Raw genomic sequence first — 113,197 nt, forward strand, 5'->3', positions numbered from 1 at the left:
TGCTGCAGGACATGGCCATCCTCACCGGCGGCCATGTCGTCAGCGATCCCCTCCCCCCCCCCCCCTCCCCCCCCCCTCCCCCCCTCCTCCCCCCCCCCCCCCCCCCCCCCCTCCCCCCCCCCCCCCCCCCCCCCCCCCCACCACGCTGTCGCCCTCGTTCGCGCTCAGGGACGGCCGGCCGTGGCTGGCGTTCGGCACCCCGGGCGGCGACCAGCAGGACCAGTGGAGCCCGAACTTCTTCCTCTCCGTCGTGCACGGCGGGCTGAACCTGCAGGAGGCCATCGACGCCCCCATGTTCCACTCCGAGCACTTCCCCAGCTCGTTCTTCCCGCGCGGCTCGCGCCCCGGCGTCCTGCACGTCGAGGACCGCCTCGACCCGGGCGTCGTCGCGGAGCTGCGGCGGCGCGGGCACGAGGTGGAGGCGCAGGGTCCGTGGGCGCTGGGCCGGCTCAGCGCGGTCGCCCGTGACGGCGCCTTCCTCAAGGCCGCCGCCAACCCGCGGGGCGCGCAGGGTTACGCCGTCGGCCGGTGACGCCGGTCGATGAGCCGAGCGGCGTGACCGTCGCTCGGGGAAGCCGCGCCGAGGGCCGGTTGCCGGGTGATCACCTGACACCGGCACGGTGCGCGCCCCCGTAGAGTGGCGGCCTTCGCCCAGCACGGCGGCGCGCGGGACGCGAGGCCGCCGCCGTGCTCCCGACCCGAGGAGTGACCAACCCAGGTGTGCGCTTTCGCCAAGCCGGTGTCCGCGGCCATGTCGGTGTTCGCCGCCGTCGGCCTCTGGCCCGTGAACGCTCACGCGTCGGCCGCTGTCCTCCGGCTCGATTACGAGAACGGCGCGAGCAGCTCGGGGCAGCCGGCGCTGGGGTTCAACGAGTGCTGCAAGCATTCGATCCAGGTCGACGATCTGCCGCGGACCGGCAAGTACGCGATCCGCAGCATCCTGAAGTACGGCGACGCGGCGGTCGCCGGGGGCAGCCGGGCCGAGAGCCATTCGATGAAGGTCAAGGACAGCCACTTCAGGTCCGGCAGGACCGTCTACTACGGGTTCAGCATCTACCTGGCGAGCAGTTGGCAGAGCGACTCCAGGGAGGACATCCTCTTCCAGTGGAAGCCCTGGCGTGACAAGTGCGAGGCCGACAAAGCCCCCAGCGCCTTCCTCACCGTGCAGCCCTCGGGGAAATGGCGGCTCAGGGTCAACTCCGACGGCAACGCCTGCTCGACCCCGGACTCCGTGAAGAAGGTGAGCTTCGACCTCGCCGAGGTGCGGCCGGGGCAGTGGCACGACTTCGTCTTCAGGTTCGCGTGGAGCCACGGCAGTCAGGGCGCCGTCGACGGCTGGTACCAGACCCACAAGAGCCCCGGCTGGCGCAAGGTCGTGACCGCCACCGGGCCCAACACCTTCAACGACGACGCCACGACCCAGGGCTACCTGAAGTGGGGCATCTACAAGCCGGCCTGGAACAGCGGGCCGACCGACGTCACCAGCCGCACGGTCTTCCACGACAACATCGCCGTGGGCAGGTCCTTCGCCGAGGTCGACCCGGCGAAGGGTTAGCACCCCGGTGACCACGGTCCTGGTCTAGGCGACCGTCGCCTCGATCAGGTCGTCCACCACCTCGGCCAGGTCGTTGCCCCTGGAGTGCACCCGGCGCTGGCGCATGGCTCCCGAGCCCTGGCGCAGCAGCCGGTCCAGACCCTCCTGGACGAACGTCAGGTCGCCCGCCTCCGACAGCGCGGGGCGTACGTGCTCGAGGAGGCGCCCGGCCATCACCGGGGCGGGCACGAGCGTGCCGTGCCGCACGTCCATGCTGTCGCCCAGCAGCCCGTCGCGGGCGGCCCGCCAGTAGGCGGCGCGCAGCACCTCGGCGGGGACCGGCAGCCCTCGGTCGCCGCGCCCGACGGCCTCCAGGGAGGTCACGACCAGGGCGCGGATGAGGCCGATCAGGGTGAGGCTGTCGGCCACGTCGAGGGGCACGTCGGCCACCCTGATCTCCACGGTCGGCAACCGCGGCGACGGTCGGGAGTCCCAGAAGACGGTCCTGGAGTCGAGCAGCACGCCCGACTCCGCCAGCGAGCGCAGCGCGAGCTCGTAGTCGCGGTACGACGGGAAGTAGGGGGGCGCGCCGGAGACCGGCCAGCGGCCCCAGCTGATCACCCGCCAGGACGCGTACCCGGTGTCGCGCCCCACGAAGAACGGCGAGTTGGCGGCCAGCGCGATCAGCGTGGGCAACCACGGCCGCAGGTGGTTGCCGACATAGACGGCGTGCTCCTCGTCGGGGACGTCCACGTGCACGTGCAGGGCGCAGATGCTGATCTCGTCCTGCAGCGCGCGGTAGAGCACCCTGCCCTGGTGGTAACGGTCGTCGTCGGTGAGCGGCGGCTGCATGACGTTCCCCAGGACGGGGATGCCGCTCGCGACGACGGCCAGCCCGCACCTGCGGGCCGCGTCCGCCACTTCCTTGCGCACGGTGCGCAGCCGCGAGCCCAGCTCGCTCAGGTCGGCGGACGGCGGCGTGCGTGCCTCCACCTGGAATCGGGTGATTTCTTGCACCACGTCCAGCACGTCCGTGGCCGCGGCCAGGACTTCGGCCGCTCGGGGAGCCACGTGGCGGGTGCGGGGATCGACGACGAGGTATTCCTCTTCGATCCCGATCAACGGAACCATGCCCACACCTCGTTGGGGAGTCCAAAAGCCTCCGTACGAAGTTGTGCCCGTACCGTGCCCTGGGGGAAACCCGTCCGACAGGTGCTTGTCAGATGGGTCCGTAGAGGGCGTAAGAGGCGCGTGTGGCCATGGCCCAGTAGCGGTCGCCGTAGGACCAGTGCCACCACTCCGTGGGATAGTTGACCAGCCCGACGGGCTCCAGCGCGGCGGCGAGGAGCTTGCGGTGGGCGCGGGCGTCGTCGGAGATGGTGGGGGCGGCGGTGTAGCAGGCGCCGTCGCTCTGCTCGGGGTTGTCGTTGACCTGGGTGCCCATGTCATATTCGGTGCCGTTGGGGGCGCACAGGGTCAGGTCGACGGCGGCGCCTGCGGTGTGGGGGGCGACCTCGACGGGAGACACGTAACGGCTCGCCGCGACATAAGACTCGTCGGGCGACATGTCGGGGAACGCCGCCTCCAGCTCCGCCCGGTATTCGTCGAAGATCCGCCGCTGCGTCGCGATGGGGCGGTAGCCCTCGACGATCAGCAGGTGATAGCCGTCGGGCAGCAGGGCTTCCGCCTTCTCCAGGCGGTCGAGCAGGCCGGATCGCAGGTGGGCGTACGCGCCGTCGGCGTCGGCCATGCGCGTGTCCACGCGCAGCCGCCCGCGTACGTCGGTCAGCGGTTCGCCGCACTCCTGCACCGGGACGGAGGCGACACGGGGGTCCGAGATGAGCACGACATCGTTCGGGGACTGCCACATGGGCAGAAATTCTCACACAGTGTCGGAGAAAACCTGTTCCCGGGCCTGTTCCAGCGCCGCCACCAGGGCGCCGCGCAACACCGGGTTGCCGGCGACCCCGGTGGTGACCACGGTGGGCCGGCTGGGGCACACGCGCGCCACCGCCTCCTGCACCTTGGCGGCCAGCCGCGCGCCGCCCGCCCTGCCGACGTCGCCGCTCAGCACGATCAGCCCGGGGTCGAGCACGACCGTCACGGCGGCCGCGCCCACGGCCAGCCGCCGCGCCACCTCGTCCAGATAGCCCTCGTCGCCGCTGCGCACGAGGTCGGGCACCGTGTTGCCGGTCAGCCCGCGCCGCTCGGCCAGGCCGCGCAGGGCGTCGTGTCCCACCAGGCGCTGGAACGAGCCCGACTGCGGCTGGGAGACGTCGGCGGGCAGCGGCTCGCCCGGCACCGGGAGCCAGCCGATCTCGCCCGCTCCCCCGGTGATGCCGCGGTGCAGCCTGCCGCCCAGCATGACGCCGAGCCCCTGGCCGACGCCCGCCCAGATCACCACGAAGTCGTCGTGCCCGGCGGCCGCTCCGTGCTCGTGCTCGGCGAGGGCGACCAGGTTGACGTCGTTCTCGATCGTCACCGAGGCGCCGAGCGTCTCGCGCAGGCTGGCCAGCACGCCGACGTGCCAGGCCGGCAGGTCGTACGACCAGCGCACGTCCCCGCTGACCGGGTCGACCACGCCTCGGGTGCCGATGACGAAGGAGCGCAACCGTGACAGGTCGATGTTCGCCGCGTCGCAGGCCCGCCGCACGGCCGCGTGCACCGCCTCGACCGGATCCCGGCCGTCCGAGGGGTTGAGTGTGATCTCGACCACGGTCCTGCCTGTGATGTCCGCCACACCGACGCGGAGGCTGTCGGGCAGGACCTCGAGCCCGGCGACGTAGGCGCAGGAGGGCACCACGGCGTAAAGGGCGGCGTGTGGCCCCCTGCCGCCTGCCCGCTCCCCCGTGACCTCGACGAGCCCCCGCTCTTCGAGCCTGACGAGGAGCTGACCTGCGGTGACCTTGGACAGCCCGGTCCGTTCCCCGAGCTGGGCGCGGGTGAGGGGGCCGTCTCCGATGAGCAGTTCGAGCGCCGCCCGGTCGTTCAGCCGGCGCAACAACCGAGGGGTTCCCGGGTCTCGGCTCATCGACGTGGCCCCTCTCGTCACGATCGGCTAACGGGCGTTTTATTAAGGAAAGTTTCTTGTTAGTTTATCAGCATCGTTCGGCATTGACGATCAGCCTGGTGCGGACCGTAGGCCGGCACCCGGGAAGGGAGAACCCTGTGAGGATCGCGAAGATCACAGCCACTACGGTCACCACGGCCGCCCTGGCCCTGGGCCTGGCAGCCTGCGGGTCCGGCGAGACGCCTGAGTCCTCACCGAGCGCGGCCGCCGCGAGCGGGCCCAAGTACGCCGGCAAGACCCTGACCTTCTGGCGCCTGGGCGACACCAACCCCGACGCCCAGAAGTACACCGACGAGCTGGTCGCCGAGTTCGAGAAGCAGACCGGCGCCAAGGTGAAGGTCGAGTGGATTCCATGGGCCCAGGTCAACGACAAGTTCACGGCCGCGGCGGCGGGCGGCGCCGGCCCCGACGTCACCGAGATCGGCAACGACCAGGTCCCGCTCTGGCAGAGCCAGGAGGCGCTGGAGCCGGTCACCGACATCGTGGCCTCGGGCGACCAGGCCCAGATCCCGAAGAACCTGATGGGCCTGGAGACCATCGACGGCGAGACGTACGCCGTGCCGTGGGGCGGCGGCACCCGGGCGGTGCTCTACCGCGCCGACTGGTTCAAGGAGCTCAAGATCGAGGTGCCCAAGACCTGGGACGAGCTCGTCGCCGCCGCCAAGAAGATCCAGGCCGAGAAGGGCTCCGACGTCGACGGCTTCGCCTTCAACGGCGGCTCCGACGCCAACCACCTGCTCGGCGCCCTCTCCTGGACCGCCGGCGGCGAGTACGCCGTCAAGGAGGGGGACAAGTGGGTCGGCAAGCTGACCGAGCCGGGCTTCAAGACCGGCTTCGCGCAGTACACCGGCCTGGTCACCGACGGCCTGTCCAGCAAGTCACGCCTCAACCAGAACACCAGCGAGATCCGCACCCGCTTCGCCAACCACAAGGTCGGCATGTACCTCACCGCCGCGTGGGACCTCGCCGGAATCGAGGAGGACAGCAAGGGCAAGCTCAAGGGCGACAAGCTCGCCTTCTTCGCCCTCCCGTCCCAGTCGGGCGGCGAGGCGCAGGCCTTCCTCGGCGGCAACGACATCGCCGTCTGGGGCACCTCGGAGGAGAAGGACGCGGCCAAGGAGTTCGTGAAGCTGGCATCCGGCAAGGAATGGGGCGTCAAGTACGCCACCGACGGCGGCCTGCTCCCCGTCTATCCCGAGGCCCTCGCCAAGCTGGCCGAAGACCCGGTGCAGGCGCCGTTCGCCGCCGCCTTCGCCAAGGCCAAGGCCTTCCCCGCCGATCCGCAGTGGACCGAGGCCAACGAGACCAAGGCGGTGCTGCAGAACGCCGCCCGCAAGGTCATCGAGGGCAAGGCGTCCGCCGACGAGGCGCTGGCCGCGGCCAACAAGGAACTCGAAGACATCCTCAACGCCTCCTGAGCCTATGACGAACACGTCAACGCTTTCCCGGGGCGGAGGCCGCTCCTCCGGCCCGGGACCGCGCCGCCCGAGCCCGCCGCGCAAGGCCAGCGGGCTGCCCGCGTGGTCCATCCCCTACGTCCTGCTCGTCCCCGGCCTGCTGGTCATCGGCGCGCTGCTGCTCTACCCGCTGATCCAGATGGCGATCATCGCCTTCCAGAAGGTGGGCCTGGTCCAGATCTCCGGCAAGAAGCCGGCCACCTGGGTCGGGCTGGACAACTTCACCGCCTTCGTCGACAACGACATCTTCTGGTCCTCGCTCCGCAACACGGTGGTGTTCGCCGTGATCGCGGTGCCGCTCACCCTCGTGCTCGGCACCGCCGTCGGCGTGCTGCTGCACCGGCTCGGCAAGAAGATGTCGCTGTTCGTCATCATCGGCATCATGTTCGCCTGGGCGGTGCCGCCGGTGGCGCAGGGCGTGATCTGGCGCTGGTTGTTCGACGCCGAGGCCGGCATCGTCAACTGGGCGCTCAACCTGCTGCCCGACTGGCTCTCCACCGCCCTGTTCGGCCGGGCCGACTGGACCGGCGAGCCCTGGCTCAACGACGCCTGGTCCATCTACATGGTGCTGGTCATCTGCGTGGTCTGGGCAGGCTTCCCGTTCGTCGCCGTCTCGGTGCTGGCCGGGCTCAAGGGGGTCCCCGCCGAGCTCTACGAGGCCGCCAGGGTCGACGGCGCCGCCCCGTGGCGGACGTTCTGGAGGATCACGTTCCCGCTGCTGAAGCCGGTGTTCGCGGTGCTGACCGTGCTCTCGATCATCTGGGACTTCAAGGTCTTCTCCCAGCTCTACGTGCTGGCCGGCACGAACAACCGGGAGGCCTACAACCTGTCGATGTACGCGGTGACCGAGGCGTTCAAGGCCCCGCCGAAGATGGGCTCGGGCGCGGCCATCGCCCTCGTGCTGACCGTGATCCTGCTGATCGTCACGGCGGCCTACATCCGGCAGATGTTCAAGCAGGAGGACACGTGATGACCCCGCTGGCCCGCAGACGCCTGGGCAAGGTCACGCTCAACACGCTGGGCGTGCTGGTCTTCGTGGTGGCCACCTTCCCCGTCTACTGGATGGTCTCCACCGCCTTCAAGGCCAACGACCAGATCTTCACCACCGACTTCATCCCGTTCCCGACGCACTTCACCTTCGAGCACGTGCAGCGCGTGCTCTCCGAGGGCGTGGCCGGGCACTCCATCTGGCTCTACATGCGCAACAGCGCCATCGTCGCGCTCGGCACGATCCTGATCGGAGCCGTCTTCGCGCTGCTGTCGGCCACGGCGGTGGCCCGCTTCAGGTTCAAGGGCCGCACGCCGTTCCTCGCGCTGCTGCTCGTCGTGCAGATGATCCCCGCCGAGGCGCTGGTCATCCCGCTGTTCCTGAGCGTCAAGCGGCTGGGCCTCTACGACCAGCTGCTCGGCCTGATCGTCACGCAGGTGGCGCTGACCCTGCCGTTCGGGATCTGGATGCTCCGCACGTTCGTCGCCGCGGTGCCCAAGTCGCTGGAGGAGGCGGCCTGGATCGACGGGGCAGGCCGGTTCACCACCTTCTGGAAGGTGCTCTTCCCGCTGGTGGCCCCCGGGCTCGTCGCGACCAGCATCTTCTCGTTCATCACCGCGTGGAACGAGCTCATCATGTCGCTGTACCTGATCAGCGACCCGACCAAGTACACCATGCCCGTCGCCCTGCAGTACTTCTTCGGCCAGAAGGGCACCGACTGGGGCGCCATCATGGCCACCTCCACGATGATGACCATCCCCGTCGTCATCTTCTTCCTCGTCGTCCAGCGCCGCATGGTCTCCGGCCTGGTCGCCGGGGCCGTGAAGGGCTGACGTCCGCATCCGTACGGCACGCCGTGCCGTACTCCGCCCTGCCGGAAAACGGCCGGCCCGCTCCCCGCGGACGATCCGGGAGATCCCGGCCTGGACCCTTCCACTTCGCGGGACGTTTCGCCCGGACCGCACCCGTCGATCCACGCACCGCTGCAGGCGGTTCGCTTCCGCCCCGAGGCACGTGCCCGGGGTCTCCAACGAAAGGAAGGTCCGATGAGCCAGAGTGATCGGGGGCTGCGCCGCCTCGCGGCCGGCACGCTGCTCGCCGCTTTCCAGGGCACCACGGCGCCCGAATGGGTGCTGCGCGAGCTCGAGCACGGTCTCGGCGGTGTCACACTCTTCGGCTTCAACGTGGCCGAGCCCGGCCAGGTGCGCGACCTGACCACCACGCTGCGCGCCGCCGGTGAGCCCGTCATCTCGCTCGACGAGGAGGGCGGGGACGTGACGCGGCTGGCGTACCACGTCGGCAGCCCGTACCCGGGGAACGCGGCGCTCGGCGCGGTGGACGACGTCGAGCTGACCCACCGCGTGCACCAGGCGATCGCCGCCGAGCTGGCCGCCTGCGGCGTGAACCTGAACATGGCGCCGAGCGCGGACGTCAACACCGAGGCGGACAACCCGGTGATCGGCACCAGGTCGTTCGGCACGGACGCGGAGCTGGTCGCCAGGCACACGGTGGCGGCCGTACGGGGTCTGCAGGCGGGCGGCGTGGCCGCCTGCGTCAAGCACTTCCCGGGCCACGGCGCCACCCGGGTGGACTCCCACCTCGCGGTACCGGTCGTGGACGTCGGCCTGGACGTGCTGCGGGAGCGCGAGCTGGCCCCGTTCCGCGCGGCGATCGGCGCCGGGGCCAAGTCGGTGATGACCGCGCACGTGGCGGTGCCGGCGGTGACGGGCGACGCCCCCGCCACGCTGTCCGGACCCGCGCTGACCGGGCTCTTGAGGGGCGAGCTCGGCTACGACGGCGTGGTCGTCACCGACGCGCTCGACATGCACGCCATCACCAAGAGCGTGGGCCTGGCCGGGGGCGCGGTGCTGACGCTCGCCTCCGGCGCCGACCTGCTCTGCCTCGGCCCGCTGCCCACCTACGACGACATCCAGGCGATCATCGCGGCGATCGTCACCGCCGTGCGCGAGGACCGGCTGCCGCTGGAGCGGCTGGAACAGGCCGCGGAGCGGGTGGCGGCGCTGCGCGCCTGGTTCGGCGGGCCCCACGTGGCGGCGGCGGAGCAGAACGGCGTCGGCCTGCACGCCGCCCGCCGCGCCGTACGGCTGACCGGCGCCCCGGAACCTCTGGTCGAGCCCCTGGTGATCGAGGTGGACACGCCGCCGACGATCGCCGTGGGCGACGTGCCCTGGGGCGTGGGCCCGTGGCTGCCCGAAGCGGAGATCGTCAGGGTCGGGCCCGCGGCCGCGGACGTCCCCGTGCTGCTGGCCAAGGCCGCGAACCGGTCGCTGGTCGTGGTGGTCAAGGACGCGCACCGCCACCAGGCCAGCCAGGACCTGGTCTCCGCGCTGCTGGCGGCCCGCCGCGACACCACGGTCATCGAGATGGGGCTGCCCGTGTGGCAGCCTGGCGGCGCCGCCTACATCGCGACGTACGGGGCCGCCAGGCCCAACGCCCAGGCCGCCGTCGAACTGCTCGGCGGACGCTAGACGGCCGCGGCCGGCCCCGTCCGGCTTCGGGCGGGTCGGGCCTAGGAGGCGAGCAGGGCCTCGCGGGCCTGGTCGAGCGCGGCCAGGACGGCGCCGCGCAGCACCGGGTTCTGGCCGGTCACCATGGTGGTGACGACCTGGGGGCGCACCGGGCAGATGCGGGCCACCGCCTCCTCCACCCGGGACGTGAGGGCGGCGCCGCCCGCGTGGCCGACCACGCCGCCCAGCACCACCAGGCCGGGGTCGAGGATCACGCACACCGCGGCCACGCCCAGGGCGAGCCGGTCGGCGATCTCGGAGAGCAGCGGCTCGCCCTCGGCGCCCGCCGCCACCGCGACCTGGACGCACTCGCCCGCGCTGCCGGCCGCGAAACCGTGGCCACGAGCCAGCTCGGTCACCGCCTCGGCGCTGACCAGCGACTGCAGGCCGCCCGCCAGCGACGGCAGGCGCCCCGGCATGGTGCGGATGTCCTCGGGCAGCGGGACGCCGGGCACCGGCAGGTAGCCGATCTCGCCGGCGCTGCCGGCCCGCCCCCGGTGCAGCTTGCCGCCGAGCATGACCGCGAGACCGAGCCCGCGGCTCGCCCACAGCAGCACGAAGTCGTCGATCCCCTGCGCCGCGCCGTCGACGCGCTCGGCGATGGCGGCGAGGTTGACGTCGTTCTCGATGGTCACCTCCCGCCGCAGGTCATCGGCGAGGGCTTCGTGGATGCCCTCGTGCCAGCCGGGCAGGTCGAACGAGAAGCGCACGTCGCCGCTGCGCGGGTCGACCACGCCGGGGGTGCCGATCACGACGCCGCGCAGCCTGGCCAGGCTGACCTTGGCGCTGCGGCAGGCCTTGGCGATCGCGTCGTGCACCACGGAGACCGGGTCGTCGTCGCCCTGGGGATCGACGGTGACCTCGGCGATGGTGCGGCCGTGGATGTCGGCGACCGCGGCGGAGATCAGCTCGGGCCCGACCTCCAGGCCGGCGACGTACGCGCTGGAGGGGATCACGGAGTAGAGGGCGGCGTTGGGGCCGCGCCCGCCGGCCTGGGTGCCGACCACCTCGACCAGGCCGCGCTCCTCCAGCCTGGCCAGCGTCTGCGAGGCCGTGACCTTGGACAGGCCGGTCAGGTCGCCGATCTGCCCGCGGGTCATGGGGCCGGTGGCCAGCAACAGCTCCAGCGCGGCCCGGTCGTTGATCTCCCTCAGCAGCCTGGGCACACCAGGGCGTCGCTCCACGCGGAATTCCCCACCCGTCAATCGAAAAGGTTGTTAGAAGTTTAGCGCCGGGCGCCCGTTCTGACGGCCTTGCGACCTACCAGTCTTGACCAGGAGGGATAATCAAGAACATGCGCCTTTCCGCTCGTGTCGACTACGCCCTCCGCGCCGCCGCCGAACTCGCCGCAGCCGGTGCCGGCCCGACTACTGTGGGCGAGCTCGCCAAAGAGCAGGACATGCCCCCCAAATATCTGGAGAACATCCTGCTGCAGATGCGCCGCGCCGGGTTGGTGCGCGGGCAGCGGGGGCCGGAGGGCGGTTACGTGCTGGCCCGCGCCGCCGCCGAGATCTCCCTGGCCGACGTGATCAGGGCGGTGGACGGCCCGCTCGCCAACGTGCGCGGCGAGCGGCCCGAGCATGTCGGCTACCGAGGGCCCGCCGAATCGCTGCAGCAGGTGTGGATCGCGCTGCGGGCCACCGAACGCTCCATCCTGGAGGAGGTCACGCTGGAGCAGGTCGCCTCCGGCACGCTGCCCGAGCGCATCCGGCTGCTCGCCTCCGACCCCGCGGCCTGGGACTGAGCGCCCGCCCACCCCCGACCCGCCGCCTCGACCTGACCGCCCGCGTCAGGCGCGCAGCCGGCTCGCCGTCCAGAACAGCGCGAGCGCGGCCAGTTCGGCCACGGCCGCGGCGGCGGGCAGCCAGCCGCTGCCGTGGGCGTCGAGCACGAGCCCGCCGAGCGCCCCGCCACCCGACACCCCGACATAGACGGCGCTGCTGTTGAGCGCGAGCGCCTGCGGCGCGGCGGGGCCCGCCATCGCGAGCAGCCGGGTCTGCGCGGGCGGCGGGATCCACCACGACACGGCCGCCCACAGCGCCAGCAAGGGCAGGAGCGCGAGCAGCGTCATCGGCCGCAGGAGCCAGCAGGCGGTGAAGGCCGCCATCACCGCCGTGAACCCGGCGATCCCGGCCATCAGCGCCCGGTCCGCGCCCCACCGGTCGGCGGCGCGCCCCCCGAACTGCCCGCCCACCAGCCCGGCCAGCCCGGCCATGGCGAAGACCCAGCCCAGCTCGGCGGGCCCGGCCCCGGCCAGATCGCGCAGGAACGGCGCGAGGTACGTCATCAGCATCATGCTGCCCAGGACGATGGCCACGATCCCGAGCAGGCCGACCAGCACCCGGGGCCGGGCCAGCGGGGCCAGCCGGCGCCCCATGGGCATGGCCTCCCCCGGCGGCGGCTCGGGCAGCGTGAGCCTGGTCGCCACGAGCGCGGCGAGCCCCAGCAGCCCGCCGGCCACGAACGTGGCCGGCCAGCCGAACGCTCCTCCCACCCAGGTTCCGATGGGCACGCCCAGCATCAGGGAGCCGGTCAGCCCGCCCATCACGAGAGCCAGGTAGCGTCCCTGGCGTCCTTCCGGGGCCATGGAGGTCGCGATGGCGTACGCGGCCGGCACGACGGCCGCCGCGGCGAGCGCCGCCAGCACCCGCAGGCCCATGAGCACGGCGTACGAGCCGGCGAACGCGGCCGCCCAGTTGGCGGCCACGAAGAGCGCCAGGGCGCCGGTGATCAGCCCGCGCCTCGGCCAGGTGGCGGTCACCACGGACGCCACGGGCGCCCCCAGCGCGAAGGCCAGGGAGAACACGGTGACCAGCTGCCCGCCGGCCGCCTCGCTGACGCCGAGATCGGCGGAGATGGCCGGCAGCACGCCCGCGACCACGTAGTCGTCGGTGGCGAAGGCGAACGTGGTGAAGGCCAGCGCGAGCAACCATGCGGGCACGCGGGCACGCTGCCGCACGTCAACGGACATGGGGATCCCCTTGATTAAGGTAACAGTCGTTTCCCGGATAGGGTAACAGTCGTCACCTCAATGACGTCAAAGGAATAATCAGCCCATGGCCAGGACCGCCGACCCCAACCGCCGCGCCGAGCTGCTCGACCGGATCGTCGACTATCTGGCGGGACACGGCCTCTCGACGCTCTCGATGCGGCCGCTGGCCGAGCATCTGGGCAAGTCCACGCGCGTGCTGACGCACCACTTCGCCGACAAGGACGAGCTTCTCTCGGCCACCATGGAGCGCCTCGACGAACGGCACCGCGCCTGGTTGCGCTCGCTGCCCGGCTGGGCGGGCTCCGACAGCGTGGGCACGATCATCCGCCGCACCTGGGACTGGCAGTCCTCGGAGGACAACCTGCCCATCGCGCGGCTCGTCCACGAGATCGAAGGGCTGGCCGCGGGCGGGCGTCTGCGCGGCCACGTCCCGCGGCTGCTGGCGGACCGGTCGGAGTTCGTGGCAGGGCTGCTGCGCGAGCGGGGCGTGCCCGAGGCCGACGCGCTGCGCATCTCCACGCTGGCCAACTCGGCCTACACCGGGCTGCAGATCGATCTGCTCACCACCGGCGACAGGGGGCGCGTCGAGGAGGCACTCGACCAGCTCTGCGCCCTGGTGGACGAGTGGGTCGCCACACACCGGAGGTGAAGGCGACACGGATGAGCGCCCTCTGGCGGAGGTCCGGCAAGCCCGCTCTCCGGAGCGGCGCAGGCCGACGAGGCGCCACGCGACCTTGTCCGGGCCGGAACGGAATCTCCGGGATTCGTGACCCCGTTGCCGATCTCCGAAATCACCGTACGCGATCAGGGCGAATCGATGAGAGCAGAGATGAGTCCCGGGATCGACCGACGTGGTGGGTCTCGTGTGGCTGGATCCGCAGTCTGCCCGAGAGGTGCCCGAGCTGGCCAGGCGGGCCCGCGACCGCCCTCGGGCGGGCATCGAATCGACGGCCGGCCGGATCATCCACCGCACGGGCATCCGCCGCAGCAGCCACAAGAGCATCCGCGCCACCCCCATAGGTCACTGCCTGGCCACCGCGATCAACCTCATCCGCCTCGACGCCTGGCGACAGGACCACCGACCCGAGCCGACCCGTGTTACTCACCGGCTTCTCCAGCCCACCCCTATGAAAGATCGGCAACGGGTCATTCGTCACGGGGATTTACGGGTGAACCAGAGCGCGACGTCGTCCAGCTCGGCGGCCGGGCCGTCGGCCAGCGTGCGGACGGGCCGGCCCGTGGCGTCCATCAGGACGACGTCGGTGTTCCCGCCGCCGGGCACGGTCGCCAGGAAGTGCCGCCCGTCCATCCAGCCGTTGAAGCTCCCGCCCTCCGGCAGCCGGGCGACGCCCTTCCTGTCGCCGCTCGCTTCATCCCAGAAGCAAATATTTCGCGTATTGTCCGGGCACTTCGTGGCAAACACCGCCCCGAGGCTCGTACGCGCCACTCCGCCCGCCGCCACCTCGCCCACGTCGGGAAAGGCCCGCAGCTCCTTGCCGTCCAGGGCCAGCACCTTCACGACCCCGCCCGGCGCCCCGTACACCACGCTCCTGGCGTCCGCGCCCCACGCGTACCTCGGCTGACCCGCGACCGCCACCCGCGTGACCCTGACCGTGCCGGCCACCGGGTCCACGACCGCGAACCCCACGGCCCTGGCCGGCTCGCCCGGCTCGACGACGGTCGCGAGCAGCCGCCGCCCGTCAGGGGACCAGGCCGGCCAGAACAGCGTGGCGGGCTTGTCGACGGTGCGCAGGTCACGGTCGCGGCCGGTGGCCACCTCGCGCAGCCGGATGGTCTCGAAGTCCGTCCGCTGGAGCCGTATCGAGGACAGGGAGGCCACGTAGCCGCCGCCCGGCGAGACGATCGGCTCCTCCAGGCTGCCGAAGAAGGCGAAGCGCCGCGTGGCCGGATCGCGCACGTACGACCCCGTCCGCCCCTTGCGATGGTCGTGGTAGGAGGAGACCCACACGGGATCGGCGGGGTTCTCGTGAACGGTGATGCCGGTGTCCGGGAGCTCGAGCTCCGACACCGAGGTGAGCGGCATCGGCCCGGACCTCGGCGCCGGCGGGAGCCCGGCGGACGTGACGGGAGGGGGTGACGGCCGGGTGAGCAGCACCGCGGCCGTGACAGCGACCGCGACCGCAACTGCGACCGCCACCGTGACCACCGCTGTGACGGGCGGCCGTCCCGGACGGAGGGAGGGCGGCGCCGCCGACTGCCGCCCTTCCGCCAGCAGCCGCCGCTCAGGCACGCGGTGCCCGAGCAGCGTGAGCAGCGCCTGCGTGGCCGTCGGCCGCTCGCCGGGGTCCTTGGCCAGGCATCGCACCGCCAGCTCGCGCAGCGCGCCCTCAAGCTCTCCCAGAGCGGGCTCGGCCCGTGTGATGCGGTGGATGAGCGCCGGCAGCGGGCCCGTGCCGAAGGGCGGGCGTCCCGTCGCGGTGGCCACCATGGTCGAGGCCCAGGCGAACATGTCGGCCGGCGCTCCCGCGGCACCCCCGCCGAACTGCTCCGGAGCCATGTACGGAGGCGTGCCCTCGATGACGTCGCCGTCGTGCTCCAGCTCCTCCACGGCGCGGGAGATGCCGAAGTCGATCACCCGAGGGCCGTCCCTGCTGAGCAGCACGTTGCCGGGCTTGAAGTCGCGGTGCACGACGCCGGCCTGGTGGATGGCGGCCAGCGCGGTCAGCGTCCCGATGGCGAGCCTGCGCAGCTCCGCCCCGCGCAACGGGCCGCGTTCCTGGATCACCTGGGCCAGCGAGGGCCCGTCGACGAACTCGCTGACCACGTACGGCAGGCCACCGCTCTCGCCGCCGGCCAGCACCTGAGCCGTGCAGAACGCCTTGACCCGGCGCGCGTACCCCGCCTCCTGCCGGAAACGATCGAGCGCGCCGGGATCGTCGAGCCCCGGCCCGAGCAGCTTGACCGCGACCCGCCTTCCCTCGGGCGACTCGCCGAGGTAGACCACGCCCTGGCCGCCCTCCCCCAGCCGGCCCACGATGCGGTGACCGCCTACTTCGCGGGGGTCGCCCGCGACCAGCGCCTTCATCGACCGGGGAAGCGGGCGAACCGGAGGAGGCCGCGCCCGGGCTCGACGTCGGCCAGCACGCGCTGGGTCGTGCCGAGGAGGTCCACGACCTTGACGGTGGCGGCCCCCTTCTTGCCCGGCTCCTGGATCAGGAGGTGCTTGTCGGTGAACCAGCCGAGCAGGCTCGATTCCTCGGCCTTGACGGGCACCGTCGCCTGGCGCGCGCCCGTCGCGGAGTTCCACACGCAGATCTCCTTCTCGCTGGGGCAGAAGGTGACGAAGCTCTTGCCGGACGGGGAGAACCAGTCGCGGTCGCGGGGCGCGCCCACCCAGTGCAACGTCTTGGTGACCTGGCCTGACATGTCAAAGTATTCGATGCCGTGACGCTTGCCGTCGCCGTATCCCCTGGCGATCGAGCCGTCCGGCGTGAAGGTGAAGCTGAACGCCGCGTCGTCGAAGTACTCGGTCTCGACGTGCACCGCCTTCCTCGTGGCCAGGTCGACGACCACGAAACCCACAACCCTGCGCGGCTCGCCGGCGTCGATGACCGACATGAGCACCCGGGCGCCGTCTCTGGACCACACGGGAGTCATGGTCTGCAGCGGTTTCTTGACTGTGGTGACGACGAACGACTCACCTGTGGACAACCTGGTCAGCTTGACGTGGTCCATCTCGGAGTTCTGGAACTTCAGAAAGGGGTTGAGCGCCACCCAGTCGCCGCCGGGCGCTAGGGCTGGCTCCTCGGCCGTCCCCACCGCCTTGAAGGCGCCCCCGCGCTCCCTGACGTAGGCCGTGAACTTCCCCTTGGCCTCCAGGTAGGACGCGGCGCGCACCGGATCGCTGGGATGCTCGTGCAGGGTGGCTCCGATGGTCGGCAGCTCGGTGTCGGTCGCCGCCTTCTTCTCGACCTTCTCCAGCGGGGCGACCGTGGCCGACGCGCTGACCGTGGGCTGCGCGGCGGGCCCGCCGGGTGAGCTGGTGGCGGCCACGCCCCGCACGGGCGTGCCGGTGTCCACCAGGGCGTAGACGCCGATCCCCGAGACCAGCGCCCCGGCGGCGAACGCGGCCACCAGCGCGAGCACGCGCGGGCGCGCCTTGGGTGGCTCCGCGACGCCGGCCGCCTCGACCTGCCCGGTGAGGAACGACGTCTGCCCGACCAGGCGCAGCAGCACCTCACTCGCCGCGGGCCTGGCCGCCGGGTCCTTGGCCAGACACGCGACGATCAGCCCGTGCAACTCGCCGAGATCGGGCAGATCAGGCTCGCCCCCGGTGATGCGGTCGACGGTCGCCGCCATCGAACCGCCCTCGAACGGCGACGCCCCCGAGACGGCGAACACCATGGTCGCCGCCCAGGAGAACACGTCGGCGGGCGGACCGCCCTCGGCACCGCGCAGCCGCTCGGGAGCGGTGTAGGCGGGAACCCCGACCGTGCGGGTGGCGGTCGCCGCCTCCGCCAGGGCGCGCTCGAGGCCCAGATTGATCACCCGTGGCCCGTCGGGGCCGAGCCGCACGTTGGCCGGGCTGATGTCCCCGTGGACGAACCCCTCCTGGTGGATCGCGACCAGCGCGGTGATCGTGCCGGCCGCCAGCCGGTGCAGCGCCACGCCGTCGAGCCCGCCGCCGGCCTCCTGCAGCGCCGGGCCGTCGACGAACTCGCTGACGACGTACGCCCGGTCGCCGAGCACTCCCGTCGACAGGACCTGCGCGGTGCTGACCGCGGCGACCCCGCGCAGGGGCTCCATCGCGTGCAGGAAGGGGGTGGGATCCAGCTCCGCCGGCAGCAGCCGGATGAGCACGGCCTCGCCGGTGGGCGCGCGCCCGGCGTAGACGCCGGAGCCCAGCCGTCCGGTCACCCGGTGACCGGCCACCTCGGTGGGGTCGCCATCGCGTAAACCCGAGATCTCTGGCATGCCGCAGTCAGCCTCCTGACACGTCCGCTCCCCCGATCTTCATTATGGTCGCCGAGGGCGCGGAACGAACGCTTCCTAGACTGGAAGGATGCCTGAAGGAGATGCCGTCCATCGTACGGCCGGCCGCCTGCGAGGCGCCCTGGACGGGCACGTGCTCACCAGGTCGGACTTCCGCGTGCCCAGGCACGCCACCGCCGACCTGACCGGGCGCGCCGTCGTCACCACGGTGTCGCGGGGCAAGCACCTGCTCACCCGTGTGGAGGGCGACCTGACCGTGCACACCCACCTGAGGATGGACGGGAGCTGGGTGGTGACACCGGCGGGGCGGCGCACCCCGCCCGGCGACCTGGTCAGGCTGGTTCTGGCCAACGAGCGCTGGCAGGCTGTGGGGCTCAGGCTCGGCATGGTGGATCTCGTCAGGACGGATGAGGAGGCACGTCTGGTCGGGCACCTCGGCCCGGACCTGCTGGGGCCCGACTGGGATCCGGATGAGGCCGCACGGAGACTGCGAGCGGAGCCCGGCAGACCCATCGGGGAGGCGCTGCTCGATCAGCGCAACCTGGCCGGGATAGGCACGATCTATCGAGCCGAGACCCTGTTCCTGCGCGGGATCTGGCCGTGGCGAACGGTCGGGGAGGTCGAGGATCTGGAAGGGCTCGTGTCACTGGCGCAGCGGATCATGGCCGCCAACGCGCATCATCGATCTCCTGCGGGCACGGTGACCACAGGCGACCGCCGCCCGGCGTACCGGACATGGGTCTACGGCAGGGCGGGGAGGCCCTGTCGCCGATGCGGCACCCGCATCAGCCGCGGGGAAATGGGGACAGGCCCACAGGAACGGCTGATCCTGTGGTGTGCCGGCTGCCAACCGCGTTAGGCGGCCACCATGTCCTTGACTTCGGGGAACACGGACTCGGGGATCGATCCGGGGACCGACTCCGACAGGGGCAGACGCTCGTGCTCGGGCACGTCGGCAAGCACGGGGGCAGCCTGGAGCTCCGCCAGCGCGAACTGATCGGAAACTTCACGCAACACCTGCGAAAGGGGCACGCCGAGTGCGCCGCAAATGGATGCGAGCAGCTCGGACGAGGCCTCCTTCTGCCCGCGCTCCACCTCGGACAAGTAGCCGAGCGAAACACGTGCGAGGGTGGACACCTCGCGCAGCGTGCGTCCCTGCCGCACCCGCAACCGCCTCAGCACGTCGCCGAGCAGCTGACGCAGCAGAATCATCTGTCGCTCCCTCCCCGGCGCGGATGTCTTCACCACGCCCCGCGCGATCGGTTCGTGCCGAACATTGGTCTTCTTCGCTTCGTACATACTCCTCGCCGTCATCACTGGGCGCGGCCGGCCAGGGACCGCCGCTCGTGGCGCGTCGCTCGACTCATCGGGCCCGCCTGCCGGGCGCTCGGTGCTTGCAGTTGGCTCACGGACCTCACTCACAGCTCCACCGTACCCGTATCCACCGACACAGCGTCAGACCGTGCGTCGGATGTTCGCTCGGGACGTAACACAGTAATCACCCGGAATGTTCCCCTATGTTCGCCTTCAGCACACCTGCCAGGAGATCAACCGCCTCGTCCACCGTCTCTACCCTGATACGTTCGCGCGACCCCCGCAGAGTCAACGTCCGGGCCGAAATCTGCCCGCCGGGCCCGCACACGGCCACGTGGACGGTGCCGACGGGCCGCCCGTCCTGGGGCTCGGGCCCCGCCACCCCGGTCACCGCCACCCCGTACGTGGCCCCGCACACCCTCGCGACCCCCGCCGCCATAGCCGCTGCCACCTCCGGATGCACGGCCCCCTCACGGCGCAGCAGATCGCCGGGCACGCCCAGCAACTCCCGCTTGAGATCGGTGGCGTAGGAGATCACCCCGCCCACGAACGCCTCTGAGGCGCCCGAGACGGCCGTGATGGTGGCCCCGATGAGCCCGCCGGTCAGCGACTCGGCCACGGCGACCGTGGCATTCTGGGCCACCAGCAATCTCAGGACCTCGGCCGCGTCCGCCATCGGTCGATCACTCCCCGCGCGCTCGCTCGGCCACCGTGCGCAGCCGGATCGCCCTGACGACATAGTCGACGCCCGTGCCCACCGTGACGACCACCGCCGCCCCCATCACCACCCATCGGACGGGATCGGGCACGAACGGCAGCAGATAGAGCACGATGGCGGCGATCTGCAGCACGGTCTTGACCTTGCCACCGTAGCTGGCCGGGATGACGGCGTGCCGCAGCAGCACGAACCTGAGCGCCGTGATGCCCAGCTCCCTACCGAGGATCACGACCGTGACCCACCACGGCAGCTCGCCGAGGATCGACAGGCACACCAGGGCCGCGCCGGTGAGCGCCTTGTCGGCGATCGGGTCGGCGATCTTGCCGAAGTCGGTGATGAGACCGTAGCGCCGGGCCAGCTCGCCGTCGAGATGGTCGGTGATCGAAGCGACCGCGAAGACCGCCAGCGCGGCGATCCGCCAGCCCGTGCCCGGCAGGAACAGGCAGACGACGAAGAAGGGGACGAGCACCAACCGGAGGACCGTGAGGACGTTGGCGATGTTCCACGGGCTTACCACGCGGCGCTCGTCCCTTTTCATGGACTGGCCTTGATGCGCGCGATCAGATCGACCCCCTCGGCGTCGACCACGACCGCGCGCACGATCTCTCCCCGGACCAGGCCGATGCCCTGCACCGTGACCGAGCCGTCGACCTCGGGGCCCTGGTGGGCGGCCCGGCCCTCGTAGCCGCCGTCGCCGAGGTCGTCGTCGATCAGCACGTCGACCTCGGTGCCGATGCGCTCCTCGGCGCGTTGCGCGGTCAGCTCCTCGGCCAGCTCGGTGAGCGCCCGCACGCGCTCGTCGACGACCTCCTGGGGAAGCTTGCCCGGCAGCTCGGCCGCCTCGGTGCCGTCTTCGTCGGAATAGCCGAACACGCCGATCACGTCGAGCCTGGCGGCCTCCAGGAAGGCGACCAGCTCGCCGAACTCCTCCTCGGTCTCGCCGGGGAAGCCCACGATGAAGTTGGAGCGCACACCCGCCTCAGGGGCGCGCTCACGGATGGTCTCCAGCAGCCCGAGGAAGCGCTGGGGATCGCCGAAGCGGCGCATGCGGCGCAGGACGGAGCCGCTGGCGTGCTGGAAGGACAGGTCGAAGTAGGCGGCGACGCCGTCGGTGCCGGTGATCACGTCGATCAGGCCGGGACGGAGCTCCGCCGGCTGGAGATAGCTGACCCGCACCCGCTCGACGCCCTCGACGGCCGCGAGCTCGGGCAGCAGCTTCTCCAGCGCCCGCAGGTCGCCCAGATCCTTGCCGTAGGACGTGGAGTTCTCGCTGACCAGGACGAGCTCGCGCACGCCCCGGTGGGCCAGCCAGTCGGCCTCGGCCAGCAGGTCCTCCGGCTTGCGCGAGACGTAGGAGCCGCGGAAGGCGGGGATGGCGCAGAACGTGCAGCGCCGGTCACAACCGGAGGCCAGCTTGAGCGAGCCGACAGGGCTCTCGTCGAGCCGCTTGCGCAGCACGCGCGGGCCGCTCGCGGGCGCCAGGCCCGCGGGCAGGTCGCCGTGGCCGGGGATGTTGGCCCTGGGCGCGCTGGCACGGTCCACCGGCGAGATGGGTAGCAGGGTGCGGCGGTCGCGTGGTGTGTGCGGCTTGAGCGACCGGCCGGCGACCACGTCGTCGAGGCGGTCGCCGATCTCGGCGTAGTCGTCGAAAGAGATCACCGCGCTGGCCTCGGGCAGCGCGTCGGCCAGCTCGCCTCCGTAGCGCTCGGCCATGCAGCCCGCCGCCACCACCTTCGCACCGGAGTCGGCGGCGGCCAGCAGCGTGTCGATGGAGTCTTTCTTGGCCGACTCGATGAAGCCACAGGTGTTGACGACGACGACGTCGGGGTCGTCGTCGCCCAGCTGCCAACCGGCAGCCTCGAGTCGCGCGGCCAGCTCCTCGGAGTCGACCTCGTTGCGCGCGCAGCCCAGAGTGATCAGCGATGCGGTTCGGCGGGATGACATGGTGAACACTACGGTATCGGGAGTTGGCCACCACCCGATGCACTGGCTCCCCCAGGTGACTCACGCGTGACTATCGCGCCTGGGTTTTCGGCGGGCCGAACGAACGCCGCACCGTCTCCCCCGTGTCGCCGAGCCCTGTCACTTTCTTGCCGTTGACCTGCACCGACACGGCCCCCGCGTCGGCGATCAGCACGTTCACCTTGCCCTCGGACCGCCAGGTCGACGTCTTTCCTGCTTTCAGCGTCCCCGCGAACAGCTTGCGGCCCTCGGCGTCGCGCACGTTCACGTACGACGACCGAATGGCTTTGATCCGGAGCGTCACCATGCCCTTCTTGGCGGCCCTGACGCGCGGCGTCTCGGTGATGGGCGTGTTGGGCGGAACGCTGGGCTTGGCCGACGCCGCGCGCACGTCGGCCGTGCGCACCTGGTCGCTCGCGTCCCCCAGCACCCGCATCAGGCCGAACACCATCACGATCGCCAGCGCCACCCCCAGCGCCGCCGTCCAGTTGGGCCCCCGCCGCTCCGGCAGGTTGATCTTGCGGTCGGCCTGGAACACGGCCGACGCGGCCACCGGCTCGGGCGCGCCGCCGTGCTGCTGGTCGAAGAGGTGGACGGTGGACTCGGGGTCGAGCCCGACCGCCTGGGCCACGGCCCTGATGTGCCCCCTGGCGTAGAAGTCACCGCCGCATTGGCCGTAGTCATCCTGCTCCATGCGATGGATGATCGTCTCGCGAATATTGGTGGCCGCGCTGACCTGCGCGACCGTCAACCCAGCTGACTGCCTTGCGGCCGTCAGCACGGCCCCGATGCTCTGATCCTGCACAGCGAACGCCTCCCCATGGCGCCTGGACTAACCACCACGACGTTGCGTAGTGGTTCATATTCAACCAGTTACCGCTGGGCATGCACGCATTGGGGTCATTCGCCACGCAGGTCGGCCAGCAATCCCGGCAGATCATCCGGTTTCACCAGCACTTCCCGCGCCTTGGATCCTTCGCTCGGGCCGACCACGTTGCGGCTCTCGAGCAGGTCCATCAGCCGCCCGGCCTTGGCGAACCCGACGCGCAGCTTGCGCTGCAACATCGAGGTGGAGCCGAACTGGGTGGTGACGATCAGCTCGGCGGCCTGGATCAGCAGGTCGAGGTCGTCGCCGATGTCCTCGTCTATCTCCCGCTTGACCGGCGCCGCGGCGACGTCCTCGCGGTATTCGGCCTGCATCTGCGCCTTGCAGTACGCGACGACCTCGGCGATCTCCTTCTCCGAGACGAACGCGTTCTGGATGCGGATCGGCTTGCTCGCGCCCATCGGCAGGAACAGCGCGTCACCCTGGCCGACCAGCTTGTCGGCGCCGGGCTGGTCGAGGATGACCCGCGAGTCGGTGAGGCTCGACACCGCGAACGCCAGCCTGGACGGCACGTTCGCCTTGATGAGGCCGGTGACCACGTCGACCGACGGCCGCTGCGTGGCGATCACCAGGTGGATGCCCGCCGCGCGGGCGAGCTGGGTGATGCGCACGATCGAGTCCTCGACGTCGCGCGGGGCCACCATCATCAGGTCGGCCAGCTCGTCCACGATCACCAGCAGGTACGGGTAGGGCTGGTAGACCCGCTCGCTCCCCGGAGGCGGCTGCAACTTGCCCGCCCGCACGGCCTTGTTGAACTCGTCGACGTGCCGGAACCCCGACGCGGCCAGGTCGTCGTAGCGCCGGTCCATCTCGCCGACCACCCATTCGAGGGCTTCGGCGGCCTTCTTCGGGTTGGTGATGATCGGCGTGATGAGGTGAGGGATGCCCTCGTAGACGCTCAGCTCGACCCGCTTGGGGTCGACCAGCACCATGCGCACCTCGTCGGGCGTGGCCCGCATCAGGACGCTGGTGATCAGCCCGTTGACGCAGACCGACTTGCCGGCGCCGGTCGCGCCCGCGATGAGCAGGTGGGGCATCTTGGCGAGGTTGGCGACGATGGTACGGCCCTCGACGTCTTTGCCCAGGCCGACGATCATCGGGTGGTGGTCGGCCTGCGCCACCTGCGAGCGCAGCACGTCGCCCAGCGCCACCAGGTCCTTGTCGGCGTTCGGGATCTCCACCCCGATCGCCGACTTGCCGGGGATAGGGGACAAAATCCTGACATCTGCAGATTTAACGGCGTACGCGATGTTCTTGGTGAGCGCCGTGACCTTCTCCACCTTGACCGCGGGCCCCAGCTCGATCTCGTAGCGGGTCACGGTCGGCCCCCGGGTGAACCCGATGACCTGCGCGTCGATGCCGAACTGCTCCAGCACGCTGGTCAACGCGTTGACCACGGTCGTGTTGGCCTTGGTCTGCGGTTTCGGCGCCGTGCCCGGCTTGAGGTGCTGCAGGTCGGGCAGGCTGTAAGGACCCGCCTGCGGCGACAGCACGAGCTGCTCCACCTTGCGCGGCGCCGGCGTCGGCTCGGGAGGCTCCGGCTTGCGTTCCAGGTCGGGCGCGGGCGCCGGCTCCTCATCCGTCAGGCCCGGCACGATCTCCGGGGAGTGGTCGGTGTGCTTGTCCTTCTCGGCCAGCACGGGCGTGTCGTACGGCTTGACGAGGTCGCCCTCGCCGTCCTCCGCCTTCTTGGGCTTGGACCGCTTCCTGGCGGGCGTCCTGGACGTGGAACCCTTGGGCTCGGCGTCGGCCTGCCGCTCGAACAGCAGGTGTTTGAGCTCGGCCAGCCGCTCGGGAACGCGGTGCACGGGGGTGGCGGTGATCACCAGCACGCCGAACCCCGACAGGATCAGCAGCAGCGGGATCGTGATCCACGGCGGCAGGATGCTCATCGGCGGCGCCGCCACGATGAACCCGACCATGCCCCCGGCCTGCGACACCTTGTCCATGCCCTGGCCCTCGCCCGCCGGGTAGGGGGTGCCGTTGGCCACGTGGATGACGCCGAGCACGCCGATCAGGAGGGCGGCCCACCCGATCACCATGCGCCCGGTGTCGGCGTTCTGGTCGGGATGGCGCAGGTAGCGCCAGGCCAGCAGGCCGAGCAGCAGCGGCAGCGCCCAGGCCAGCGAGCCGAACACGCCGCGCGCGGCCGCGTTCACCACGCCGGAGACCGCGCCGTCGGAGTTGCGCCACGTCATGGCCGCGACCACGATGGCGGCCGCGAGCACCGCCAGCCCCACCCCGTCGCGCCGGTGCGCCGGATCGAGCTCGCGGGCGTTCTTGCCCAGCGCGCGGGCGGTGCTGCCGATGCCGTTGGCGACCAGCATCCACAACCCGACGATCAGCTTGCCGATCATCGTGAAGACCCAGCTGATCGGGTCCTGGTGGGTCGCGGAAGGCTTGCGGCCGGTGGCGGATCCCTTAGCCCTGGACCGTCCCGCCGACGAGCCCCCGCGCTTGGCGGAGGTCGAGCGAGACGAGGTCGACCGCTTCGCCGGCCCCTTCGATGCGCTTTTCGGCGTACGGGTGGCCATGATGCCAAAGGTACGTCGGAGACACCGCGGAACGCGCGGAGACGCGCCGGTGTCGTGACATTCCGGCACCTCAAAGCCGGCAGAGTCGTTCCCTCGCATGGGGATCATCGACAACCGGAGGTGGCGACGCCTCCGGTCTGCCACTCTGTGAGTGACCAAGGTGCCACATCGAGTGATGTTCTAGGACGCAGAGTGGACACGACCCGGGTGTCGAGCACGGCCTTCGACGGCACGCCCCATGCTCCGGCCCACGCGCGCAAGTTCGTCCGTCAGGTCCTGGGCGAGTGGCAGCTGAGCCACCTCGCCGAGGACGCCGTGCTGCTGACCAGCGAGCTCGTCACCAACGCCGTCGTGCACGCGGGCACCGGGATCGAGCTGACGTGCCGTCTCGACGCGGACACCGGCCCGGCGAAGCTGGAGATCGAAGTCGACGACCATCTGCCCGAGCGGACGATCGACGAGGCCGGCGTCATGCCCGCAGTGACCCTCACGGACGAGGTGCGGCCGTCCGGCCGTGGCCTCGCGCTCGCGGGCATGCTGGCCGACGCCTGGGGCGTCACGTACACGAGGACCGCCAAGCGCGTCTGGGTGCGCCTCGAGCTCGCGGACGGCGGCGACGGGCAGGAGACCGGGACCGGCCCGCCGGTCCCTGCCCCCGCCGCCGTCGACACCCTGCACGTCGGCGTGGTGGTCACCGACGGCGACGGGCTGGTGCGGTCGTGGAACTCCGAGGCCCGGCAGCTGCTCGGCTGGCGTCCCGAGCAGGCGGTCGGCCGCCCGCTGGCCGATCTGGTGGCCTGGCGCGGCCACGGCCCGTACGCGCTGTCGCTGACCGACACGCTCGGCCTGGGCCGCTGGCGGGGCGAGGCGCGCATGCGGCACGCCGACGGCAGGCTGGTGCCCGTCTACGTCTCCCACCTGCGCACCGACGGGCGTGCGCGGGATCGCCGGTCGATCTGGATGGTGGTGGCGGGCGACCACCGCTACGTCCTGACGCCGCCGCCCGCGCCGCGCAGGGAGGCGGGCCGGCGTATCAAGGACCTCCTCGACCAGGACATGCCGTTCCCGGAGCTGCTCGACACGATCGCCGGGATCGTGCAGATGTCCAGCGGCGGCGACGCCGCGTACGTGTTGCTTCCCACGGAGGGCGGCAGCAGGTTCGGCGTGGCGGCGGGCGCGGGCGCGACGGCGGGGCTGGTGGGGGTGCTGGCCACCGGCGTGTTCGGCGCCGAGCGCAAGACGCCCACGATGATCGAGGACCTGCTGGCCGGTGACGTCGAGCTGGCCGACCAGCTGCGCGCCCGCTCGCTGGCGTGCGCGCCGCTGCTCCTCGCCGGCGAGGTGACCGGCTACCTCGCCGTGACGGCGCAGCAGCCCGGCCACTTCGACCAGGAGCTCACGGTGAGCCTGCAGCACATCGCCGACCAGGTCGCGATGCCGGTGCAGCGCGCGCGGCTGGCCGAGCAGGACCGCGCGCACCGGGGCCGGCTGTCTTTCCTGGCCGAGGCGGGCGAGCTGCTGGCGGGCGTGCACGACGAGGAGCTCATCGCGGCGCTGACCGCGCAGCTCGTCGTCCCCAAGATCGCGACCTGGGCGGCCGTCTACCTGACCGACCTCGCGGGCATGACCAGGCTCGCCCACGTCTGGCACAGCGAGGAACGCCACAACGCCGACCTGCGCAAGTCGTTGCCCGCCATCCCCCGCACCGCGCTCGACGAGGTGAGCTGGCCCGCCGGTCCTGAGGCGGTGCTGGCGTTCCCCCTGCTCACCCAGGGCAGGTCGCACGGCGCGCTGGTGATCGGCCGCGCGGAGCCGACGCTGCCGCTGGAGGTGGCCGACCTGCTGGCCGACCTGTGCCGCCTGGTGGCCCTCAACCTGCACACCGCGATGCTCTACGCCCGGCAGGCCACCACGTCGCGGGTGCTGCAGCGCAGCCTGCTGCCGATGCGCGTGGCGCCCATGCCCGGCCTGGAGAGCGCCGTCGTCTACGAGCCCGCCGAAGAGGGCGCGGACGTCGGCGGCGACTTCTACGACCTGTTCACGGTGGGCGACCACTGGTGCTTCGCGCTGGGCGACGTGTGCGGCAGCGGCCCGGAGGCGGCCGCGGTGACCGGTCTGGCCCGCCACGCCGTACGCCTGCTGGCCAAGGAGCACTACACGGTGGCCGACATCTTCGACCGGCTCAACCAGGCGCTGCTGGAGGAGGACGACGAGGGCAGGTTCCTCAGCCTGCTGTGCGGCGAGCTGACCCCGCTCCCGCAGGGCGGCGCGTTGTGCACGATCGCCTCGGCGGGGCATCCGCCGCCGCTGGTGCTGCGCGCGGACGGCGCGGTCGAGACGGTGGCGACCCCCCAGCTGCTGCTGGGCATCGAGGCCGGCGCCAGGTTCTACGTCGAGACGTTCGAGCTGGCGCCCGAGGAGGTGCTCCTGTGCGTGACCGACGGCGTGACCGAGCGGCGCGACGGCTCCCGGCTGCTGGACGACGGCAACGGGCTGGGCGCGCTGCTCGCGCAGTGCCGGGGGTTGAGCGCCCACGCGGTGGCCGAACGGGTGCGGCACGTGGTCGAGACGTTCGCCTCCGAGCCGTCGCAGGACGACGTGGCCCTGCTGGTGATCAGGGCCGGTGAGCAGGGCCGCCGCCGCCCCGCGCCCGGTCAGTCGAACCGGTAGGTGGTGGACGACGTGCGGATCTCGTCCGGCCGCAGCACGGTGGAGGGGAAGCGCGGCTGGTTGGGCGAGTCGGGGAAGTGCTGGGTCTCCAGGCACAACCCGGCGAACGGCCCGTACGGCGTCTCCACGCCGTCCAGCATGCTGCCGCTGTAGAACTGCACGCCGGGCTCCGTGGTGGTGACCTCCATGGTGAGCCCGCCGGCGGTCACCCTGATGTCGCCGTCGAGCACGAAGCAGTGGTCGTACGCGCCGTCGTAGCGCTCCCCCACGGCGTGCGGCTCGCTGAAGTCGAACGGCGTGCCCTTGACCGGCGCGAGCTCCCCCGTGGGGATCTTGCCCTCGTCGACCGGCAGGTAGTGCTCCGCCTCCATCTGGATGACGTGGTCGAGCACGTCGCCGCTGCCCTTGAGGTTGAAGTAGGAGTGATTGGTCAGGTTGACCACGGTCGGCGCGTCGGTCTTCATGGAGTAGTCGATCCGGATCGCGTCGTCGGCCAGCGTGTACGTGACCGTGGCGGTCAGCGTGCCCGGGTAGCCCTGGTCACCGTCGGGGCTCGTCAGCGCGAGCATCACCGACGAGTCGGTGCGGCCGGCGACGGTCCACACCCTGCGGTCGAAGCCGTCGGTGCCGCCGTGCAGGCTGTGGGCGCCGTTGTTGATCGGCAGGTGATGGTCGACGCCGTCCAGGGTGAAGCGTCCGTTCGCGATGCGGTTGCCGTAGCGGCCGACGACGGCGCCGAAGTAGCGACTGCGGGTGAGGTAGTCGTCCAGCGTGTCCAGCCCGAGCACGACGTTCACCCCGGACACCTCCAGGGAACGCAGGATGGCGCCGTAGGTGAGCACCTCGGCGCGCAACCGCCCCGATGACAGCTCCACGCGCTCGACCTGCTCGCCTGACGGCAGCGTTCCGAAAACCATTTTCACTGGGCCCTTCCCGTGGACTCGCGGACGATGAGGGCGGTGTCGAGGGTCACGGTCGCGCCCTCGCCCCCCGATTGGAGCAGCAGATCGACTGCCATCCTCCCGGCCGCCGCCGCCGGCATGGCCACCGTGGTCAGCTTGGGCCTGTTGAGCCGGCCGGGAAGGATGTCGTCGAACCCGATCACACTTACCTGGTCTGGTACCCCTATCTCCATCGCCGACAGTCCCTCGATGAGGCCAAGCGCGACGAGATCGTTGTAGGCCAGCACCGCGGTCGCCCCGCAGGCGGCCACGTCGGCGGCCACGGCCAGGCCGCCGGCCTCCGTCGGCTGGTTGGGGCCGAAGAAGATCAGGTCCAGGCCTGGCGCCTCGGCGGCCACGCCCTGCATCTCGTTGCTGGTCCACGAGCCGATCGGGCCGGACACGAGGGCGATCCTGCGGTGGCCGAGCCCGGTGAGGTGCTCCAGCGCGTGCTTGGCGCCCTGGGCGACGTTCATGAGCACGGCGGTCATGCCCTTGATGCGCCGGTTCACCACCACGAACGGCACGTCCTCGGCCAGGCGCTCGATCATCCGGTTCGACAGCCGGGGGCTGCACAGCAGGACACCGTCCACCTGCTTGGTGAACGTCCTGATCAGTTCCTCCTCGACCCGCGGGTCCTCGTCGGTGTCGGCCACGAACACGTGGTAGTCACGCCCCCTGGCCTGCGCCTGGGCGGCCTTGATGAGCGGGGGGAAGAACGGGTTGGCGATGTCGGCGACAATGAGGCCCATGTTGAACGTGCGGCCGGTGGTCAGCGCCCTGGCCGCGCGGTTGGGCCGGTAGCCGAGGTCGTCGGCGACGGCCAGCACGCGGCTCCGGGTGGCGGGGTTGACCAGGTGGGGCGCGGAGAACGTGCGCGACACGGTGGACACGTGGACGCCGCAGGCGCGGGCCACGTCCTTGATCGTCGCCGCCATCGCCGTCCTCCCTTGCAAACGGTTGCCAGACTAAACCTTGACCTTCGCGCCAGTAGCCGTCAAGGTTCTTGCAACCGGTTGCTGAGGCTGAGCGGGATTCACCAGATGCCGCCGAGTTCGTTGAGCGTGAACACGCCGCCGGCCCGGTCATGCAGCGGCTGCGACAGGTCGGGCTCGCCCTGCTCGGCGACGAGCGCGTCGGCCTGGGCCTCGGAGTCGTCGTGGGAGACGTACCCGATGGCCTTGGCCTCCTCCAGCGACCACCAGCGGCGGGTGTTGTCGGAGACGCCCCAGACCACGTGGTAGCCGGGCGCGGTGAGCCCGGCCTCGACCAGGCGGGTCAGGTCGTCGGGCGAGATCCAGGTGGCCAGCCCGCGCGTGTCGGCCGATGCCTCGTTGCAGGTGCCGAGCCTGATCACGGTCACGTTCATGCCGAACCGGTCGTGGTAGAGGCTTCCCAGCGCCTCCATGACGACCTTGCTCACGCCGTAATAGGTGTCGGGCCGGGGGAAGGCGTAGTCGGGCAGGTCGGCGCCGCCGGCCGGCCTGGTGTGGTATCCCGCCGCGTGGTGGCTGCCCATGAGCACGAGGTGCTCGACGCCCTCGTTGCGCGCCGCCTCCATCAGCACGTGCATGCCCTCGATGTTGGCCCGCACGATGTCGGCCCAGGGCCGCTCCCTGCTCTGGCCCCCCATGTGGAGCACCGCGTCCACACCCTTCACGGCCTCGGCCATGGCGGCCGGGTCGACGAGATCGGCCGCCACCCACTCCTCTCCCGGCCCCGGCTCGACGGGATGCAGGTCGGAGAGCCGCAGCGTGCGTCCCTCGCGGGCGAGTCGCGGGCGGAGCAGCGTGCCGACTTTTCCCGCGGCTCCTGTCATCAGAATGCGCATGTCCCTTGGTGTACACGATTCTGGCAGAAATTCACATCCTTGAATATTGACCGTGAACGGGATGAGTGATTACGGTCACAGGCACATATCCATGTGCACGACTCATGTCCACGTATGTGAACGGGAGGCGGTCTGATGTCACGACGTCTGCTCGGGACCGCGATCATCGCGTCCCTGGCCGTAACGCTGACAGGCTGCGGCTCCGGGGGATCAAGCTCAGAAGACAACACCTTGGAAATCTGGATCAGGCAAGCGGCTGATTCCGACTCTGCCAAGACCGCACAGAAGCTCGCCGACGCATTTACCAAGGCCAGCGGCACGCCCACGAAAGTCGTCGCGATATTCGACGACTTCGAGACCAAGCTGAACCAGCAGGCGGCGCAGAAGCAGCTTCCCGACATCGTCATCAACGACACCGCCCAGATCGGCACCATGCAGTCGCAGGGCTGGCTCCAGGAGGTCGACAAAGCCTCACTCGCCGGCGGCGACCAGGTGTCGGAGCTGGCGTGGAAGGCCGCCACGGCCAGCGACGGCAAGACCTACGCGGCCCCGTTCTCCGGCCAGGCGTTCGCGCTGTTCATCCGCAAGGACTGGCGCGAGAAGGTCGGCATGGAGCCGCCCGAGACGTGGGAGGACCTCGCCGAGCTCGCCACCGCCTTCACCGAGAAGGACCCCGACGGCAACGGCAAGAAGGACACCAGCGGCTTCGTCATCCCCGCCGGCACCAAGCGCGGCTACGCCTCGTGGTACGCCTCCTCGCTCATCTACGCCAACGGCGGCGACTTCGTCAAGGCCAACAGCCCTGGCACGTTCACCGCCACGATGAACGACCCCAAGACCGTCGAAGCCGTCCAGTACCTGCAGGACCAGTTCTGCACGACCAAGACCGTCAACCCCGGCGCGGTCAGCAACGACACGACCGTCACGCACGAGGTCTTCGAGAAGGGACAGGGCGGCATCTACCTGACCGGCCCTTACGTGCTGGCCAGGTTCGTCGAGAGCATCGGCACCGACAAGATCGAGGTCGTCCCGGTGCCCAAGGGCCCGTCCGGCGGCCCCGGCACGCTCGGCGAGGGCGAGAACGTCTACCTCATGGCCGGTTCCGAGAACCAGGAGGCGCAGAAGAAGTTCGCCGAGTTCGCCATCTCCGCCGAAGGCCAGCGGATCGGCATGAACAAGGACGCCAACGGCGCCATCGTCCGGCTGCCCGTCAACACCCAGGTCGACATGGCCGCCGAGCGGCAGGACCCGCGGTGGAAGGTGTTCCAGGAGTCGTACGAGCACGCCGTCTACGCCCCGCCGGTGACCAACTGGGCCCCGATCCGCCAGGACTCCGCCGACTCCATCAACGCCGTCTGGGCCGACTGCGGCGCCGACGTCAAAGCCAAAATGGAGGAGCTGAACACCAAGCTCACCCAGGAACTGCAGAGCCAGAAAGCGTCATGACCTCCACACTCACGCCGGCGCGGAGCTCGGCGGCGCCACCGCACCGCCGCACCAGGGCGGTGCGGTGGCGGGGGCCGGTGATCGCGTGGTTGTTCCTGGCGCCCGCTCTGGTGCTCTTCCTGTACTTCAAGTTCATCCCGATGTTCGTGGGCCTGTGGAAGAGCCTGTTCAAGGTCCAGACGTTCCTCGGTGACGAATGGGTCGGCCTGCAGAACTACCAGACGATCATCTCCGACGACGAGTTCGCCTCGGCCATCTGGCACAGCATCGTGCTGGCGCTCGGCACCACGGTCGGCTCGATCGTGCTGGGGCTCGGTCTCGCGCTGCTCATCGAAGGGCCGGCGCGATACCTCTGGTTCGTCAGGACGGCCGCGTTCCTGCCGGTCGTCACCACGATGGCGGCCGTGGCCGAGGTCTGGCGGATCATGTTCCACCCGGCCGACAGCGGCATGCTCAACATCATCATCGGCTGGGCGGGGGTCGATCCGCAGCCCTGGCTGGCCAGCGAGGACTCCTCGCTCTGGTCGATCATGATCATGAGCATCTGGCGGGGCACGCCGTACGACATGATGATCTTCCTGGCCGGGCTGGTCGGCGTGGACCGCACGCTCTACGAGGCGGCGGCGGTCGACGGGGCCTCCACCTGGCACCGGCTGCGGCACATCACGCTGCCGGCGCTGCGTCCGGTGTTCTGGATCCTCTTCACGCTGGCGGCCATCCGCGGGCTGCGGGTGTTCGTCGAGGTGTACGTGCTCACCAACGGCGGCCCGAACGGCTCCTCCGAGGTGCTCATGACCCTGATCTACAAGCTCGGCTTCCAGAAGAACGAGCTGGGCGTCGCCTCGGCGGGCGGGATCGTGTTGTTCGTCGCCACGCTGGCGCTCACGGTGGTCGTGCAGATGTTGCGCAGGAGGCAGACGACATGAGGTTCGACAGCGCTCTGGGCCTGGAGTCGCGCAAGGGCCCCCTGGCCATCGCCGGAAAGACTCTGATTTATGGCCTTATGGTGGTGGTTTTCACCGGGCCACTGGTCGCGCTGCTGATGAGCTCCTTCAGCAAGACCCTCGACCCGACGTCCTTCTCCCTGTGGCCCGACGAGTTCACCCTGGAGAACTTCGTCCAGGCCGGGGAGAAGAACGTCTATCTCTACCTGCTCAACTCGTTCGTGGTCGTGGGCTTCGGGCTGTTGTTGCAGATGCTGGTCAGCGTCTTCGCCGCCTACGCCCTGGCGCGCAAGAAGTTTCGCGGCATGACGTTCGTGATGCTGCTCATGCTCGCCACGATGATGCTCCCCGAGGAGATCATCGCGATCCCCCTCTCGCTCGTCCTGGCCGACATGCCACTGCTGAACCTCAACCTCATCGGCACCTACGCGGGCATGATCCTGCCCGTCGGCGCCTGGGGCTTCTCCATTCTCGTGATGACGGAGTTCATGAAGGAGGTGCCGGTCGAGCTGGAGGAGGCCGCGCGCATCGACGGCGCGGGCGAGTTGCGCATCTTCGCCACGATCATCGTGCCGCTGTGCCGCCCCGCCCTGGGCGTGATCGGCGTCTTCGGCTTCACCATGATCTGGGACCAGTATCTGCTGCCGCTGATCGTCGCACCGGCGTCCGACATGTGGACACTGCCCATCGCGCTGCGCTCGCTCCGCTCCGACGAGGAGGTGGGGATCGGCGTGCTGCTCGCCGCCTCCCTGCTGGCGCTGCTCCCGTCGATCATCGCGTTCCTGGCTTTCCAGCGGCAGTTCATGCGTGGCCTGACCAGCGGCGCGGTCAAGGGTTAGGCGTCCACATACATGGACGGTATCCCATATCCTGGATGTTTCAAGCCGCCGAAGGATACGAGATGGGATGAGTATGGAGCCCCAGCTGGTCAAGTCCGCCGAGCGGACGGTACGCATCCTCGAAGCCCTGGCCGACTCGCACCACAGCATGACATTGTCGGAGCTCCAGCAGCGCACCGGATTCCCCCGCAGCAGCCTCCACGCCCTCATGCGGACGCTGGTCGAGCTCAACTGGGTGGAGACCGACTCCGCCAGGTCGGCCTTCGGGATCGGGCCGCACGCGCTCCTGACCGGCACCGCGTACCTCGACAAGGACCCCGCGCTGCCCTACGCGCAGGAGACGCTGGAGGACCTCCGGGACGAGATCGGGCAGACCGTGCACTTCGCCCGGCGGGACGGCGCGCACGTGCTCTACCTGGCGACCAGGGAGTCACGCGACGCCGATCACGTGATCCCCCGCGTGGGGCGGCGGCTGCCCGCGCACGTCACGGCGCTCGGACAGGTGCTGATCGCCCAGCTCACCGACGACGAGGTCATGACACTCCTGCCGGAGCCGCTGGTGGGGCTGACCCACCAGACAATCACCGACATGACCAAACTGACCGGCGAACTCGACCAGGTTCGCACGCGGGGCTGGTCGTACGAACGCGAGCAGGGCACGCCCGGCGTGGCCTGCGTGGCCGTCGCGGTCGACTACCGCATCCCGGCCACCGACGCGATCAGCTGCTCCATGCCCGCCGAACTCGGACCCGCCGACGTCGACCAGATCATCGACGCGGTGATCAAACACACCCGCAAGCTGGCTGCCACCCTTCGCAGGGAGGGCATCCGCTAGAAAGGACCGTTGATGCGGCTAGATGGTGTTCTCTTCTTCCCGGTGACTCCCTTCGGCGCCGACGGCGACCTCGCCGAGCCCGCGCTGGCCCGGCACGTCGCCGCCGGGGTCGCGGCCGGGGCGGGAGGAGTGTTCACCGCGTGCGGCACCGGCGAGTTCAGCGCGCTCGACCTCGACGAGTACACCAGGGTCATGGCCGTTTCCGTCAGGGCCGCCGAGGGGCGCGTGCCCGTCTTCGGCGGCGCCGGCGGCCCCCTGCCCGCCGCCAAGGCCATCGCCCGGGCTGCGGCCGCCCAGGGCGCCGACGGGCTGCTGCTCATGCCTCCCTACCTGGTCACCGGTCCCGCGGGCGGCCTGGTCCGGTACGCCCGCGAGGTCGCCGAGGCCGGCGACCTCCCCGTGATCATCTACCAGCGCGGCACCGCCCGCTTCACCCCCGAGGCCGTCGCCGAACTGGCCCAGGTGCCCCACGTCATCGGTTTCAAGGACGGGCTAGGCGACTTCGACCTGCTCCAGCGAATCATCCTGACCGTGCGGAAATCGACCGACAAGCCCTTCACGTTCTTCAACGGGCTGCCGACCGCCGAGCTGACCGTGCCCGCCTATCGAGGGCTCGGGGTGAACCTGTACTCGAGCGCCGTGTTCGCCTTCGCGCCCGAGATCTCGCTGGCCTTCTACAAGGCGGTGACGGGCGGGGACGAGGTGCTGGTGCAGCGGCTGCTCACCCACTTCTACCTGCCGCTGGTCGAGCTGCGCGACCTCGTGCCCGGCTATGCGGTCTCGCTGGTCAAGGCGGGTGTGCGGATCCGGGGCCTGGAGGCCGGAGGCGTACGGCCGCCGCTGGTGGATCCCTCGCCCGAGCATGTGGCGACGCTGGAGCGCCTCATCACGACCGGCCTGCACATCGCCGGCGCCTGACCACCCGCGTCCCCCTGCCTCTGGGGGCGTCTTCGCGCTCGACACTTGCCCGCTCGACCTCTCACGCCCCGCATGCCCGCCACAACCAGCACACGCCCGCCCGACCCGAAACGCCCCAACCAGCACGCGCCAGCCCGACTCGAACCGCCACAGGCCCGCGCACGCCCGCCCCATCGGAATCCGCGATCCGAATCGCCACGCCCGCGCATACCCGCACCACCGAACCGCCACGCCCGCGCATACCCGCACCACCGAACCGCAGCCGAGCCCGCACCCGATCGGAGCCCGCACCCGATCCCTCGCACACTCAACCCGAGCCCGCACCCGATCCCTCGCACACTCAACCCGAGCCCGCACCCGATCCGTGGGGCACCCGGTCCCTCGCGCACCCCACCTCCAGCCGCGGCCCGCCGTCCACGAGGCCGAAGTGCCGGCCGAGCGGGTAGGGCGCGGCGAGGTCAACGGGCCCTCGCCCCGACGTCATCGCGTTGCCCTTCGAGGGCTTGCCGAGCCCGAAAGCCGGCCGAGGGCAGGGGCTCCCCGGCGTGAGGCGGTCCCGCGACGACCAGCGGCCGCCCCACGTCCTGGGTCACCTCCGAGGGCTCACCCCTGCAGCCGACCGTCCACCCGGCGTGGAATGGACAGCGGGTTGGCGTCCTTGAGCTCGTCCGGCAGCAGCGCCTCCGGCCAGTCCTGGTACGCCGTGGGCGCCAGCCACCGATCGATGGCCGTGGCGCCGACGGACGTGAACGCCGACGTCGACGCGGGCCACGGACCACCGTGATGCATCGCCCAGCACACGGCCACCCCGGTCGGCCACCCGTTCCAGATGAGCCGGCCCGCCTTCTTGCCGAGCACCTCGGCGACGTCACCCGCCTCGGCGGGATCGGTGCTGTGAACGGTCGCGGTCAGCGACCCTTCGAGCCGCTCGATCACCGGCGGCAGATCGGAGACGTCCCGGTAGGTCACCACGATCGCCGCCGGCCCGAAGCACTCCTCGGCGATGTGCGGGAGCTTCTGCGCGAACGTGTCGAGATCGGTGGTGAACACCTTGGGCGTGACCGCCCAATGCCCCTCACCGGGCTTGCCCTCGGCCAGCAGCCGCAGCTCGCCCAGCCGCTCGGCCCCGCCGAGATAACCGTCCCTGATGCGCTCGGCCAGCATGGTCCCGCCGCTGGTCCCCTCAACGGCCTCCACGAGGGCCTGCCGCAGCTCGTCGTCGTCCGGCACGAACATGAGCCCGGGATTCGTACAGAACTGTCCGACGCCCAGCGTCAGCGACCCGGCGAATCCCGTGGCCACCTCCTTGGCGGGCGCCGACGGCAGCACGACCACGGGATTGACGCTTCCCAGCTCGCCGTAGAACGGGATCGGCACCTGCCGCTCGTCGATCAGTTTCTGGATCGCCTTGCCCCCGGCCACCGACCCGGTGAATCCGGCCGCGACCACCTCGGGGTGCTTGACCAGGTCGACGCCCGCCTGCATGCCCTGCACCAGCCCCAGCAGGTCGGGGTTCGGCAGCGCCTCGCGGACGATCTTCGCGACCCTCTCGGAGGTGTTCGGGTGCCCGGGGTGCGCCTTGACGACCACCGGACATCCGGCGGCCAGGGCGGACGCGGTGTCGCCCCCGGCCACCGAGAACGCGAACGGGAAGTTGCTGGCCGAGAAGACGGCGACGACGCCCTGCAGCGCGTGCTTCATCCGGCGTACGTCGGGCCTCGGCGGCGTCAGGGAGCCATCGGCGTGGTCGATGACGGCCTCCAGGTAGCCGCCGTCTCTGATCACCTGGGCGAACAGCCGGAACTGCCCGGCCGCACGTGCCACCTCACCGCGTAGCCGTCCCTCTCCGAGTGCGGTCTCCTGGTCGGCGAGTTGCCACAGCTCGTCCACGTGCGCGGTGAGCGCGTCGGAGACGGCCTCGAGCGCGCGCGCCCGCTCCTCCGCGGAGGCCGCCCGCCAGGCGGCGCCGGCGGCGGCCGCGGCGGAGACGGCCACGTCGACCCCGGCGCTGTCGGTCTCGGGCAGTGCGGTACCCACGGTCTCGCCTGTCCTGGGGTCGTGTCCGTAGATCATCGAATGGCCCTTCGGAGTCTTGACACTTCTTCAGCCTGATTCTTACAGTTGCGGCGACTTGTCCACAAATCTGGCTATTGTTCACATATATGGACGGCGGTCGTAATGATCATTAGGCAGATCCGCATAACGCCTGTCGCCTTCCGGGATCCGCCCCTTCTGAACGCCGCTGGAGTCCACGAGCCGTGGGCCCTCCGTACCATTGTCGAGGTCGTCACCGACGAAGGTCTGACCGGGTTGGGAGAGACCTATGGGGACTCCGGCCACCTCGGTAAGGTGCGCGAGTGCGCGCAGGCCCTGGTCGGCCTCGACGTGCACGACACCAACACGATGTACGCCCGGATCAGCGCGATCACCGGCGACGTCGTCAGCGACATGCACGGCCTGACCGGTGTCGCCACGAAGGAGAAGAGCATCGACCGGGTCTTCTCTCCCTTCGAAGTGGCCTGCCTGGACATCCGCGGCAAGGCCGCCGGCGTGCCGGTTGTGGATCTGCTCGGCGGCAGGGTCAGAGACGCCGTCCCCTACAGCGCGTACCTCTTCTACAAGTGGGCGGGCCACCCGGACGAGGAGCCGGACCGCTTCGGGGCGGCCCTGGACGAAGCGGGTGTCGTCGAGCAGGCCAGGCTGCTCATCAAGGAGTACGGCTTCGCGTCCGTCAAGCTCAAAGGGGGTGTCTACCCCCCGGACCAGGAGATCGCCGCCATCCGCGCCCTGCATGAGGCGTTCCCCGGGGTGCCGTTGCGCCTGGACCCCAACGCCGCCTGGACGGTGGAGACCTCGATCCGCGTGGGGCGGGAACTCGAAGGCACCCTCCAGTACCTCGAAGACCCCACTCCCGGCATTCCCGGCATGGCCGAGGTGGCCGCCGCCGTCCCCATGCCGCTCGCCACGAACATGTGCGTGGTGACCCCCGAACACCTCCCGCCCGCCATCGCCTCCCGCGCGATCGGCGTGCTCCTGCTCGACCACCACTACTGGGGCGGCCTGGTCCGTTCCTCGCACATCGCCTCCCTCTGCGACACGTTCGGACTGGAACTGTCCATGCACTCCAACTCCCACCTCGGGATCAGCCTGGCCGCCATGACCCATCTGGCCGCCGCCACCCCGAACCTCACCTTCGCCTGCGACACCCACACCCCCTGGCAGAACGGCCAGGACGTGGTCGCACCAGGCGCCCTGCGCTTCACCGCCGGAGCCGTCCCCGTGCCCGCGGGCCCGGGCCTGGGCGTCGAACTGGACCGCGACGCCCTGGCCCTCATGAGCGAGCAGTACGAGAAATGCGGGATCCGCGCCCGCGACGACACGACATACATGCGGCGCTTCGAGCCCGCCTTCAACGCGAGGAGGCCCCGATGGTGAACGTGGCCTACGCCTACCCGTGGGACGTCGTCGGCGACCCCTCCGCCCCCGAACGCCTCGCCGGCCTGGGCGTGGAGGCGGTCGCGCTGGCGGCCAGCTACCACTCCACCAGGGCCGCGACGCCGTACCACCCCGCACACCGCGTCCTGGACGTGCCCCACTCCGCCTTCTATCTCCCGGTACGCCCGTCATCGTGGTCCCGTCTCGTTCCCGCCTCTCCCACCTGGACTCCCGAGGACGCCTACCTCCGGGCGCGGGACACCCTGAAGGCAGCCGGCCTGCAGGTGCACGCCTGGACCGTGCTGACTCACAACTCCCACCTGGGAACTGCCCATCCGGACCTGACCGTCCGTAACGCCTTCGGCGACCCCTACCCGTACGCCCTGTGCCCCGCACACCAGGACGTCATCGAATACTGCGAGCGCCTGGTCCAGGAGATCCTCACCGTGGGCGAGCCCGACGGGCTGATCCTGGAAGCCTGCGGCCCGATGGGCTTCGGCCACCAGAGCGTCCACGAGAAGACATCCGGCGCCGACTGGACCCCCGCGGACATCGACCTGCTGTCACTCTGCTTCTGCACCGCCTGCGCCGACCGCTATCCCCCGAACACCCGGGACCGGGTCCGCGCCGCCATCGACCGCACCCTTCCTGCCGAGACCTCGCACAGGACCATCGACGAGGCTCTGGACCGGCTGACCGACGAGGTGCGCGCCGTCCGGACCGAGCTGTCCGCCTCCCTGCGCGAACGGCTCATCACCGTCGCGAGGAGCGCCTCCCCCGCCGTCACCATCACCCTGCACGCCAACCCGGACCCCTGGGCCGCCGGCGCCTTCGCCCCCCTTCCCTCAGGCGAGCCGGGAGCGGACGTGCTGGTGGCCAACTGCTGGGGCGACCCTGCCACGGACGCCGCCCGGCTCACCCGCCTCACGGAGCTGTCCGGCCCCGGTCAGCGGGTGGGCGCCTACGTCCTCGCCCTCCCACCCCGCCCAGGCGACGCGGAGGCACTGGCCGACCAGCTCAGCGCGTACGCCAAGGCAGGAGCGTCCGAGTTTCACCTCTACCACGCCGGTCTGGCCTCTCCGCAACGCCTGAAAGCCATGAGAGAAGCCCTGCGTCTCCATCGCTAGTGCGCTCGCTCGCGGGTGGCGTCCCGCAGAGCGAGGTGGTTTCTCACCTGCCCGGCCATGTCCGGCAGGTAGGCGACGCCATGCGACGTTCTCACCTGCCCAGCTATGTCCGGCAGGTAGGTGACACATCACGTGAACGTCGATCCACCACTCGTCAGGGACATCACCCGGTGTCCCTGACCTGCCGGACGCGGGCTTCCGCGACACCCACACGGCTTCCGCCACCCTCCACCCACAGCCCTCCGCAACGCGCAGACGTCCCCCGGCCCCGCTGCACACGGCCTTCGCGACTCACTGGACATCAAGGCTTTTCACGCGCCGCCCGGCCATGCTCGCCCTCCCCGACCACGCCGCCTGCCCCCTGACTCCACAGCGTTCCGGCGGAGGTTCGTGCCTGCGCCACAACGCCCTGCCGGGCCGCTACCAGCGGACGAGCCGGACCAGGGGAGGGTCCGAGCGCCGCCGCCCGGCGGCAGATAGGTTTCCCTCTATGACTGATGTTCGAGTCGTGTTTCGGAAGTACGGCGGAGCATTGCACTGGAACCACCCGGGCCGCGTGCTCGGGGAGGACGAGCACGGGGTCTGGGTGGAGGTGCCCGGCGGCACGGTCGCCCGCAAGGGCGTAGGGCCACCCGTCACGTGGGAGTCCACCGCGATCATGCTGTTTCCCCGAAACGACTGGTGGACGGCGTCGTTCAACAGCCCTCCCCACAGAAGCGAAATCTATGTCGATGTCACCACCATCCCGGAGTGGAGGGACGGTGAGGTGACCATGCTGGATCTTGACCTGGACGTGATCCGTCTGCGTGACGGCCGGCTCATCCTCGATGACGAGGATGAGTTCGCCGAGCACCAGATGCTCCTGAACTATCCACCTGAGTTGATCTCGCAAGCGGAGGCAACCGCGCTCTGGCTCCTCGATGCGGTACGCGAGAGAAAGGGCCCGTTCGGTGGCGCACACATGCAATGGCTGACCATAAGCTGATCTCAGCGAAATGGGAGAAACCGACGTCGGCGCATATCGTCGCTTGACCGTAAATCTCTGAAATTCCCTGCTGCTCACTTCGCGAGCGGGCACGCCCAGTATATAGGGCGCGCCGCCTCTCGACCACTTCCCGGCCGACCTGAGATCAGCTTTCACCGAACGACAGCAAGACCTGGCGACAAGTAAGTTTCGGTCAGAGATTCGTCTCGTGGTCCAATGATACCGCGGACTTCGAGGTCCGGCGGCTGGGGTGAGCGGGTGAGACTGCCATGATCCGCCGCCGGCACATCGTCATGCCCGGGCACGTCAGGATGGGGCAGGTCACGTGGCGGTGCTGCTGCCCGACTCATCAACTTTCTACGCTTTCTATCACCGCTTTGTCCCGGCATCGGGGACAAAGACCTTTTCGGCACCGATCCGCCGCATGCGTTCGGTGCCCCATTCTCCCAACTGGCTCAGAGCCGCATTGAGCGAAACGCCGTGCTCCGTCAGGGAGTACTCGACCTTCGGTGGCACCTCTCGGTAAACCTCACGATGCACGAGCCCGTCTTCTTCCATCTCCCGCAGATGTTGGATCAACATTTTCTCGCTGACGCCCGGCAGGCCACGCCGAAGCTCAGCGAACCTGCGAGTTCCGTAGTGGTGCAACTCCCAGAGGATCAACGACTTCCACTTGCCGGCGACGACGTCCATAGCCGCGTCGATGCCGCAGAAGTAGGGACCACGTCGTGCTGCCCTTGCCACCCGCCCCTCCCATACGTACTTACCCACGAGTGAGTACCTGACTAAATAGTCCGTACTGGTCAAACCTACCGGCAGCCGAGAGGATTCAGCCGAACGACGAACGAACACGAGGGAACCCAGTAATGACAACGAACAGCAGCGTCCAGGTAAGTGTTCTCGGCCTGGGAGCGATGGGCAGCGTCCTCGCGGGCGCCCTGGTGAAGGCTGGATACGCGACAACCGTCTGGAACCGTTCACCGAAGAAGGCGGACGACCTCGTCGCACAGGGCGCGGAGGCCGCCTCGACGGCCGGCGACGCCGTCCGGGCCAGCCGGTTGGTGATCGTATGCCTGCTCGACCACGCGTCGGTCCATGAGGTGCTCGATCTCCTCTCCCATGACTTGGCCGGACGAACGTTGATCAACGTAACCACGACGTCACCGGCTCAGTCGCGGGAACTGGCCGCCTGGGCAGCCCATGCCGGGATCGCGTATCTGGACGGCGGCATCATGGCCGTACCGCACATGATCGGCCAGCCTGGGTCATCCATCCTCTACAGCGGATCGGCCGATGTCTTCCATCAGCACAAGCCGCTGCTCGACCTGTGGGGAAGCAGCACCTATCTCGGTGCGGATGCTGGGCTGGCATCGCTGTACGACCTTGCTCTACTCGCGGGGATGTACGTCATGTTCGCCGGATTCATGCACGGCGCCGCCATGGTCGCGCCGGCCGGCGTGACGGCGGGCGAGTTCGCTGCTCTGGCCACACCTTGGCTGACCGCCATGACCGGCGGCTTCCAGGAATTCGCCGCCGTCATCGACGGCGGGGACTACGCCGTCGAAGGGCAACAGAGCCTCCACTTCTCCAACCTCGATGACCTCCTGGCCGCCAGCTCCGACCAGGGCATCAGCACCGATGTCGTCGCCATGGTCCAGCGGCTCATCCAACGGCAGATCGACGCCGGCCACGGGGAGGAAGGCTTCGCCCGGATCATCGAAAGCATCAAGCAACCGGGCTGATGGCCTGCGCGGACGGACGTGGCGTCATGGTCGTCTGATGGGCCGGATCGTTGAGCTGGCGCTGCCGCAACACCACCACCAGCACCTACGTCACGGCTCCATCACCTGCATCGCTGGGCGTACGAAATGGACGATGTGAATCAGCCCGCCGCGGAAACCAGCCCACTCTCATATGCGGCGATGACGAGCTGCGCCCGGTCACGCGCCTCCAACTTGGCCAGCAGCCGCGTGATGTGGGTCTTCACCGTGGCCAGACTCACCTGAAGATGCTCCGCGATCTCACCGTTGGACAGCCCACGGGCAATCAGCGTCAGCACATCCCTTTCCCGCTCGGTAACCCCGTCCAGCCCTCTCACCCGTGGCGTCACCGGGGTGCGTGTGAACTCTTCGATCAACCTTCGCGTCACCGTCGGCGCCAGAAGTGCCTCCCCGCTCGCGACCACTCTGATGGCGGCGAGCAGATCCGCAGGTGGCGTGTCCTTGAGAAGGAACCCACTCGCTCCAGCCCTAAGCGCGTCGTAAACGTATGCGTCAAGATCGAACATCGTCACCACAAGCACCCGGGAAACATCCTTGATCCTGCGGGTGGCCTCAATGCCGTCCATCTCCGGCATCCGGACGTCCATCAACACGACATCGGGCCGCTGCTCCAAGGCCACGGTGACCGCTTCGGCGCCCGTCGCCGCCTCCCCGACCACACCAAGGTCCGGCTCGGAGTCGACCAGCACCCTGAAACTTCCTCTGAGCAACGCCTGATCGTCGGCCACGACCACCCGGATCACGACGCCTCCTGATAGGGCAGCCGAGCGAACACCCGAAACCCGCTTCCAGGCCTGCTCCCCGCCTCGAACGTGCCGCCGTACATCATGACCCGCTCCCGCATCCCGATCAGGCCGTGCCCGGTGCCGGCGGAAGGCAACGTGCGTCTGCCCGGTCCGTCATCCATCACTTCAATCCGTACGTCCTTGCCGTCGGCCACGACGGAGACCCGGCACCGGGCAGGCGCCGCGTGCTTGGCAACGTTGGTCAGCGCCTCCTGCACGATCCGGTAGACCGACAACCCCACCCCCTCAGGCAGCCGGCCCTGTGGGTCATGAGCATCACCACCAGACACCGGCCCAGCACGACCGTCACCACCGGCGCGAACCTGCAACTCCACGTCAACCCCGGCCAGCCGCGCCTGCGCCGCGAGCTCCTCGAGCCCTTCGATGCCCGGGGCGGGCACGAGGTCAGGCACGTCGGTGGACCTCAGCATGCCGAGCAGGTGCCGCATCTCGACCAGGGCGCTGCGGCTGGCTGTCTCGATCACCCGCAGAGCGTCGTGCGCTTCCTCCGGCCTGGTCGACATCACATGATTGGCCACGCCCGCCTTCACGGCGATCAGCCCCACGCTGTGCGTGACCACGTCATGCAGCTCGCGAGCGATGCGCAGCCGTTCATCGGTCACCGCTTGCGACGCCAGCCGCTCGGCCTCGCGCGCCGCATAATGCCTGCGCTCGTGCACGGCACGGCCGATCGTCCATGAGCCGCCCAGGGCCGCGATCCCCATGAGCGGCTTGTCGAAATGGACCAGCCAGTCGGGAGCACTCTCCTGTGGCGCACCTGCCAGGGTCAACCCGAGCAACGTGACCAGACTTAAGCCGCCGATGGCGGACGAAGGGACCAGAGGGCCGGCCCTGTCGGACAGCGCGACAATATAGAGGGCGTACGCAGGTGCGAGGTAGGCGAACCCGATGGCATCGGTCATGACGGCGAAGACGGCCAGCACCGACGTCAGGCAGAACACAGGCAGCGGCCACAGTCTGCGCACCGACAGCAGCAGCCCGAGGCCGAAGGGCAGAGCGAACCTCAGCCATGGTGGCAGCGCCGTGGCGTTGACCGCCATCGTGAAGGCCACGAACCCGAAGCACAGCCCCACCGCCAGATCGAGCATGATCAGCTGGATGCGGCTCAAGCGCCGGGCGAAGAAGGGGTGCCTGTCGTCCACGCGTTGAACCGTAGCGGCTGAAGCGGCTGGCGCACGTCAGCCCAGGGTTTGACCTTCAGATTCGAACCGTGGTCCGACGCGCCGCCGACCCTCCGCACCGCATCCTTTACGGCGTGATCGAACTCCACCGCCTCACGAAACGGTACGGCGACACATGCGCGGTAGACGACCTGTCCTTCAAGGTCGGCCCCGGCCACGTGACCGGATTTCTGGGCCCTAACGGCGCCGGCAAGTCCACCACCCTGCGCCTGATCCTCGGCATCGACGCGGCCACTTCCGGGCACGCGCTCATCAACGGCCGACCTTACCCATCGTTCAGCAGGCCGATGCACGAAGTGGGCGCGCTCTTGGATGCGAGCGCCGTCCACGGCGGACGCAGCGCCTACAACCACCTGCTCAGCCTCGCTCGCACCAACGACATCGGCCCAGCCCGGGTGACCGAGGTGCTGGAGCAGGTTGGCCTGGCGGACGTCAGCCGCAAACGGGTAGGCGGCTTCTCGCTCGGCATGAAACAACGGCTCGGCATCGCGGCCGCCCTGCTCGGCGACCCCGACGTGTTGATGTTCGACGAGCCTGTCAACGGACTCGATCCCGATGGCGTGCGATGGATCCGCGGTCTCATGCGCTCGCTGGCCGCTGAGGGCAGGACGATCCTCCTGTCCAGCCATCTCATGAGCGAGATGGCCCTCACCGCCGAGCACATCGTCATCATCGGCCGCGGCAAGCTGGTCGCCGAGGCGACGGTCGCGGATCTTACGGCGGCCTACCCATCGCTCGAAGACGCCTACATGGCGCTGACCGCCTCCAGCGTGCAGTTCGGAGCCGCCCGATGATCAGCCGGCGCAGGCCACCAGCCGAAGCCCTTCGAGCACCGAGCACCCCACGTGTCCGTCACCAGCGTCCCCATACTCGAACGACTTCGTTCGTGGGCGTTCTCTCGTCGGAGTGGATCAAGCTCCGCTCTGTTCGCTCGACCCACCTCATCCTCGCCCTCGGCGTCAGCGCCGTTCTGCTGGGCTACGCGCTGGCCATGATGGCTGCCGGCATGTACGACGACGCCCCACCCGAACAACGCTTGAGCGCTCGCATCGCGGACCTCGAGGAAGTGGTCGTGATCGTGCCCCAGCTCTGCATGGGCATCCTGGGCACGCTGGCCATCACGTCCGAATACGCGACCGGCATGATCAGAACGAGCCTGACCATCGTCCCGCGCCGGTGGCCGATGCTCGCCGCCAAGTCCACGGTCGTGGGGGCACTGGGCCTGATCACCGGTGCGACAGCGGTCTTCGGCACCTATGCCGTCACCCGATGGGTCCTCGGTGACCGGTTCTCGGGCGCATACTCCGGCGCGTTCGCGGACCGGCTTCCGCTCCTGATCGCCATCAGCGTCTCGGTGCCGGTGTTCGCACTACTCGGCCTCGGCCTCGGCGCGCTCCTGCGCTCGAGCGCCGGTGCCATCGCCATCATCGTCGGTCTCGTCTACGTCATCCCCATGATCATCGGCAACATCCCCGAGCCTTGGAGCGAACGCCTCGGATCCGTGATGATCGGAGCGCTTCCCCGCGAGATCACCGGCGACACGATCACAACCTCGGTCTACGGCTCGCTCTTGCCTCCCGCGGTGGCCGCCGCCGTGCTGGTCGCCTACGCAGCCCTCCCCCTGCTGGCCGCAGCCTGGCTGATGCGCAGGAGGAACGCCTGAGATGTGGGCGCCGATACTCACAAAGCATCCTGGCATGTCGACGCCGACCCATACGAAAGCCCTTGACCCGCAGGTCAAAAGACCGCTGCGGGCATGCGATCGTCCGGCGATGCGCAAGACCGGAACGCCTGCCGTACCATCAGGCGTTCCGGCTGCCATGCCGTCAGTGAGCTCAGACCTCGAGCACCACGGGGATGATCATCGGACGGCGGCGGTAGGTGTCGCTCACCCAGCGACCCACCGTGCGGCGGACCACCCGGCGAATCTCCTGCATGTCGACCACCCCCTCCGCGGCCTTCTCCTCGAGGGCCCGTTCGATCTGCGGAATGAACTCGTCGAACTGCATAGGGTCGATGCCCGAGCCTCGAGCGTGAATCTCGGGACCCGCGGTGAGCTTGCCGGTGTTGGAGTCGACAACGACGACCACGGAGATGAATCCCTCGTCTCCGAGGATCCTGCGGTCCTTCAGCGAAGTGTCGGTGATCTCACCGACCGACGAACCGTCAACGTAGACATATCCGGCGTGCACCGCACCGGCGATCTTTGCGCGGCCGTCGATCAGGTCGACCACGACACCGTCTTCGGCGATCACGATGTGATCGTCCGGCACGCCCGTGAGGGCGGCCAGCTTGGCGTGGGCTCGCAAGTGCCGCCACTCGCCGTGCACGGGCATGAAGTTCGACGGGCGTGTCAGGTTGAGCACGTAGAGGAGCTCGCCGGCGGCCGCGTGACCGGAGACGTGCACCTTGGCGTTGCCCTTGTGCACGACCCGTGCGCCCCACCGGGTGAGACCGTTGATCACCTTGTTGACCGCGGTCTCGTTACCCGGCACCAGCGACGAAGCCAGGAGCACGGTGTCGCCCTCGGCGATGCGGATCGGATGGTCACGGTTGGCCATCCTCGACAACGCCGCCATCGGCTCGCCCTGGGAGCCGGTGCAGACCAGCACCACATCCTGTGGCGGCCACTCCTCGATGTCGCGCGAGTCGACGATCAGCTCCGGCGGCACCTTGAGATAGCCGAGGTCGCGGGCCACCCCCATGTTGCGCACCATCGATCGTCCAACCAGGGCGACCTTGCGACCGTGCCGCGCGGCGGCGTCCATGACCTGCTGGATGCGGTGGACGTGCGAGGCGAAGCTCGCCACGATGACCCGCTGCTCGGAGGTGCGGATCACCTCGTCGATGACCGGCGCGATCTCCCGCTCGCTGGTGACGAACCCAGGCACCTCGGCATTGGTCGAGTCGGACATCAGCAGGTCGACGCCCTCGGTGCCAAGCCTGGCGAAGCCTCCGAGATCGGTGAGGCGGCCGTCGCTCGGCAGCTGGTCCATCCGGAAGTCGCCGGTGTGCAGCACGATGCCGGCGGGCGTCCTGATAGCCACGGCCAGCGCGTCGGGGATCGAGTGGTTGACCGCGAGAAACTCGCAGTCGAAGGGTCCGAAGACGTGCCGTTCGCCTTCGACGACCTCGCGTTTGGTCGGCTGGATCCGGTGCTCGGTGAGCTTGGCCTCGATCAGGGCAAGCGTGAGCTTGGATCCGATGAGCGGAATATCGCGCCGCTCGCGCAGCAGATAGGGCACAGCTCCGATGTGGTCTTCGTGAGCGTGCGTCAGTACGACGGCTTCGACATCGTCGAGCCGGTCTCTGATGTATTCGAAGTCGGGCAGAATGAGGTCGACACCCGGCTGGTCAGGCTCGGGGAACAACACCCCACAGTCGACGATCAGCAGACGGCCGTCGTATTCGAAGACGGCCATGTTTCTGCCGATCTCGCCCAGCCCGCCGAGCGCGACGATGCGCAAGCCGCCGTGAGGCAGCGCCGGTGGGGGGCCAAGCTCAGGATGCGGATGGCTCATGCCCGGCCCCCACGGTCAGATCGTGTTCTCAAAACTCCCGGTTCCTCCCCGTTCCTATGTGTCTGTCAACTTCACCCCGCCGGCTACCAGGCAAGCACGCAGCTCGGCGATTTGCTTCTCTGTCGCGTCCACGAGCGGCAGCCGTACCGGCCCTACCGGCACGCCCACCATGCTCAGTGCCGCCTTTGCCATGATCGCGCCGCCCGCACGCAGCATGATCCCGTCCACGACGGGAGCCACCTGACTGTGCAGGGCAAGCGCTTGAGCGACCTCGCCGCTCTTGTGCAGGTGGATCATTCGCGCCAACTCGGCGCCGACCACATGCCCGACGACGCTGACGAACCCGGTCGCCCCGAGCGAGAGCCAGGCCAGGTTGAGCAGATCGTCTCCCGAATAGAAGACAAGATCGGTAGCGATCATCACCTGACTGGCAGCGAACAGATCGCCCTTGGCGTCCTTGACGGCCACAATCCGTTCGTGTTGCGCCAACCTGATCAGAGTCTCAGTTTTGATCGGCACTCCGCTACGCCCCGGGATGTCATAGAGCATCACGGGAAGGTCGGTCGCGTCGGCGACAGCGGTGAAGTGCCGATACAAACCCTCTTGCGGAGGCTTGTTGTAGTAAGGCGTCACCACCAGGAGGCCGTGTGCGCCGGCACGCGCCGCCTGCTTGGCGAGCTCGACACTATGGCGGGTGTCGTTGGAGCCCGCTCCCGCCACCACGGCCGCGCGGTCACCGACCGCGTCGAGGACGGCACTGACGATGCGCTGTTTCTCCTCGTCGGAAGTGGTGGGCGACTCACCAGTCGTCCCGTTGACGATCAAGCCGTCATTTCGCTGCTCGTCTACCAGATAGGTAGCAAGACGTCGCACAGCCACATAATCGACCTCACCGTCAGAAGTGAACGGCGTGACCATCGCGGTCAGCATCCGGCCGAAGGGCGCATCGGTGGTTCCAGTTGGCGATGCCATAGTGCGAACGCTACCTGGATTCAGAAATCCATTGGACGTCGCCACCCCGCTTTGCCTGCCTGGAGCCGCCTTTTGCCCCCTTTCGACAGCAGTCGTGGGCCGCTCACCCAACGATAGGTCCTTCGGCTGAGTCCTCCAGCCACACCGCCGTTGCGACCCGCCATTACGCGTGGACATCGTCGCAGGCCCACGGCCTCCGCCCAGGAACACTCTCGCTGCCGCTCACCCCGGCTCCCGGGACCACCGCGGCCCACGACATCCCCTTGGCCGATCGCTCACCCCTCCAACGCCGGACCACGCGATCCCCTGGCCCCGGCCCGCTCCCACGGCTCTCCCCCGAGCATGGCGCTCCCGGCCAGGAACAGGAAGCCTCCGCGGATCCGGACCTCTTCTTTCGCTATCGCCGTCATCCCCGTCAGCGCATGCGCCACCGTCATCCCTGCCGCCCGCACGCGCCGCCTCATGCCCGTCCTCAAGCGCCGCCCGCATGCCTCTCCCCGCAGGCGCCGCCCCAGCGCCGTGCCATCCCCGTCCTGCAAGCGCCACCCTCATGTCCCCCTCCACTAGCGCCACCGCCACCCTCATGACCTCCGCGGGCACCACCCTCCCGGTCTCCGCAACCGCCGCCATCCCCATCCCCGCAAGCGCCGCCCTCATGCCCTCCCCACAGGCGCTACGCCATCCCCGCCAACGCGGCCGCGTTCGTGGCAGTTCTGGCTGGCCAGTGTGTTACTCGATGCGGGAGTGAGACTGATGCGGCCCGGTGTTGCGCCGCTGCTGGGGCATTTGGCCGTACAAGCGGTGTGCCGTACTGTCCGAACTGCGCGGATGTAGGCATGCGCGACGCGCCCGGGCAGTCGAAGCGACGTCCCTGGCCGCAGCGCCGCCCCGCCAGAATGCCGCAGGCGGACGCGACCGGTCCGCTCGATCCACAGAGCCGCTGGAGCGGCAGGTATGGGCATGGAAGAGGTCGCCGATATGTGCTCGGGGGTACACACATCGACGACCTCTATCGGAGAATCGGCGTCCCTTACATCCGCGTTACAGGGTTTCTCCGATAATTTTCCGCCATCGCAAAGTTGGGGCTCCAGCAGTCATCGATGACGGTCGGTTACCTGCCGAATACGGCAACATAGGGCAACGCCTCACACGAACCCCCAGGGATGGACTAGTGGCCACCTCAGATCCGGTCTACCTGCGTGTCGTCGAAGACATCCGGCGACAGATCACCGACGGCGCCCTTCCCCCCGGCGCGCCCATTCCATCGCGGGCGCAGCTGACCCGTAAATATCAGGTCGGCGAGACCGCCGCCCGTCACGCCCTTCGCGTACTAGCGGGTGAAGGCCTCATCATCGGCCGCGTGGGATCGGGCCATTACGTCAGGGAACGCCCCGACCTCACCGCGTTGCATCGATGGCGGTTCTTGGATCACCCTGCCCCGTTCGCGGCAGACCTGCAGTCTCAGGGCAGGCGCGTGACATGGGACTGGCACAGCGAACCAGCCGAAGCGGGCCCTGACATCGCCAGGCGGCTGCGCCTCAGCGAGTCGACCACGCTGAGCAAGACGCGTTACGTCTATCGCGGCGACGGCAAGCCGCTGCAGCTCGCCACCTCGTACGAGCCGATGGAGTTCGCCGCCCATTCGGAGGAGGAACGGCGCGGCCTGGTGGCGAGGATGTACGCCCACGGCATCAAGATCACCGAGGTGGTCGAGAGCGTGCACACCCGCGTTCCCCGCCCCGCGGAGAGCGACGCGCTCGACCTGGCGGCGGGCGTTCACGTGCTGCACATCGAGCGCACTCACTGGGCCGGCGATCGTCCCGTTGAGACCAGCGACATCGTCATCCCGGGAGACCGCTTCCGGATCACGTACAGCATGCCCGTCTAAACAGGCTCTGGCTCCGGGCGAGCGCCTCCTCGCCCGGAGCCCGCTCTTCCGCCACGACCACACTTCGCAGGACGCGATTCCGCGCATCTCCTGGACGCTCTCCGCGCACGATGCGTGTCGACAGGCGGCACCGGGTCACGCACCGCGGATCCCGGGGCAGGCAGGTGCGCGGACAGCGGACAGGCGCCGTGAGCCGGAAGCAGGCGTCACCGGCCCTCGGCACCGTTCTGGGTCACCTTTACGACCTCGCCCCGCCGAGCCTCCGGCGGGTCCGACGGTGTGCACGCCGTCAGCCCACAAGCGCGACGCCTTCCCCGCCAGGGTGGCAGAACGTGGCAGGACGTTCTGCGGCTGCTCAAGGACCGCCGGAGAAGCCGCCGACGGCGCTGGTCCGGACGAAGCCGGTGGCAATCCCCTCCCCAACGGCTGCGCACCGTGTTATCTCGATATTTCACCTACGGGGCCACGTCTGGGATGCGCGGCAAACACGCAGGTCAGAGATTGTCGGTACGCGTTGATAGAACGGTCGCGGAGGTTGCCGATGCGAGTCAAGGATCTACCGAAAAGCGACCGGCCCCGCGAGCGGCTCATGGCCAGCGGTGCCGCCGCTCTCGCCGACCGGGAGTTGCTGGCCGTGCTGCTCGGCTCGGGGTTTCGCGGGTCGAGCGCTCTCGATCTGGCCAGCGAGGTGATCCAGCGCTGCGGGGATCTGGAGACGCTCAGCCGATCCGGGCCGCACCGGCTGCTCACCGTGCCCGGCATCGGCCCGGCCAAGGCCGCGCGGGTGAGCGCGGCCTTCCATCTCGTACGGCGGGCGGACGCCTGGCCGGAGCGGGAGCGGATCAACAACACGTCCGACCTGGCACACGCGTGCGCCCCTCTGCTGCGAGATCGTACTCAGGAGCGGCTGGTCCTGGTCGTGTGCGACATCCGTGGCCGGGTGCTCAGGCGCGTTGTGCTCTCCGAGGGCGGGGCCGACCATACGACGGTGCCGATCCGGGAGGTGATCACCGAAGTGCTCACCGCGGGCGGCGCGATGTTCGGCCTGGCACACAACCATCCGGGCGGTTCCCTGGAGCCGAGTGTGGCCGACCTGGAAGCCACCACCCAACTCCTCGCGGCCGCCGAGACCGTCGGGGTGCGCCTCCTCGACCACGTGATCATCGTCGATGAAGCCTGGCGACGTATCCCGACATAAACCCAATCCGCCGCCGACTCTCGCCCAGCCAACAGCAAAAACCATGATCTCCTGCATAGCGACGAACTGCAGTTTTCCAAGGGACGGCCATGAGAACCTAATGCCGCGGGAGGCCGTTATGGACGTCAGTCGGCCATCACCCGCCATGGCGTGGCTCTGTGCCTCCGGAGGGCACGTCGCCACGTCCGTGGTTTCGCGCCGGTCCCGGGCGAAGTCCGATCGTCTACGTCGTGCGATTGGGCAGGCGCGTCGCCGGGGACCGGCGCGGAACACCTTCCGCGCAAGCCCGTTCGATTCGGTGCCTCTCCTTCCAACGCCATGGCTCTGCTCGATCTGGTTGGACGGGCAGCGGGCACGGCAGTCGCAAACCGTCAGCCGGTGGGCGGAGGCTGCTGTGGCCTTGCTTTCCCTTCCGTGGGCGGCCGCTGCTCGACGTTGTACCAACGACGGCGGAGAGACGCGACGGCGCCGGTGCTCCACCAGCTTCCGGCACGTCATCCAGCGGATCGTCCGCCGCCGGCCGGGGCCAGCGTCGCTAGATACCCTCGGAAACCACGGTCACATCCCCACCCCGGAACACCTCCACGAGTGTATGACGGCACCAGTCGCTCGCCCTCTCCACGCTGTCGTCCCCCCGCGCGATCGCGCTGTGCAACTGCTGCACGGCCAGCGGCCGCCATCCGGGCGGCGATGGAAACCGCTGCTCGAACGACTCGAACCACGCCGCCAGCGCGTCGCCTGTCGGCGAGGACCGGCCTTTCGAGAAGTCGTACACGAGGAATAGCCCGTCCGGAGCCAGGACGCGGACCACCCCGGCAAGGGCGGAGGTGAGGTCGGTGTAGTTCAGCGAACCTGCGGCGGCGACGAGGTCGAACGACGCCGCGGCGAACGGCAGCCGCTCCGCTGTGCCGATGACAAATCGAGCGGAGGGCGCGACGGATCGCCGGTGGACAAGCATCGCCGGGACCGGCTCCAAGCCGACGACACGATGGGCCAAAGGCGCGAGCGCCGCAGTGGACACGCCGCATCCGACATCCAGCGCGCGCCCCACGGGACGCTCAAGGTGCACCGACGCGAGCATCCGCTGATGCACCGGAGGTCGGTCGAAGGCATAGCTCGCCGCCAGTGTAGACGCTGGTCATGGATGCTCCGAGATCGGTCCGGCCACGCAAGCGATAACGCCTGGTGAAGCCCAGGCCGACCACGGGGCGGATGCTGGTCGATGGCCGGCAGACGCCACTTGTCCTGGTCTACCTGCGCAAGGGCGACCCCTCACACGGGGCTGGCTTCGGGGTGTCGACCACGGCGTGGCGGTATGTGCAGGAGACAGTGGCGTCGGCGCGTCCGCCCAAGCTGATGGCGGCGTTACCCCAGCAGCGCTGCGCGGCGGGACTCGACCTGAGCGCCGCCCGTATCCGGGCATCCTGCGCCCTCGGAAGGAAGCGGGGATCAGCACTCTCGCGGACCATGCCTGTCAGGGGACGCCTCCTCCCACTACAAGGGCCACGACGAGCTCGTGTCCGAGATGCAGGTCGATCGGTCGAACGCCAGACTCCGCGGGCCCGGTGAACGCGCGACCGCCCAGCTCAAGGGGCGAAGGACTTTCCAGAGGCTACGCTGCAGCCCCAGCAGGCCGGTCATTTTTGCGAGGCCACCGTCGTCACCGGTCGGAGGCTGCTCCGTACCGGGTTGCGGTCCTGAGTTGTCGACGCGAACCAGCTTTTTCGGTAGATCGAACAGAGAGTTCCACACATCGTGCACTCGAGAGTTCGGTCTGGTGGTGAACTCCTCGACCTTGACGTTGACTCCCACTCTGGTGATTTTCCGAATGAAGGACAGGCCGCCCGCCATGCACAATTCGTAAACCACCGGCATGCATTCACACGTGCAGTCCCTGACCCGCACCCGCGATCGCGGGACCTCTGGGTCCCATGTGATGGCTCCGCGTACGTCGGCGCCCGGTCGAACGTGCCGGCCATGCAGGTCTCCCTCTTCCCATCGCATGCCGCTCACTATAACGGTCGACGTATCCATTGGTCTAGTTAACGTATCCATAGGCTCGCAAGACGTCTGTTTTGAGCACGCATGTACGGTATCGTCTATAATCCGAACGTGCTAGATCGCGAAGGGCCCGTGCCCGTCTACAGGCAGGTCGCCGACCTGGTCCGCGATCAGATCGAACGCGGCGAGCTTCAAGCAGGCGATCCGGTGCCGAGCGAGGCCACGCTCGAAAAGGAATATGACATCGCACGGACGACCGCCCGGCGGGTGGCCCGCGAACTGCGCGAGCAAGGCCTGGCGTACACCGTGCAGGGCGAGGGCACGTTCGTCGGCCAGCCTGGTGCGCCACGATCGCCCAAAACGATACCGCTCTATCAAAAAATCGCCGGAGAAGTCGCGGAAAATATCCGGAATGGCGACATCCCGCCGAACAGGGCCATCCCCGGCGAAAAGGTGATGATGCGACAGTACGGCGTCGCCAAAGTCACCGTACGCCAGGCGGTCGCCTATCTCCGAGAGCAGGGATGGGTCTTCACCGTCCCTTATCGGGGCACATATGTGAACAGCCCAGAGAAATGGCCCGTAAATCGGGATTCTTAGTCCGTGAGCGGCCCCGCCAGACCCCCTCCCGCGGCGGCTACGAACGCCGGCCGAGACGGAACCACACGCAGACGATCGTCGTGGCGTCGTCCACCTCATGCCCCACGCCCGCCCAGTAGCGGCGGTGCGTCTGCCGCCAGTCGTCGACCGACTGGTACCCCTCCCCCTCGGCCACCGCGAACTCCCAGGTGACCGAGGCGAACGGCGTCAGATCCACCCGCGTGATCTCGACCTCCCCGGCCCTGCCGCCGGTGTCGTCGACCAGGACCAGGCGCTCTCCGACCCGTTCGACTTCCTCACCCTCGGCTTCGTAGTCGAGGGTGAGCACGCCCGCCGTGGCGATCTTCTTTCCCGACAGGACGAGGTCGGTGAGCAGGGTGCGCACCCTGCCAGGGGTCCCCAGTTCCAGCACCCGGAGCCCGTCCATACGCGGCCACATGGCGCCATGTCAGAAGACCGGGATGATCTCCTCGGGATCGATGAAGTCCACCGGCACCCCTTCCAGGTCGAGCTCGGGAATGGCGGGGAAGGCGATCCCCCAGCGCTCCACGATCGCCCGGACCCTGGCCATGGCCACGCGCCAGTTCTCCGCCTGCTCCTCGTACGACAGGACGCCGAGCCCGGCCTCCCTGGCGTGGTCCATGAGGACGCGGTGGTTGGCCAGGAAGTACGGCGGAAGTTCCCAGAAGCCCTCAGGCGGCTCCCAGAGGATCATGCTGAGGAAGACGAAGCCCGCCCTGAGCTGGCGCGTGATCAGCGACTTGGTGTCCTCGGTGAGCCCGGGCCACTCGTTCTCCAGGATGGTCATGCAAATCTGTAGATGTCGGGATTCGTCCCTGCCGATGCGCTGGAACATCTCGCCGAAGACCGGGTGCTGCGTCCCCGAGGCCATGCCCCTGAAGAGCGTGGAGGCGGCCATCTCGCCCATCATGAAGCTGGTGAACAACACCGGGAGCGAGTATTTGCCCACGGCCGAGTTGTAGCCGTTCCAGTAGCGGCCGCCGTTGTGGTAGAGCCAGCCGATGTTGTTGTGGGCGGCTGATTCGAGGTCGTCGGAGGGCGTCCAGTCGAGCGGTCCGCCCGGCCAGAGCCTGGCGATGGCGCGCTGGCAGCACTCCTCGTGGTTCATCTCGTCACGGGTGATCGAGAAGAAGCACTTCCTGACCGGATCCTCCTCGTGTTTCTCGAACGCCTGGATCGTGGCGCGGGCGAACACCGCCGGCCCCGAGGCGTCGAAGTTCGCCAGGACCGCGAACCAGTACATGATGCCCAGGCGCTGCTCGCGGGTGAAGTCGTCCGGCCGGAGACCGTCCCAGGGCAGGTCGGCCGGGTTCCAGACCATGCGCTTGGACTTCTCGTAGATGGCCGCGAGTTTCTCGGTCTCGACGCGCCATTCCATGGGATAGATGTTGGGCTGCGGGATCTGCGGTGCAGGCCAGAAACCGCCCTCTGGGATCGTGAGGTCCGCCATGTGTGACACCTCCTCCCCCATCCTGCGTGTCGGCGTCACGTCTTTCAAGTACGGGCGCGCTGGGTGACGGCCACGCAGACGAGGACGGCCAGCGCCGCGACGACCGTGACCGGGCCGAACCGTTCGCCCATCAGGAACCACGCCCAGACCAGGGTCAGGAGGGGCTGGGTGAGCTGGGTCTGGCCCGCCCTGGCGATGCCGCCCTTGGCCAGGCCCGCGTACCAGGGGAAGAAGCCCAGGAACATCGAGACCAGAGCCACGTAGGCGAAACCGGCCACCGACTGCGGGGCCGGCGCCATGGGGGTGGTCAGTGCCAGTGCCGCCGTGATGGGGGCCGTCAGTGGCAGGGACAGGACCAGCGCGTGGGAGATGACCTGCCAGCCGGGGGTCCCCCTGGACAGCCGGCCGCCCTCCGTGTAGCCGACCGCCGCCGACAGCAGCGCGCCGACCAGGAGCAGGTCGGGCCAGGTCGGCCTGCCCTGGTGCTGGGTGAGGGTGAAGGCGGTGATGGCGGCGGCGCCGGCCGTACAGGCGGCCCAGAAGAGCGGGCGGGGGCGCTCGCCGGCCGACACGACGGCGCAGGCGGCGGTGGCGGCGGGGAGGAGGCCGGTCACCACCGCGGCGTGAGCCGTGCTCGCGCCCAGGTCCAGGGCCAGGCCGCTGAAGGCGGGGAAGCCGAAGACCACGCCCAGGGAGATCAGGGCGTAGGGGCGCCACTGGTCGCGCGGCGGGAGCAGCGGGCGGCCCGCCGCCTTCAGGCAGACCAGGGCCACCACGCCCGCCACGGCGGCCCGGCCCAGCGCGACCAGCCACGGGTCGAAGCCCCGCAGCGCGAAGACGGTGGCCGGAAAGGAGCCGGAGAACGCCAGGACGCCGAGGAATGCCAGGGCGGTGCCGCGACGTCGCCGGCCGCGGTCGGAGGCGGGGACCGCTACTCCACCGGTGACAGTAGCGCTATTCTCCATTCTCATGGACAACGATAGCAGTATCGCCAAGATCGCCGCGATACTGCGTGGCGAGGCCGCCAGGCTCGGCCCCGGCGCGCGGCTGCCGTCCAGCCGGGAGATCATGCGCAGGCACAACGTCAGCCCCGTCACGGTGTCGCGGGCCATCGGGCAGCTGGCCGCCGAAGGGCGGGTGGTGACGAGACCCGGCAGCGGGGCGTTCGTGGCGCACCCGGCGCCCAGGGGCGAGGACCCGGCGGATTTCTCGTGGCAGACCGTCGCCCTGGGCGACCGGGTGGTCGACGAAGGGCCCGTCGCGGAGCTGCTGGGCGTGGCCGCCGAAGGCGTCGTACCGCTCACCGGCGGCTACCTGCGTCCGGGACTGCGGCCCGACAGGCAGTTGGCGGCCGCCGCGGCGCGGGCCGTGCGGCGGCCCGGCGCCTGGGCCATGCCGCCTCTGCCCGGCCTGCCCGAACTGCGCAGGTGGTTCGCGGCGCAGGCCGGAGGCGACGTGACCGCCGCCGACGCGCTCGTCGTGAGCGGCGGGCAGGCGGCGCTCACGCACGCGTTCCGCGCGCTCGCCGCCCCCGGCACGCCGGTGCTGGTCGAGACACCCACCTACCCGGGCGCGCTGGTGGCGGCCAGGGCCGCGGGGCTGCGGCCCACGGCGGTGCCCACGGACCGCGACGGCGTACGGCCCGACCTGCTGGCCGAGGCGTTCGCCGTCACCGGCGCGCGGGTCTTCCTCTGCCAGCCCACCCTGCACAACCCGACGGGCGCGACCTTGCCGGCCGGCCGCCGGGCGCAGGTGCTGGACGTGGCCAGGGCGGCGGGCGCGTTCGTCATCGAGGACGACTTCGCCCGCTACCTGACCGGCCAGGCGCCCCCGTCGCTGGCGTCCATGGACCGGCACGGCACCGTCGTCCACGTGGGCTCGCTGACGAAGATCCTGTCGCCGAGCCTGCGGGTGGCGGCCGTCATCGCCAGAGGGCCTGCCGCGCACCGGTTGCGGGCCAGCCAGCTCGTCGAATCGTTCTTCGTGGCACGGCCGCTGCAGGAGACGGCGCTGGAGTTCGTGGAGTCGCCCGCGTGGCGACGGCATCTGGCCGCCGTGCACGCGGAGATCGGGGTCCGGCGCGACGCGCTGGCCGCCGCGCTCGCCGCGCGGATGCCGCGGGCCGAGCCGCACCTGCTGCCCGCCGGCGGGATGCACCTGTGGGTGCGGCTGCCGGCCGAGGTCGACGAGAACGCGCTGGTGGAGGCCGCCAGGCGGAACGGCGTTCTGGTGAGCCCCGGCCGGATCTACTACCCGTCCGAGCCGCCGGGTCCGCGGATCCGGGTGACCCACATGGCCGCCGCGCACCTGGCGGAGCTGCACGAAGGGGTACGCCGGCTCGCCCAGGCGCTGGACACGGTCACCGGAGAGCGCGCCTGAAAGTGATCCACGCCCGTTAGAGTGACCGGCATGCCGTGCCCTGCGGAGCTCGTACGCGACTTCGTGAACACCTACGACGTCGAGGCGCAGGCGGACGAGCTGTCCTCCCCCGCCGAACTGGCGCTGTGGCTGCGCGAGCGCGGCCTGTCCGGGCCGCGCGACCGGGCCACCGACGACGACCTCCACACCGCGACCGCCCTGCGCGAGAACCTCAGGGCGGCGCTCAGACGCGAGGCCGCCGAGCTGCCCGCGTTGCCGTTCACGATCAGGGCGAGGCGGGGCGAGCGTCCCGAGCCTGCCGCTGCCGGCGGCGGCGTGCGGGGCGGGCTGGCGGCGATCGCCGTGGCGGCCGTGACCGCGTCCTGGGACCGGCTCAAGGTGTGCGCGGAGGACACCTGCCAGTGGGCGTTCATCGACGCGTCGAAGAACCGATCGCGCTCGTGGTGTTCCATGAGGGTATGCGGTAACCGCACCAAGACCCGGGCTTACCGGGCGAGGAAGAAGGGTTCGCGTCATCTCCAAGGGTCAAACACCGATACGGTGTAAGTCGTGCCTTGTGGCATGAACGGCAGTCGAAGGAGCGGGCCGAGATGGCAGACGTAGGCGTCCGGGCGGCCCGGCGCGAGGATGTGCTCCAGGTTGCGAATACGCAGATCCGCGCCTGGCGCTACGGCTATCGGGATTTCCTCCCCGAGGGCCCACTCGAGCAGATGACCGGCGCGGCTGCGGAGAAGATGTGGTTGCGCCAGTGGGACGAGGCGATCGTCGCCCCGCCCACCCCCATGCATCGGGTGCTGGTGGCCGTGGAGACCATCCTCGACACCGAGGGCTTCCCCGCGCTCGGCAAGGGAGGCAGCGCCGCGCTGACCACTCCCCGCGGCGGCGAGCGCGTGGTGGGGCTGGCCTCCCATGCCCCCGCCGAAGACCCCGACCTCGACCCCAGCGTGGTGGCCGAGATGCTGACGCTGCTGGTCGATCCCGATTTCGTCCGGCGGGGCCACGGCAGCCGCCTGCTCAACGCCACCGTCGACCACCTGCGCGAAGACGGCTTCCAGCAGATCGTCACCTGGGCTTTCGCCGACAACTACGCGGTGCTCGGCTTCCTCGAGTCGGCCGGCTGGGGCGAGGACACCGCCGAACGCGTTCTCGACATGGGCCGCCCGATCAGGATGGTCCGGCTCACCACCGACATCAGCTAGAGGGTCGACGACATGGCAACCTCCGGTCAGTGGATCGCGGGCGCCCGCCCGCGCACGCTCCCCAACGCCGTCGTGCCGGTCATGGTGGGCACCGGCGTGGCCATCGGCGAGGGCGGCTTCGTGTGGTGGCGGGCGATCCTGGCGCTGCTCGTGGCGCTCTCGCTGCAGATCGGCGTCAACTACGCCAACGACTACAGCGACGGCGTCCGCGGCACCGACGACCATCGGGTCGGCCCGATGCGGCTGGTGGGCTCGCGGGCGGCCACGCCGCGGCAGGTGCTGACCGCCGCGCTGGGCAGTTTCGCCGTGGCGGCGGTGCTGGGGCTCGTCCTGGTCATCGTCACGCGGGCGTGGTGGATCCTGCTGGTGGGGGCGGCGTGCATCGCGGCCGGCTGGTTCTACACCGGGGGCAAGCGCCCGTACGGCTACCGTGGGCTGGGCGAGGTCGCCGTGTTCGTGTTCTTCGGGGTGGTGCCCGTGGTCGGCACGGCCTTCGTGCAGACCGGGTCGCTCAGCTGGGCGGCGCTCGTCGCGTCGGTCCCCGTGGGGCTGCTGTCGTGCTCGATGCTCGTGGTCAACAACCTGCGCGACGTCGGCACGGACGGCCAGGCGGGTAAGCGCACGCTCGCCGTGCTGCTGGGCGCCGAGCGCACCCGCGCACTCTACGTCGCCTGCCAGGTGGTGCCGTTCCTGGTGGCGCTGGCCATGATCCCGATCACACCGTGGGCCGCGCTCGCACTGCTCGCCGCGCCGCTGGCGGTCTCGCCGATCAGAGCGGTGCTGGGCAAGGCGGTCGGTCCCGCGCTGATCGCGGTGCTGCAGCAGACGGGGAAACTGCAGATGGCGTACGGGCTGCTCTTCGCAGTGGGGCTGGCGTTCGTCTTCTGAGGTGGCCGGGCATCTTCTAGGGTGGACAGGTGAAGGACTTCATCGCCGGCCTGCCCAAGTGCGAGCTCCACCTGCACATCGAGGGCACCCTCGAGCCCGAGCTCAAGTTCGAGCTGGCCAGGCGCAACGGCCTGCGGCTGCCCTACGCGGGCGTCGAGCAGATGCGGGCCGCCTACACCTTCGACAGCCTGCCGTCCTTCCTGCGGATCTACTACGAGGGCATGCGGGTGCTGCGCACCGAGCCCGACTTCTACGACCTGGCCATGGCCTACCTCCGCAAGGCCGCCGAGCAGAACGTCCGCTACGCCGAGATCTTCTTCGACCCGCAGGCCCACACCTCGCGCGGGGTGCCGTTCGACGTGGTGATCCGAGGGCTGCGGCGGGCGCTGATGGACGCGGAGGCGCGGCTCGGGGTGCGGGCGCAGCTCATCATGTGCTTCCTGCGCGACTTCCAGGCCGAATACGCGATGGCCACGCTGCTGGAGTCGTTGCCGTACAAGGAGTGGATCGCCGGCGTCGGGCTCGACTCCGACGAGCGGGGCAACCCGCCGGTCAAGTTCGCGGCGGTCTATGAGCGGGCCCGGCAGGAGGGTTATCTCCTGACGATGCACTGCGACGTCGACCAGGACGACGCGGTCGAGCACATCCGCCAGGCGGTCGAGGACATCGGCGTCAACCGGATCGACCACGGCGTCAACATCCTGGAGGACCAGCGGCTGGTGGAGGTGGTCCTGGAGCGCGGCATGGGGCTGACCTGCTGCCCGATCTCCAACGGCTACGTCACCGACTCGATGAAGGCCGAGGGCATCCGCACGCTGATGGATCTGGGCGTGCGGGTGACGATCAACTCCGACGACCCTGCCTATTTCGGGGCCTACGTGGGGGAGAACCTGGAGGCCCTGCAGGGCGCGCTCCAGCTCACCAGGGACGAGCTGGCCCGGCTCGAACGCGACGCTTTCGAGATCGCCTGGCTGCCGCGGCACGTCAAGGACGCCTATCTCGCCGAGGTGGACGCCTACCTCGCACGGGGTTGACGTGTCCAGCGTTATCACAGTTAGATAACCACGGGCATTCGGCGAAATAAAAGAGGCATGCTCTTGCTGGAGGGACGATGCCCGATTTCGCGATGCTCTCGGACGCGCCGGTGGATTGGCGAGGAGATCTGCTCCAGTTTCGGCGCTACGTTAATCCGCTCGTTTCGGTCATCACCCATCCCCGCACGCAGACGCCTCTGACCATCGGCGTTTTCGGCGCGTGGGGAAGCGGGAAGTCCACCCTGCTCCACATGGTCGACGAGCGGCTGCTCGATCAGCACGGCGACGCTTTCGTCCGGGTGCATTTCAACCCGTGGGTGCACCGCCGAGAGCCCGAGATGTTACTTCCGCTGCTGAACGCCCTGCACGACACGCTCAACGCCGACCCCGGCCGCCGTTTCGCCGGCACCGTACGGCGGCTCGGCGCGATCATGCTGAACCTCGCCGCCGACGAGGTGTTGAAGAGAGTCAACCTGGGCTCCGTGAGCGTGGAGAAGATCGGCAGGCTGGCCCAGCAGTACGCCGAGCTCCGCGGCCAGGTCGACAGCCAGACCGGCCGGCTGCGCGGGCTGCTGCAGCAGGAGGCCGACCGCCTGGCCGCCACGGGCAGGAAGATCATCTTTTTCGTGGACGACCTCGACAGGTGCGAGCCCGACCAGATCATCGACGTGCTCGAATCGATCAAGTTGTTCCTCGACCTCAGGAACGTCTTCGTGGTGATCGCGCTCGCCAAGGACGTGGTCGACCGCGGGGTGTCGGTGAAATATCAGCCGTTCGGCTTCTCCGACCACGCCACCATCGCCGACGACTACCTCGACAAGATGATCCAGCTCCCGCTGCACCTCTACCCGCTCGGCCCGGCGGAGGTGGGGGCCTTCATCCGCGATTCGCTCCCCGGCGAGATGGCCGCCAGGCATGTGGAGACACTGGAACGGATCGTCGCCCCGAACCCGCGCAAGATCAAGCGGGTGCTCAACCTGCTGCGCGTGACCGAGGCCGTCATCGACAACACCCCCGGCCTCGCCGGCCTGCACACCGACCTGGTGGTGCGGCTGGTGGTGCTGCGGGTGCAGAGCCCGGAGCTGTTCGCGGACGTGGTGCGACAGCCGGCCCTGCTGGTCGCGCTCGAACTCGCCTACCAGGACAAACTGGTCACCGACGTGCTCCAGGGCTTCCAGGCGCGCTTCGGCGCCCAGGCCGACGAGCTGCAGCGCCTCACCCAGGCCCACCACGACACGAACGCCCTCCTGGCGCCGTTGTTCGCCGGCTCCGCGTTCGAGGCGTCCTCCGGCGAGCTGCCCGCCTACCTGACCATGATCGGCGGATGAGATGCCCCCCGCCACCGCCCGTTACGAGCTCTACGGCCTGCGGTCCGGCAACCCGTACACCTGCCGGCCGCTGAACGCCGTCGCCGACGACGCCGACCGCGCACGCCTGCTGGAGCTGGCCGGCTTCGTGCGGCTCGCGGCGATCAAGGAGGCCGTCGAGACGGCCGTCAGCGGGAATCGCCCGGTGTTCTTCCTCATCAACGGCGTGAGCAAGAGCGGCAGGACGTCCCTGGCCAACCACGTGATGAGCCTCTACAGGGACGCCGCCGGGCTCGGCGAGAGCTTCGCCACCCACTGCGCGGAGCCCGAGGAGATGACCCAGGACCCCTATCCGGTGATGTGCTCGACGCTGCTCTCCCTGCGCAACAAGATGAACGAGCAGGCGATCGCCATCCCCGAGGTGCTGCGCGAGCGCTTCACCGAGCTGGGCAGGCGGGCGCACACCGACCAGATGAACGCGTACGACCTGCAGGAGATCGCCGGGCTCACGGGCTCGACCTACGCCGCGGCCAAGGGAGGCTTCGGCATCAGGTACGAGAGCGTCCCGACGAAGAAGCTGATCACCCTGGCCACCCAGGTGTTCGCGAACACCCGTACCGTCGTCGTGTTCACGGTCGACGACTACGACCACGCCAACACCTTCCGGCTGACCAGGGCGGAACGCGAGCGGCTGGCGCCCCGCGTGCGCGTCGTGGACCTGGCCGCCCTGACCGGGGAGCAGGTGGCCCACCTGGCGCGCGACCGCTGGACGGGCCGGCCGCCCTCCCCCTTCCACGAGGAAGGCGTGAAGAGCGCCTTCAGCGGGCGCCCGTACACCGTCGGCCGGGCCATGCAACATCTGGAGCTGCTGCTGGAGTTCCGGCTGCGCGAGTACGACAAGGACGACCCCTGGCCCACGGACGACCTGCACATGCCCGAGAGCTGGCTGGTGAACCGCATGTACCAGCGCGAGAGATGGAACGGGCTTGGAGGCATCGATGGCTGACTACCCCGCGCGCAACCCCTTCCCCGCCCGTGGCACGTCCAGCGCCGAGGAGACGTCCCTGCCGGGCTTCCTGAGCGACTGGGCGCGCACCACGCCCACCGCGCTCCTGCCGGGCGTGCGCGACGTCGTGCGCCAGGCCCGGGCCTACCTGGCGGCGTTCGACGGCGACGGCGGCCTGTCCTGCCTGTACGGCGCCCACGGGATCGGCAAGACGCACGCCGCGCGGTCCATGATGGCGGTCGTCAACGAGGAGTCTCCCGACGCCGTTCAGCTCTACCTGAGATTCCAGGACGACGACTTCGTCGCCGCGTACCGGCGTATGGTCTCCCAGCTTCCGCTGAGCCTGCTGGCGGAGCTGAGCCTGAGCTACCTCGACACGCTCGCGGACGACCTGTCCGGGCGCGCGGTGGGGCCGGCCGCCGGGGAGCCGCGGCAGCCCGGCCCGTTCGGTCCAGATCCGGTGGAGTCCGGTGAGGTGCTGGAGGAGCAGGCCAAGGAGATCGCCGCGGTGGCCGGCGACTGGCCGCAGTTCCAGCGGGCGCTGTCGTACCTGACGCGGCCCGGGTTCGCCGAGGACGCCTATGACTGGTTGTGCGGGCGGCCGATCAGCCCGGAGTCCTCCAGGGCGCTCGGGGTCAGCGCCCAGATCGACGATCCCCTCACCTGCCGTTACGGCCTGCAACTGCTGACCAGGCTGGTGACCAGGGGCGGGCGGCCGTTCGTGATGGTGCTCGACCAGTGCGAGAAGTTCCTGCTCGACGACGGCGACCCGGTGCCGGGGAACATCGGGATCCTGCACGGTCTGGTCGAGGCCGTCCCCCGGGCCCGCGGGATGCTCGTCCTCGTGGCGAGCGGGGCGGGCTGGGAGTGCCTGCCGCAGGATCTCCGCCAGCGGCTGGGCGCCGGCGCCTGCCACATGCTGCCGCTCACTCCCGGCGAGGCGACGCTGGTGCTGGCCACGTACATCAACGCCGCCCGGCAGTCGGACGGTGACGACATCTGGCCGTTCACCGAGGCGGGCGTGCTGGAGTTGCTGCGGCACAGCGGCGGCAACCTCCGCCTGCTGCTCCAGCTGGCCTGGGCCGGCTTCGACGCCGCGGCTCCCGGGGGGCTCATCGACGCCGGGCTGGTCGCGGCCGCCGCCGCCCGGCACGGGCGCGCGCCCGGTTTCGCCGCCCTGGTGACGCTTGTCGAGGGGGAGCTGCGCGCCTGCGGGATCGCCGCCGAGCGGGTCGAGGAGAACGGCACCGTGACGTCGTTCGAGCTGCCCGGCGGGTCCGCGCCGAGAGCAGTGATCAGGTTGTCCGAGGCCGTGTTCTTCGACGACGAGGCGGCCATCGCCGACGAGCTGCTCACCAGGCGCTCCGGCGCTCCGGCGGCGTTCACCGCGCTCCTGGTCTCGGGGTACGTCAGCCCCACCGTGCTCACCGTACTGCGCGAGGCGATGCACGTGGTCCTGGTCGCCGACGGCTCCCCCGGCTTCGTGCGCGCGCTCGACGAGCTCGTCAAGCGGCTCGCCGCCATCCCGGCCGGCTCCGGCGAGCCGCTCCCGCGGGACGAGGCTCTGCGGGAGTTGCGGACGCGGATGGACGAGCTGGTCGCGGCGCGCCAGGGCGAGGTGCTGGCACTGCAGCGCAGGCTCGACGAGGTGGCCGAGCGGCTGGAGCGCGAGCGGCAGCGGCGCCCCGACTGGCCGGCCCGCCGGGCGGAGCTGGTGGAACGCATCACCGAGGCCAGGGACGCGCGGGCCGCGGCCGACTGGCTGGAGTTCAGCAGGGCCGCCACGGCCGCCGTGCGCGGGCGGACGAGACTGCTCTCCCTGCTGGCCCTGGCCGTCGTCGCGGCGGCCGCCCTGTTCGCCGCGGCGCCCGCGGCCGGCGTGCTCCCCTTGCGGTGGGCGCTGATCGCCGGCGGCGTCGCCGCGCTCGTCGCCGCGGCCCTGCTCTGGAGGTCGCCGGCGGCGTCGAACGTCCGTCACGCGGTGGCGGGCGCGGAGTCCAGGCGCGACCTCGACCGCCTGGCCCGCGAGGCGGGCACGCGCGCCGCAGACCCGGTCGGACGTTACGCCCACGCGCTCCGCGAGGACCCCGACGACGGTTATCAGCGGCTGGTGGAGGCCATGCTGGCCGAACCGCTCGCGATCGTCAGGCAGGCCATCGGGCGCCGGCTGGCCGTTTCTGAGCGCTCGCCCACCCAGTGCGTGCCGGACGTGCTGCGTGGGCTGCGCGAAGGGTGTCCGGAGATGCTGCTCCTTCTGGCACGCAGGCAGCGGCACGCCGAGTCGGAGCTGTTGCCGCGCGTTCTCCGCGATCTGCCTCCCGAACTGCGCGTCCTCGTGGCTCTGGCCAATGCGGGCACGCCGACGCCCGCCGACAGCACGATGCCCTGGCAGCCGGCCGAGCTCGCGCTCGAGGCGCTCGGCGTACGCGGGCTGCTGCACCCGCTCGCCCTGGCCTTCCGCGACGGCGACGCGCGGACCATGCCGATCGAGATCCCGCCGAGCGCCCTCAGGGCCACCGCCCACCTGCTGTCGCCGCTGGAGCCCGGCGGACTCGGCATGTACGACTGGCTGCCGCTCATCGCGGAAATCGATGAGCTCTTCCTGTTTTTTGAGGAGTTGCTCTATTACCAAGAAGAAAAGCGCTTAAATCGCCATAAATCTTGACGCGCCGTCCAAGTCATGAGACATAAGGACCGGGGTCCAACGCAGCACTCCGCCATGAGCCACGGCCAGTTGGGGCGCGAGAGCGAAGAGGTATCCGTTGTCAGGAAACCCTGCATCGAGACCGCTGCTCACCCTGGGGTTCCCGGAATTCCTCGACGTCGAGGCACTGCTGGCGACCGGGTGGAAACCGCTCGCCTTTCAGCAGTTCATCGTGAAAATCCATAGCCGCTGCGACCTGTCCTGCCGCCACTGCTACGTGTACGAGATGGCCGACCAGAGCTGGCGCGACCAGCCGCGCAGGATGTCCGACGCCATCGCCGACCGTACGGTCGAACGGATCGCCGAGCACGCCACCCGCCACGACCTGCCGGAGATCGACGTCATCCTGCACGGCGGCGAACCGCTGCTCGCCGGCCCCGCGCTCATCACCCGGCTGGTCGAGGGCGTGCGCGGCGCGGTCGACACGGGCACCAGGGTCAACGTCAGCGTCCAGACCAACGGGGTGCGGCTCGACGAGCCGTACCTGCGGCTGTTCGAGTCGCTGGAGGTGCGTGTCGGGGTGAGCCTGGACGGCGACGCCGAGGGACAGGACCGCCACCGCCGCTTCGCCGACGGCCGCGGCAGCCATGCCCAGGTCAGCGAGTCGTTGTGGCGGCTGACCGCCGGGCCCTACCACCATCTGTTCAGCGGCATCCTGTGCACGATCGACGTGCGCAACGATCCGTTGCGCACGTACGAGGCGCTGCTGGAGTACGACCCGCCGGCCATCGACTTCCTGCTGCCGCACGGCAACTGGGCCGCGCCGCCGCCCTTCCGCGAGCCCGGCTCGCCGGCCACGCCGTACGCCGACTGGCTGATCCCCGTCTTCGACCGCTGGTACGAGAGCCCGGTCCTGCACACCGAGGTCCGGCTCTTCCGGGAGATCATGCGCCTGGTCATGGGCGGCTCCTCCCGGGCGGAACGGGTCGGGCTGTCGCCCGTCCGCATGGTCGTGATCGAGACCAACGGCGGCATCGAGCAGTCCGACATCCTGAAGAGCGCCTATCACGGCGCGACCGAGACCCGGCTCCACGTGCTCAGCGACTCTCTCGACAGGGCGTTACGGCACCCCGCGATCGTCGCCAGGCAGATCGGCGAGCAGGCGCTCTCCGCCACGTGCCACCGTTGTGATCTCATGTCCGTCTGCGGGGGCGGCCACTACGCCCACCGCTACCACCCGGTCACCGGCTTCGCCGAGCCGTCCGTCTACTGTCCCGACCTGTACCGGCTGATCGCGCACATCGCGACGCGCTGCGAGCGTGATGTGGCCCGGCTCCGGGGAGCCGGATGAGCGCCGTCCACCACGTGTCCGGCGCAGCGTTCGCCGCGCTGGCCGCGGGTGAGGGAGGCGCGCGGGCCGTGGGCGAGCTGTGCGCCGCCCAGGCGAGCAAACACCGGCTCCTCGTACGCCTGCTCGTGGCAGAGGCACGCCAGGCGGGACACCCGCACGCGGCCCTCGTGTCGCGCGCCTACGAGACCCTGTCCGGGGTGGAGACCTCCTTCCCTGAGGAGGTGGGCCGCTGCCTGCGCCACCCGGCGGTGGGCGCCTGGGCGCTGCACACCTGCCGGGAGTCGCCCGCCGGCGGCGGCGACCCTGGGCGGCTCGCGGCGGTCGCGCTGGCCGCGGCGATCCGCACCCGCAGCGCCTGCAGCCTGGAGGTGCCGGTGCGCGGCGGCGAGCTCATGCTGCCCTCGCTCGGGCTGCTGGCCCTGCCCGGCGACCTGCCCGAGGTGGTCCAGGCGACCGTCGAACCCGCGCAGGACGGGGCGGAGCTGCACGTCGGCGGTCACGCGTACCGGGTGAGCCTGTCGGACGACGGGCCAGGCTGGCAGCTCCTGCATCACGTCCGCGTCTCACCGGACGTGCGCATGACCATCGACGACCTCGACACCTACCGCTGGCCGGACGACGACGTCGGCGACCGCCTGACCGGCCAGCGGCGGCAACGATGGGCGGCCGCCCTGCGCGAGGCCTGGCAGGTGCTGCTGACCCGCCACCCGGAGGTGGCGGGGGAGCTCGCGACGGCGGTCTCGGTGCTCACGCCCGTCGTCAGCACGTCGCTCGAACAGCACAGCGCCTCCGCGCGGGACACGTTCGGCACGATCGCGCTGTCCGACCCGATCGACGGGATGGGCATGGCCCTCACCCTGACGCACGAGCTCCAGCACGCCAAGCTGAACGCCCTGAGCGAGGTGGTGGAGCTGGTCGCCCCCGACGACGGCCGCCGCTTCTACGCGCCGTGGCGTCCCGACCCGCGCCCGGCCTTCGGACTGCTGCACGGCGCGTACGCGCACGCGGGCGTCGCGAGATTCTGGCGGCGGCACACCGGCGACCCGGAGCACGCCCAGCGGGCGCAGGTGGAGTTCGCCCGCTGGCGCGAGGCCGCGTACCAGGTCACCGGCACCCTGCTCGGCAGCGGCGCGCTGACGGAGGCCGGCACCCACCTGGTCGCCACGCTGCGCGACACGCTCGCCCGCTGGCTGGCCGAGCCGGTCACGCCGGCCGCGGCCGTCCAGGCCCGGCTGCGGTCCGACGAGCACAGAGCGGCCTGGGCCGACACCCCCACGTGACCCGGGCGGGCATCAGATGGGCGGCGGGTCGAAGTCGCAGTTGAGCCGCTCGCCTGCGAGAACGGCGAGAGTCTCCGGGTGGTCACGCCCCATGACCGCGCCCAGCCGCTGCATGGTCTCCGTCAGCAGCCGCTCCGACTCTCCCTTCATCCCCGTCGCCTGCAGGTCCTGGGCCAGGTTGGCGGCGCAGACCAGGCTGAGGTAGTGGTCCGGGTTGAAGCGAGCCTGGATCAGCCGGTGGTTCTCCTCGCCCAGCAGGCGGGCCTGCTCGTGCAGCCCCAGCGCGGCCAGATCGTTCTGCAGGTTGATGGCGCACGTCACGGAATAGTCGTGATCCCGGCCGATCCGCTCGGAGAGAGCGGCCAAGGCCCGTTCGTCGAGCTCCCGCGCCGCGGCGGCCTCCCCGTCCAGGCGCATGAGCAGCGCCAGATTGACCTGGGCCGCATGGGTGAACGGGTGATCGTCCCCGAACACCCCCGGGTAGTACGGAAGCGCGCGCTGCGCCATCTCCCTCGCCTCTCCGAGCTCACCGGCCGCCCGCAGCGCGTTGGACAGGGCGATGGCCGCCGCCATCGTGTCGGCGTTGCCGTCTCCGTACAGCCGGACCAGGCGCGTGTGGGTGTCGCGCATCAGTTCCAGGGCCTCGGTCAGCCGCCCGCTCCTGCGCAGCGAGATGGCGAAGTCCTTCGCCGCCCGCAGGGTGATGGGATGGTCGTCTCCCAGATGCGACACCCCGTACGTGTACGCTTCCTCGGCCATGTCGGTCGCGATCTGGAACTTGCCGCTGAGCCGCACGGCCCGGCTCAGATTGGTCCACGTCAGGAGCAGAACGCGCCGGCCGACACCCTCCGTGACGCTTCTGTGGAGGTAGACCTCCTGGAAGATCTGCTGCGCCTCGGCGTAGTCGCTGGTGAGGGCGAAGTCGAGAGCGAGGTTGTTGCGAGCTCGGAGGGTGTTGTTGTCGGTCTCGCCGTGCACCCCCCGGTAGCCCTCGTAGACCTCCCCGTCGAGCTCCCTGGCGCGAAGGAAGTTGCCGCGGCCACGCAGCGCCCCGGCGTAGCTGTTCATGCCCCACAACGTTTCCGGGTGCTCGGGACCGAGAGCGTCGATCATCTGGTCGACGGTCTCCTCCATGAGCCGGTCAGCGCTGCCGTACATGGTCAGGGCCAGCTGAACGAGACCGAGGTGAATGCGGGCCACCAGCACGTCGGAGTGCCGTTCGCCGCTCGCCTCCGCCCATCGCTTGATGTACTGGTTCAGCAGCGCCTGCGCCTGCCGGTAACTGCCGCGCACGTACAGGTACCGTACGAGGTTCAGGGCGAACCTGCGCGAGACCGGCGCACTGCAGTCGATCAGGCCCGACGGCTCCAGGTGGGCGGCGAGCTCGTCGAACTGGGCCCACTTGGCCGTGTCGTCGGGGTCGCTGGGCGCGCTGCCCGCCAGGAGAAGGTGCACTTCGTGGCGGAGCTCCGTGCGGTCCTTCTCACTGGTCTCGTCGCGTAGCAGCGCCTGGTTGAGCCGGTGCACCTGGAGCGTGCGCGCGGACGGCTCGACCTTGACCAGCGCCAGGCGTTCCAGGTTGCTCAGGGCGTTGGTCAGTTCGATCGGGTCGGACAGGATGGGCATGAGACGAGGGCCGACCGCTCGGTTGCCGCGGCGGAAGACGTCCCTCGGGATGGGCTCGGGGCCGAAGAACGCGCAACAGCGCAGCACCTCGACCGCGGCGGGCACTCGATCTTCCAGCTGGGCGACGGAAAGTTGCCACGCGGCGGTCATGGACTGCGGATAGGTCGGAGCCTTCTCCAGGCTGAGCAGCCGGCCGGTCTGCTCGTCCAGCAGCGAGACGTATTCCTCGACCGACATCAAGGTCCTGGCCAGCAGGGCGCTGGCCTGCTCCAGCGCGAGCGGCAGGTCCCCGAGCTTGTCGGCCAGGAGGTCCGCCTCCGGCTGAGCGATGGCATCGCCGAGACGCCTCGCGAGGAAGGCGATGCTCTCCTCGCGCCTGAAGACGTCGACCTCGATGGTGGGCTCATGGTCACTCCACCGTGAGTTCCGCGACGTGATGAGGACGTGCCCGGGGCCCCGGGGAATGAAGTCCTTGATGTATTCCGGCTCTTCGGCGTTGTCGAAGATCAGGAGCCAACGCCTGTAAGGCGCCCCGCTCTCCAGCGTGCGTAGCACGGACTGCGTGGCCTGCTCCACCCCGGTGCTGGTCGCCGACGGCAGTCCCAGGGCCTGGGCCATCCCCGCCAGCACCGACGGAACGAGCAACGGCTGGTCGGCGGAGACCCACCAGACCAGGTCGTAGTGGTCGCGATATTGCCACGCGTACTCGATCGCCAGCTGGGTCTTGCCGACGCCTCCGAGACCCTGCAGTGCCTGGGGCTGGGCCACGACCGCGGTCACGGTGTTGATGCTCTTCCTGAGGGCCGTCAGCAGGTCGGCGCGGCCGGTGAAGTTGGGATTGCGCTTCGGGACTCTTTCCCAGATCTTCTGTGCAGGCGCCATGGGCTGCGAATGCTCTGCCATGTCGATCCTCCGCTTCACGCCCGAAGAGCCGGTAACCGTAGGCTCATCCTAGAGGTTGATAAGTGGAGTCGCTTATCACAGAATCATAATAAGGAACTTGTCTGAACGTGCTGCGAGACCGGCCGGGCGGGCGCCTGATAAGTGCTCGCAAGTTGTTTGATATTCGGGTGGCCAAAATGGACGGAGTGCGTATGCGTGACGGACAGTACACATCCCGCAGCCTGATCGACGTGTCCGACATCCCGCTGAGCAGCCTGGGCGAGATGGAGAGCGCCGCACTCCGGGCAGCGGTGATCTCCTGCCTGAACGACGACAAGGAGCAACTGGCGAGGTTCGACAGTTCCATCTGAAACATTTCTTCGCTCCTGCCGCAGCCGAACACGAGGGCCCGCGCTTCTCGCGACGGAGGACGGGTGAATCATTGCGGACAGGTGCGCGCGGCCACCACGTGCGCGAAGATGTATTCCGTCTTTCGCCACGGAGGAATGTGCGGTGAAACGCGGCTGCGGATGGGATCGACATGGTTATTGCCGGCACAGACTCACAGCTGACGCCCTACCAGGGCTTACGTGCCTTCCGCGCCGAGGATCATCACCGGTTCTTCGGGCGTGACGCGGAATCCCATCAGATGTGCGACCTCTGGCGGACCCAGCGGCTGAGCGTCCTCTACGGCTCGTCGGGGATCGGGAAGACCTCGCTGATCCTGGCGGGAGTGATGCCTCTCCTCAGCCCGAACAGGATCGACGTCCTCCCCCTCGGGCGGGTGTCCTACGGGTCCTCTTTTCCGCGGGCCGCGTTGCCTGCCCATAATCCGTACGTCCTCGCCCTGTTGTTGTCCTGGTCCCCGCTGGCTCCCCCCACCCGGCTCGCCGGCATGACGATCTCGGCGTTCCTGCGCAACCGGCCCGTCAAGCGGGACGCGTACGGAGATCCGACACTCACCCTGATGGCCATCGACCAGCTCGAAGAGCTCTTCTCCGGCGGCCGGCGACATCAGCGCTACCGTGACTGGTTCTTCGGCCAGCTCGCGGAGGCGCTGCGCCAGGATCCGCGCCTCCGCCTGCTGCTGTCGATCCGCGCGGATCGGCTGGCGGACCTGCGGAAGTACGAGCCGGAGCTGACGCGAGCCGCCCCGGCCGCGGACGGCTCCGCCCCGGAACGTCTCGCTCTCGAGGCGTTGAGCTTCGGCTCCGCGCTGGAGGCGGCGCGCCGGCCGGTCCAGGGCACGGGACGCGCGTTCTCGGAAGGCGCGGCCGAACGGCTGGTACGCGACCTCGTCACGGTCAGGACCCGCTCCAGCAGCCGCCCGCAGCCACAGGGCGCCGACCCGGCCCAGCTCCAGGTGGTCTGCGAGGCGCTGTGGAACACGCTGCCCGCGCAGACCACCGAGATCTCGAAGAGCGACGTGTTCGGACACGTCGAGAGGACCCTGTCGCGGCACTACGCGGGAGAGCTCCTGAAGATCGCCTCCGAGCGGTTCAGCGGCGATGACCCTCGGCTGAGGACGTGGTTGCGGCTGACCTTCCTCGATCCGGCGGGAGGCGGCAGAACGGTCAGGCAGAGCTCGATCAGGACAGCGGGGATCGGCAGGACCGTGATCGCTCTGCTGGTGAAGCGGCGCATCCTCCAGGCGGACCAGGACATGGGCGAACGGCTGTACCGGCTCGCGTACGACCGCATGCTCCAGCCCGTCGAGCAGGACGACCTGACACCGCACCTTCACGTGGCGCAGCCGGGACCCGCGGAGCTCCTCTGCGAGGCGGAGAGCGCGGTGCGCGAGGGCGATCTCCTGCTGGCGGCCGGACTCTGCGAGGAGGCGCTGGCCGGGTCCGTCGACGGCGACCTCCGGCTGCGGGCCAGGGCCGAGTCGCTGCTCGGCAACATCGCGCACGAGCGGGGGGATCTCGATGGCGCGATCCTCCACTACGGCAATGCCGCCAAGAGCCTCGAGACCGCCGGAGCGGTGACCGCTGTCGGGCCGTTTCTCACCGCCATCGGGCGGCTCCGGCTGGCGCAGGGGTCACCCGAGATCGCTGTGCGCGAGTTGCACGCGGCGGTGGTCCGGGTGCCCGGGGATCTCACGATCCAGACGGAGCTGGCGTGGGCGCTGTGGCATGGCGGCCATCCGGGCGCGGCCGTGAGCGTGCTCGACAGCGTTCTCGACAGGGAGGGCAACAACACCGACGCGCTGCTCAGCCGCGGGCAGATCCTGGCCGGCATGGGACGCCCTCATGCCGCGCTGCAGGACCTCGAACGGGCGAGGCCGCTGCGATGGCCGTTCGCCAAGGTCGCGCACGCGCTCGCGCTCGCCCAGACCGACAGCATCAAAGAGGCCCAGCAGGAGATGGTCGAAGCTCTGGCGGAAGGGGACATGGAGCACGGGCCGCTGCTGTTGTACGCGGCGAGAGTCGAACAACTCGCGGGCGAGAGCTCCTCGGCGGTCGACCTGGCTCAACGGGCGATCTCCGCGAAGGCCCCCGCTCTTCCCCACCACATGGCCAAGGACGCCAGGCGGCTGGTCGATGCCGCTTTCTGATCCGAGCCGTCAGACGTGCTGCTGCGCGGGAGGCGGTATGAGGCTTCTCCGGAAACCCCTCATGGCCGTGCCGGCCACGGCCACACATGTCATCGCGACGAGCAGGACGATCGAGCCGCCCGACACATCGCACCATGTCACCAGGAGGCCTCCCAGAGGCGCGGAAAGACAGACGGCGCCGTGGGACGACAGCCGAGCGGCCCCGACCACGCGGGCCAGCATGTCAGGGGCGACGCACTCCACCTCCATGGTCTTGATGGACACGTTGCTCAATGCGCCGACGAAGCCGGTGATGAACAGGGCCATGGCGAAGAAGGCCGGCCGGGCATGGAGCAGAAACGCTCCTACGGCGGCGGTGGACAGTGCCATGACCCAGACCCACATGTGAATGAGGAGCATGAACCGTCTCGGCTTGATGTAGGCGGCCGAAAGCCCTCCGAGGGTTCCCCCCACCCCGGCCAGCCCGAGCACGATCCCGACCGTCAGCGGCGTCAGGTCGCCCGAGCCGGCGACGAAGAGCATGATCAGGGCGTTGACCATCAGGTTGGTGATGGTGATCAACACGACCGACGCACGGAGGAACGGCTGGCTCGCCAGGATGCGAAACCCCTCCAGCAGGCTGCGGCGCAGCGGTAGGGGCGCGGGGCCGTTGCGGGGTTGGGTGCGCAGCCCGAGCGACAAAACATAGGTAAGAGTGAAAAGCACAGCATTCACTACGAAAGGGACAAAAAACCCCAATCCGAACAACAAGCCCCCGAGCGGCCTGCCCGCGAGCGACGCCAGATGGTTGGTGCTCTCGGTCTTGGCCACCGCACCACGCAGTTTGTCCGGTCGTACGAGCGACGGCATCAGCGAGGTGCCCGCCAGCGAATGGAGGACCCACATCCCGCCTTCCAGCAGCGCGGCCAGCACGATGTGCCCCAGGGACGGGCCGCCGACGGAGAGTGCCACGCCTACGCTGACCACGGTGAGCGCTCGCACGGATTCCGCGAAAAGGAGAACTCTACGGGGTGGTATTCGGTCGACCAGAACCCCGCCCGGAACGTAGAGAATCAAGATCGGTACCGTCAGGACGAACCCCGTCAGCCCGGCTGCGGCCGGCGAGCCCGTCATCGCCAGGGCCAGGAGCGGGTAGACCACGCCGAGCATGCGCGTGCCGATCGCGGAGACGACCGAAGCCGCCCAGACGAGCGCGAAGTCCGTCGCCCTCGTCCGGCGGGGAAAGTCGCGCCTCACGGTGAACTTCTCTTCCACGCCCCGCCCCAGCCGTTTCCCTCAGGCGCATGTGTCTTCTGCCATCAATACAGGGAGGCCTTGGCGACAAGCCGCTTCCGACAAATGGACGGGAAGATTTTGGAGAAGATTGGCACCTGCAAACCGCAGGAGTATAGCCGACATGATCTTCACTGCCGACACAACGATCTCCATTTCAGCCAGTCCGAAATACGGGCCCTTTCAGATGACTTGTCCCATTTGTCGCATGAAGTATCACGGATCATCACTGTTGGATAATGTGACCCATGGTGGAGTCACGTGGTGATCAGCGCCTTATGGTGACCAATGACCGGTTGATCGCCGACCTCGCGGCGCTCGGAGTGGAGTACGGGCAGGTCCTGCTCGTGCACTCGTCTCTGCGGTCCATCGGCCATGTCGAGGGCGGGGCGGGCGCGGTCGTCTCCGCGCTGCGCGGCGCGCTCGGGCCGGGCGGGACCCTGGTGGTGCCCACCGGCACGTCCGCCAACTCCGACACCTCTGCCCACCATCGCGCCACGATCGCCGGGATGTCACCCGACGAGGTCGCCGCGTACCGCGCGCGCATGCCGCCCTACGACCCGGCGACGACCCCCACCGACGCCATGGGCCGCATCCCCGAGCACGTCCGGACGCTGCGGGAGGCACTGCGCAGCGCCCACCCCCAGACCTCCTTCGCCGCCGTCGGCCCGCAGGCCGGCGAGATCATCGACGGGCACGCCCGCGACTGTCTCCTGGGCGAGCGCTCCCCGCTGGCCAGGCTGTACGACACCGGCGCGACGGTGCTGCTGCTCGGCGTCGGCTACGACAGGTGCACGGCCTTCCACCTGGCCGAATACCGCTACACCCGGCGCCCGCCGCGCCGCACCTACCGGACCGTGGTGGACGACGGCGATGGCCGGACGTGGTACGCGTTCGAGGACGTGGCGCTGGACGACAGCGACTTCGCCGTCGTCGGCGCCGCCTTCGAGCGGACGGGCGTCGTACGCATCGGCCGGGTCGGGCAGGCGCCTGCCCGGCTCTTCTCCCTGCCCGACGCCGTCGGCTACGCCGCCCGCTGGTTCGCCGCCCATCGCCTGCCTTAGAGCGGCCGGCGGCACATCACCACCCGGGGGGCGATCTCGAGGCCGAGCTCCCGTTCGTGCGCCACCAGCGCGCGCAACTCGGGCCCCCACTCCGGCTCGGGCAGCGCCGTGAACCCGTGCCGGGTGTACCACGGCGCGTTCCACGGCACGTCGCGGTAGGTCGTCAGCGTCACCTCCGGCGCGCCGGAGGCCCGCGCGTGGTCGATCACCGCGGCCATCAGCCGCCCGCCGATGCCCCTGCGCATGCTGCGCGGGTGGACGGCCAGCTGGTCGAGATGCACGTTGCCGTCGACCCGGCCCAGCAGGGCGAACCCCTCGGGCGGCTCGCCCTCCACCAGGACCCTCCCGGGGTCGTCGACCTCTTCGATCACGGTCGTGCCGGGTGGGAAGACGATCCCCACCTCGGCGAAGATCCCGTCGGCCGCCAGCTCGACGTCGGCCAGCCCCGCCAGCTCCCCCGCATCCGCCCATCGCACCATCAGAACCTCCTGAGGGGACCGTCGCCCTCCGGCGATGGGGAATCGGCGGCGGGAGGACCGCCACGGACCGCGTGCAGGGGCAGAACCTCGGACATCGCCGCCACCTCCGGGCAGTCTTGAGCCTGTGTCTTCTGGCATCGGTCAGGGCTTGGCCGTCGCCTCCCGCGCAAGCGGGGCACGAAGCCGCTCCCCTCAGGGCGCGGAGGAGTCACGACGACACGATCTCATGTCTCGGGCGGACCTCGCCCCGGGTATTAATCTTGGTGATCGTAGGCCCGGCTGTGCGGAGCCGGGGCCCTCTCCTCACGACGTGCCCACGACCGCCCGGTGGTGGGCACGTCGTGTGCGCGGCCAAGAGCGGGGTCAGAGGCGGGGTCAGAGGTCGAGCAGCGGCTCGAGCCCCACGGTGAGGCCGGGCAGCTCGCGGACCCTGCGCACCCCGAGCAGCACACCAGGCGTGAACGCCGACCTGCTCATCGTGTCGTGCCGGATGGTCAGGATCTCGCCGTCGCCGCCGAGCAGCACCTCCTGGTGCGCGATCAGCCCCGACAGGCGCACGGCGTGCACGTGGACGCCCTCCACGTCGGCCCCACGGGCGCCGTCGAGCGCGGTGGTCGTGGCGTCGGGCATCCGGGCCGACCCCGCCTCGGCGCGCGCCTCAGCGACCATCTCAGCCGTACGCCGTGCGGTGCCGGACGGCGCGTCGGCCTTGTTGGGATGGTGCAGTTCGACGATCTCGACGGACTCGAAATAGCGGGCCGCCCGCTGGGCGAAGTGCATCATGAGCACGGCCGCGATGCCGAAGTTGGGGGCGATCAGGCAGTTGGTGCCCGGCGATGCCGCCAGCCATCCGCGTACGGTCTCCAGCCGCCCCTCGTCGAACCCGGTCGTGCCCACCACCGGGTGGACGCCATGGCCGATGGCCCACTCGAGGTTGCCCATGACCACGTCGGGATGGGTGAAGTCGACGACCACCTCGGCGCCCGCGAGCCCTTCGACGGCGTCGTCCTTGTCGAGCGCGGCCACCAGCTCCATGTCGGTGGCGGCCTCGACCGCTGTGCACACCTCAACGCCCACGCGACCGCGGGCGCCGAGCACTCCTACCTTGATCACACCGACAACCCTATCGTCCTGCCCAGGCGCGTTCCCGGTGTCCCGGCCCGCACCGCCCGACCGGGTCACGCGCGCAGGCCCCGGCCGGAGGACCGGGGCCTGCGCGGAGCGACGGCAGGTCAGCTGATGGCGTCGGTGAAATCCTTGTCGCCGTACGGGCCGATCACGGCGAGCGTGAGCGGCCGGTTGAGCACGTCGGCGGCCACCTCGGCGATCTCGTCGGGCGTGACGCCCTCGATGCGCGCCAGCACCTCGTCCACGGACATCAGCTCGTCGTAGACCAGCTCGTTCTTGCCGATGCGCGACATGCGCGAGCCGGTGTCCTCAAGCCCGAGCACGAGACCGCCGCGCATCTGGCCCTTGCCGCGCATGATCTCGTCGGCGGTCAAGCCCTCGGCCACCACCCTGGACACCTCGTCGCGGCAGATCTTGAGCACGTCGTCGATCTTCGAGGGCAGGCAGCCCACGTAGATGCCGAACTGGCCGGTGTCGGCGTAGGCCGAGGTGTAGCTGTAGGCGGAGTAGGCCAGGCCGCGCTTCTCCCTGATCTCCTGGAAGAGCCGGGACGACATGCCGCCGCCCAGGGCGGCGTTGAGCACGCCGAGCGCGAACCTGCGGTCGTCTGTGCGGGCCATGCCGGTCGTGCCGAGCACCAGGTTGGCCTGCTCGGTCGGCCGGTCCAGCACCGTGACGCCCGAGCGGGTCTCGGCCCCGGGTCCGCTGGTGCGCGGCGGGGCGAACTCGGCCGGGCCGTCGAGCATGCCCGCCCGCTCGTAGGCCCTGGTGACCAGCTCGACGACCTCTTCGTGGCGTACGTTGCCCGCGACGGACACGACCGTGCGGCGGGGCCGGTAGTAGAGGCGGTAGTACTCGGCGATCCGGTCGCGTCCCAGGGTGTTGATCGACTCGACCGTGCCCAGGATGGGCCGCCCGATCGCCGAATCACCGTAGAGTGCGGCGGCGAACTGCTCGTGCACCACGTCGGACGGGTCGTCGTCGTGCATGGCGATCTCTTCGAGGATCACCCCGCGCTCCGACTCGACGTCCTGCTCGGCCACCAGCGAACTGGTCACCACGTCGGCGAGCACGTCGACCGCGATCGGCAGATCCTCGTCGAGGACGCGCGCGTAGTAGCAGGTGTACTCCTTGGCGGTGAAGGCGTTGATCTCACCGCCGATGCCCTCGATGGAGGCGGAGATCTCCATGGCGTCACGCGTGGGAGTGCCCTTGAACAGCAGGTGTTCGAGGAAATGGGTGGCGCCCATGTGTTCGAGTGCCTCGTCACGCGAGCCGATGCCGACCCACATGCCGACCGCGACGCTGCGCACGGTCGGCATGGTCTCGGTCACCACGCGCAGCCCGCCCGGCAGGACGGTACGCCTCACCACCCCGGCACCGTCTGTGCCGGGGTGCAACGTGGTCGTGCTCACGGAGACTCCTTCGTGAGCACGACGCCGTTGACGATGGTTGCCTGGCTGAGCTCGCTCACGAGTTGCGGTCGTCCCCCTCGGTACGGCTGCTGCGCACGCGGGTGCGGGTGCGGCGGGGCCGCTCGGACCGCTCGTCGGCGGCCGGCGCGGGCTGCTCAGGAGCGGCGTCGCCGCCCTCGGCGGACCCGGAGTCGGCCTTCGCCTCCTTCTCGGCGGCCTCCCGCTCGATGACCTCGACCGGCACCAGGGAGAGCTTGCCCCGGCCGTCGATCTCGGCGATCTCCACCTGGATCTTCTCGCCGACGCTCATCACGTCTTCGACGTTCTCGATGCGCTTGCCGCCGTGCAGCTTGCGGATCTGGGAGACGTGCAGCAGGCCGTCCTTGCCGGGCATCAGCGAGATGAACGCGCCGAAGGCCGCGATCTTGACGACCGTGCCCAGGTAACGCTCGCCCACCTCCGGCATGTGCGGGTTGGCGATGGCGTTGATCGCCGAACGGGCCGCCTCGGCGGACGGGCCGTCGGTGGCGCCGATGTAGATGGTGCCGTCGTCCTCGATGGTGATCTCGGCGCCCGTGTCGTCCTGGATCTGGTTGATCATCTTGCCCTTCGGGCCGATGACCTCGCCGATCTTGTCGACCGGGACCTTGATGGTGATGATGCGCGGCGCGGTCGGGTTCATCTCCGCCGGGGAGTCGATCGCCTCCTGCATCACGTCGAGGATCGCCAGGCGGGCGCCCTTGGCCTGCTTGAGCGCGCCGGCCAGCACCGAGGCGGGGATGCCGTCGAGCTTGGTGTCGAGCTGGAGCGCGGTGATGACGTCCTTGGTGCCGGCGACCTTGAAGTCCATGTCGCCCATGGCGTCTTCCGCGCCGAGGATGTCGGTCAGCGTGACGTAGGCGTCACCCTCGCCGATCAGGCCCATCGCGATGCCCGCGACCATCTCCTTGAGCGGCACGCCGGCGTCGAGCAGCGCCATCGTGGAGGCGCAGACCGAGCCCATCGAGGTGGAGCCGTTGGAGCCGAGCGCCTCGGAGACCTGGCGGATGGCGTACGGGAACTCCTCGCGCGTGGGCAGCACGGGGATCAGCGCCCGCTCGGCGAGCGCGCCGTGGCCGATCTCGCGGCGCTTGGGCGAGCCCACGCGGCCGGTCTCGCCGGTGGAGTAGGGGGGGAAGTTGTAGTTGTGCATGTAGCGCTTGGTCCGCTCGGGGTTGAGCGTGTCGATGACCTGCTCCATGCGCAGCATGTTGAGCGTGGTGATGCCCAGGATCTGCGTCTCGCCGCGCTCGAACAGCGCCGAGCCGTGCACCCGGGGCACCACGTGCACCTCGGCCGACAGGGCGCGGATGTCCTTGGTGCCGCGGCCGTCGATGCGGACGCCCTCCTTGATGACCCGCTCGCGCATGAGCTTCTTCATCACCGAGCGGAACGCGGCGGAGATCTCCTTCTCGCGCCCCTCGAACTCGGGCAGGAGCTTCTCGGCGGCCAGCGCCTTGACCTTGTCGAGCTCGTTCTCGCGCTCCTGCTTGCCGGCGATGGTCAGCGCGGCGGCCAGCTCGGTCTTCACCGCGGCCTCGACCGCGTCGTAGACGTCGTCCTGGTAGTCGAGGAAGACCGGGTATTCGGCCGTCTCCTTGGCCGCGACCCGCGCGATGCGCGACTGCGCCTCGCAGAGCACCTTGATGAACGGCTTGGCGGCGTCGAGGCCCTGGGCGACGGTCTCCTCGGTCGGCGCCACGGCACCCTCGGCGACCAGCTTGAGCGTGTCCTTCGTGGACTCGGCCTCGACCATCATGATCGCGACATCGCCGTCGGCGAGCACGCGGCCCGCCACGACCATGTCGAACGTGGCCCGCTCCAGCTCGTGGTGGGTCGGGAACGCCACCCACTGGCCGTCGATCAGCGCGACGCGCACGCCGCCGATCGGGCCGGAGAACGGCAGGCCGGCGAGCTGGGTGGACAACGACGCGGCGTTGATCGCCACCACGTCGTAGAGGTGGTCGGGGTTGAGCGCCATCACGGTGGCGACGACCTGGATCTCGTTGCGCAGCCCCTTGACGAAGGACGGGCGCAGCGGCCGGTCGATCAGGCGGCAGGTGAGGATGGCGTCCTCGGAAGGACGGCCCTCACGGCGGAAGAACGAGCCGGGGATGCGGCCCGCGGCGTACATGCGCTCTTCGACGTCGACCGTGAGCGGGAAGAAGTCGAAGTTCTCCTTGGGCGACTTGGACGCGGTGGTGGCCGAGAGCACCATCGTGTCGTTGTCGAGGTAGGCGACGGCGGAACCCGCCGCCTGGCGTGCGATGCGACCGGTCTCGAACCGGATCGTGCGCGTGCCGAACGAACCGTTGTCTATGACGGCTTCAGCTGTGTGGACACCCTCCACGGGGGACCTCCTTGTGGTCGGTCTCCCGCGCCCTTTTCTCACCGGCACCCTCGTTAGGTGCAGCGCCGGTCTTCGATCGAAGCGCCCGGTCTTTCCTACCGGAAGCCACTACCGAGGACCGGCCCGCAGGCGTCGCGGGTCGCATGGTGCTGAGCGGACGCGGGGGCTGTGTGTCTCGGATCTTCAGTTGTACGCCGGGCGCGGGAGGCGTGTGACGCCAGGCGCCCGGACATATGGCTGCGGCCATATGCGAAGGGAGCGGCGCGGACGCCGCTCCCTTTCATGCTATCGGCGCAGGCCGAGCCGCTCGATGAGCGAACGGTAGCGCTGGATGTCGACCTTCTGCAGGTATTTCAGCAGGCGGCGGCGGCGGCCGACGAGCAGCAGCAGGCCACGACGGCTGTGGTGGTCGTGCTTGTGCGTCTTCAGGTGCTCGGTGAGCTCGCTGATGCGCTTGCTCAGCAGGGCGATCTGAACCTCGGGCGACCCGGTGTCGCCCTCGACCGTCGCATATTCACTGATGATGGACTTCTTGGCAGCGGTGTCGAGGGACACGGCTCTCCTTTGAGCTACGGGCACGCACGATTGATGTGAGTGTGCGAACGACCGTGCGTGCCTACAGTCGCCGCGTGAAGGCCTTCATGGGCAGCGCGCAGCACCGCCGCTACAGAGCCGACATGCAAGGTTACCACCTTGTGCAGGGTCGTCGGGACACGCGGCGCGGGACATGCGGAGGCCGGGTCAGAGGTCAGCCGGTGATCCTCCGGGTGGCCTCGACGTCGGCGTGGATCTGGGCGATCAGCGTCTCGATCGACTCGAAGCGGGTGTTGCCACGCAACCGCGCCGCGAACTCGACCGCGACGTGCGCGCCGTACAGCTCCAGGTCGTCGCGGTCGAGCGCGTACGCCTCGACGGTGCGCGGCACGCCCTCGAACGTCGGATTGGTGCCGACCGAGATCGCCGCCGGCCACCGCTCGCCCTCGTAGAGGGCGGGCAGGTTGGCGACGGGCACGCACTCCAGCCAGCCGGCGTAGACCCCGTCGGCCGGGATCGCGGTGTGCGGAGGCGTCTCCACGTTGGCGGTCGGGAAACCGAGTTGCCGCCCCCGCTGGTAGCCCCGCACGACCACGCCCTCCACGCGGTGCGGCCGCCCGAGCCGCTCTCTCGCGCCCTCGACGTCGCCGGTCACGAGCAGTTCGCGGATGGCGGTCGAGGAGACGCCGTCGAGCAGGGGCACGGCCTCCACCTCGAAATCGTATTTGTCGCCCAGCGTCCGCAATGTCTGAACGTCTCCGCTGGCTTCGTGCCCGAACACGAAGTCCTCCCCCACGACCACGACCGCGGCCCGCAGCCGCTCGGCCGCCACGCTCTGGACGAAGTCGTCGGGGCTGGTCCGCTGCAGCTCGAGGGTGAACTCCACCACGTCGACCTCGTCGACCCCCAGCCCGGCCAGCAGCTCACCCCTGCGCCGCAGGCTGGTGAGCCGGGGCGGGTGCGACCCCGGTCGCACGACCTCCTCGGGATGCGGCTCGAAGGTGACGGCGACGCTCCGCAGCCCTCGCTCGCGGGCGATGGCCACCGCGCGCTCGATCACCCGCCGGTGCCCGCGGTGCACCCCGTCGAACACGCCGATGGTGACGACAAGCCTTCCCGAACCCTGCACGCCAGGCCCCATTCGCTCGTCACGGATCAACCGCACCCAAGCCTGCCATGCGCGTCGCGGTCCTCCGCAACCCAGGGGGTTGGTAACCGCGCCGGTTCGTCCCGGCGTCCTTCCTCCGCCAGCGGATAGGATCGGGCCTCGTGCCTCGTTACGCGCTCCTGATCCTGCCTGCCTTCAACCGGGTCTACGCCGAGAGCTCTGTCCGGCTGACCCGCAACGAGCTGGCCGTCTTCGGCGCGCGCGGCCTCGGCGGCCAGGTGTCGGCCGGCGACGAGACCGTCATCGGCGGTGTCCCCTACGTGACGTTCGAGACGGCGGAGCCGCTGGCGGAGCCGCACCTCTCGCTGCTGTCGAACCTCTCCTCCTGCTACGCCCTGTTCGGCGTGGAGGGAGAGTTGCTCAGGCCGCTGACCGCGCGCCCGCTCGACCGGCTCAGCAGCGACCTGATCACCATCCAGAAATACGCCGGCAAGACCAACGAACACTTCACCAAGCTGCTGCTCAACGTCACCGCACTGGCCACCAGCAAAGGGCTGGGCGAGCGGCTGGCGGTGTTCGACCCGCTGTGCGGCCGCGGCACGACCCTCAACCAGGCCCTCATGTACGGCTACGACGCCTACGGCCTCGACGTCGACGGCAAGGACTTCGAGGCCTACGCCGGTTTCATCAAGACCTGGCTGCGCAACAAGCGGCTCAAGCACACCGCGGAGACCGTGCCGGTGCGCCGCGAGCGGGCGCTGGCCGGGCGGCGGCTCAACATCACGTTCGGCCTGTCGAAAGAGGCGTTCAAGGCCGGCGACGTGCAGCGCCTGACCGTGGTCAACGCCGACACCCTCAAGAGCCGCGAGTTCTTCAAGCCGCGCTCGTTCGACGTCGTGGCGACCGACGCCCCCTACGGCGTCCAGCACGGCAGCAAGGGCGGCGGCGGGTTGTCGCGCAGCCCCATGGAGCTGCTGAGCAGGGCCGTGCCCGGCTGGGCCGAGCTGCTGCGGCCCGGCGGCGCGATGGGCATCGCCTGGAACACCTACGGTGGCAAGCGCGCCGAGCTGGCCAAGGTCCTCGCCGGCGCCGGCCTGGACGTGATGGACTATCCCGACTTCGAGCACTGGGTCGACCAGGCGATCGTGCGTGACATCATCGTCGCCCGCAAACCCGGCTGACCCCGCTCGCCCCGCGAAGACGGCGAGCCGCCTGACCGGGCTCACCCCACGAAGACGGCGATTCGGCTGACCGCGCTCATCCCGCGAAGACGGCGATCGGCTTGGCGAGCGCGCCCCGCTCCTCCACGAGCGCGAGCAGCGCGCCGTCCGGCCCGAACACGCCGATAGGGCCCGCGCCGAGCCCCGCGGCGGGCAGCCGGCCGCCGTGCCCGATCACGCGTGCCTCCTCCGCGGTGACGTCCCTGCGCGGGAAGGCTGCCGCGACCGCCGCGCCGATCGGCAGAATCTCGCACTCCTCGGCGAGCTGCTCGACCGTCCTGGCCAGCAACAGGTCGTAGGGGCCCACCCGGGTGCGCCGCAACCGCGTCAGGTGGCCTCCGACGCCGAGCTCCGCCCCGAGGTCGCGGGCCAGCGCGCGGATGTAGGTGCCGCTGGAGCAGGTCACGACCGCGTCGACGTCCACGACCTGCTCGCCTGCTCTGATGTCCAGCACCTCGAACGCGCTCACCGTCACCGGCCTGGCCTGCAGCTCGACCGCCTCGCCCGCGCGCGCCTTCTTGTAGGCCCGCTGCCCGTCCACCTTGATCGCACTGACCTGCGGCGGGATCTGCATGATCGCGCCCGTCAGCGCCGCGACGCCCTTGTGGATCTCGGCCGCGGTGACGCCGGAGGCCGGGACCGCGGCGGTGACCTCGCCCTCGGCGTCGTCGGTGTTGGTGCTCACGCCGAGCCTGATCGTGGCTTCGTAGACCTTCTCCGTCAGCGCCAGATGGCCGAGCAGCCTGGTCGCCTTCTCCACGCCGACCACCAGCACGCCCGTCGCCATCGGGTCGAGCGTGCCCGCGTGCCCCACGCGGCGGGTGCCCGCGACGCGCCGCATCTTTGCCACCACGTCGTGGGAGGTCCAGCCGCCCGCCTTGTCGACGATGATCAGACCGCTCTGGGCCATCAGGCCTTCCTCAGCTCTCGCCGGAACTTCACCATCGTGTCCTCAACGCTGTCCTGGGAGGTGTAGCCGGCCGCGTTGTGGTGACCGCCGCCGCCCAGCGCCGCGCACACGGCGGCCACGTCGACATTGCCCTTGGAGCGGGTGGACACCTGCCAGTAGCCCTGGTCGTCCTCCTTGAGCACCACCGAGACCTCGGCCTCGTCGGTGCGCCGCAGGATGTCGATGACGCCTTCGAGCTCGGAGTAGGGCAGCCCGTACGCGGCCCGGTCGACCTGCGACACGTACGTCCACACGAGCCCGTCCTCCAGCGTCACCCGCTCCAGCGCCCCCGCCAGCACCTTGAGATAGCCGAAGGGGGAACGGTCCCACAGCTCACGGGCGATCTCGTCGGTGCGCAGCCCGGTGGCGACCAGCCTGGCCGCCATGTGGTGCACGGCGGGCGTGGTCGTGGAGTAGCGAAACGATCCGGTGTCGGTCACGAGACCCGCGTACAGGCAGGTGGCGATGTCGCGGTCGAGCTGCCCGCCGAGCCGGTAGATCAGCTCCTCGGCCAGCATGGCCGTGGCCGCGGCCGCGGAGTCGATGAGGCTGAGCGTGCCGAACTCGCCCTCGTTGGAGGGGTGGTGGTCGACCACGATGACCTCACGGGCCCTGGCGGTGCTGGCGCCCAGGAGCCCCAGCCGCTGGAACGTCGACGAGTCGAACGTGATCATCAGATCGGGAGATTCGGGGAACTCCTCCGGCGGCACCAGCATCTCCTGTCCCGGCAGGAACCGCAGCAGCCGCGGCACCACGAAATGGTGGTCGCCGAACGACGTCACCACCCGCTTGCCCATCGAACGCAGCGTGAACGCCACGGCCAGCATCGAGCCGAGCGCGTCGCCGTCGGGGGTCACGTGGCAGGCCATCGCCACCTCGTCGGCCTCCCGGATCAGGTGCAGCGCCCGGCTCCACGCGGCCTCGGGGACCGCGCACTCGTCCGGCGGCCGCCCGTTGACCCGTGGCGGCTCCGCCCTGTCGCGTACGTCGGGCGTCACGCCAGGTCGTCCCTGCCAGCAGCACCCCCGTCTTGGCCCTCTTCAGGCTTGCGGTAGGGGTCGGCCTCGCCCGCGTAGGTGGCGCTCTGGGCCTGCCGCGCCACCTCGGCGTCGCGCGCCCTGGCGGCGTTGATGAGATCGTCGAGCTGGCGCGCGCTGTCGGGCAGCGGGTCGTGCTTGAACGTCAGCGTGGGGGTGAAGCGGACGCCGGTCTGGCGTCCCACCTCGGAGCGGATGATGCCCTTGGCGCTCTCGAGGGCCGCGGCGCTGTCGGCCCGCTCGGCCTCCGAGCCGAACACCGTGTAGAACACCGTCGCCTCACGCAGGTCAGCGGTGATGCGCGTGTCGGTCACGGTGACGAAGCCCAGGCGCGGATCCTTGATCCGGCGCTCCAGCATCTCGGCGACGATCTGCTGGATGCGGTCGGCGAGCTTGCGCGCTCGTGCGGCATCCACCATGGTTCGCTCCCCCTCACGCACGACCTGGCCGTGCAGTCGTTCAATCTTCGTCGGTGTAGAGCCGGTGCCGGGCCGACAGCAGCTCGATCTCAGGGCGGAAGGCCACCAACCGCTCGCAGGCGTCCAGCACCTCGTTGCAGTTTCCCGCTGAGGCGGAGACCACCGCGATGCCGATTTCCGCCCTGCGGTGCAGGTCGAGATGGCCGGTCTCAGCCACCGCCACGCCGGGATAACGGCGCTGGACCTCGGCGATCAACGGGCGTACGGCGGAACGCTTCTGCTTCAGCGAGCGCACGTCGCCGAGCAGGATGTCCAGGGTCAAGGCACCCACATACATCGTTGGCAACCACCGCTTGTCCTGGTGGGGTGAACGCACGACCGGCCTGCTGCGGTGGGGACCAGGCCAGGGCGTGCGAGAGGCGCCCGGCGGATGTCCCGCCGGGCGCCCGGCCGCGCGTCACGCGCGCGGCTTCTCCCGCATCTCGAACGTCTCGATCACGTCGTCGACCCGCAGATCGTTGTAGCCGATCCCGATGCCGCACTCGAAGCCCTCACGGACCTCGGTCGCGTCATCCTTGAAGCGACGCAGGGACGAGACGGTCAGGTTGTCGGCGATGACGACGCCATCGCGGATCACCCTGGCCTTGCTGTTGCGGACGATCACGCCGGAGCGGACCAGCGAACCGGCGATGTTGCCGATCTTCGGCACCTTGAAGATCTCGCGGACCTCGGCGGTGCCCAGCTGGGCCTCTTCGAACTCGGGCTTGAGCATGCCCTTGAGCGCCGCTTCGATCTCCTCGATCGCCTGGTAGATGACCGAGTAGTAGCGGATGTCGACGCCCTCGCGCTCGGCCAGGTCGCGCGCCCGGGGCTCGGGGCGGACGTTGAAGCCGATGATGACCGCGTTGTCGTCGGCGACGGCCAGGTTGACGTCGTACTCGGTGATCGCGCCGACCGCGCGGTGCAGGACACGGAGCCTGACCTCGTCGCCGACGTCGATCTTGAGCAGGGCGTCTTCCAGGGCCTCCACCGAACCGGACACGTCGCCCTTGATGATGAGCTTGAGCTCGTCGACGCTGCCCTTCTCGAGGTCCTTGAAGATGTCCTCGAGGCTGCGGCGACGGCTCGACTTCGCCATGTCGGCGCTGCGCTTGCGCGCCGCGCGCTGCTGGGCGATCTGCCGCGCCATCCGGTCGTCGGTGACGACGATGAAGTTGTCACCGGCGCTCGGCACGGCCGTCAGACCCATCACCAGGACCGGACGGGACGGCGTGGCCTCCTCGACCGGCTCACCGGTGTCGTCGAGCAGGGCGCGGACGCGGCCGAAGGCCTCGCCGCACACGATCGAGTCGCCCACCCGCAGCGTGCCGCGCTGGACCAGGACGGTCGCGACGGGGCCACGGCCACGGTCGAGGTGCGCCTCGATCGCGATGCCCTGAGCGTCCATCGACGGGTTGGCCCGCAGGTCGAGCTCGGCGTCCGCGGTCAGCAGGATGGCCTCGAGGAGCTGCTCGATGCCCGTGCCGTTCTTCGCCGAGATGTCGACGAAGAGCGTCGAGCCGCCGTATTCCTCCGCCACCAGGCCGTATTCGGTGAGCTGGGCGCGCACCTTGTTGGGGTCGGCGCCCTCCTTGTCGACCTTGTTGACCGCGACCACGACCGGCACCTCGGCCGCCTGGGCGTGGTTGAGCGCCTCGATCGTCTGCGGCTTCACGCCGTCGTCGGCCGCGACCACCAGCACCGCGATGTCGGTGGACTTGGCGCCTCGGGCACGCATGGCGGTGAACGCCTCGTGACCCGGGGTGTCGATGAAGGTGATCTTGCGGTCTTCACCCTCGTGCTCGGCGGAGACCTGGTAAGCGCCGATGTGCTGGGTGATGCCACCCGCCTCGCGCGCCACCACGTTGGTCTTGCGGATGGCGTCGAGCAGCTTCGTCTTACCGTGGTCGACGTGACCCATGACGGTCACGACCGGCGGGCGCGCGGCCAGGTCGGCCTCATCACCCTCGTCCTCGCCGAACTCGATGTCGAAGGCCTCGAGAAGCTCGCGGTCCTCCTCCTCCGGGCTGACGACCTGGATGTTGTAGTCGAGCTCGGCGCCGAGCAGCTGCAGCGTCTCCTCGTTGACCGACTGCGTCGCCGTCACCATCTCGCCGAGGTGCAGCATGATCTGCACGAGCGAGGCGGGGTTGGCGCCGATGCGGTCGGCGAAGTCGGACAGCGACGCGCCCCGCGGCAGGCGGATCGTCGCGCCGTTGCCGCGAGCGACCTGCACGCCGCCGATCGCGGGCGCCGACATGTTGTCGAACTCCTGGCGCCTCTGCCGCTTGGACTTGCGGCCACGCGCCGGACGGCCGCCGGGACGCCCGAAGGCTCCCGCGGTGCCGCCGCCACGACCGCGACCGCCGCCACCAGGCCGGCCGCCGAAGCCGCCGGGACCGCCGGTGCCGGTGCGCGGGCCGGCACCGCCGCCACCGGGACGGCCGGCGTAGCCGCCGCCACCGCCGCCGGGACGACCGCCGCCGCCACCACCACCGGGACGGCCACCGCCGCCCGGACGGCCGCCACCGCCGCCACCACCGCCGGGACGGCCACCGCCGCCACCACCGGGGCCGGCAGGACGGCCCTGCGGCATCATCATCGGGTTGGGGCGCGGACCCCCAGGACGGGGACCGCCCGCACCGGGACCGGGACGCGGTCCGCCCGCGGGCGGACCGGGACGCGGGCCAGCGGTGCCGGGCCTGCCCTCGCCACCGCCACGGCCCTGCGGCGGACGCGGGATCGCGCCGTCGCGCGGCGGGCCGTCACGGCGCTCGCGCTGGCCGGGGCCGCCGCCGTCGCGGTTGCCTCCCGGACGCGGCGGACGGGACTGGCCCATGCCGCTGGCGTTGGAAGAGAACGGGTTGTTGCCGGGACGCGGACCACGCGGACCGGGCTTGGGACCCGGACCGGGACGCGGGCCGCCGCCGGACTGACCGCCTGGACGCGGCGCCTGCGGGGAGCCGCCGCCTCCGGGCCCGGGACGGGGCGCGGGACCGGGCTTGGGACCCGGGCGGGCCGCCGGACCCGGCCGCGGGCCGGGACGGGCGGGCGCGCCGCTCTCGAAACGTGCCTGCGGTGCGCTGGACTCGCCGCGCGCCGCCTCGGGCTGCTGCGGCTGGTGCGGCATGGGCACCGGCGGACGCGGCTGTGCGCCGCCCGCGGGGCCCGGACGCGGACCGGGCTTGGGACCCGGACGCGGTGAGGGGGACGGCGCCTGCGCGCCGTTGCCGGCCTGGCCTTCGGCCGGCCGGGGGGCAGCCCTCGGGGGCTGCGGTTTGCTGGACGGCTGACCGCCGCCTCTGGAGGGCCCACCCTTGGATGCGCCCAGAGCTTCGGTGAGCCTGCGGACCACCGGCGCTTCGATGGTCGAGGACGCCGAACGGACGAACTCTCCCATCTCTTGGAGCTTGGCCATGACGACCTTGCTCTCTACGCCGAACTCCTTAGCGAGCTCGTATACCCGGACCTTCGCCACTGCACTCCCTTACTCGGCCCGGGAGGCTGGCTGTGCCGTCCGGACCGTCGCTACCTTGACGTCTTCATCGCCGCGTGCTCATCAGGCGCTCATAGCAATCTGACTCCGCCCATCAACTCGGCGTCCTCCATGACATTTCGTGGTTCTCCTTCCAGGTGCGCCCGCACGCGCGAGACGTCAAGCGGTCCCGGCACGCGGAACGCGCGCGGAAACGCTCGGCGACGCTCGGCAAGCTCCAGACAGCTCACGGACGGATGCAGCGATGCACCACGCCCGGGGAGCCGTCCTCGCAGGTCGGGAACCACGTGATCCTCGACCCGCACCAGGCGGAGCAGCTCGGACTTAGCCGTGCGAACCCTGCAGCCCACACAGGTGCGCTGTGGGGCGGCCAGGCCACCATATTCCAGCTTACCGTGTCGACGCATCTACGGAACCGGCGGCATCCTCGGCTTGGGTGTCGGGACGGATGTCGATCCGCCATCCTGTCAGTCGCGCGGCAAGCCGGGCATTCTGCCCCTCTTTGCCGATGGCCAGCGAGAGCTGGTAGTCGGGAACGGTCACACGCGCCACACGCCCGTCGAGATCGAGAACCTCAACGTGGGAAACGCGCGCGGGAGACAGGGCATTCCCCACGAATTCGCCCGGATCCTCCGACCAGTCGATGATGTCGATCTTCTCGCCGTGCAGCTCGGTCATCACGTTACGGACCCGTGACCCCATCGGGCCGATGCACGCGCCCTTGGCGTTGACGCCGGGCTTGCGGGACCTGACCGCGATCTTCGTACGGTGGCCTGCCTCGCGCGCCACCGCGGCGATCTCCACGGTGCCGTCGGCGATCTCCGGCACCTCGAGCGCGAACAGCTTCTTCACCAGCCCGGGATGCGTGCGCGACAGGGTGACCGACGGGCCCTTGTGGCCCTTCTTCACCTGCACCACGTAGGCGCGGATGCGCTCGCCGTGCACGTATTCCTCGCCGGGGACCTGCTCGGCATGGGGCAGCACGGCCTCGATCTTGCCGAGGTCGACCAGCACCACGCGCGGATCCTTGCCCTGCTGGATGACGCCGGAGACCAGCTCGCCCTCGCGGCTGGCGAACTCGCCGAAGTTGATCTCGTCTTCGGCGTCGCGCAGCTGCTGCAGGATGACCTGCTTGGCGGTGGTGGCGGCGATCCTGCTGAAATTGCTGGGCGTGTCGTCATATTCCCTGACGATCTCGCCTTCATCGTCGATCTCGCCGGCCCAGATCGTGACGTGACCGCTCTGCCTGTCGAGCTCGGCACGCGCCTTGGAGGCGGCGCCGTCGGTGCGGAAGTAGGCGATCAGCAGCGCGTCCTCGATCGCCTTGACGACCAGGTCGAAGGAGATGTCCTTCTCCCGTTCGAGGCTGCGCAGGACGCTCATGTCGATGTCCACGACGGCTCCCCCTTAGCCTTCGTCGCCGTCGACGTCGTCGATCCGGCGGAACTCCACTTGTACCCGTCCCCGGGCCAGGTCTTCGTAATCAAGCCGGCGCGCGGCGCCCGCGACGTCGAGGTCGACGCCGCCGGCGTCTGCCGCCAGGATGCGGCCCTCCACCACGGAGCCGTCTCTCATCTCGGCCTTCACCAGCCGCTTGGCGGCGCGCCGCCAGTGACGCGGCTCGGTGAGCGGGCGGTCGACGCCGGGCGAGGAGACCTCGAGCGTGTAGGCGGCCTGGCCCATCGCGTCGGTGTCGTCCAGGGCCGCGGAGACCGCCTGGCTCACGTCGGCGACGTCGTCGAGGCTCACCCCGCCGTCGCGGTCGACGATCACGCGCAGCAGCCGTCTCTTGCCGGCCTGCGTGATCGTGACGTCCTCCAGATCGAGGCCCTCCGCGCTGACCACGGGCTCAAGGAGCTTCATCAGGTGGTCGCGGGATGATGCGCTGCCCATATCGACCTCCCCTATTGTCATGTCTCAGCCGGGCGGACCTCGCCCCTGGCTCTCCGCCGCCTGGCCGCTCGGCCAGCGGCGACAGTTGACACCCTATCCGTACGGAGGCACGAAAAGAGCGCCACTCGTCGTGCTCGAATGGCGGAGCGTCGCCTGACAACGATCCCGGGTGCCAGCCCGTACGATGCTACCGACGAGAAAGCCGCCAGGCGGGCTGCCGCCACGGCATCAGCGCGGCACGGCGGTTGAGCGGCGGGCCGATGAGCAGGTTTCTCGTCCGTCCGCTCCGTGAAACAGTGGGAGGTCAAAGTCGTGCGCCCGCGTCAGCTCTCCCGGCGTGCCCTGCTGGCGGGCGGAGCGGCCGCTCTCACCGCGTGCAGCGCCTCCGGCCCTTCGCAACCGTCCGCGCCGCCGTCCGACTCGCCGGAGACGGTGCTGGTGAAGGGGCTGATCGCGGAGAAGGAGGGCACGATCGCGCTCTATTCGTCGCTGATCGCCGACGGCGCGCGGAAGCTCGTGCCGTTCCGCGACCGGCATCAGGCGCACGTCGACACGCTGCGCAAGCACGTGCCTCCAGGCTCCGCGGCCCCGAGCGGGTCACCGGCCCAGTCGCCGGCCCAGTCACCGGCCCAGTCACCGGGCCAGTCACCGGGCCAGTCACCGGGCGAGTCGCCGTCCGCACGTGCCAGGCCGGAGAAACCCACGCTGTCCCGGCTGCGCTCCCTGGAGCGGAAGGCGGCGGCGCGGCGCGCCCGCCAGCTCGCCGGCCTGTCACCGGGGATGGCCCAGCTGATCGCCAGCATCGGCGCCTGCGAGGCGGCCCACGCCGCCGCCCTGCCGAGGTCGTTGTGAACGCGGGCGACATCGAGAAGCTGCGCAGGGCGCTGGCGGCCGAGCACGCCGCGCTGTTCGCGTACGGGCTGCTCGGCGCGCGCACGTCGGGGTCGTTGCGCGACAGGATGACCGCCGCCTTCAAGGCCCACCGGGCGAGCCGCGACCAGTTGCGCGGCTACATCATCTCCCGGGGCGGCAAGCCCGCCGAGCCCGACGCCTCCTACGCGCTGCCGTTCGTCCCGTCCGACGCCGCGCGGGCCGCCAAGCTGGCGGTGCACCTGGAGAGCGGCGTCACGGCCGCCTACCTCGAGCTGGCCGCGGCGCAGGACGACGCGCTGCGCCGCCACGCCGCGCTGGCCATGCAGGAGGCCGTGACCCGCTCCTACGCCTTCCGCCCCGCCCAGCCCCCGGCGTTCCCCGGCATGCCGGCGCCGCCGCCGGCGACGCCGCCGCCCTCGTCCTCACCGGTACAGGACGGAGAGTAGGTCGGGTCCGAGTCGCTCGACGGCGGCCGCGTCGAGCTGGTAGTAGACGACCGAGCCGCGCCGGTGGGTGTGGACGAGCTCGGCCTCCCTGAGCCTGCGCAGGTGCCTGGAGACCTGCGGCGCGGTCATGCCGAGCTGGGTGGCCGGCTCGGAGGTGGCGACCGGGTTGCGCAGGATCGCGTAGCAGAGCCGCAGCCTCGTCGGGTCCTGCAGGGCGGCGAGCCGGCGCCTGGCCGTCTCCAGGGTCGGAACGGGAGAGGTGCCGGCGCTGTACTGGATGACCACGGGATGGCCGGGAAAGTGCTTGATCACGAGGTGCGGCCGCCCGTGGACGGTCGGCACGATCAGGCAGGGACGCCCGGCGTCCACCCGGGCGGTGGCGCTGTAGAGCTTGCCGAACACGATCCGCAACGACCCCGACGCGGTCCTGGTCGCGGTGGCGGTCGGGAGGTCGGCCAGGGCCAGCGGCCCGCGCGTGCGCAGATCACGCGTGCGCAGCGCGCCGTCGTGGTCGATCGCCTGGCGCAGCGACGGCCATTCGGCGTCGAACACCGCGGCGGCGAAGCGGGCGAGGAAGGCGAGCAGCTCTTCACGGAACCCTTCGGGGTCGGCGCGCAGCCTGGCGCCGATCTCCACGCGGCTGGTGGAGATCAGCCGCATCCGGTTCAGTTCCTCGTCGCCGAGCAGCGGCACCAGCTCGGTGTCGTTCTTGCCGATCAGGGCCTGCACGGTCATCGCGGTGAAGTCGCCGATGGGCAGGTCGGCCACCTCCCGCAGCTCGCCGGCCAGGGTGCGCTTGGGCGTGGCGGACAGCGGCAGCAGGTAGCGGGCACGGAAGGCCCCCCACAGCGGCGCCCAGGCGGCCGCCGCCGCGAGCAGCCCGTCGGGCAGGTCGCGGCGCGCCCTGGCGACCCAGGCGGCGCTGGCGGGATGGTGCCCTGGCTCGTCGAACGCGTGCAGGCAGGCGCACAGCTCGGCCAGTGGCGAGCGCCGCACCACGATGGATTCGGTGGCGGATGAGTCGAGGAACAGCGTGACGGCCACCCTGCACATTACCGCGTACGCGTCAATCTTCTTGCGGGTGACCCGGCGTTTACCCAGGCTGTCGCCTCATGACTGAGGCATTGCATGTGGTCAAGCATCCGACCGCCTTCTACTCGGCGGGCGCCACGACCGTGTTCGCGTCGAAGTTCGACCAGCGGTTCTCGTACTGCCTGTACGTGCCGTCCGCGCACGACCCGGACGGCGCTCCCCTGCCGATGGTGGTCCTGCAGCACGGGACCGGCCGGCGCGGCCCGCAGTATCGCGACAACTTCGCCGGGTGGGCCGAGGAGCACGGCTGCCTGGTGCTCGCCCCGCTCTTCCCCGTCGGCATCGAGGACCCGCACGACCTGCATGCCTTCAAGTTCATCCGGTACGGGGACATCCGCTTCGACCGCGTCCTGCTGGCCATGGTGGACGAGGTCGCCGAGCGCTTCAACGTGGCGGCGGAACGGTTCCTGCTGCATGGATTCTCCGGTGGCGGCCAGTTCGTGCACCGGTTCGGCTACCTGCATCCCGACCGGCTGTCCGGATTGTCCATTGGTGCGCCGGGGCGGATAACGTACATCGACCACACCAGCCCCTGGTGGATCGGGCTGAAGGGGTTCGAGGAGGAGTTCGGCTGCCCGCCCAGGGTGGACGAACTGCGCGACGTGCCGGTGCAGATGGTCGTGGGCAGCGCCGACGTGGAGACCTGGGAGATCAACAACCAGGGCGACAGCAACTGGATGGACGGCGCCGACGCCCACGGCGTCACCCGCGTCGACCGGCTCACGGCCCTGCGCGACAACTTCGAGGCCCACGGCATCAGCGTGCGGTTCGACGTCGTGCCCGGCGTCGGCCACCAGCCGATGCGCGTGCTCGAACCGGTCAAGGACTTCTTCGCCTCGATCCTCACCCCCCGGGAGTCATCATGAAGATCAAGCTGCTGGCCGCCGTCGCGGCGGCCGTGACCCTCAGCGGCTGCGCCGTGGGCGGCGAGAGCGCCGGGGCCGCCTATCCGAGCAAGGCCCTGTCGATCATGGCGCCGGGCAGTCCTGGCGGCGGCTGGGACACGCGGGCACGCGGCATCGCCGGCGCGCTCGGCGAGTGCGAGGTGGCCGACGTGGACGCCACGGTGACGAACGTGCCCGGCGCGGGCGGCACCATCGGGCTGGCGCAGTTCGCCAAGCACAAGGGCGACCCGTACCAGCTCATGGTCATGGACAGCGTGACCATGCTGGGCGGCATCGTGAGCAACAAGTCACCGGTGGACCTGTCCGAGCTCACCCCCGTGGCCGGGCTGAGCCGGGGCCCGAGCGCCATCGTGGTGCCGGCGAAGTCGCCGTACAAGGATCTGGAGGCGCTGCTCGACGCGATGGAGGCCAGGCCCCGCAGCGTCAAGTGGACCGGCGGCTCGCTCGGCGGGCCCGGCCAGATGACGGTGGCGGGGCTGGCCAAGCAGCGTGGCGTCGCCGCCAAAGAGATCAACTTCGTGCCCACCGCGGGTGGTGGCGAGTCCATGAACCTGCTGCTCAGCGGGGCGGCGACGGCCGGCATCGACACGGTCGCGGAGCTGAGCGCGCAGATCGAGGCGGGCGAGCTGCGGGCGCTGTCCGTCGATGCCGAGCAGCGGGTCCCCGGCCTCGACGCGCCCACGATGAAGGAGCTCGGCCTGGGCGACGAGGCGGTCTCCACGCTGGCCGGCGTGCTCGCGCCCGCCGGGCTGACCGAGGAGCAGCAGCAGGAGGTGATCGGCCTGCTCGACGAGGTGCGCAAGACCTCGTGCTGGAAGAAGGTGCTGGAGCGCGACAACTGGACCGAGGACTGGAAGCCGGGCGACGCGTTCGGCAAGGTGCTGGCCGAGCAGCGCACGCAGGTCACCTCCATCCTGGGCGAGCTGGGGCTCGGCACGTGACGCAGCGGATCGTCTCCGCCGGCTTCCTGCTCGCGGCCGTGGTCGTGCTGGTCCAGGCCTTCGCGATCCCGCGGGGCGAGGGTTACCAGGCCGTGGGGCCGCGGGCGTTCCCGCTGCTGGTCGGCGGCGGGCTGGCGGTGGTGTCCTTGATCGGGGTCGTCCAGGCGTTCAGGGCCGGCCCGCAGGACGCCGAGGCGGAGACGCACTGGCCGTCGGTGCTCCTGCTGGTGGCGGCGCTGGCGGGCTACGCCCTGGCCCTGGTCCCCGCCGGCTACTGGCAGGCCTCGACCGTGTTCTTCGCGGTCGTGGCCAGGGTCCTGGGCAGCAGGAGGCCGCTGTGCGACGTGCTCGTGGGGCTGGTGCTGGCGCTGGCCACGTACTTCCTGTTCGACCGGCTGCTCGGCATCACGCTGCCGCCCGGCCTGGTCAGATTGGCGATCTGAGATGGACGTGCTCGGCAACCTGCTCGACGGGTTCGCTCACGCGCTGAGCCTGCAGAACCTGCTGCTCGCCGTCCTCGGCGTCACCGTCGGCACGCTGGTGGGCGTGCTGCCGGGGCTCGGGCCCGCCACGACCATCGCGCTGCTGCTGCCGCTGACGTTCGTGTTCGACCCGGTCGGGGCGTTCGTGATGTTCGCCGGCATCTACTACGGCGGCATGTACGGCGGCTCGACCACCGCCATCCTCCTCACCATCCCCGGCGAGACGGCCTCCATCCCCACGACGCTGGAGGGCTATCCCATGGCCAGGCGCGGCCGGGCGGGGGCGGCGCTGGCGATCGGCGGCCGTCGGGTCGTTCGTGGCCGGCACGATCTCCACGGTCGTCATCACCTTCCTGGCTCCCGGCATGTCGAACATCGCCAAGCTCATCCAGCCGGCCGAGTACCTCTCCATTAGAGCCTCCTGAGGGGACCGTCGCCTTCAGGCGATGGGGGAATCGGGAGCGGGTGGGCCACCAAGGCCCGGGCGTTCAGTGGCAGAACCTCGGACACCGTCGCCTCCTGCGGACAGGATGGTGCTTGTGCTTTCGGGCATCGGTCAGGGCTTGGCCGTCGTCTCTCGCGTAAGCGGGGCGAGAAGCCGCTTCCTTCAGGGAGCGGAGGAGTCACCATGGTGCTCGCCTTCGTGACGGTCACCTCGCTGATGGGGACTTGACGGCCCCGAGGCCGCCAACAACGCGGCGTTCTCCGGGGTGCTGGTGCCGCTGCTCACGCTGGGCATCCCGACCTCGGCCACGGCGAGCATGCTGTTGATCGCGTTCCAGATCTACGACGTGCAGCCGGGGCCGCGGCTCTTCGACCAGCAGCCGGTGCTGGTGTGGACGCTGATCGCGAGCCTCTATCTCGGCAACGTGATGCTGCTCGTGCCGAACCTGCCGCTGATCCGGGTGTGGGTGAAGCTGCTCAGCGTGCCCGCCGCGCTGCTGACGGCGGCCATCCTCACCTTCGCCACGCTGGGGGTCTACTCGATCTCGCAGAGCGTGTTCGAGGTGCTGGTGGCGTACGGGTTCGGGTTGCTGGGGTGGGTGCTGCACCGGGCGCGGTATCCGGCGGCGCCGCTCATCCTGGGGGCGGTGCTGGGGCCGTTGATGGAGGTGCAGTTCAGGAGGGCGCTGGCGTTCAGCGAGGGCGACCCTTCGGTGTTCGTGACGCGGCCGGTGTCGCTGGCGATCCTGCTCGTGGCGGCGGCGTGCCAGAGCGGGCCGGCGATCGTACGGCGGCGCGCCAGGACCTCCGTGCCGTCAGCCTGACGGCGCCAGGACGTCGTGCCGCCGGCAGGTCGCGGCGCCCGCCCTCAAGCGGATGGGCGCCGCGGCGGAACCTCAGGAGGAGGCGGCGGCGACGACGCGGTCGGCGGCCTCGGCGAGCGGGATCTCCGACTTCTCGCCTGAGACGCGGTCGCGCAGCTCGACCACGCCCTGCGCCAGGCCGCGCCCGACCACCACGATCGTCGGCAGCCCCAGCAGCTCGGCGTCCTTGAACTTCACTCCCGGCGAGACCTGCGCCCGGTCGTCGACCAGCACCCGCAGGCCGCGCGACTCCAGCTCGGCGGCCAGTGCGAGCGCGGCCTCGACCTGGTTCTCCTTGCCGGTGCCGACGATGTGCACGTCGGCGGGCGCGACCTCGCGCGGCCACACCAGCCCGAGCGAGTCGTGCAGTTGCTCCGCGATGACCGCCACGGCACGCGAGACGCCGATGCCGTAGGAGCCCATCGTGACGCGGACGGGCTTGCCGTCGGGGCCGAGCGCGTCGAGCCCGGCCACGTCGGCGTATTTGCGGCCGAGCTGGAAGATGTGGCCGATCTCGATGCCGCGGTCGATGGACAGCTCGGAGCCGCAGCGGGGGCAGTCGTCGCCGGCGCGCACCTCGGCGGCCTCGATCGTGCCGTCGGGGACGAAGTCACGCCCCGCGACCACGTCGGCGGCGTGCTTGCCGGGCTCGTTGGCGCCCGTCACCCAGGACGTGCCGGCGGCGACACGCGGGTCGACGAGGTAGCGGATGCCGAGCTCGCGCAGGACCTGCGGGCCGATGTAGCCGCGTACGAGGCCCGGGTGCCTGGCGAAGTCGGCGGCCTCGAAGATGGCGGGCTCGCCGGGCGCCAGGGCGGCCTCCAGGCGCTTGAAGTCGACCTCGCGGTCGCCGGGCACGCCGATGACCAGCGTCTCGGCCTTGTCGGAGCCGGGCGTGGTCACCTTGACGACGACGTTCTTGAGGGTGTCGGCGGCGGTGACGGATAGGCCGTGGTGCTCGTTGACGTAGGAGACCAGCGTCTCGATGGTCGGGGTGTCAGGGGTGTCCATGACCCGGAGCGCGGCTGCGTCGTCGAAGGAGCGGGCGGCGGGCGCGGGCGTGACGACGGCCTCGGCGTTGGCCGCGTAGCCGCAGGCGCGGCAGGCCACGAACGTGTCCTCGCCGGTGGGCGTGGGCGCCAGGAACTCCTCCGAGGCCGAGCCGCCCATCGCGCCCGACTGCGCGAAGACGATCTTGTAGTTGATGCCGAGGCGGTCGAACGTGCGGATGTAGGTCTCGCGGTGCTGCTCGTAGGAGCGCTTGAGCCCGTCGTCGTCGAGGTCGAAGGAGTAGGAGTCCTTCATGAGGAACTCGCGGCCGCGCAGGATGCCCGCCCTGGGCCGCGCCTCGTCGCGGTATTTGGTCTGGATCTGGTAGAGGATGACCGGGTAGTCCTTGTAGGAGGAGTATTCGCCCTTGACCATGTCGGTGAAGAGCTCCTCGTGCGTGGGGCCGAGCAGGTAGTCGGCGCCCTTGCGGTCCTGCAGGCGGAAGAGCGTGTCACCGTATTCGGTCCAGCGGCCGGTCGCCTCGTAGTAGTCGCGGGGCAGCAGGGCGGGGAAGAGCACCTCCTGGCCGCCCATCCGGTTCATCTCCTCGCGGACGATCCTGGTGATGTTGTCGAGCACCAGCTTGCCGAGGGGGAGCCAGGAGTAGATGCCGGGCGCCACGCGGCGGACGTAGCCGGCGCGGACGAGGAGCTTGTGGCTCGGCACTTCCGCGTCTGCCGGGTCGTCCCGCAGGGTGCGAAGAAACAACGACGACATGCGCAGCAACACGGCCACTCCTTGCTCGAACCCGGCTCTGAAGGACTACAGGCTATCGACTTCCGGCGGCGCGCCGCGCTAGTTGTCCCCGCGGTCAGACCGGCAGCGGGAGCAGGCCCGCCAGCGAACCGGTCAGGCCGGCCGCGAGCAGGGTCGACAACACCGCCGACATCGCCAGCGCGCGCACCCGTCCCCACGCGTTCCTGCGCAACCCGAGCACCAGCGCCACGGACAGCAGCCCGATCACCGCCGCGGGATACGGCCAGAACGAGCCGTCGCTCTCCACGAGCCCGGGGACCGCCCTGCCGGCCACGTCCGCGATGAGGGCCGCGCCGACCGCGGCCGCCGCGACGTCGCCCCACACGTCGTCCCTGCGGGTGACGTGGGCGGCCAGGCCCAGGCAGACGAGCAGGACGAGCGTCCAGTTGGCCCCCGCGGCCTCGCCGGCGGCGCCCAGGACGTCGTCGCCGAGCAGGGCGCTCGTGCCCATGGCCGAGACCAGCGTGGACAGGCCCGCCAGGAACGTCGTCACCAGCGCCCACCCGAATCCCGAGGCGGTGGCGCCCACCGCCAGGGTGAGGGCGAAGTAGACGTACGGGTCGTAGATCTGGCCCAGCCATCCGGGGGCCTCGCCGGTCACGAGCATGCCCATGGGGCCGACGGCCAGGCCACCGAGGAAGGCCGCCAGCAGGTGGTGTTCGATGTTGCGCTGACGCCGGTCGTATTCGGCGTAGTCGCCGTAGTCGAGTGTGGTTGTGTCCATCTCCATCCCAGGTCATCCCTTTCCCGGCAGATTGCAGGGATGACCAGTGCCAGACTATGAAATCGTACAAAAAGGGCAAAATTGGGTCATTGGCGTACCATCAAGCAATCGCTTGGTTAGGATGTGTCCGTGGGCCTTCCCGATGAGCTGCGTGACGCCGTCCGCGCCTATCTCGCCGGCCGGCCGGGCGCGTCCTGGCAGGAGGCCGCGCGCGACCTCGGCCTCGCCGGGCTGCTCGTTCCCCAGGAGCACGGCGGCGCGGGCGGCGGCCCGGCCGAGATGGCGGCCGTGGCCGGGGAGCTGGGCCGGGTCCTCTCCCCCCACCCGTTCCTGCAGTCGGCGGTGATGGCCGTCGCGGCGGTCGAGGCCTGCGGGGCCGGGGAACTGCTGAGCGCGCTCGCCGACGGCTCGGCGACCGCGACCGTGGTGCTGCCGGGCGACGGCGACCTGCGACTGGAGGGCGACCTGCTCACGGGCGACGTCCCGTACGCGCCGGCGGGCGAGGTGGTGCTCGTCTATGCCGGCGGGCTGCTGGTGGAGGCCGTGCCGACGCGGCGCGAGCCGTACGCGACGATGGACGAGAGCCGCCCGTTGCAGCGGCTCGCCTTCCACCAGGCCCCGGCACGCCGGCTGGGCGACGGCGGGTCGTGGACCCGCGTGCGCGACCTCGGCATCGCGGCCCTGGCCGCCGAGCAGGCGGGCGGGGCGCGGCGCTGCCTGGAGATGGCCGTCGAGCACGCCAGGGCGCGGCGGCAGTTCGGGCGGCCGATCGGGTCCTTCCAGGCGATCAAGCACAAGCTGGCCGATCTGCTCCTGCTGGTGGAGTCGGCTTGCTCGGCGGCGGAGGCCGCGGCCCGCGACGAGGTGTCCGCGGCCATCGCGGGCTCGTACTGCACGGAGGCCTATCTGGCGGCGGCCGGCGAGAACATCCAGGTCCACGGGGGGATCGGGATCACCTGGGAACACCCGGCGCACCGCTATCTCAAGCGCGCCACCTCGGACGCGCAGCTCTTCGGGCCTCCGCAGGCCCACCGCGCCCGCCTGGCGGCTCGCGTCTTCGCGGGCGCCTAGCCTCCGAGCAGCTCCTCCCACGGATGACGGGTGTTGGTGCGGCGGGTGGTGTCGAGGGCCTCGGACAGCCGCCAGAAACCGGACCGCGCCCGCAGGGTGGCCCGGCCCATCGGGTCGATCGCGCGCAACTCGAACCGCACGCCCATCACGTCGAGCATGGCCGAGCCCGCGCCGCCCGGGCCCGCCTCGGTGACGAGAGAGCCGCCCGAGGCGCGGACATGACCTGAGAGGAGCTCGGCCACCTCCGAGGCGTACGGGCCGTCGCGCCACTCGATGTGCCAGCTGTGGTCGGCTCCGCGCCACCAGGTCAGGTCGCGGCACGACTCGATGAAGTCGACCTCGGTCGCGAGCGCGGCCATCACCCGGCCGAACGCCTCGTAGCCGCGGGCGCTCGTGAGCGAGAGGTCGTCGTCGCCTGCGTCGGGGCCGCTGCCAGGACCGGGGCCGGGGAGCGCGCCGTCCTTGGGCCGCCGCGGCGCGCGCTTTCGCTTCACGGGCATCACTCTGATCGTCACCGCGCCCTTCCCGCAAGTCTTTGCCGCTGATACGCTCGACCAAGCGAGCGCTTGGTCACCAACCTTGCCGGAGGCGCGATGACGTCCCTACGGATCAGCCTGGGATACGAACTGGAGGTCCGCGGTCGCACCCGCGACGTCGAACAACAGGCGTTCAGGAACGTGATCCAGCAGGTCGTGCTGGGCGATCGGCTGGGGTACGACACCGCGTGGTTCGTGGAGCACCACTTCACCAGGGGCTTCTCCCACTCCTCCGCCCCCGACCTGGTCCTCGCCGCCATCTCCCAGCGCACCGAGCGCATCCGGCTGGGGCTCGGCGTGGTGCTCCTGCCGTTCCAGTCCCCGATCCGCACGGCCGAGCGCGTCGCCACGCTGGACGTGCTCAGCGGCGGGCGGGTGGAGTTCGGCACGGGACGGGGCGCCTCGCCGCTGGAGTACCAGGCGTTCCAGCGGCCGTTCGAGCAGTCGCGGCGGATCTGGGAGGACTCGCTGGAGGCGACGCTGGCGATCTGGCGGGCCGACGGCGCGCCGGTCAGCAGGTCGAACGACTTCTTCGAGATCCCCGACGTGGCCGTCTACCCCCGGCCGGCTCAGCAGCCGCATCCACCGGTGTGGGTGGCCTCCACGTCGCTGGAGGGTTATCTGGCGGCGGCGCGGAACGGGTACAACCTGCTCGGCATGACCATGCTCAAGGGCATCGACGACGTGGCCGCCGACATCACGAGATATCGCAGTTGCCTGGCCGAGAGCGGCTTCGACCCGGCCAGCCGGCGCGTCGCCCTGATGATCCCCTGGTACGTCGCCCCCACCCGCGAAGAGGCGACCGCCACGGCCGCCGACGCCGTGCTGTGGTACATCCGCCGCCAGGTCAACCTCGTCACCCCGCCCGGCTACTACGACGCCCGCCACGCCACGCACCGCGTGCTGGGCCAGCTGGCGGCCGGGCTGCCCCCGGAGGAGGCGATGGCCACCCTGCGCGAGAACCTGATGGTGGTGGTGGACGACGTGGCGGGCTCGCGCAAGGCCCTGGCCAGGGTCGCCGAGGCGGGCGCCACTGACCTCATCATCCAGGCGCAGGTCGGCGGCCTGGCGCACGACCGGGTGTGCGACGCGATGACGCTGTTCATGACCGAGGTGGCGCGGTGACCCGTCCCTGGCTGACCCGTGACGACCTCGGGGCCGCCGGGCACTCCGCCACCGGCCTGCTCCTCGTCTCCCCCGACGCGTCGAGCGTCCTGCCGATGGGGCCGGACGACCGCGCGGCGGCGTCCGCGCTGACCGGCGCGGCGCTGCGCGCGGCGGGGGTGGGCGAGCGCGACCGCGTCGTGGTGGCCCTGGCGGAGCCGGCGGGCGCGCTGTGGAGCGCCGCGGCGGCCGACGTGGCCGCGGCCGCCGCCTGCACCGGGCCGCGCGGCCGGATGCGGCTGCACCACACGCTGTCCGCGCTGAGGGCCACCACGCTGGTCATCACCCCCACGGGGGCGATGGACCTCCTGGCCCGCCTGCACCTGGAGTTCCTGCTGGACCCGCTGGACCTGGGCCTCAGGACGATCGTGCTCACCGGCGAGATCGCCTCGAAGCGCACGATCGGCCATCTGGCGGGCGAGTTCGGGGCACGCGTCACGGAGGTGCTGGCGAGCCCGTTCGGCGGCACGGCCCTGGCCTGGCGCGCGGCCGAGGACGACCCGCTCACGCCGCTCGCCGGCGGCCTGATCGCCCCGGCTCCCCTGACCAAGGACGACCGGTCCGCGCCGCCCGGCCCGCTGGCCGAGCTCGTCCTCACCCCTCGCGGCCACGCGACGTTCGGCGACGCCGTGCTGAGAACCGGGCTGGTGGTCAGGACCGGTCCTCAGCACGGTCCCGGCGTCCCCGCCCCCGCCCATACGGCCGGCGAGCACGTCCTCGTGAGGGGCGTGTGGCTGGCCCTGCCCCGCGTCGAGAAGGCGCTGGCGACGATCGACGGCGTGGCGGGCTGGGAGCTGGCGATCAGCCGCCCGGGAACGCTGGACGCGGCGGCGCTGACGGTGACGTTCACCCGCGAGAGCCTGGTGGGCAACCCCATGTGGCGCTCGCGGATCGAGCAGGCACTCCGGGCGCTGACCCCCGTCTCGATCGCCGTGGAGATCGCGGGGAACGTCTCGGAGGCGCCCTTCCCCGCGACGGTGACCGACCTGCGCGGCCACCACCTCGGCAGGGACCGGGCGCTCATCACCTGAGAGGCGACGGGAGGCGCGAGCCGATGGCACCGATGCCGGACTGGGGGACGCTCCCCCGCATGCTGCGCGACCAGGCCGGGCACCACCCCGGCGTCACCGTGGTCGCCGGGGGCGGCGCCGGCGTGACGTTGTCCGGGTTGCGGGCCGCGGCGGCCGGGATCGCCCGCGGCCTGATCGCCCTGGGAGTCGGCCCGGGGGACCGGGTGGCGATGTGGGGGGTGAACTCGGCGTCCTGGGTGGCGCACGCCTTCGGGATCTGGGACGCGGGCGCGGTCATCGTGCCCCTCTCGTCCCGGTACAAGGGCATCGAGGCGGCCCAGCTCATCGAGAAGACGGGCGCGAAGGTCCTGATCACGGGGACGGGCCCGGCGGACGCCCCGCTCGCCGGCCTCTTGCCGCCGCTTCCCGGCCTGCGGGTCGTCAGCGCCGAGGCGGGCGGATTACGGGCGCTGGGCGCGGAGGTCTCCGCCGGGGAGGCCGAGGATCGGGCGCTCGCCGTCCGCCCCGACGACCTGTGCGAGATCATGTCGACGTCGGGCACCACCGGCGCGCCCAAGGGCGTCATGCTCGACCACGCCCAGATCCTGCGCGGCTACTGGGACTGGTCCGAGATCGTCACCCTGGACGAGCACGACCGCTACCCGGTGATCGCCCCGTTCAGCCACGGGTTCGGGCTGAACGCCGGGCTCGTCGCGTGCGTGCTGCGCCGGTCCACGATGGTGCCGGTCCCGCTCTTCACCCCCGACGCCCTGATGTCGCTGATCTCGTCCGAGCGGGCGAGCGTGCTCGCCGGCCCGCCCACGCTGTTCCACCGGCTGCTCGACGAGCTGGACCGGGGTTCGTGGGACGTGTCGTCGCTGCGGGTGGCCATCTGCGGGGCCGCCGCCGTGCCGTCCGCCCTGATCACCAGGATGGTCGAGCGGGTCGGGCTCGAGCGGATGATCAACGCGTACGGGCTGATGGAGGGCACGGTCGTCTCCATGACCAGGGCCGGCGACCCCATCGACGTGATCGCGAACACCACGGGCAGGCCCGTGCCCGGCATCGAGGTCAAGATCGTCGACGATGACGGCGAGGAGGTCGCTCCCGGCGAGCGCGGCGAGATCCTGCAGCGCGGCTACGGCGTGATGCGCGGCTACTGGAACGAGCCCGCCAGGACGGCCGAGGCCGTCGACGCCGGCGGCTGGCTGCGCACCGGCGACGTCGGCGTGCTCGACGAGGCCGGCAACCTGGCCATCGTGGACCGCAAGAAGGAGCTCTACATCGTCAACGGGTTCAACGTCTCCCCTGCCGAGGTCGAGTCGCTGCTGCTGCGCGAGGGCTCGCTGGCGCAGGCCGCGGTCATCGGCGTGCCCGACCCGGTGGCGGGCGAGGCCGGCCTGGCGTACGTGGTCGCGCGGCCGGACGTGACGCCCGACCCCGAGGCCCTGCTCGCCTGGGCGAGGGACAACATGTCCGGCCACAAGGTGCCCAGACGTGTCATCGTGGTCGACGCCCTGCCCGCCAACGCCAACGGCAAGATCGACAAACAGGCCCTGCGCGACCGGCTGCCGTGAGCCTCAGGGGTCCCCTGGAGGGGACGGGCGGGTTACGGTGGGCTCGGCGCCTGAAAAGAACGGCCTGAGAAACGGCCTGAATATGCGGTCCGGACGAGCGGTCACGCCGGCACTGCCCGGTTGTGCGCCGTTCACCGGCCGCGTTCATCCGGGTCGGCGATCGGGGATACATCGATCACACCGGCCGGTTGTACTTAAGGGGACACATGTCTCGTGCGACCGGGTCTTAGGAGGCAGCGTGGCGTTGCACGTGGCGGTCATCGGGTCGGGTCCCGCCGGGATCTACACGGCGGAGGCCCTGGTCAAGCAGTCGTCAGAGCCTGTCCATGTCGACGTGCTCGAACGCCTGCCGACCCCGTACGGGCTGGTCAGGTACGGCGTCGCGCCCGACCACACGTCGATCAAGTCGATCGCCAACTACCTGCGCAGGGTGCTGGAACTCCCGGAGGTGCGCTTCCTCGGCGGCGTCACGCTGGGCGAGCACCTTTCCGTCGAGGACCTGCTCGGCGTCTACGACGCGGTGGTCTACTGCACGGGCGCGATGGTCGACAGGAAGCTCGGTATCCCCGGTGAGGACCTGCCGGGCAGCGTGGCGGCGACCGACTTCGTCAACTGGTACTGCGGCCATCCCGACGTCGACTCCGGCAGGTTCACGCTCGACACCTCCGAGGTCGCGGTGATCGGCGTCGGCAACGTGGCCGTCGACGTCGTCAGGGTGCTGGCCAAGACGTCCGACGAGCTGCGCTCGACCGACGTGCCCCACGACGTGCTCGAACGCCTCCAGCACAGCCAGGTCAAGGCCATCCACATGATCGGCCGCCGTGGCCCCGAGCACGCCAAGTTCACCCTGAAGGAGCTGCGCGAGCTCGGCGAGCTGGCCAACGCCGACGTCTGCGTCCGCCCGGAGGAGGCGGTCGTGCTGGGCGGCGACTTCCCGCGCCAGGTCCAGGGCAACATCAAGGTCCTGCAGTCGTGGGCCGGGCGCGAGCCGGTGGGCCGGCCGCGCCGCCTCGACGTGCGCTTCTGGCTGCGGCCCGTGGAGATCCTCGGCACCGAGCGGGTCGAGGGCATCACGCTCGAACGCACCCGGCTGTCGGACGAGGGCCGCGTGGTCGGCACGGGCGAGTTCGAGACGCTGCCCGTCGGCATGGTGCTGCGTTCCGTGGGCTACCAGAGCGTGCCGCTGCCCGGAGTGCCGTTCTCCGAGGCGACCATGACCGTGCCGCACGAGGCCGGCCGGGTGCGCGAGCGCGAATACGTGGCCGGCTGGCTCAAACGCGGGCCCACCGGGGTGATCGGCACCAACAAGTCCGACGCCGCGGAGACCGTGCGCACGCTCCTCGCCGACCTCGCGGGACACGAGCGGGCTCACCGCGGCTCCGTCGACGCGCTGCTGGCCGAGCGCGGGGTGCGGCCGGTGACGTACGAGGAGTGGCTGGCGATCGAGCGGGCCGAGGCCGAGCTGGCCAGGTCGCTCGGCAGGGGCGAGCGCGTCAAGCTCGTGGGCTTGGAGGCCATGCTCCGTGCGTGCCGGCCTTAGGGGTTTCGCGCAGGCGTACACGGTCCAGCTGGCCCGCTATCCCGCCGGCGAGCTGGAGTGGCAGCCCGTCCACACCGTCTACGTCCCCGCCGACCGGTTCACGGCCGGCACGGTCTCGGCGTGGGGCGACCAGGCGGCGTCCCTGGTCGAGGCCCATCTGGCCGGCCCGGGCGAGCTGGCCGAGGTGTTCGGCGTGCCCGGCGGGCTGGCGCCGGCCGTGCACGAGCGGGTGGTGCGCAAGCTGGCGTCCGAGCCCGTCGAGGACGTGCGCGTCGACTTCGAGGACGGCTACGGCGTACGCCCTGACGCGGTCGAGGACGGGCACGTGGAGCAGGCGGCCGGGGCGGTGGCCGCGCTGCACGCCGCCGGGGCGCTGCCACGGCGGTGGGGGCTGCGGGTGAAGTCGTTCGCCGACGGCGACCCCGAGCGGTCGGCGCGCACGCTCGACGGGTTCGTCACGGGGGTGGTCGCGCGGGCCGGGGAACTGCCCGGCGGGTTCGTGGTGACCTTCCCCAAGGTGCTGATGGAGGCCTACCTCGGGCAGTTCGCCGGGGTGCTGGCGCGGCTGGAGAGCGGGCTCGGGACGCGGCTGCGGTTCGAGATACAGGTGGAGGCGCCGCAGACGCTGCACTTCCTGCGCGGTGACCTGCCCGAGTCGCTGGACGGCCGGCTGGCGGCGGCGCATTTCGGGGTCTTCGACTACACGGCGGCCATCGGGTTGCCGCCGCACGAGCAGCGGCTCGACCATCCGGCCTGCGACCACGCCAGGCACGTGATGCAGACGGCGTTCGCCGGCACGGGGGTGGAGTTGTCCGACGGCTCGCTGGCCGCCTCGCCGGCCTCCGGCGGGAGGGAGGACGTGCACGCGCTGTGGCGCCGGCACGCCGAGCTCGTCAGGCACTCGTTGCGGCACGGCTTCTACCAGGGCTGGGACATGCACCCGTCACACCTGGTGAGCAGGTTCGCCGCCGTCTACGCCTTCCACCTGGCCCGCTACGACTCCTACCGGGAGCGGGTCAGCGCGTGGGAGGAGCAGCGGCAGGCGGGCGGAGGCGTCATGGACGAGCCCGCCACGATCCGCACGCTCGCGGCCGCCCTCCGCCGCGCCGACCTGACCCTTCCGTGAGGGCCGCGGCTCAGTCGCGTTCGACCAGGGCGCGCCACTGGCGTACCAGGCGCCACTCGACCGGGTCCGACCAGCTCGCCCGCACGGCCGATCCGACGTGGAAGGCGCGGATGCCGTAGTCGAGCAGGGAGGGCACGTACGCCGGCCGCAGGCCGCCACCGGCCAGGATGATCGAGCCGTCGCCCGCCCCGGCGCGTGCCTTCAGCACGGGCAGCCCGCTCCCCACGCCCGTGGGAGAGCCCGAGGTGAGCACGGTGGCCAGGTTGGGGAGTAACCGCACGGCCCGCCACGACGCCTGCACGTCGGCGGCGTGGTCGACGGCTCGGTGGAACGTCCAGGGCAGCGGGGAGACGGCGTGGATGAGCGCCTCGGTGGCCGCCAGGTCGACCGCGCCGGCCCCGTCCAGGAAACCGAACACGAACCCCGCCGCCCCCGCCTGCGCCAGTGCTTTGGCGTCGCGGGCCAGCCGGTCGAGCGCGTCGGCGTCGGCGGCGAAGCCGGCGTCGCGCCGGAGCATCACCATCTGGGGGAGGGGGCATTCCGCGGCGATCGCGGCCACGGTCTCCGGGGAGGGGGTCAGCCCGTCGGCCGCCATGTCGGCGACGACCTCAAGCCGGTCGGCTCCGCCCTGTTCGGCGGCCACGGCGTCGCGCACGTTGAGCGCGATCACCTCGAGCAGGGATCCGGTCATGCTGGAGAGGCTATATGGTGCTCTGCACCCTTCTGCCGCCATAGCCCAAAAGGCGGCAGGATGACACCCTCACAGTGCCTCTCCGCCCGCCTGAGAGCCCTCCTGCGGGGCCGCGCACCGGCGGGCTGCGGGTGGTCGCGGGCGGGCGGCGTCCGCCGGTCCACGGGGCGTACACGCGGGCCCGGCCCCCGCGCGGGGGCCGGGCCAGGAGTGTCAGGCGCTGATCAGCTCCGCCATCGTCAGGTCACGGAAGGCCGTGGCCGGAAGGTCCAGCGAGGGGCGCTGGAAAAGGGCCCCGGAGGACCGGTGCGGCAGGTCCACCGTACGGACGTGCCGGAACCCCCGGGTGCGGTAGTAGCGCTGCAGGCGCGGATTGCCCTTGGCGCAGTCGAGCCGCAGCCAGGGCAGCCCCGCGGAGCAGGCCGCGGCTCCGGCCCAGTCGAGCAGGGCGTCACCGAGACCGCTGCCCGACCACGGCCGGGCGACGGCGAGCTTGTGGATGTAGAGTGCCGCGCCCGGATCGTCGGCGGGTGTCCAGAATTCCGGGTCGGCGTGGTCGTCGAGGGCTATGGTGGCAACCGGTGGTGCCGCTTCGTCGGGGTCGAGATATCTGAGCTCGTCGTCGAGCAGGAAGAGCACCCGCTCCTCGATGAGCGGTTCGATCCGCTCGGGACCGAAACCCCCGCGGGGCCACTGCCTGAGACCCTGCGTATGGAGCCACTCGGCGGTGTCCGCCAGGAGAGTGAGTACGCCGGGAAGGTCCGCGGGTTCCGCGCGCCGGAGCGCGAGCGGATGAAGCAGCGTGTTCGTGTGCATAATACAACTCCCGTTGCGTCGGGTGCCCGCGCCGGCACAAAGCGTGATGACGCGATGGTGCGCGGTGGCCGAAAAGGGCCTTAACCCGATATATATGGATAAATGGCGATTTGGGGGAGTATGCACGACTCCCCGAGGCCAGCGAGGCGGCTAATTCTCGCTGCGCCCGGCCGGCGGGATCACCCCTTCGAACGAGCTCTTCAGCGGCGATCGAGCTCGTATCTGATCAGATGTTTGTCGGCGGGCAGCACCGACACCGCGACACGCACGGGCATGTCGGCCCCGTCGAAACCAACGCGGACATAGACCATGACTGGCGTGCCGAGTTCGAGTTGGAGGCGCTCGGCTTCCTCTTGGTTGGGCATGCGGGCCCAGATGTCGTCGACGACGCGTATCTGCTCATGCCCCAGCTCTTCCAGCACCCGGTTCGCCCCTCGCGCGATGTCTCCGGGCCTGGCGATCTCGGAGTCGGCGACGAGATCACGTGGAAAGTAGGAATCGTTGGTGTTGTACGGCTGGCCGTCCACGAACCGCAGACGGCGTCTCACCACCGCCAATTCCCCGTCGGCCAACTCCAGCCTGCTGGCGATCTCCTCGACCGGAGACACCGTCAGGACCTCGATGTACTGACTCGGGGCACGGCCCTCCTGCGCCACGGCGTAGGCGAAGGCTTCCCGAAGTTCCCCACTGGGTTGCGGCTCCAGCTCCCGCTGCGGATAGATCAGCAGCGGTCTGCGGTCCCGGACCACCGTCCCGCGCCGCGGCGTGCGCGTGACCAGCCCTTCGTTGACGAGTTCGCCGAGGGCCAGCCTGACGGTGTTCCTGCTCACCCCATGGTCTTCCATGAGCTGCGCCTCGGTCGGCAGCTGCGCCCCGGGGCCGAGGACACCCGAGTAGATGGCTCGTCTCAACTCCGAAGCCACCTGCTGATACAGCACCGACCTTGCCACTTTCACCCCTTTTGTTCCAACAATTTAGACGATCTGGTTCTAGCAGGCCACAACCCCTTGACCAAACCCCCTCGCCCGGCCCATCATCCATTCGTTGGTACAAATCCATCTATAGGCCGGTGAGGAGGTGAAGGCCAGTGTTGCCGGACCGCACGGATATGCCATACCCGCGCTGGCATGCCTCTCGCGACACAACACGTTTACTGCGTTACGTGTTGTGTCGCCAGGGGTCCACCCACACCTACCAGAGCAATGGCACCTCCGTGCAATCGACGTTGACTGAGCTGACCGTGTGGTGCGAAGACGGAACCTTTGTCTGGAATGAGGAGGGTGGCGCCCCCGTCACGCACCCCGACGATGACCCGATTGACCCAGCTCAAGACATCGCCGCATGTCGCCGGCAGCGCAAACCTTCTCCCTCCCCACCGACTCCGTGTGTGAGCTAACGGCCTAGGACTCCATCCCTCGCCGGAGTCCTGGCGCCGTCGCACACGGGGCAGGAAGCGCGTCCTGGCGGGTCCCCCACGCCCGCCAGGACGCGTTTTCCTCCGAGGACCGACCAGTTGCCCGGGAATTCGACCGGCTGCAGCCTCTTCTCCCGTTGCGAGGCTCGCTCCGGTCAGGCGGCGCCCGGGCCAGGCCGGGCGGACACGGCCAGGCGCGGGCAGGCGCGAAGGCAGGCTCACCGGCGGGCAGGATCACGACCCACGACCTCACGGTCGCGCCCGTCACCACGCCAGAACCTTTCACGCCAGCCACCACCGAGCCGTCCGCGTCGACGCCTACCGCATCATCATCAACCCTCGGGGCCGGACCCGTGAGCCGCTTGGGAAAGGCGGGGCTGGTGGGGTTTTCCGGTACCAATCGAATGTGCGACGCAAGATCGACCAGCGTGAGACCTTGCGCCGCGACCGACGATCGTCTAGGGCCCAGGCCGCCAGTCGACCAGGGTCAGGTCCGCGTCGACCCGGGTGTAGGAAGCCGTGACCCGCTCGCCATGCTCCGGCGGCCGCCGGCCGCGCCAGTTCCCGTACACGAAGCAGCCGGGGACCGCCACCAGCCTGACCATCACCACCACGTACGGCTCCCGCAGGCCGGGCACGAAGGGCTGGTGGTTGACGATCCAGCTCTCCACCGTTCCCTCCGGCGCCACCTCCCGCCAGTGCGCGCCCTCCGTACGGCATCGCGCGCAGAACGCCCTGGCCGGGAAGCGGGCCGT

Annotated in this window: 101 protein-coding genes and 1 pseudogene (1 of these 102 cut by a window edge); 51 read left to right on the forward strand and 51 right to left on the reverse strand. The window is 70.2% G+C overall.

Going from position 1 to position 113,197, the window contains the following annotated elements; genetic code table 11:
• A partial coding sequence (locus tag ACZ6SA_RS03545; RefSeq protein WP_465826428.1) for a gamma-glutamyltransferase occupies nucleotides 1–532 on the forward strand: 532 nt, incomplete at its 5' end.
• 186 nt (nucleotides 533–718) lie between these two features.
• On the forward strand, nucleotides 719–1,555 hold the full coding sequence (locus ACZ6SA_RS03550; RefSeq protein WP_347641608.1) for a polysaccharide lyase family 20 protein: 837 nt from the start codon (nucleotides 719–721) through the stop codon (nucleotides 1,553–1,555).
• Nucleotides 1,556–1,579: 24 nt separating this feature from the next.
• Here the strand turns inward: ACZ6SA_RS03550 and ACZ6SA_RS03555 are convergent, their stop codons facing one another.
• The 3 genes from ACZ6SA_RS03555 to ACZ6SA_RS03565 form a co-directional block, all read right to left on the reverse strand.
• Nucleotides 1,580–2,665 carry a carboxylate-amine ligase gene (locus ACZ6SA_RS03555; RefSeq protein ID WP_465826429.1) on the reverse strand — a complete coding sequence of 362 codons (1,086 nt, stop codon included), beginning with the start codon at nucleotides 2,663–2,665 and terminating at the stop codon, nucleotides 1,580–1,582.
• A gap of 88 nt (nucleotides 2,666–2,753) precedes the next feature.
• Nucleotides 2,754–3,404, reverse strand: coding sequence for a M15 family metallopeptidase (locus tag ACZ6SA_RS03560; protein ID WP_347641606.1), 651 nt, complete (start codon nucleotides 3,402–3,404; stop codon nucleotides 2,754–2,756).
• Nucleotides 3,405–3,416: 12 nt separating this feature from the next.
• The gene (locus tag ACZ6SA_RS03565) at nucleotides 3,417–4,565 is read right to left on the reverse strand and encodes an ROK family transcriptional regulator (RefSeq protein ID WP_347641605.1); all 1,149 of its coding nucleotides are present in this window, start codon (nucleotides 4,563–4,565) and stop codon (nucleotides 3,417–3,419) included.
• Between the two features lie 137 nt (nucleotides 4,566–4,702).
• Here ACZ6SA_RS03565 and ACZ6SA_RS03570 point away from each other — a divergent pair, with 137 nt between their 5' ends.
• From ACZ6SA_RS03570 to ACZ6SA_RS03585, 4 genes are all read left to right on the forward strand, one after another.
• Nucleotides 4,703–6,022 (forward strand): extracellular solute-binding protein, encoded by a 1,320-nt coding sequence (locus ACZ6SA_RS03570; RefSeq protein WP_465826431.1) that lies wholly within the window; start codon nucleotides 4,703–4,705, stop codon nucleotides 6,020–6,022.
• Between the two features lie 4 nt (nucleotides 6,023–6,026).
• Entirely contained in the window at nucleotides 6,027–7,031 is a 1,005-nt protein-coding gene (locus tag ACZ6SA_RS03575; protein ID WP_347641603.1) for a carbohydrate ABC transporter permease, read from the forward strand.
• A complete protein-coding gene (locus tag ACZ6SA_RS03580; protein WP_347643104.1) occupies nucleotides 7,031–7,882 on the forward strand; it encodes a carbohydrate ABC transporter permease in 852 nt (283 codons plus the stop codon). Before ACZ6SA_RS03575 ends, ACZ6SA_RS03580 begins: the two co-directional genes overlap by 1 nt.
• A gap of 213 nt (nucleotides 7,883–8,095) precedes the next feature.
• Nucleotides 8,096–9,538 (forward strand): glycoside hydrolase family 3 protein, encoded by a 1,443-nt coding sequence (locus ACZ6SA_RS03585; protein ID WP_347641602.1) that lies wholly within the window; start codon nucleotides 8,096–8,098, stop codon nucleotides 9,536–9,538.
• Between the two features lie 41 nt (nucleotides 9,539–9,579).
• Here ACZ6SA_RS03585 and ACZ6SA_RS03590 read toward each other — a convergent pair whose 3' ends face one another.
• Nucleotides 9,580–10,761, reverse strand: coding sequence for an ROK family transcriptional regulator (locus ACZ6SA_RS03590; RefSeq protein WP_347641601.1), 1,182 nt, complete (start codon nucleotides 10,759–10,761; stop codon nucleotides 9,580–9,582).
• A gap of 110 nt (nucleotides 10,762–10,871) precedes the next feature.
• On the opposite strand from ACZ6SA_RS03590, the gene ACZ6SA_RS03595 reads away from it, so the two are divergent.
• Complete coding sequence (locus tag ACZ6SA_RS03595) at nucleotides 10,872–11,321, forward strand: RrF2 family transcriptional regulator (protein WP_347620262.1); 450 nt, start codon at nucleotides 10,872–10,874, stop codon at nucleotides 11,319–11,321.
• Between the two features lie 45 nt (nucleotides 11,322–11,366).
• Here ACZ6SA_RS03595 and ACZ6SA_RS03600 read toward each other — a convergent pair whose 3' ends face one another.
• The gene (locus tag ACZ6SA_RS03600; RefSeq protein WP_347641600.1) at nucleotides 11,367–12,548 is read right to left on the reverse strand and encodes an MFS transporter; all 1,182 of its coding nucleotides are present in this window, start codon (nucleotides 12,546–12,548) and stop codon (nucleotides 11,367–11,369) included.
• An 85-nt stretch (nucleotides 12,549–12,633) separates the two neighbouring features.
• On the opposite strand from ACZ6SA_RS03600, the gene ACZ6SA_RS03605 reads away from it, so the two are divergent.
• Nucleotides 12,634–13,218 (forward strand): TetR/AcrR family transcriptional regulator, encoded by a 585-nt coding sequence (locus ACZ6SA_RS03605; protein WP_347641599.1) that lies wholly within the window; start codon nucleotides 12,634–12,636, stop codon nucleotides 13,216–13,218.
• 504 nt (nucleotides 13,219–13,722) lie between these two features.
• On the opposite strand, the gene ACZ6SA_RS03610 is transcribed toward ACZ6SA_RS03605, so the two are convergent.
• Both ACZ6SA_RS03610 and ACZ6SA_RS03615 read right to left on the reverse strand, forming a co-directional pair.
• Nucleotides 13,723–15,615, reverse strand: a complete 1,893-nt coding sequence (locus ACZ6SA_RS03610; protein WP_465826433.1) for a serine/threonine-protein kinase — start codon at nucleotides 15,613–15,615, stop codon at nucleotides 13,723–13,725.
• On the reverse strand, nucleotides 15,612–17,504 hold the full coding sequence (locus tag ACZ6SA_RS03615) for a serine/threonine protein kinase (RefSeq protein WP_465826435.1): 1,893 nt from the start codon (nucleotides 17,502–17,504) through the stop codon (nucleotides 15,612–15,614). The genes ACZ6SA_RS03610 and ACZ6SA_RS03615 overlap by 4 nt, the downstream gene beginning before the upstream one ends.
• Nucleotides 17,505–17,592: 88 nt before the next feature.
• Between ACZ6SA_RS03615 and ACZ6SA_RS03620 the strand changes: the two genes are divergently transcribed.
• Nucleotides 17,593–18,381 (forward strand): DNA-formamidopyrimidine glycosylase family protein, encoded by a 789-nt coding sequence (locus tag ACZ6SA_RS03620; RefSeq protein ID WP_465826436.1) that lies wholly within the window; start codon nucleotides 17,593–17,595, stop codon nucleotides 18,379–18,381.
• Here the strand turns inward: ACZ6SA_RS03620 and ACZ6SA_RS03625 are convergent.
• The 6 genes from ACZ6SA_RS03625 to ACZ6SA_RS03650 all read right to left on the reverse strand — a co-directional run bounded on the left by ACZ6SA_RS03625 (nucleotide 18,378) and on the right by ACZ6SA_RS03650 (nucleotide 24,936).
• Nucleotides 18,378–18,734 (reverse strand): helix-turn-helix domain-containing protein, encoded by a 357-nt coding sequence (locus tag ACZ6SA_RS03625; protein WP_132333609.1) that lies wholly within the window; start codon nucleotides 18,732–18,734, stop codon nucleotides 18,378–18,380. The genes ACZ6SA_RS03620 and ACZ6SA_RS03625 overlap by 4 nt on opposite strands.
• Nucleotides 18,735–19,020: 286 nt before the next feature.
• Nucleotides 19,021–19,512, reverse strand: coding sequence for a CinA family protein (locus tag ACZ6SA_RS03630; RefSeq protein ID WP_347641594.1), 492 nt, complete (start codon nucleotides 19,510–19,512; stop codon nucleotides 19,021–19,023).
• 7 nt (nucleotides 19,513–19,519) lie between these two features.
• Nucleotides 19,520–20,092: a CDP-diacylglycerol--glycerol-3-phosphate 3-phosphatidyltransferase gene (gene pgsA / locus ACZ6SA_RS03635; RefSeq protein ID WP_347641593.1), complete on the reverse strand. Its 573-nt coding sequence runs from the start codon at nucleotides 20,090–20,092 to the stop codon at nucleotides 19,520–19,522.
• On the reverse strand, nucleotides 20,089–21,498 hold the full coding sequence (gene rimO, locus ACZ6SA_RS03640; protein WP_465826438.1) for a 30S ribosomal protein S12 methylthiotransferase RimO: 1,410 nt from the start codon (nucleotides 21,496–21,498) through the stop codon (nucleotides 20,089–20,091). Before rimO ends, pgsA begins: the two co-directional genes overlap by 4 nt.
• A 70-nt stretch (nucleotides 21,499–21,568) precedes the next feature.
• The gene (locus tag ACZ6SA_RS03645) at nucleotides 21,569–22,297 is read right to left on the reverse strand and encodes a helix-turn-helix domain-containing protein (RefSeq protein WP_347641591.1); all 729 of its coding nucleotides are present in this window, start codon (nucleotides 22,295–22,297) and stop codon (nucleotides 21,569–21,571) included.
• Between the two features lie 119 nt (nucleotides 22,298–22,416).
• Nucleotides 22,417–24,936 (reverse strand): DNA translocase FtsK, encoded by a 2,520-nt coding sequence (locus tag ACZ6SA_RS03650; protein WP_465826439.1) that lies wholly within the window; start codon nucleotides 24,934–24,936, stop codon nucleotides 22,417–22,419.
• A 192-nt stretch (nucleotides 24,937–25,128) separates the two neighbouring features.
• Between ACZ6SA_RS03650 and ACZ6SA_RS03655 the strand changes: the two genes are divergently transcribed.
• A complete protein-coding gene (locus ACZ6SA_RS03655) occupies nucleotides 25,129–27,606 on the forward strand; it encodes a SpoIIE family protein phosphatase (RefSeq protein WP_465826440.1) in 2,478 nt (825 codons plus the stop codon).
• Here ACZ6SA_RS03655 and ACZ6SA_RS03660 read toward each other — a convergent pair.
• The 3 genes from ACZ6SA_RS03660 to ACZ6SA_RS03670 all read right to left on the reverse strand — a co-directional run bounded on the left by ACZ6SA_RS03660 (nucleotide 27,591) and on the right by ACZ6SA_RS03670 (nucleotide 30,378).
• Nucleotides 27,591–28,523, reverse strand: a complete 933-nt coding sequence (locus ACZ6SA_RS03660) for an aldose epimerase family protein (RefSeq protein WP_347641587.1) — start codon at nucleotides 28,521–28,523, stop codon at nucleotides 27,591–27,593. The two genes, ACZ6SA_RS03655 and ACZ6SA_RS03660, sit on opposite strands and share 16 nt — an antisense overlap.
• 2 nt (nucleotides 28,524–28,525) lie before the next feature.
• Nucleotides 28,526–29,485 (reverse strand): LacI family DNA-binding transcriptional regulator, encoded by a 960-nt coding sequence (locus ACZ6SA_RS03665; protein ID WP_347641586.1) that lies wholly within the window; start codon nucleotides 29,483–29,485, stop codon nucleotides 28,526–28,528.
• A 98-nt stretch (nucleotides 29,486–29,583) separates the two neighbouring features.
• Complete coding sequence (locus ACZ6SA_RS03670; protein ID WP_465826442.1) at nucleotides 29,584–30,378, reverse strand: NAD-dependent epimerase/dehydratase family protein; 795 nt, start codon at nucleotides 30,376–30,378, stop codon at nucleotides 29,584–29,586.
• A 231-nt stretch (nucleotides 30,379–30,609) separates the two neighbouring features.
• Between ACZ6SA_RS03670 and ACZ6SA_RS03675 the strand changes: the two genes are divergently transcribed.
• The 5 genes from ACZ6SA_RS03675 (at nucleotide 30,610) to ACZ6SA_RS03695 (ending at nucleotide 35,360) form a co-directional block, all read left to right on the forward strand.
• Complete coding sequence (locus ACZ6SA_RS03675) at nucleotides 30,610–31,824, forward strand: ABC transporter substrate-binding protein (RefSeq protein ID WP_465826444.1); 1,215 nt, start codon at nucleotides 30,610–30,612, stop codon at nucleotides 31,822–31,824.
• Nucleotides 31,821–32,750: a carbohydrate ABC transporter permease gene (locus ACZ6SA_RS03680; protein ID WP_347641583.1), complete on the forward strand. Its 930-nt coding sequence runs from the start codon at nucleotides 31,821–31,823 to the stop codon at nucleotides 32,748–32,750. The genes ACZ6SA_RS03675 and ACZ6SA_RS03680 overlap by 4 nt, the downstream gene beginning before the upstream one ends.
• Entirely contained in the window at nucleotides 32,747–33,607 is an 861-nt protein-coding gene (locus ACZ6SA_RS03685) for a carbohydrate ABC transporter permease (protein WP_132596086.1), read from the forward strand. The genes ACZ6SA_RS03680 and ACZ6SA_RS03685 overlap by 4 nt, the downstream gene beginning before the upstream one ends.
• A 67-nt stretch (nucleotides 33,608–33,674) precedes the next feature.
• Complete coding sequence (locus tag ACZ6SA_RS03690) at nucleotides 33,675–34,442, forward strand: IclR family transcriptional regulator (RefSeq protein ID WP_443150208.1); 768 nt, start codon at nucleotides 33,675–33,677, stop codon at nucleotides 34,440–34,442.
• Between the two features lie 12 nt (nucleotides 34,443–34,454).
• Nucleotides 34,455–35,360: a 5-dehydro-4-deoxyglucarate dehydratase gene (locus ACZ6SA_RS03695; protein WP_347641581.1), complete on the forward strand. Its 906-nt coding sequence runs from the start codon at nucleotides 34,455–34,457 to the stop codon at nucleotides 35,358–35,360.
• A gap of 340 nt (nucleotides 35,361–35,700) precedes the next feature.
• Here the strand turns inward: ACZ6SA_RS03695 and ACZ6SA_RS03700 are convergent, their stop codons facing one another.
• Nucleotides 35,701–35,844: a hypothetical protein gene (locus ACZ6SA_RS03700; protein ID WP_465826446.1), complete on the reverse strand. Its 144-nt coding sequence runs from the start codon at nucleotides 35,842–35,844 to the stop codon at nucleotides 35,701–35,703.
• Between the two features lie 119 nt (nucleotides 35,845–35,963).
• Nucleotides 35,964–37,433: an aldehyde dehydrogenase (NADP(+)) gene (locus tag ACZ6SA_RS03705; protein WP_465826448.1), complete on the reverse strand. Its 1,470-nt coding sequence runs from the start codon at nucleotides 37,431–37,433 to the stop codon at nucleotides 35,964–35,966.
• 105 nt (nucleotides 37,434–37,538) lie between these two features.
• On the opposite strand from ACZ6SA_RS03705, the gene ACZ6SA_RS03710 reads away from it, so the two are divergent.
• From ACZ6SA_RS03710 to ACZ6SA_RS03720, 3 genes are all read left to right on the forward strand, one after another.
• Entirely contained in the window at nucleotides 37,539–38,795 is a 1,257-nt protein-coding gene (locus ACZ6SA_RS03710) for a glucarate dehydratase family protein (protein ID WP_465826449.1), read from the forward strand.
• Nucleotides 38,789–39,922 (forward strand): hypothetical protein, encoded by a 1,134-nt coding sequence (locus ACZ6SA_RS03715; RefSeq protein WP_465826451.1) that lies wholly within the window; start codon nucleotides 38,789–38,791, stop codon nucleotides 39,920–39,922. The genes ACZ6SA_RS03710 and ACZ6SA_RS03715 overlap by 7 nt, the downstream gene beginning before the upstream one ends.
• A gap of 490 nt (nucleotides 39,923–40,412) precedes the next feature.
• The gene (locus ACZ6SA_RS03720) at nucleotides 40,413–40,907 is read left to right on the forward strand and encodes a DUF402 domain-containing protein (protein WP_347641576.1); all 495 of its coding nucleotides are present in this window, start codon (nucleotides 40,413–40,415) and stop codon (nucleotides 40,905–40,907) included.
• A 369-nt stretch (nucleotides 40,908–41,276) separates the two neighbouring features.
• On the opposite strand, the gene ACZ6SA_RS03725 is transcribed toward ACZ6SA_RS03720, so the two are convergent.
• Nucleotides 41,277–41,600 carry a winged helix-turn-helix transcriptional regulator gene (locus ACZ6SA_RS03725; RefSeq protein ID WP_465826453.1) on the reverse strand — a complete coding sequence of 108 codons (324 nt, stop codon included), beginning with the start codon at nucleotides 41,598–41,600 and terminating at the stop codon, nucleotides 41,277–41,279.
• Between the two features lie 173 nt (nucleotides 41,601–41,773).
• Between ACZ6SA_RS03725 and ACZ6SA_RS03730 the strand changes: the two genes are divergently transcribed.
• The gene (locus ACZ6SA_RS03730) at nucleotides 41,774–42,649 is read left to right on the forward strand and encodes an NAD(P)-dependent oxidoreductase (protein ID WP_465826455.1); all 876 of its coding nucleotides are present in this window, start codon (nucleotides 41,774–41,776) and stop codon (nucleotides 42,647–42,649) included.
• A gap of 140 nt (nucleotides 42,650–42,789) precedes the next feature.
• On the opposite strand, the gene ACZ6SA_RS03735 is transcribed toward ACZ6SA_RS03730, so the two are convergent.
• Together ACZ6SA_RS03735 and ACZ6SA_RS03740 are read right to left on the reverse strand one after the other, a co-directional pair.
• Nucleotides 42,790–43,431, reverse strand: coding sequence for a response regulator transcription factor (locus tag ACZ6SA_RS03735; RefSeq protein ID WP_347641573.1), 642 nt, complete (start codon nucleotides 43,429–43,431; stop codon nucleotides 42,790–42,792).
• A complete protein-coding gene (locus ACZ6SA_RS03740) occupies nucleotides 43,428–44,636 on the reverse strand; it encodes a sensor histidine kinase (protein ID WP_465826457.1) in 1,209 nt (402 codons plus the stop codon). Before ACZ6SA_RS03740 ends, ACZ6SA_RS03735 begins: the two co-directional genes overlap by 4 nt.
• A gap of 113 nt (nucleotides 44,637–44,749) precedes the next feature.
• Here ACZ6SA_RS03740 and ACZ6SA_RS03745 point away from each other — a divergent pair.
• A pseudogene (locus tag ACZ6SA_RS03745) lies at nucleotides 44,750–45,391 on the forward strand (ABC transporter ATP-binding protein); the annotation flags it as partial.
• A gap of 170 nt (nucleotides 45,392–45,561) precedes the next feature.
• Nucleotides 45,562–46,338 carry an ABC transporter permease gene (locus ACZ6SA_RS03750; RefSeq protein ID WP_347641570.1) on the forward strand — a complete coding sequence of 259 codons (777 nt, stop codon included), beginning with the start codon at nucleotides 45,562–45,564 and terminating at the stop codon, nucleotides 46,336–46,338.
• A gap of 172 nt (nucleotides 46,339–46,510) precedes the next feature.
• Here the strand turns inward: ACZ6SA_RS03750 and ACZ6SA_RS03755 are convergent, their stop codons facing one another.
• Together ACZ6SA_RS03755 and dapA are read right to left on the reverse strand one after the other, a co-directional pair.
• A complete protein-coding gene (locus ACZ6SA_RS03755) occupies nucleotides 46,511–48,196 on the reverse strand; it encodes a ribonuclease J (RefSeq protein WP_347641569.1) in 1,686 nt (561 codons plus the stop codon).
• 54 nt (nucleotides 48,197–48,250) lie between these two features.
• Nucleotides 48,251–49,168 carry a 4-hydroxy-tetrahydrodipicolinate synthase gene (gene dapA / locus ACZ6SA_RS03760; protein WP_347641568.1) on the reverse strand — a complete coding sequence of 306 codons (918 nt, stop codon included), beginning with the start codon at nucleotides 49,166–49,168 and terminating at the stop codon, nucleotides 48,251–48,253.
• 1,171 nt (nucleotides 49,169–50,339) lie between these two features.
• Between dapA and ACZ6SA_RS03765 the strand changes: the two genes are divergently transcribed.
• The gene (locus ACZ6SA_RS03765; protein WP_443150197.1) at nucleotides 50,340–51,056 is read left to right on the forward strand and encodes a GntR family transcriptional regulator; all 717 of its coding nucleotides are present in this window, start codon (nucleotides 50,340–50,342) and stop codon (nucleotides 51,054–51,056) included.
• A 541-nt stretch (nucleotides 51,057–51,597) separates the two neighbouring features.
• Complete coding sequence (locus tag ACZ6SA_RS03770; protein ID WP_347641566.1) at nucleotides 51,598–52,254, forward strand: JAB domain-containing protein; 657 nt, start codon at nucleotides 51,598–51,600, stop codon at nucleotides 52,252–52,254.
• Between the two features lie 535 nt (nucleotides 52,255–52,789).
• Here ACZ6SA_RS03770 and ACZ6SA_RS03775 read toward each other — a convergent pair.
• On the reverse strand, nucleotides 52,790–53,335 hold the full coding sequence (locus tag ACZ6SA_RS03775; protein WP_465826460.1) for a class I SAM-dependent methyltransferase: 546 nt from the start codon (nucleotides 53,333–53,335) through the stop codon (nucleotides 52,790–52,792).
• 1,004 nt (nucleotides 53,336–54,339) lie between these two features.
• Here ACZ6SA_RS03775 and ACZ6SA_RS03780 point away from each other — a divergent pair.
• Entirely contained in the window at nucleotides 54,340–54,855 is a 516-nt protein-coding gene (locus ACZ6SA_RS03780) for a GntR family transcriptional regulator (RefSeq protein WP_465826462.1), read from the forward strand.
• 37 nt (nucleotides 54,856–54,892) lie between these two features.
• Here ACZ6SA_RS03780 and ACZ6SA_RS03785 read toward each other — a convergent pair whose 3' ends face one another.
• From ACZ6SA_RS03785 to ACZ6SA_RS03795, 3 genes are read right to left on the reverse strand one after another with little or no spacing between them, the layout of a single operon-like run.
• Nucleotides 54,893–55,294, reverse strand: a complete 402-nt coding sequence (locus ACZ6SA_RS03785; RefSeq protein WP_465826464.1) for an ASCH domain-containing protein — start codon at nucleotides 55,292–55,294, stop codon at nucleotides 54,893–54,895.
• Nucleotides 55,295–55,303: 9 nt separating this feature from the next.
• Nucleotides 55,304–56,326 carry a hypothetical protein gene (locus tag ACZ6SA_RS03790; RefSeq protein WP_347641562.1) on the reverse strand — a complete coding sequence of 341 codons (1,023 nt, stop codon included), beginning with the start codon at nucleotides 56,324–56,326 and terminating at the stop codon, nucleotides 55,304–55,306.
• A gap of 44 nt (nucleotides 56,327–56,370) precedes the next feature.
• A complete protein-coding gene (locus ACZ6SA_RS03795; RefSeq protein WP_347641561.1) occupies nucleotides 56,371–57,297 on the reverse strand; it encodes a DMT family transporter in 927 nt (308 codons plus the stop codon).
• Between ACZ6SA_RS03795 and ACZ6SA_RS03800 the strand changes: the two genes are divergently transcribed.
• The 10 genes from ACZ6SA_RS03800 to ACZ6SA_RS03845 all read left to right on the forward strand — a co-directional run bounded on the left by ACZ6SA_RS03800 (nucleotide 57,296) and on the right by ACZ6SA_RS03845 (nucleotide 69,414).
• Nucleotides 57,296–58,705, forward strand: coding sequence for an aminotransferase-like domain-containing protein (locus ACZ6SA_RS03800; protein ID WP_465826466.1), 1,410 nt, complete (start codon nucleotides 57,296–57,298; stop codon nucleotides 58,703–58,705). The two genes, ACZ6SA_RS03795 and ACZ6SA_RS03800, sit on opposite strands and share 2 nt — an antisense overlap.
• 30 nt (nucleotides 58,706–58,735) lie before the next feature.
• The gene (locus ACZ6SA_RS03805; protein WP_443150192.1) at nucleotides 58,736–59,251 is read left to right on the forward strand and encodes a CGNR zinc finger domain-containing protein; all 516 of its coding nucleotides are present in this window, start codon (nucleotides 58,736–58,738) and stop codon (nucleotides 59,249–59,251) included.
• 44 nt (nucleotides 59,252–59,295) lie between these two features.
• Complete coding sequence (locus ACZ6SA_RS03810) at nucleotides 59,296–59,904, forward strand: GNAT family N-acetyltransferase (protein ID WP_347641558.1); 609 nt, start codon at nucleotides 59,296–59,298, stop codon at nucleotides 59,902–59,904.
• A gap of 12 nt (nucleotides 59,905–59,916) precedes the next feature.
• Complete coding sequence (locus ACZ6SA_RS03815) at nucleotides 59,917–60,792, forward strand: 1,4-dihydroxy-2-naphthoate polyprenyltransferase (RefSeq protein ID WP_347641557.1); 876 nt, start codon at nucleotides 59,917–59,919, stop codon at nucleotides 60,790–60,792.
• Nucleotides 60,793–60,821: 29 nt separating this feature from the next.
• Nucleotides 60,822–61,826 (forward strand): adenosine deaminase, encoded by a 1,005-nt coding sequence (locus tag ACZ6SA_RS03820; protein ID WP_347641556.1) that lies wholly within the window; start codon nucleotides 60,822–60,824, stop codon nucleotides 61,824–61,826.
• Nucleotides 61,827–61,918: 92 nt separating this feature from the next.
• Nucleotides 61,919–63,154 (forward strand): KAP family P-loop NTPase fold protein, encoded by a 1,236-nt coding sequence (locus tag ACZ6SA_RS03825; RefSeq protein WP_465826639.1) that lies wholly within the window; start codon nucleotides 61,919–61,921, stop codon nucleotides 63,152–63,154.
• 1 nt (nucleotide 63,155) lies between these two features.
• Complete coding sequence (locus ACZ6SA_RS03830; RefSeq protein ID WP_347641554.1) at nucleotides 63,156–64,139, forward strand: hypothetical protein; 984 nt, start codon at nucleotides 63,156–63,158, stop codon at nucleotides 64,137–64,139.
• Nucleotides 64,132–66,804: a hypothetical protein gene (locus ACZ6SA_RS03835; RefSeq protein WP_465826470.1), complete on the forward strand. Its 2,673-nt coding sequence runs from the start codon at nucleotides 64,132–64,134 to the stop codon at nucleotides 66,802–66,804. The genes ACZ6SA_RS03830 and ACZ6SA_RS03835 overlap by 8 nt, the downstream gene beginning before the upstream one ends.
• A gap of 97 nt (nucleotides 66,805–66,901) precedes the next feature.
• Nucleotides 66,902–68,134: an FxsB family cyclophane-forming radical SAM/SPASM peptide maturase gene (locus ACZ6SA_RS03840; RefSeq protein WP_465826471.1), complete on the forward strand. Its 1,233-nt coding sequence runs from the start codon at nucleotides 66,902–66,904 to the stop codon at nucleotides 68,132–68,134.
• Complete coding sequence (locus ACZ6SA_RS03845) at nucleotides 68,131–69,414, forward strand: HEXXH motif domain-containing protein (protein ID WP_465826473.1); 1,284 nt, start codon at nucleotides 68,131–68,133, stop codon at nucleotides 69,412–69,414. Before ACZ6SA_RS03840 ends, ACZ6SA_RS03845 begins: the two co-directional genes overlap by 4 nt.
• 12 nt (nucleotides 69,415–69,426) lie before the next feature.
• Here ACZ6SA_RS03845 and fxsT read toward each other — a convergent pair whose 3' ends face one another.
• Nucleotides 69,427–71,943 (reverse strand): FxSxx-COOH system tetratricopeptide repeat protein, encoded by a 2,517-nt coding sequence (gene fxsT, locus ACZ6SA_RS03850; RefSeq protein ID WP_465826474.1) that lies wholly within the window; start codon nucleotides 71,941–71,943, stop codon nucleotides 69,427–69,429.
• A gap of 191 nt (nucleotides 71,944–72,134) precedes the next feature.
• Between fxsT and ACZ6SA_RS03855 the strand changes: the two genes are divergently transcribed.
• Nucleotides 72,135–72,293: a hypothetical protein gene (locus ACZ6SA_RS03855; RefSeq protein ID WP_347620308.1), complete on the forward strand. Its 159-nt coding sequence runs from the start codon at nucleotides 72,135–72,137 to the stop codon at nucleotides 72,291–72,293.
• A gap of 170 nt (nucleotides 72,294–72,463) precedes the next feature.
• Nucleotides 72,464–74,479, forward strand: a complete 2,016-nt coding sequence (locus ACZ6SA_RS03860) for a tetratricopeptide repeat protein (protein ID WP_465826476.1) — start codon at nucleotides 72,464–72,466, stop codon at nucleotides 74,477–74,479.
• A gap of 9 nt (nucleotides 74,480–74,488) precedes the next feature.
• Here the strand turns inward: ACZ6SA_RS03860 and ACZ6SA_RS03865 are convergent, their stop codons facing one another.
• The gene (locus ACZ6SA_RS03865; RefSeq protein WP_465826478.1) at nucleotides 74,489–75,733 is read right to left on the reverse strand and encodes an MFS transporter; all 1,245 of its coding nucleotides are present in this window, start codon (nucleotides 75,731–75,733) and stop codon (nucleotides 74,489–74,491) included.
• 296 nt (nucleotides 75,734–76,029) lie between these two features.
• Here ACZ6SA_RS03865 and ACZ6SA_RS03870 point away from each other — a divergent pair, with 296 nt between their 5' ends.
• Nucleotides 76,030–76,815 carry an AAC(3) family N-acetyltransferase gene (locus ACZ6SA_RS03870; RefSeq protein WP_465826480.1) on the forward strand — a complete coding sequence of 262 codons (786 nt, stop codon included), beginning with the start codon at nucleotides 76,030–76,032 and terminating at the stop codon, nucleotides 76,813–76,815.
• Here the strand turns inward: ACZ6SA_RS03870 and ACZ6SA_RS03875 are convergent.
• From ACZ6SA_RS03875 to ACZ6SA_RS03900, 6 genes are all read right to left on the reverse strand, one after another.
• On the reverse strand, nucleotides 76,812–77,294 hold the full coding sequence (locus ACZ6SA_RS03875; protein WP_465826482.1) for a GNAT family N-acetyltransferase: 483 nt from the start codon (nucleotides 77,292–77,294) through the stop codon (nucleotides 76,812–76,814). The two genes, ACZ6SA_RS03870 and ACZ6SA_RS03875, sit on opposite strands and share 4 nt — an antisense overlap.
• Nucleotides 77,295–77,669: 375 nt before the next feature.
• On the reverse strand, nucleotides 77,670–78,407 hold the full coding sequence (dapB, locus tag ACZ6SA_RS03880; RefSeq protein WP_347641545.1) for a 4-hydroxy-tetrahydrodipicolinate reductase: 738 nt from the start codon (nucleotides 78,405–78,407) through the stop codon (nucleotides 77,670–77,672).
• A gap of 119 nt (nucleotides 78,408–78,526) precedes the next feature.
• Entirely contained in the window at nucleotides 78,527–79,837 is a 1,311-nt protein-coding gene (locus tag ACZ6SA_RS03885) for a M16 family metallopeptidase (protein ID WP_347641544.1), read from the reverse strand.
• 55 nt (nucleotides 79,838–79,892) lie between these two features.
• On the reverse strand, nucleotides 79,893–82,226 hold the full coding sequence (locus tag ACZ6SA_RS03890) for a polyribonucleotide nucleotidyltransferase (RefSeq protein ID WP_347641543.1): 2,334 nt from the start codon (nucleotides 82,224–82,226) through the stop codon (nucleotides 79,893–79,895).
• Nucleotides 82,227–82,511: 285 nt separating this feature from the next.
• Entirely contained in the window at nucleotides 82,512–82,781 is a 270-nt protein-coding gene (rpsO, locus tag ACZ6SA_RS03895) for a 30S ribosomal protein S15 (RefSeq protein WP_111180641.1), read from the reverse strand.
• Between the two features lie 193 nt (nucleotides 82,782–82,974).
• Nucleotides 82,975–83,901, reverse strand: coding sequence for a bifunctional riboflavin kinase/FAD synthetase (locus ACZ6SA_RS03900; protein WP_465826640.1), 927 nt, complete (start codon nucleotides 83,899–83,901; stop codon nucleotides 82,975–82,977).
• Between the two features lie 128 nt (nucleotides 83,902–84,029).
• Between ACZ6SA_RS03900 and ACZ6SA_RS03905 the strand changes: the two genes are divergently transcribed.
• On the forward strand, nucleotides 84,030–85,049 hold the full coding sequence (locus tag ACZ6SA_RS03905) for a TRM11 family SAM-dependent methyltransferase (protein ID WP_465826484.1): 1,020 nt from the start codon (nucleotides 84,030–84,032) through the stop codon (nucleotides 85,047–85,049).
• 76 nt (nucleotides 85,050–85,125) lie between these two features.
• Here the strand turns inward: ACZ6SA_RS03905 and truB are convergent, their stop codons facing one another.
• The 8 genes from truB to rimP form a co-directional block, all read right to left on the reverse strand.
• Entirely contained in the window at nucleotides 85,126–85,998 is an 873-nt protein-coding gene (gene truB, locus ACZ6SA_RS03910) for a tRNA pseudouridine(55) synthase TruB (RefSeq protein WP_465826486.1), read from the reverse strand.
• A complete protein-coding gene (locus ACZ6SA_RS03915) occupies nucleotides 85,998–87,035 on the reverse strand; it encodes a DHH family phosphoesterase (protein ID WP_347641540.1) in 1,038 nt (345 codons plus the stop codon). Before ACZ6SA_RS03915 ends, truB begins: the two co-directional genes overlap by 1 nt.
• Nucleotides 87,032–87,493 (reverse strand): 30S ribosome-binding factor RbfA, encoded by a 462-nt coding sequence (rbfA, locus tag ACZ6SA_RS03920; RefSeq protein WP_347641539.1) that lies wholly within the window; start codon nucleotides 87,491–87,493, stop codon nucleotides 87,032–87,034. Before rbfA ends, ACZ6SA_RS03915 begins: the two co-directional genes overlap by 4 nt.
• A gap of 40 nt (nucleotides 87,494–87,533) precedes the next feature.
• Nucleotides 87,534–87,830 (reverse strand): DUF503 domain-containing protein, encoded by a 297-nt coding sequence (locus ACZ6SA_RS03925; RefSeq protein ID WP_347620320.1) that lies wholly within the window; start codon nucleotides 87,828–87,830, stop codon nucleotides 87,534–87,536.
• A 120-nt stretch (nucleotides 87,831–87,950) separates the two neighbouring features.
• Nucleotides 87,951–91,010, reverse strand: a complete 3,060-nt coding sequence (gene infB, locus ACZ6SA_RS03930) for a translation initiation factor IF-2 (RefSeq protein ID WP_465826488.1) — start codon at nucleotides 91,008–91,010, stop codon at nucleotides 87,951–87,953.
• An 89-nt stretch (nucleotides 91,011–91,099) separates the two neighbouring features.
• Entirely contained in the window at nucleotides 91,100–91,435 is a 336-nt protein-coding gene (locus ACZ6SA_RS03935; protein WP_347641537.1) for a YlxR family protein, read from the reverse strand.
• Nucleotides 91,419–92,411, reverse strand: coding sequence for a transcription termination factor NusA (nusA, locus tag ACZ6SA_RS03940; RefSeq protein ID WP_347643102.1), 993 nt, complete (start codon nucleotides 92,409–92,411; stop codon nucleotides 91,419–91,421). Before nusA ends, ACZ6SA_RS03935 begins: the two co-directional genes overlap by 17 nt.
• Nucleotides 92,412–92,435: 24 nt before the next feature.
• On the reverse strand, nucleotides 92,436–92,921 hold the full coding sequence (gene rimP, locus ACZ6SA_RS03945) for a ribosome maturation factor RimP (RefSeq protein WP_465826490.1): 486 nt from the start codon (nucleotides 92,919–92,921) through the stop codon (nucleotides 92,436–92,438).
• Between the two features lie 312 nt (nucleotides 92,922–93,233).
• Between rimP and ACZ6SA_RS03950 the strand changes: the two genes are divergently transcribed.
• Nucleotides 93,234–93,773, forward strand: a complete 540-nt coding sequence (locus ACZ6SA_RS03950; protein WP_465826491.1) for a hypothetical protein — start codon at nucleotides 93,234–93,236, stop codon at nucleotides 93,771–93,773.
• Nucleotides 93,770–94,240, forward strand: a complete 471-nt coding sequence (locus ACZ6SA_RS03955; protein ID WP_465826493.1) for a ferritin-like domain-containing protein — start codon at nucleotides 93,770–93,772, stop codon at nucleotides 94,238–94,240. The genes ACZ6SA_RS03950 and ACZ6SA_RS03955 overlap by 4 nt, the downstream gene beginning before the upstream one ends.
• Here ACZ6SA_RS03955 and ACZ6SA_RS03960 read toward each other — a convergent pair.
• Entirely contained in the window at nucleotides 94,217–95,284 is a 1,068-nt protein-coding gene (locus tag ACZ6SA_RS03960) for an ArsR/SmtB family transcription factor (protein WP_465826494.1), read from the reverse strand. The genes ACZ6SA_RS03955 and ACZ6SA_RS03960 overlap by 24 nt on opposite strands.
• Before the next feature lie 68 nt (nucleotides 95,285–95,352).
• Here ACZ6SA_RS03960 and ACZ6SA_RS03965 point away from each other — a divergent pair, with 68 nt between their 5' ends.
• From ACZ6SA_RS03965 to ACZ6SA_RS03985, 5 genes are all read left to right on the forward strand, one after another.
• Entirely contained in the window at nucleotides 95,353–96,198 is an 846-nt protein-coding gene (locus ACZ6SA_RS03965) for an alpha/beta hydrolase family protein (RefSeq protein WP_465826496.1), read from the forward strand.
• Nucleotides 96,195–97,178, forward strand: a complete 984-nt coding sequence (locus tag ACZ6SA_RS03970) for a Bug family tripartite tricarboxylate transporter substrate binding protein (protein WP_465826497.1) — start codon at nucleotides 96,195–96,197, stop codon at nucleotides 97,176–97,178. The genes ACZ6SA_RS03965 and ACZ6SA_RS03970 overlap by 4 nt, the downstream gene beginning before the upstream one ends.
• Nucleotides 97,175–97,621, forward strand: a complete 447-nt coding sequence (locus ACZ6SA_RS03975; RefSeq protein ID WP_465826498.1) for a tripartite tricarboxylate transporter TctB family protein — start codon at nucleotides 97,175–97,177, stop codon at nucleotides 97,619–97,621. Before ACZ6SA_RS03970 ends, ACZ6SA_RS03975 begins: the two co-directional genes overlap by 4 nt.
• Before the next feature lies 1 nt (nucleotide 97,622).
• On the forward strand, nucleotides 97,623–98,075 hold the full coding sequence (locus tag ACZ6SA_RS03980; protein WP_465826500.1) for a tripartite tricarboxylate transporter permease: 453 nt from the start codon (nucleotides 97,623–97,625) through the stop codon (nucleotides 98,073–98,075).
• A gap of 301 nt (nucleotides 98,076–98,376) precedes the next feature.
• Complete coding sequence (locus ACZ6SA_RS03985) at nucleotides 98,377–98,928, forward strand: tripartite tricarboxylate transporter permease (protein ID WP_465826502.1); 552 nt, start codon at nucleotides 98,377–98,379, stop codon at nucleotides 98,926–98,928.
• Nucleotides 98,929–99,000: 72 nt separating this feature from the next.
• Here ACZ6SA_RS03985 and ACZ6SA_RS03990 read toward each other — a convergent pair whose 3' ends face one another.
• Both ACZ6SA_RS03990 and ACZ6SA_RS03995 read right to left on the reverse strand, forming a co-directional pair.
• Complete coding sequence (locus ACZ6SA_RS03990) at nucleotides 99,001–100,746, reverse strand: proline--tRNA ligase (RefSeq protein ID WP_465826503.1); 1,746 nt, start codon at nucleotides 100,744–100,746, stop codon at nucleotides 99,001–99,003.
• 82 nt (nucleotides 100,747–100,828) lie between these two features.
• On the reverse strand, nucleotides 100,829–101,503 hold the full coding sequence (locus ACZ6SA_RS03995) for a hypothetical protein (RefSeq protein ID WP_465826504.1): 675 nt from the start codon (nucleotides 101,501–101,503) through the stop codon (nucleotides 100,829–100,831).
• A 123-nt stretch (nucleotides 101,504–101,626) separates the two neighbouring features.
• Here ACZ6SA_RS03995 and ACZ6SA_RS04000 point away from each other — a divergent pair, with 123 nt between their 5' ends.
• On the forward strand, nucleotides 101,627–102,568 hold the full coding sequence (locus ACZ6SA_RS04000) for an acyl-CoA dehydrogenase family protein (RefSeq protein ID WP_465826506.1): 942 nt from the start codon (nucleotides 101,627–101,629) through the stop codon (nucleotides 102,566–102,568).
• On the opposite strand, the gene ACZ6SA_RS04005 is transcribed toward ACZ6SA_RS04000, so the two are convergent.
• Nucleotides 102,565–103,068, reverse strand: coding sequence for a hypothetical protein (locus ACZ6SA_RS04005; protein ID WP_347641525.1), 504 nt, complete (start codon nucleotides 103,066–103,068; stop codon nucleotides 102,565–102,567). The two genes, ACZ6SA_RS04000 and ACZ6SA_RS04005, sit on opposite strands and share 4 nt — an antisense overlap.
• A gap of 93 nt (nucleotides 103,069–103,161) precedes the next feature.
• Here ACZ6SA_RS04005 and ACZ6SA_RS04010 point away from each other — a divergent pair, with 93 nt between their 5' ends.
• The 5 genes from ACZ6SA_RS04010 to ACZ6SA_RS04030 all read left to right on the forward strand — a co-directional run bounded on the left by ACZ6SA_RS04010 (nucleotide 103,162) and on the right by ACZ6SA_RS04030 (nucleotide 109,521).
• A complete protein-coding gene (locus ACZ6SA_RS04010; RefSeq protein ID WP_465826508.1) occupies nucleotides 103,162–104,229 on the forward strand; it encodes an LLM class flavin-dependent oxidoreductase in 1,068 nt (355 codons plus the stop codon).
• Nucleotides 104,226–105,299, forward strand: coding sequence for a phenylacetate--CoA ligase family protein (locus ACZ6SA_RS04015; RefSeq protein WP_465826510.1), 1,074 nt, complete (start codon nucleotides 104,226–104,228; stop codon nucleotides 105,297–105,299). The genes ACZ6SA_RS04010 and ACZ6SA_RS04015 overlap by 4 nt, the downstream gene beginning before the upstream one ends.
• A 23-nt stretch (nucleotides 105,300–105,322) precedes the next feature.
• Nucleotides 105,323–106,855 (forward strand): AMP-binding protein, encoded by a 1,533-nt coding sequence (locus tag ACZ6SA_RS04020; RefSeq protein WP_465826512.1) that lies wholly within the window; start codon nucleotides 105,323–105,325, stop codon nucleotides 106,853–106,855.
• Nucleotides 106,856–107,093: 238 nt separating this feature from the next.
• On the forward strand, nucleotides 107,094–108,395 hold the full coding sequence (locus ACZ6SA_RS04025; protein ID WP_443150170.1) for an FAD-dependent oxidoreductase: 1,302 nt from the start codon (nucleotides 107,094–107,096) through the stop codon (nucleotides 108,393–108,395).
• Nucleotides 108,379–109,521, forward strand: a complete 1,143-nt coding sequence (locus ACZ6SA_RS04030) for a DUF6986 family protein (RefSeq protein WP_465826513.1) — start codon at nucleotides 108,379–108,381, stop codon at nucleotides 109,519–109,521. The genes ACZ6SA_RS04025 and ACZ6SA_RS04030 overlap by 17 nt, the downstream gene beginning before the upstream one ends.
• Nucleotides 109,522–109,531: 10 nt before the next feature.
• Here ACZ6SA_RS04030 and ACZ6SA_RS04035 read toward each other — a convergent pair whose 3' ends face one another.
• From ACZ6SA_RS04035 to ACZ6SA_RS04050, 4 genes are all read right to left on the reverse strand, one after another.
• Entirely contained in the window at nucleotides 109,532–110,212 is a 681-nt protein-coding gene (locus ACZ6SA_RS04035) for a copper homeostasis protein CutC (RefSeq protein WP_347641519.1), read from the reverse strand.
• A gap of 213 nt (nucleotides 110,213–110,425) precedes the next feature.
• On the reverse strand, nucleotides 110,426–111,028 hold the full coding sequence (locus tag ACZ6SA_RS04040) for a GNAT family N-acetyltransferase (RefSeq protein WP_347641518.1): 603 nt from the start codon (nucleotides 111,026–111,028) through the stop codon (nucleotides 110,426–110,428).
• Between the two features lie 200 nt (nucleotides 111,029–111,228).
• Complete coding sequence (locus tag ACZ6SA_RS04045; RefSeq protein WP_465826515.1) at nucleotides 111,229–111,978, reverse strand: GntR family transcriptional regulator; 750 nt, start codon at nucleotides 111,976–111,978, stop codon at nucleotides 111,229–111,231.
• 922 nt (nucleotides 111,979–112,900) lie between these two features.
• A protein-coding gene (locus ACZ6SA_RS04050) for a Zn-ribbon domain-containing OB-fold protein (protein ID WP_465826517.1) crosses the window boundary here: on the reverse strand, nucleotides 112,901–113,197 show its 3' portion. The gene runs 99 nt beyond the window's last position; the window shows 297 of its 396 coding nt (coding positions 100–396); its start codon lies beyond the right edge, outside the window; the stop codon is at nucleotides 112,901–112,903.

The organism is Nonomuraea sp. NPDC049378 (assembly GCF_055586745.1).

Excerpts from the sequence above, each read along its gene's own strand:
- ACZ6SA_RS03555 (WP_465826429.1), bottom strand. The coding sequence starts at position 2,665 with ATGGTTCCGTTGATCGGGATCGAAGAGGAATACCTCGTCGTCGATCCC.
- ACZ6SA_RS03560 (WP_347641606.1), bottom strand. The coding sequence starts at position 3,404 with ATGTGGCAGTCCCCGAACGATGTCGTGCTCATCTCGGACCCCCGTGTC.
- ACZ6SA_RS03565 (WP_347641605.1), bottom strand. The coding sequence starts at position 4,565 with ATGAGCCGAGACCCGGGAACCCCTCGGTTGTTGCGCCGGCTGAACGAC.
- ACZ6SA_RS03575 (WP_347641603.1), top strand. The coding sequence starts at position 6,027 with ATGACGAACACGTCAACGCTTTCCCGGGGCGGAGGCCGCTCCTCCGGC.
- ACZ6SA_RS03580 (WP_347643104.1), top strand. The coding sequence starts at position 7,031 with ATGACCCCGCTGGCCCGCAGACGCCTGGGCAAGGTCACGCTCAACACG.
- ACZ6SA_RS03585 (WP_347641602.1), top strand. The coding sequence starts at position 8,096 with ATGAGCCAGAGTGATCGGGGGCTGCGCCGCCTCGCGGCCGGCACGCTG.
- ACZ6SA_RS03595 (WP_347620262.1), top strand. The coding sequence starts at position 10,872 with ATGCGCCTTTCCGCTCGTGTCGACTACGCCCTCCGCGCCGCCGCCGAA.
- ACZ6SA_RS03600 (WP_347641600.1), bottom strand. The coding sequence starts at position 12,548 with ATGTCCGTTGACGTGCGGCAGCGTGCCCGCGTGCCCGCATGGTTGCTC.
- ACZ6SA_RS03605 (WP_347641599.1), top strand. The coding sequence starts at position 12,634 with ATGGCCAGGACCGCCGACCCCAACCGCCGCGCCGAGCTGCTCGACCGG.
- ACZ6SA_RS03610 (WP_465826433.1), bottom strand. The coding sequence starts at position 15,615 with ATGAAGGCGCTGGTCGCGGGCGACCCCCGCGAAGTAGGCGGTCACCGC.
- ACZ6SA_RS03615 (WP_465826435.1), bottom strand. The coding sequence starts at position 17,504 with ATGCCAGAGATCTCGGGTTTACGCGATGGCGACCCCACCGAGGTGGCC.
- ACZ6SA_RS03620 (WP_465826436.1), top strand. The coding sequence starts at position 17,593 with ATGCCTGAAGGAGATGCCGTCCATCGTACGGCCGGCCGCCTGCGAGGC.
- ACZ6SA_RS03625 (WP_132333609.1), bottom strand. The coding sequence starts at position 18,734 with ATGATTCTGCTGCGTCAGCTGCTCGGCGACGTGCTGAGGCGGTTGCGG.
- ACZ6SA_RS03630 (WP_347641594.1), bottom strand. The coding sequence starts at position 19,512 with ATGGCGGACGCGGCCGAGGTCCTGAGATTGCTGGTGGCCCAGAATGCC.
- pgsA (WP_347641593.1), bottom strand. The coding sequence starts at position 20,092 with ATGAAAAGGGACGAGCGCCGCGTGGTAAGCCCGTGGAACATCGCCAAC.
- rimO (WP_465826438.1), bottom strand. The coding sequence starts at position 21,498 with ATGTCATCCCGCCGAACCGCATCGCTGATCACTCTGGGCTGCGCGCGC.
- ACZ6SA_RS03650 (WP_465826439.1), bottom strand. The coding sequence starts at position 24,936 with ATGGCCACCCGTACGCCGAAAAGCGCATCGAAGGGGCCGGCGAAGCGG.
- ACZ6SA_RS03660 (WP_347641587.1), bottom strand. The coding sequence starts at position 28,523 with ATGGTTTTCGGAACGCTGCCGTCAGGCGAGCAGGTCGAGCGCGTGGAG.
- ACZ6SA_RS03665 (WP_347641586.1), bottom strand. The coding sequence starts at position 29,485 with ATGGCGGCGACGATCAAGGACGTGGCCCGCGCCTGCGGCGTCCACGTG.
- ACZ6SA_RS03670 (WP_465826442.1), bottom strand. The coding sequence starts at position 30,378 with ATGCGCATTCTGATGACAGGAGCCGCGGGAAAAGTCGGCACGCTGCTC.
- ACZ6SA_RS03680 (WP_347641583.1), top strand. The coding sequence starts at position 31,821 with ATGACCTCCACACTCACGCCGGCGCGGAGCTCGGCGGCGCCACCGCAC.
- ACZ6SA_RS03685 (WP_132596086.1), top strand. The coding sequence starts at position 32,747 with ATGAGGTTCGACAGCGCTCTGGGCCTGGAGTCGCGCAAGGGCCCCCTG.
- ACZ6SA_RS03690 (WP_443150208.1), top strand. The coding sequence starts at position 33,675 with ATGAGTATGGAGCCCCAGCTGGTCAAGTCCGCCGAGCGGACGGTACGC.
- ACZ6SA_RS03695 (WP_347641581.1), top strand. The coding sequence starts at position 34,455 with ATGCGGCTAGATGGTGTTCTCTTCTTCCCGGTGACTCCCTTCGGCGCC.
- ACZ6SA_RS03700 (WP_465826446.1), bottom strand. The coding sequence starts at position 35,844 with ATGACGTCGGGGCGAGGGCCCGTTGACCTCGCCGCGCCCTACCCGCTC.
- ACZ6SA_RS03705 (WP_465826448.1), bottom strand. The coding sequence starts at position 37,433 with ATGATCTACGGACACGACCCCAGGACAGGCGAGACCGTGGGTACCGCA.
- ACZ6SA_RS03710 (WP_465826449.1), top strand. The coding sequence starts at position 37,539 with ATGATCATTAGGCAGATCCGCATAACGCCTGTCGCCTTCCGGGATCCG.
- ACZ6SA_RS03715 (WP_465826451.1), top strand. The coding sequence starts at position 38,789 with ATGGTGAACGTGGCCTACGCCTACCCGTGGGACGTCGTCGGCGACCCC.
- ACZ6SA_RS03720 (WP_347641576.1), top strand. The coding sequence starts at position 40,413 with ATGACTGATGTTCGAGTCGTGTTTCGGAAGTACGGCGGAGCATTGCAC.
- ACZ6SA_RS03725 (WP_465826453.1), bottom strand. The coding sequence starts at position 41,600 with ATGGACGTCGTCGCCGGCAAGTGGAAGTCGTTGATCCTCTGGGAGTTG.
- ACZ6SA_RS03730 (WP_465826455.1), top strand. The coding sequence starts at position 41,774 with ATGACAACGAACAGCAGCGTCCAGGTAAGTGTTCTCGGCCTGGGAGCG.
- ACZ6SA_RS03755 (WP_347641569.1), bottom strand. The coding sequence starts at position 48,196 with ATGAGCCATCCGCATCCTGAGCTTGGCCCCCCACCGGCGCTGCCTCAC.
- dapA (WP_347641568.1), bottom strand. The coding sequence starts at position 49,168 with ATGGCATCGCCAACTGGAACCACCGATGCGCCCTTCGGCCGGATGCTG.
- ACZ6SA_RS03770 (WP_347641566.1), top strand. The coding sequence starts at position 51,598 with ATGCGAGTCAAGGATCTACCGAAAAGCGACCGGCCCCGCGAGCGGCTC.
- ACZ6SA_RS03775 (WP_465826460.1), bottom strand. The coding sequence starts at position 53,335 with ATGCTCGCGTCGGTGCACCTTGAGCGTCCCGTGGGGCGCGCGCTGGAT.
- ACZ6SA_RS03780 (WP_465826462.1), top strand. The coding sequence starts at position 54,340 with ATGTACGGTATCGTCTATAATCCGAACGTGCTAGATCGCGAAGGGCCC.
- ACZ6SA_RS03785 (WP_465826464.1), bottom strand. The coding sequence starts at position 55,294 with ATGTGGCCGCGTATGGACGGGCTCCGGGTGCTGGAACTGGGGACCCCT.
- ACZ6SA_RS03790 (WP_347641562.1), bottom strand. The coding sequence starts at position 56,326 with ATGGCGGACCTCACGATCCCAGAGGGCGGTTTCTGGCCTGCACCGCAG.
- ACZ6SA_RS03800 (WP_465826466.1), top strand. The coding sequence starts at position 57,296 with ATGGACAACGATAGCAGTATCGCCAAGATCGCCGCGATACTGCGTGGC.
- ACZ6SA_RS03795 (WP_347641561.1), bottom strand. The coding sequence starts at position 57,297 with ATGAGAATGGAGAATAGCGCTACTGTCACCGGTGGAGTAGCGGTCCCC.
- ACZ6SA_RS03805 (WP_443150192.1), top strand. The coding sequence starts at position 58,736 with ATGCCGTGCCCTGCGGAGCTCGTACGCGACTTCGTGAACACCTACGAC.
- ACZ6SA_RS03810 (WP_347641558.1), top strand. The coding sequence starts at position 59,296 with ATGGCAGACGTAGGCGTCCGGGCGGCCCGGCGCGAGGATGTGCTCCAG.
- ACZ6SA_RS03815 (WP_347641557.1), top strand. The coding sequence starts at position 59,917 with ATGGCAACCTCCGGTCAGTGGATCGCGGGCGCCCGCCCGCGCACGCTC.
- ACZ6SA_RS03825 (WP_465826639.1), top strand. The coding sequence starts at position 61,919 with ATGCTCTCGGACGCGCCGGTGGATTGGCGAGGAGATCTGCTCCAGTTT.
- ACZ6SA_RS03830 (WP_347641554.1), top strand. The coding sequence starts at position 63,156 with ATGCCCCCCGCCACCGCCCGTTACGAGCTCTACGGCCTGCGGTCCGGC.
- ACZ6SA_RS03835 (WP_465826470.1), top strand. The coding sequence starts at position 64,132 with ATGGCTGACTACCCCGCGCGCAACCCCTTCCCCGCCCGTGGCACGTCC.
- ACZ6SA_RS03845 (WP_465826473.1), top strand. The coding sequence starts at position 68,131 with ATGAGCGCCGTCCACCACGTGTCCGGCGCAGCGTTCGCCGCGCTGGCC.
- fxsT (WP_465826474.1), bottom strand. The coding sequence starts at position 71,943 with ATGGCAGAGCATTCGCAGCCCATGGCGCCTGCACAGAAGATCTGGGAA.
- ACZ6SA_RS03855 (WP_347620308.1), top strand. The coding sequence starts at position 72,135 with ATGCGTGACGGACAGTACACATCCCGCAGCCTGATCGACGTGTCCGAC.
- ACZ6SA_RS03860 (WP_465826476.1), top strand. The coding sequence starts at position 72,464 with ATGGTTATTGCCGGCACAGACTCACAGCTGACGCCCTACCAGGGCTTA.
- ACZ6SA_RS03870 (WP_465826480.1), top strand. The coding sequence starts at position 76,030 with ATGGTGACCAATGACCGGTTGATCGCCGACCTCGCGGCGCTCGGAGTG.
- ACZ6SA_RS03875 (WP_465826482.1), bottom strand. The coding sequence starts at position 77,294 with ATGGTGCGATGGGCGGATGCGGGGGAGCTGGCGGGGCTGGCCGACGTC.
- ACZ6SA_RS03900 (WP_465826640.1), bottom strand. The coding sequence starts at position 83,901 with ATGGGGCCTGGCGTGCAGGGTTCGGGAAGGCTTGTCGTCACCATCGGC.
- truB (WP_465826486.1), bottom strand. The coding sequence starts at position 85,998 with ATGGCCCAGAGCGGTCTGATCATCGTCGACAAGGCGGGCGGCTGGACC.
- rbfA (WP_347641539.1), bottom strand. The coding sequence starts at position 87,493 with ATGGTGGATGCCGCACGAGCGCGCAAGCTCGCCGACCGCATCCAGCAG.
- ACZ6SA_RS03925 (WP_347620320.1), bottom strand. The coding sequence starts at position 87,830 with ATGTATGTGGGTGCCTTGACCCTGGACATCCTGCTCGGCGACGTGCGC.
- ACZ6SA_RS03935 (WP_347641537.1), bottom strand. The coding sequence starts at position 91,435 with ATGCGTCGACACGGTAAGCTGGAATATGGTGGCCTGGCCGCCCCACAG.
- nusA (WP_347643102.1), bottom strand. The coding sequence starts at position 92,411 with ATGAGCGTCCTGCGCAGCCTCGAACGGGAGAAGGACATCTCCTTCGAC.
- rimP (WP_465826490.1), bottom strand. The coding sequence starts at position 92,921 with ATGGGCAGCGCATCATCCCGCGACCACCTGATGAAGCTCCTTGAGCCC.
- ACZ6SA_RS03965 (WP_465826496.1), top strand. The coding sequence starts at position 95,353 with ATGACTGAGGCATTGCATGTGGTCAAGCATCCGACCGCCTTCTACTCG.
- ACZ6SA_RS03970 (WP_465826497.1), top strand. The coding sequence starts at position 96,195 with ATGAAGATCAAGCTGCTGGCCGCCGTCGCGGCGGCCGTGACCCTCAGC.
- ACZ6SA_RS03980 (WP_465826500.1), top strand. The coding sequence starts at position 97,623 with ATGGACGTGCTCGGCAACCTGCTCGACGGGTTCGCTCACGCGCTGAGC.
- ACZ6SA_RS03995 (WP_465826504.1), bottom strand. The coding sequence starts at position 101,503 with ATGGAGATGGACACAACCACACTCGACTACGGCGACTACGCCGAATAC.
- ACZ6SA_RS04005 (WP_347641525.1), bottom strand. The coding sequence starts at position 103,068 with ATGCCCGTGAAGCGAAAGCGCGCGCCGCGGCGGCCCAAGGACGGCGCG.
- ACZ6SA_RS04010 (WP_465826508.1), top strand. The coding sequence starts at position 103,162 with ATGACGTCCCTACGGATCAGCCTGGGATACGAACTGGAGGTCCGCGGT.
- ACZ6SA_RS04020 (WP_465826512.1), top strand. The coding sequence starts at position 105,323 with ATGGCACCGATGCCGGACTGGGGGACGCTCCCCCGCATGCTGCGCGAC.
- ACZ6SA_RS04035 (WP_347641519.1), bottom strand. The coding sequence starts at position 110,212 with ATGACCGGATCCCTGCTCGAGGTGATCGCGCTCAACGTGCGCGACGCC.
- ACZ6SA_RS04040 (WP_347641518.1), bottom strand. The coding sequence starts at position 111,028 with ATGCACACGAACACGCTGCTTCATCCGCTCGCGCTCCGGCGCGCGGAA.